Origin of the sequence: Nocardia sp. NRRL WC-3656, assembly GCF_000720265.1 — a bacterium.
GTDB lineage: Bacteria > Actinomycetota > Actinomycetes > Mycobacteriales > Mycobacteriaceae > Nocardia > Nocardia nova.
In genome coordinates this window covers 346,030-459,091 of the sequence record NZ_JOJF01000002.1, presented here as the reverse complement: position 1 = coordinate 459,091, position 113,062 = coordinate 346,030, and the positions used below count along the sequence as shown (strand labels likewise).

The 113,062-nt window shown below is 68.4% G+C and carries 111 protein-coding genes and 1 riboswitch (2 of these 112 running past the window's edge); of the genes, 41 read left to right on the top strand and 70 right to left on the bottom strand.

Features of this window, described 5'->3' with window-relative positions; all coding sequences use genetic code 11:
• From IG65_RS0104860 to IG65_RS0104850, 3 genes are all read right to left on the bottom strand, one after another.
• Window positions 1–38 carry the beginning of an acyl-CoA carboxylase subunit beta gene (locus IG65_RS0104860; protein ID WP_030513605.1) on the bottom strand. The gene continues 1,603 nt to the left of window position 1, outside the view, so only the first 38 of its 1,641 coding nucleotides appear in the window; its start codon is at window positions 36–38; the stop codon falls past the left edge of the window.
• Between the two features lie 146 nt (window positions 39–184).
• Entirely contained in the window at window positions 185–1,537 is a 1,353-nt protein-coding gene (gene lat / locus IG65_RS0104855; RefSeq protein ID WP_030513604.1) for an L-lysine 6-transaminase, read from the bottom strand.
• 76 nt (window positions 1,538–1,613) lie between these two features.
• The gene (locus IG65_RS0104850; protein ID WP_030513603.1) at window positions 1,614–2,066 is read right to left on the bottom strand and encodes an Lrp/AsnC family transcriptional regulator; all 453 of its coding nucleotides are present in this window, start codon (window positions 2,064–2,066) and stop codon (window positions 1,614–1,616) included.
• Between the two features lie 97 nt (window positions 2,067–2,163).
• Here IG65_RS0104850 and IG65_RS0104845 point away from each other — a divergent pair, with 97 nt between their 5' ends.
• Window positions 2,164–3,693, top strand: a complete 1,530-nt coding sequence (locus tag IG65_RS0104845; protein ID WP_030513602.1) for an aldehyde dehydrogenase family protein — start codon at window positions 2,164–2,166, stop codon at window positions 3,691–3,693.
• Window positions 3,694–3,697: 4 nt separating this feature from the next.
• Here the strand turns inward: IG65_RS0104845 and IG65_RS0104840 are convergent, their stop codons facing one another.
• From IG65_RS0104840 to IG65_RS0104830, 3 genes are all read right to left on the bottom strand, one after another.
• Complete coding sequence (locus tag IG65_RS0104840) at window positions 3,698–4,549, bottom strand: SDR family NAD(P)-dependent oxidoreductase (RefSeq protein WP_030513601.1); 852 nt, start codon at window positions 4,547–4,549, stop codon at window positions 3,698–3,700.
• Window positions 4,546–5,493, bottom strand: coding sequence for a patatin-like phospholipase family protein (locus IG65_RS0104835; RefSeq protein ID WP_030513600.1), 948 nt, complete (start codon window positions 5,491–5,493; stop codon window positions 4,546–4,548). The genes IG65_RS0104840 and IG65_RS0104835 overlap by 4 nt, the downstream gene beginning before the upstream one ends.
• A gap of 80 nt (window positions 5,494–5,573) precedes the next feature.
• Window positions 5,574–5,945: a VOC family protein gene (locus tag IG65_RS0104830; RefSeq protein WP_030513599.1), complete on the bottom strand. Its 372-nt coding sequence runs from the start codon at window positions 5,943–5,945 to the stop codon at window positions 5,574–5,576.
• Window positions 5,946–6,214: 269 nt separating this feature from the next.
• Here IG65_RS0104830 and IG65_RS34380 point away from each other — a divergent pair, with 269 nt between their 5' ends.
• The 3 genes from IG65_RS34380 (at window position 6,215) to IG65_RS37585 (ending at window position 12,289) form a co-directional block, all read left to right on the top strand.
• A complete protein-coding gene (locus tag IG65_RS34380; RefSeq protein ID WP_036523139.1) occupies window positions 6,215–11,149 on the top strand; it encodes a DEAD/DEAH box helicase in 4,935 nt (1,644 codons plus the stop codon).
• A gap of 41 nt (window positions 11,150–11,190) precedes the next feature.
• Window positions 11,191–11,997 carry a DNA-formamidopyrimidine glycosylase family protein gene (locus IG65_RS0104815; RefSeq protein ID WP_030513598.1) on the top strand — a complete coding sequence of 269 codons (807 nt, stop codon included), beginning with the start codon at window positions 11,191–11,193 and terminating at the stop codon, window positions 11,995–11,997.
• Between the two features lie 118 nt (window positions 11,998–12,115).
• Window positions 12,116–12,289 (top strand): hypothetical protein, encoded by a 174-nt coding sequence (locus IG65_RS37585; RefSeq protein WP_156055485.1) that lies wholly within the window; start codon window positions 12,116–12,118, stop codon window positions 12,287–12,289.
• Window positions 12,290–12,292: 3 nt separating this feature from the next.
• On the opposite strand, the gene IG65_RS0104805 is transcribed toward IG65_RS37585, so the two are convergent.
• Window positions 12,293–14,041, bottom strand: a complete 1,749-nt coding sequence (locus IG65_RS0104805) for a glycerol-3-phosphate dehydrogenase/oxidase (protein ID WP_030513597.1) — start codon at window positions 14,039–14,041, stop codon at window positions 12,293–12,295.
• Between the two features lie 132 nt (window positions 14,042–14,173).
• Between IG65_RS0104805 and glpK the strand changes: the two genes are divergently transcribed.
• Window positions 14,174–15,673: a glycerol kinase GlpK gene (glpK, locus tag IG65_RS0104800; protein ID WP_030513596.1), complete on the top strand. Its 1,500-nt coding sequence runs from the start codon at window positions 14,174–14,176 to the stop codon at window positions 15,671–15,673.
• Window positions 15,674–15,998: 325 nt separating this feature from the next.
• Here the strand turns inward: glpK and IG65_RS0104795 are convergent, their stop codons facing one another.
• The 4 genes from IG65_RS0104795 to IG65_RS0104780 all read right to left on the bottom strand — a co-directional run bounded on the left by IG65_RS0104795 (window position 15,999) and on the right by IG65_RS0104780 (window position 21,459).
• Window positions 15,999–17,174, bottom strand: coding sequence for a PLP-dependent aminotransferase family protein (locus IG65_RS0104795; protein WP_030513595.1), 1,176 nt, complete (start codon window positions 17,172–17,174; stop codon window positions 15,999–16,001).
• Between the two features lie 85 nt (window positions 17,175–17,259).
• Window positions 17,260–18,456 (bottom strand): hypothetical protein, encoded by a 1,197-nt coding sequence (locus IG65_RS35720; RefSeq protein WP_051755348.1) that lies wholly within the window; start codon window positions 18,454–18,456, stop codon window positions 17,260–17,262.
• Window positions 18,457–18,540: 84 nt separating this feature from the next.
• Entirely contained in the window at window positions 18,541–19,686 is a 1,146-nt protein-coding gene (locus tag IG65_RS0104785; RefSeq protein WP_231509054.1) for a hypothetical protein, read from the bottom strand.
• A 354-nt stretch (window positions 19,687–20,040) separates the two neighbouring features.
• Window positions 20,041–21,459: an NAD(P)H-quinone dehydrogenase gene (locus IG65_RS0104780; protein WP_255359445.1), complete on the bottom strand. Its 1,419-nt coding sequence runs from the start codon at window positions 21,457–21,459 to the stop codon at window positions 20,041–20,043.
• A gap of 201 nt (window positions 21,460–21,660) precedes the next feature.
• On the opposite strand from IG65_RS0104780, the gene IG65_RS0104775 reads away from it, so the two are divergent.
• Window positions 21,661–22,143 carry a gamma-glutamylcyclotransferase gene (locus tag IG65_RS0104775; RefSeq protein ID WP_030513591.1) on the top strand — a complete coding sequence of 161 codons (483 nt, stop codon included), beginning with the start codon at window positions 21,661–21,663 and terminating at the stop codon, window positions 22,141–22,143.
• A gap of 62 nt (window positions 22,144–22,205) precedes the next feature.
• Here IG65_RS0104775 and IG65_RS0104770 read toward each other — a convergent pair whose 3' ends face one another.
• The 4 genes from IG65_RS0104770 to IG65_RS0104755 all read right to left on the bottom strand — a co-directional run bounded on the left by IG65_RS0104770 (window position 22,206) and on the right by IG65_RS0104755 (window position 26,689).
• The gene (locus tag IG65_RS0104770) at window positions 22,206–23,369 is read right to left on the bottom strand and encodes a M20 family metallopeptidase (RefSeq protein ID WP_030513590.1); all 1,164 of its coding nucleotides are present in this window, start codon (window positions 23,367–23,369) and stop codon (window positions 22,206–22,208) included.
• Between the two features lie 248 nt (window positions 23,370–23,617).
• Window positions 23,618–24,946 (bottom strand): M20 family metallopeptidase, encoded by a 1,329-nt coding sequence (locus IG65_RS0104765; protein ID WP_081879254.1) that lies wholly within the window; start codon window positions 24,944–24,946, stop codon window positions 23,618–23,620.
• A gap of 45 nt (window positions 24,947–24,991) precedes the next feature.
• Window positions 24,992–25,693, bottom strand: a complete 702-nt coding sequence (locus IG65_RS0104760) for an enoyl-CoA hydratase-related protein (protein ID WP_030513588.1) — start codon at window positions 25,691–25,693, stop codon at window positions 24,992–24,994.
• Window positions 25,694–25,780: 87 nt separating this feature from the next.
• Complete coding sequence (locus tag IG65_RS0104755) at window positions 25,781–26,689, bottom strand: ribonuclease Z (RefSeq protein WP_030513587.1); 909 nt, start codon at window positions 26,687–26,689, stop codon at window positions 25,781–25,783.
• A 101-nt stretch (window positions 26,690–26,790) separates the two neighbouring features.
• Between IG65_RS0104755 and IG65_RS0104750 the strand changes: the two genes are divergently transcribed.
• Window positions 26,791–27,570 carry a purine-nucleoside phosphorylase gene (locus IG65_RS0104750; RefSeq protein ID WP_030513586.1) on the top strand — a complete coding sequence of 260 codons (780 nt, stop codon included), beginning with the start codon at window positions 26,791–26,793 and terminating at the stop codon, window positions 27,568–27,570.
• Window positions 27,571–27,579: 9 nt separating this feature from the next.
• Window positions 27,580–29,208 carry a phospho-sugar mutase gene (locus IG65_RS0104745; protein WP_036523136.1) on the top strand — a complete coding sequence of 543 codons (1,629 nt, stop codon included), beginning with the start codon at window positions 27,580–27,582 and terminating at the stop codon, window positions 29,206–29,208.
• Window positions 29,209–29,279: 71 nt separating this feature from the next.
• Here the strand turns inward: IG65_RS0104745 and upp are convergent, their stop codons facing one another.
• Window positions 29,280–29,909 (bottom strand): uracil phosphoribosyltransferase, encoded by a 630-nt coding sequence (gene upp / locus IG65_RS0104740; RefSeq protein WP_030513584.1) that lies wholly within the window; start codon window positions 29,907–29,909, stop codon window positions 29,280–29,282.
• 146 nt (window positions 29,910–30,055) lie between these two features.
• Between upp and IG65_RS0104735 the strand changes: the two genes are divergently transcribed.
• The 5 genes from IG65_RS0104735 (at window position 30,056) to IG65_RS0104715 (ending at window position 33,597) form a co-directional block, all read left to right on the top strand.
• Window positions 30,056–30,376 carry a type VII secretion target gene (locus IG65_RS0104735; RefSeq protein WP_030513583.1) on the top strand — a complete coding sequence of 107 codons (321 nt, stop codon included), beginning with the start codon at window positions 30,056–30,058 and terminating at the stop codon, window positions 30,374–30,376.
• Window positions 30,373–31,515: an NlpC/P60 family protein gene (locus IG65_RS0104730; RefSeq protein ID WP_030513582.1), complete on the top strand. Its 1,143-nt coding sequence runs from the start codon at window positions 30,373–30,375 to the stop codon at window positions 31,513–31,515. The genes IG65_RS0104735 and IG65_RS0104730 overlap by 4 nt, the downstream gene beginning before the upstream one ends.
• Window positions 31,512–31,862, top strand: coding sequence for a hypothetical protein (locus IG65_RS0104725; RefSeq protein ID WP_030513581.1), 351 nt, complete (start codon window positions 31,512–31,514; stop codon window positions 31,860–31,862). The genes IG65_RS0104730 and IG65_RS0104725 overlap by 4 nt, the downstream gene beginning before the upstream one ends.
• A gap of 106 nt (window positions 31,863–31,968) precedes the next feature.
• Entirely contained in the window at window positions 31,969–32,301 is a 333-nt protein-coding gene (locus IG65_RS0104720; protein WP_030513580.1) for a YbaB/EbfC family nucleoid-associated protein, read from the top strand.
• Window positions 32,302–32,334: 33 nt separating this feature from the next.
• The gene (locus IG65_RS0104715; protein WP_030513579.1) at window positions 32,335–33,597 is read left to right on the top strand and encodes a hypothetical protein; all 1,263 of its coding nucleotides are present in this window, start codon (window positions 32,335–32,337) and stop codon (window positions 33,595–33,597) included.
• Between the two features lie 41 nt (window positions 33,598–33,638).
• Here the strand turns inward: IG65_RS0104715 and IG65_RS0104710 are convergent, their stop codons facing one another.
• The 5 genes from IG65_RS0104710 to IG65_RS0104690 form a co-directional block, all read right to left on the bottom strand.
• Complete coding sequence (locus IG65_RS0104710) at window positions 33,639–34,733, bottom strand: adenosine deaminase (RefSeq protein WP_030513578.1); 1,095 nt, start codon at window positions 34,731–34,733, stop codon at window positions 33,639–33,641.
• A gap of 109 nt (window positions 34,734–34,842) precedes the next feature.
• Window positions 34,843–35,346 carry a DMT family transporter gene (locus IG65_RS35715; protein WP_051755346.1) on the bottom strand — a complete coding sequence of 168 codons (504 nt, stop codon included), beginning with the start codon at window positions 35,344–35,346 and terminating at the stop codon, window positions 34,843–34,845.
• On the bottom strand, window positions 35,343–35,867 hold the full coding sequence (locus tag IG65_RS0104700) for a DMT family transporter (RefSeq protein WP_030513576.1): 525 nt from the start codon (window positions 35,865–35,867) through the stop codon (window positions 35,343–35,345). The genes IG65_RS35715 and IG65_RS0104700 overlap by 4 nt, the downstream gene beginning before the upstream one ends.
• Window positions 35,868–36,014: 147 nt before the next feature.
• Window positions 36,015–37,301: a thymidine phosphorylase gene (locus tag IG65_RS0104695; protein ID WP_030513575.1), complete on the bottom strand. Its 1,287-nt coding sequence runs from the start codon at window positions 37,299–37,301 to the stop codon at window positions 36,015–36,017.
• 44 nt (window positions 37,302–37,345) lie between these two features.
• Window positions 37,346–37,747, bottom strand: coding sequence for a cytidine deaminase (locus tag IG65_RS0104690; RefSeq protein WP_030513574.1), 402 nt, complete (start codon window positions 37,745–37,747; stop codon window positions 37,346–37,348).
• A 329-nt stretch (window positions 37,748–38,076) separates the two neighbouring features.
• Between IG65_RS0104690 and sdhC the strand changes: the two genes are divergently transcribed.
• The 5 genes from sdhC to IG65_RS0104665 all read left to right on the top strand — a co-directional run bounded on the left by sdhC (window position 38,077) and on the right by IG65_RS0104665 (window position 42,501).
• Entirely contained in the window at window positions 38,077–38,478 is a 402-nt protein-coding gene (gene sdhC / locus IG65_RS0104685; protein ID WP_051755344.1) for a succinate dehydrogenase, cytochrome b556 subunit, read from the top strand.
• A 1-nt stretch (window position 38,479) separates the two neighbouring features.
• Window positions 38,480–38,911, top strand: a complete 432-nt coding sequence (locus IG65_RS0104680) for a succinate dehydrogenase hydrophobic membrane anchor subunit (protein ID WP_030513572.1) — start codon at window positions 38,480–38,482, stop codon at window positions 38,909–38,911.
• Between the two features lie 13 nt (window positions 38,912–38,924).
• Entirely contained in the window at window positions 38,925–40,709 is a 1,785-nt protein-coding gene (gene sdhA / locus IG65_RS0104675) for a succinate dehydrogenase flavoprotein subunit (protein ID WP_030513571.1), read from the top strand.
• A complete protein-coding gene (locus IG65_RS0104670) occupies window positions 40,709–41,485 on the top strand; it encodes a succinate dehydrogenase iron-sulfur subunit (protein ID WP_030513570.1) in 777 nt (258 codons plus the stop codon). Before sdhA ends, IG65_RS0104670 begins: the two co-directional genes overlap by 1 nt.
• 131 nt (window positions 41,486–41,616) lie before the next feature.
• Window positions 41,617–42,501 (top strand): phenylalanine 4-monooxygenase, encoded by an 885-nt coding sequence (locus IG65_RS0104665; protein ID WP_030513569.1) that lies wholly within the window; start codon window positions 41,617–41,619, stop codon window positions 42,499–42,501.
• Between the two features lie 13 nt (window positions 42,502–42,514).
• Here the strand turns inward: IG65_RS0104665 and IG65_RS0104660 are convergent, their stop codons facing one another.
• Entirely contained in the window at window positions 42,515–43,168 is a 654-nt protein-coding gene (locus IG65_RS0104660) for a TetR family transcriptional regulator (RefSeq protein ID WP_051755342.1), read from the bottom strand.
• Window positions 43,158–44,618, bottom strand: a complete 1,461-nt coding sequence (locus IG65_RS0104655; RefSeq protein ID WP_036523342.1) for an MFS transporter — start codon at window positions 44,616–44,618, stop codon at window positions 43,158–43,160. The genes IG65_RS0104660 and IG65_RS0104655 overlap by 11 nt, the downstream gene beginning before the upstream one ends.
• A 351-nt stretch (window positions 44,619–44,969) precedes the next feature.
• On the opposite strand from IG65_RS0104655, the gene IG65_RS0104650 reads away from it, so the two are divergent.
• The gene (locus IG65_RS0104650; protein ID WP_030513566.1) at window positions 44,970–46,283 is read left to right on the top strand and encodes a serine hydrolase; all 1,314 of its coding nucleotides are present in this window, start codon (window positions 44,970–44,972) and stop codon (window positions 46,281–46,283) included.
• Window positions 46,284–46,318: 35 nt separating this feature from the next.
• The gene (locus tag IG65_RS35710) at window positions 46,319–47,410 is read left to right on the top strand and encodes a D-isomer specific 2-hydroxyacid dehydrogenase family protein (protein WP_197039782.1); all 1,092 of its coding nucleotides are present in this window, start codon (window positions 46,319–46,321) and stop codon (window positions 47,408–47,410) included.
• Window positions 47,411–47,451: 41 nt separating this feature from the next.
• Here the strand turns inward: IG65_RS35710 and IG65_RS36645 are convergent, their stop codons facing one another.
• The 6 genes from IG65_RS36645 to IG65_RS34370 all read right to left on the bottom strand — a co-directional run bounded on the left by IG65_RS36645 (window position 47,452) and on the right by IG65_RS34370 (window position 51,582).
• Window positions 47,452–47,652 carry a DUF397 domain-containing protein gene (locus tag IG65_RS36645; RefSeq protein WP_081879251.1) on the bottom strand — a complete coding sequence of 67 codons (201 nt, stop codon included), beginning with the start codon at window positions 47,650–47,652 and terminating at the stop codon, window positions 47,452–47,454.
• On the bottom strand, window positions 47,652–48,560 hold the full coding sequence (locus IG65_RS0104640; RefSeq protein ID WP_231509053.1) for a helix-turn-helix transcriptional regulator: 909 nt from the start codon (window positions 48,558–48,560) through the stop codon (window positions 47,652–47,654). The genes IG65_RS36645 and IG65_RS0104640 overlap by 1 nt, the downstream gene beginning before the upstream one ends.
• Window positions 48,561–48,760: 200 nt before the next feature.
• Window positions 48,761–49,384, bottom strand: a complete 624-nt coding sequence (locus IG65_RS0104635) for an antibiotic biosynthesis monooxygenase (RefSeq protein WP_036523130.1) — start codon at window positions 49,382–49,384, stop codon at window positions 48,761–48,763.
• A gap of 97 nt (window positions 49,385–49,481) precedes the next feature.
• Window positions 49,482–50,591: a hypothetical protein gene (locus tag IG65_RS35705; protein ID WP_156055484.1), complete on the bottom strand. Its 1,110-nt coding sequence runs from the start codon at window positions 50,589–50,591 to the stop codon at window positions 49,482–49,484.
• 114 nt (window positions 50,592–50,705) lie between these two features.
• The gene (locus tag IG65_RS35700; protein WP_051755337.1) at window positions 50,706–51,065 is read right to left on the bottom strand and encodes a WXG100 family type VII secretion target; all 360 of its coding nucleotides are present in this window, start codon (window positions 51,063–51,065) and stop codon (window positions 50,706–50,708) included.
• Between the two features lie 7 nt (window positions 51,066–51,072).
• The gene (locus tag IG65_RS34370; RefSeq protein WP_036523127.1) at window positions 51,073–51,582 is read right to left on the bottom strand and encodes a YbaB/EbfC family nucleoid-associated protein; all 510 of its coding nucleotides are present in this window, start codon (window positions 51,580–51,582) and stop codon (window positions 51,073–51,075) included.
• A gap of 103 nt (window positions 51,583–51,685) precedes the next feature.
• Here IG65_RS34370 and IG65_RS0104615 point away from each other — a divergent pair, with 103 nt between their 5' ends.
• Window positions 51,686–52,096 (top strand): YbaB/EbfC family nucleoid-associated protein, encoded by a 411-nt coding sequence (locus tag IG65_RS0104615; RefSeq protein ID WP_051755335.1) that lies wholly within the window; start codon window positions 51,686–51,688, stop codon window positions 52,094–52,096.
• A gap of 40 nt (window positions 52,097–52,136) precedes the next feature.
• On the opposite strand, the gene yhjD is transcribed toward IG65_RS0104615, so the two are convergent.
• From yhjD to IG65_RS0104600, 3 genes are all read right to left on the bottom strand, one after another.
• On the bottom strand, window positions 52,137–53,150 hold the full coding sequence (yhjD, locus tag IG65_RS0104610; protein ID WP_030513558.1) for an inner membrane protein YhjD: 1,014 nt from the start codon (window positions 53,148–53,150) through the stop codon (window positions 52,137–52,139).
• Window positions 53,151–53,199: 49 nt separating this feature from the next.
• Window positions 53,200–54,222, bottom strand: coding sequence for a tryptophan--tRNA ligase (gene trpS, locus IG65_RS0104605; RefSeq protein ID WP_030513557.1), 1,023 nt, complete (start codon window positions 54,220–54,222; stop codon window positions 53,200–53,202).
• A gap of 104 nt (window positions 54,223–54,326) precedes the next feature.
• Window positions 54,327–55,259 (bottom strand): oxygenase MpaB family protein, encoded by a 933-nt coding sequence (locus IG65_RS0104600; protein ID WP_030513556.1) that lies wholly within the window; start codon window positions 55,257–55,259, stop codon window positions 54,327–54,329.
• Between the two features lie 98 nt (window positions 55,260–55,357).
• Between IG65_RS0104600 and IG65_RS0104595 the strand changes: the two genes are divergently transcribed.
• Window positions 55,358–56,047: a TetR/AcrR family transcriptional regulator gene (locus IG65_RS0104595; protein WP_036523124.1), complete on the top strand. Its 690-nt coding sequence runs from the start codon at window positions 55,358–55,360 to the stop codon at window positions 56,045–56,047.
• 9 nt (window positions 56,048–56,056) lie between these two features.
• Here the strand turns inward: IG65_RS0104595 and IG65_RS0104590 are convergent, their stop codons facing one another.
• From IG65_RS0104590 to IG65_RS0104580, 3 genes are all read right to left on the bottom strand, one after another.
• The gene (locus IG65_RS0104590; RefSeq protein WP_036523121.1) at window positions 56,057–56,581 is read right to left on the bottom strand and encodes a barstar family protein; all 525 of its coding nucleotides are present in this window, start codon (window positions 56,579–56,581) and stop codon (window positions 56,057–56,059) included.
• Complete coding sequence (locus tag IG65_RS0104585) at window positions 56,581–57,093, bottom strand: ribonuclease domain-containing protein (protein WP_030513553.1); 513 nt, start codon at window positions 57,091–57,093, stop codon at window positions 56,581–56,583. The genes IG65_RS0104590 and IG65_RS0104585 overlap by 1 nt, the downstream gene beginning before the upstream one ends.
• 117 nt (window positions 57,094–57,210) lie before the next feature.
• Window positions 57,211–57,999, bottom strand: a complete 789-nt coding sequence (locus IG65_RS0104580; protein ID WP_030513552.1) for an exodeoxyribonuclease III — start codon at window positions 57,997–57,999, stop codon at window positions 57,211–57,213.
• 14 nt (window positions 58,000–58,013) lie between these two features.
• Between IG65_RS0104580 and IG65_RS0104575 the strand changes: the two genes are divergently transcribed.
• A complete protein-coding gene (locus tag IG65_RS0104575; RefSeq protein WP_228796222.1) occupies window positions 58,014–58,946 on the top strand; it encodes an alpha/beta fold hydrolase in 933 nt (310 codons plus the stop codon).
• A gap of 63 nt (window positions 58,947–59,009) precedes the next feature.
• On the opposite strand, the gene IG65_RS0104570 is transcribed toward IG65_RS0104575, so the two are convergent.
• The 9 genes from IG65_RS0104570 to IG65_RS0104530 form a co-directional block, all read right to left on the bottom strand.
• Window positions 59,010–60,266 carry an acyl-CoA dehydrogenase family protein gene (locus IG65_RS0104570; RefSeq protein WP_030513550.1) on the bottom strand — a complete coding sequence of 419 codons (1,257 nt, stop codon included), beginning with the start codon at window positions 60,264–60,266 and terminating at the stop codon, window positions 59,010–59,012.
• An 18-nt stretch (window positions 60,267–60,284) separates the two neighbouring features.
• Window positions 60,285–61,154, bottom strand: a complete 870-nt coding sequence (locus IG65_RS0104565; protein ID WP_030513549.1) for an SDR family oxidoreductase — start codon at window positions 61,152–61,154, stop codon at window positions 60,285–60,287.
• Window positions 61,155–61,168: 14 nt separating this feature from the next.
• Entirely contained in the window at window positions 61,169–62,050 is an 882-nt protein-coding gene (locus IG65_RS0104560) for a MaoC/PaaZ C-terminal domain-containing protein (RefSeq protein WP_030513548.1), read from the bottom strand.
• A gap of 10 nt (window positions 62,051–62,060) precedes the next feature.
• Window positions 62,061–62,495: an SRPBCC family protein gene (locus IG65_RS0104555; RefSeq protein WP_030513547.1), complete on the bottom strand. Its 435-nt coding sequence runs from the start codon at window positions 62,493–62,495 to the stop codon at window positions 62,061–62,063.
• A 13-nt stretch (window positions 62,496–62,508) separates the two neighbouring features.
• Window positions 62,509–63,726: a lipid-transfer protein gene (locus IG65_RS0104550; protein ID WP_030513546.1), complete on the bottom strand. Its 1,218-nt coding sequence runs from the start codon at window positions 63,724–63,726 to the stop codon at window positions 62,509–62,511.
• A gap of 231 nt (window positions 63,727–63,957) precedes the next feature.
• Complete coding sequence (locus IG65_RS0104545) at window positions 63,958–64,602, bottom strand: TetR/AcrR family transcriptional regulator (RefSeq protein WP_030513545.1); 645 nt, start codon at window positions 64,600–64,602, stop codon at window positions 63,958–63,960.
• 38 nt (window positions 64,603–64,640) lie between these two features.
• Window positions 64,641–65,225 carry a potassium channel family protein gene (locus tag IG65_RS0104540; RefSeq protein WP_156055483.1) on the bottom strand — a complete coding sequence of 195 codons (585 nt, stop codon included), beginning with the start codon at window positions 65,223–65,225 and terminating at the stop codon, window positions 64,641–64,643.
• A 51-nt stretch (window positions 65,226–65,276) separates the two neighbouring features.
• Complete coding sequence (locus tag IG65_RS0104535; RefSeq protein ID WP_231509052.1) at window positions 65,277–66,560, bottom strand: MFS transporter; 1,284 nt, start codon at window positions 66,558–66,560, stop codon at window positions 65,277–65,279.
• 305 nt (window positions 66,561–66,865) lie between these two features.
• Window positions 66,866–68,083 (bottom strand): NADP-dependent isocitrate dehydrogenase, encoded by a 1,218-nt coding sequence (locus IG65_RS0104530; protein ID WP_030513542.1) that lies wholly within the window; start codon window positions 68,081–68,083, stop codon window positions 66,866–66,868.
• Window positions 68,084–68,396: 313 nt separating this feature from the next.
• A riboswitch (SAM riboswitch) is annotated at window positions 68,397–68,508 on the top strand.
• Window positions 68,509–68,521: 13 nt separating this feature from the next.
• Between IG65_RS0104530 and IG65_RS0104525 the strand changes: the two genes are divergently transcribed.
• The gene (locus IG65_RS0104525) at window positions 68,522–68,776 is read left to right on the top strand and encodes a hypothetical protein (RefSeq protein ID WP_030513541.1); all 255 of its coding nucleotides are present in this window, start codon (window positions 68,522–68,524) and stop codon (window positions 68,774–68,776) included.
• 2 nt (window positions 68,777–68,778) lie between these two features.
• Window positions 68,779–69,939 (top strand): homoserine O-acetyltransferase, encoded by a 1,161-nt coding sequence (locus IG65_RS0104520; RefSeq protein ID WP_051755398.1) that lies wholly within the window; start codon window positions 68,779–68,781, stop codon window positions 69,937–69,939.
• Window positions 69,940–69,941: 2 nt separating this feature from the next.
• Here IG65_RS0104520 and IG65_RS0104515 read toward each other — a convergent pair whose 3' ends face one another.
• Window positions 69,942–70,187: a DUF3017 domain-containing protein gene (locus IG65_RS0104515; RefSeq protein ID WP_081879271.1), complete on the bottom strand. Its 246-nt coding sequence runs from the start codon at window positions 70,185–70,187 to the stop codon at window positions 69,942–69,944.
• Between the two features lie 170 nt (window positions 70,188–70,357).
• A complete protein-coding gene (locus IG65_RS0104510) occupies window positions 70,358–70,870 on the bottom strand; it encodes a GNAT family N-acetyltransferase (protein WP_030513538.1) in 513 nt (170 codons plus the stop codon).
• Window positions 70,871–71,178: 308 nt separating this feature from the next.
• Between IG65_RS0104510 and IG65_RS0104500 the strand changes: the two genes are divergently transcribed.
• Complete coding sequence (locus IG65_RS0104500) at window positions 71,179–71,643, top strand: tRNA (cytidine(34)-2'-O)-methyltransferase (RefSeq protein WP_030513537.1); 465 nt, start codon at window positions 71,179–71,181, stop codon at window positions 71,641–71,643.
• Window positions 71,644–71,674: 31 nt separating this feature from the next.
• Here IG65_RS0104500 and IG65_RS0104495 read toward each other — a convergent pair whose 3' ends face one another.
• Together IG65_RS0104495 and IG65_RS0104490 are read right to left on the bottom strand one after the other, a co-directional pair.
• The gene (locus IG65_RS0104495) at window positions 71,675–71,905 is read right to left on the bottom strand and encodes a DUF167 domain-containing protein (protein WP_030513536.1); all 231 of its coding nucleotides are present in this window, start codon (window positions 71,903–71,905) and stop codon (window positions 71,675–71,677) included.
• A gap of 48 nt (window positions 71,906–71,953) precedes the next feature.
• Window positions 71,954–75,295, bottom strand: coding sequence for an error-prone DNA polymerase (locus IG65_RS0104490; RefSeq protein WP_030513535.1), 3,342 nt, complete (start codon window positions 75,293–75,295; stop codon window positions 71,954–71,956).
• A gap of 234 nt (window positions 75,296–75,529) precedes the next feature.
• Here IG65_RS0104490 and IG65_RS0104485 point away from each other — a divergent pair, with 234 nt between their 5' ends.
• Window positions 75,530–75,787: a hypothetical protein gene (locus IG65_RS0104485; RefSeq protein ID WP_051755332.1), complete on the top strand. Its 258-nt coding sequence runs from the start codon at window positions 75,530–75,532 to the stop codon at window positions 75,785–75,787.
• A gap of 130 nt (window positions 75,788–75,917) precedes the next feature.
• Window positions 75,918–77,267 (top strand): MFS transporter, encoded by a 1,350-nt coding sequence (locus tag IG65_RS0104480; RefSeq protein WP_051755330.1) that lies wholly within the window; start codon window positions 75,918–75,920, stop codon window positions 77,265–77,267.
• Between the two features lie 6 nt (window positions 77,268–77,273).
• Here IG65_RS0104480 and IG65_RS0104475 read toward each other — a convergent pair whose 3' ends face one another.
• Complete coding sequence (locus tag IG65_RS0104475; RefSeq protein ID WP_156055482.1) at window positions 77,274–77,450, bottom strand: hypothetical protein; 177 nt, start codon at window positions 77,448–77,450, stop codon at window positions 77,274–77,276.
• 204 nt (window positions 77,451–77,654) lie between these two features.
• On the opposite strand from IG65_RS0104475, the gene IG65_RS0104470 reads away from it, so the two are divergent.
• A complete protein-coding gene (locus IG65_RS0104470; protein ID WP_030513531.1) occupies window positions 77,655–78,635 on the top strand; it encodes an SDR family NAD(P)-dependent oxidoreductase in 981 nt (326 codons plus the stop codon).
• Between the two features lie 71 nt (window positions 78,636–78,706).
• Here IG65_RS0104470 and IG65_RS0104465 read toward each other — a convergent pair whose 3' ends face one another.
• The 4 genes from IG65_RS0104465 to IG65_RS0104450 all read right to left on the bottom strand — a co-directional run bounded on the left by IG65_RS0104465 (window position 78,707) and on the right by IG65_RS0104450 (window position 82,862).
• Window positions 78,707–79,603: a sucrase ferredoxin gene (locus IG65_RS0104465; RefSeq protein ID WP_030513530.1), complete on the bottom strand. Its 897-nt coding sequence runs from the start codon at window positions 79,601–79,603 to the stop codon at window positions 78,707–78,709.
• A gap of 65 nt (window positions 79,604–79,668) precedes the next feature.
• Window positions 79,669–80,436, bottom strand: a complete 768-nt coding sequence (locus tag IG65_RS0104460) for an alpha/beta fold hydrolase (protein ID WP_030513529.1) — start codon at window positions 80,434–80,436, stop codon at window positions 79,669–79,671.
• Window positions 80,437–80,526: 90 nt separating this feature from the next.
• Complete coding sequence (locus tag IG65_RS0104455) at window positions 80,527–82,131, bottom strand: DNA polymerase Y family protein (RefSeq protein WP_030513528.1); 1,605 nt, start codon at window positions 82,129–82,131, stop codon at window positions 80,527–80,529.
• The gene (locus IG65_RS0104450) at window positions 82,131–82,862 is read right to left on the bottom strand and encodes a hypothetical protein (RefSeq protein ID WP_030513527.1); all 732 of its coding nucleotides are present in this window, start codon (window positions 82,860–82,862) and stop codon (window positions 82,131–82,133) included. The genes IG65_RS0104455 and IG65_RS0104450 overlap by 1 nt, the downstream gene beginning before the upstream one ends.
• Window positions 82,863–83,270: 408 nt before the next feature.
• On the opposite strand from IG65_RS0104450, the gene IG65_RS0104440 reads away from it, so the two are divergent.
• Window positions 83,271–84,416, top strand: a complete 1,146-nt coding sequence (locus IG65_RS0104440; RefSeq protein ID WP_030513526.1) for a serine/threonine-protein kinase — start codon at window positions 83,271–83,273, stop codon at window positions 84,414–84,416.
• 7 nt (window positions 84,417–84,423) lie between these two features.
• Here the strand turns inward: IG65_RS0104440 and IG65_RS0104435 are convergent, their stop codons facing one another.
• From IG65_RS0104435 to IG65_RS0104425, 3 genes are all read right to left on the bottom strand, one after another.
• Complete coding sequence (locus tag IG65_RS0104435; RefSeq protein WP_369801465.1) at window positions 84,424–85,149, bottom strand: response regulator; 726 nt, start codon at window positions 85,147–85,149, stop codon at window positions 84,424–84,426.
• A 101-nt stretch (window positions 85,150–85,250) separates the two neighbouring features.
• Window positions 85,251–86,756 carry an ATP-binding protein gene (locus tag IG65_RS0104430; RefSeq protein ID WP_197039781.1) on the bottom strand — a complete coding sequence of 502 codons (1,506 nt, stop codon included), beginning with the start codon at window positions 86,754–86,756 and terminating at the stop codon, window positions 85,251–85,253.
• A gap of 85 nt (window positions 86,757–86,841) precedes the next feature.
• Complete coding sequence (locus tag IG65_RS0104425) at window positions 86,842–87,210, bottom strand: DUF6223 family protein (RefSeq protein ID WP_030513523.1); 369 nt, start codon at window positions 87,208–87,210, stop codon at window positions 86,842–86,844.
• A 222-nt stretch (window positions 87,211–87,432) separates the two neighbouring features.
• On the opposite strand from IG65_RS0104425, the gene IG65_RS0104420 reads away from it, so the two are divergent.
• The 5 genes from IG65_RS0104420 to IG65_RS0104400 all read left to right on the top strand — a co-directional run bounded on the left by IG65_RS0104420 (window position 87,433) and on the right by IG65_RS0104400 (window position 92,329).
• Window positions 87,433–88,638 (top strand): sensor histidine kinase, encoded by a 1,206-nt coding sequence (locus IG65_RS0104420; RefSeq protein ID WP_030513522.1) that lies wholly within the window; start codon window positions 87,433–87,435, stop codon window positions 88,636–88,638.
• Window positions 88,635–89,324, top strand: coding sequence for a response regulator transcription factor (locus IG65_RS0104415; RefSeq protein ID WP_051755328.1), 690 nt, complete (start codon window positions 88,635–88,637; stop codon window positions 89,322–89,324). Before IG65_RS0104420 ends, IG65_RS0104415 begins: the two co-directional genes overlap by 4 nt.
• 243 nt (window positions 89,325–89,567) lie before the next feature.
• Window positions 89,568–90,194, top strand: coding sequence for an MspA family porin (locus tag IG65_RS0104410; RefSeq protein ID WP_030513520.1), 627 nt, complete (start codon window positions 89,568–89,570; stop codon window positions 90,192–90,194).
• A 79-nt stretch (window positions 90,195–90,273) separates the two neighbouring features.
• Window positions 90,274–92,115, top strand: a complete 1,842-nt coding sequence (locus IG65_RS0104405; RefSeq protein ID WP_030513519.1) for a PspC domain-containing protein — start codon at window positions 90,274–90,276, stop codon at window positions 92,113–92,115.
• Window positions 92,108–92,329 carry a hypothetical protein gene (locus IG65_RS0104400; RefSeq protein ID WP_030513518.1) on the top strand — a complete coding sequence of 74 codons (222 nt, stop codon included), beginning with the start codon at window positions 92,108–92,110 and terminating at the stop codon, window positions 92,327–92,329. The genes IG65_RS0104405 and IG65_RS0104400 overlap by 8 nt, the downstream gene beginning before the upstream one ends.
• A gap of 86 nt (window positions 92,330–92,415) precedes the next feature.
• On the opposite strand, the gene guaA is transcribed toward IG65_RS0104400, so the two are convergent.
• Window positions 92,416–93,993, bottom strand: a complete 1,578-nt coding sequence (gene guaA / locus IG65_RS0104395) for a glutamine-hydrolyzing GMP synthase (protein ID WP_030513517.1) — start codon at window positions 93,991–93,993, stop codon at window positions 92,416–92,418.
• 222 nt (window positions 93,994–94,215) lie between these two features.
• On the opposite strand from guaA, the gene IG65_RS0104390 reads away from it, so the two are divergent.
• Window positions 94,216–95,013 carry an alpha/beta fold hydrolase gene (locus IG65_RS0104390; protein ID WP_030513516.1) on the top strand — a complete coding sequence of 266 codons (798 nt, stop codon included), beginning with the start codon at window positions 94,216–94,218 and terminating at the stop codon, window positions 95,011–95,013.
• Window positions 95,014–95,034: 21 nt separating this feature from the next.
• On the opposite strand, the gene IG65_RS0104385 is transcribed toward IG65_RS0104390, so the two are convergent.
• Together IG65_RS0104385 and guaB are read right to left on the bottom strand one after the other, a co-directional pair.
• Window positions 95,035–96,204, bottom strand: a complete 1,170-nt coding sequence (locus IG65_RS0104385; protein WP_030513515.1) for a GuaB3 family IMP dehydrogenase-related protein — start codon at window positions 96,202–96,204, stop codon at window positions 95,035–95,037.
• A gap of 334 nt (window positions 96,205–96,538) precedes the next feature.
• Window positions 96,539–98,083 (bottom strand): IMP dehydrogenase, encoded by a 1,545-nt coding sequence (gene guaB / locus IG65_RS0104380; RefSeq protein ID WP_227463190.1) that lies wholly within the window; start codon window positions 98,081–98,083, stop codon window positions 96,539–96,541.
• A gap of 266 nt (window positions 98,084–98,349) precedes the next feature.
• On the opposite strand from guaB, the gene IG65_RS0104375 reads away from it, so the two are divergent.
• Window positions 98,350–98,763, top strand: a complete 414-nt coding sequence (locus IG65_RS0104375; RefSeq protein ID WP_025347353.1) for a DUF5319 domain-containing protein — start codon at window positions 98,350–98,352, stop codon at window positions 98,761–98,763.
• A 166-nt stretch (window positions 98,764–98,929) separates the two neighbouring features.
• On the opposite strand, the gene IG65_RS34365 is transcribed toward IG65_RS0104375, so the two are convergent.
• From IG65_RS34365 to IG65_RS0104360, 3 genes are all read right to left on the bottom strand, one after another.
• The gene (locus IG65_RS34365) at window positions 98,930–100,129 is read right to left on the bottom strand and encodes an anti-sigma-D factor RsdA (protein ID WP_081879248.1); all 1,200 of its coding nucleotides are present in this window, start codon (window positions 100,127–100,129) and stop codon (window positions 98,930–98,932) included.
• Window positions 100,122–100,700, bottom strand: a complete 579-nt coding sequence (locus IG65_RS0104365; RefSeq protein WP_030513512.1) for a sigma-70 family RNA polymerase sigma factor — start codon at window positions 100,698–100,700, stop codon at window positions 100,122–100,124. Before IG65_RS0104365 ends, IG65_RS34365 begins: the two co-directional genes overlap by 8 nt.
• A gap of 120 nt (window positions 100,701–100,820) precedes the next feature.
• Complete coding sequence (locus IG65_RS0104360; RefSeq protein ID WP_231509051.1) at window positions 100,821–101,714, bottom strand: hypothetical protein; 894 nt, start codon at window positions 101,712–101,714, stop codon at window positions 100,821–100,823.
• A gap of 646 nt (window positions 101,715–102,360) precedes the next feature.
• On the opposite strand from IG65_RS0104360, the gene IG65_RS0104355 reads away from it, so the two are divergent.
• The 3 genes from IG65_RS0104355 to IG65_RS0104345 all read left to right on the top strand — a co-directional run bounded on the left by IG65_RS0104355 (window position 102,361) and on the right by IG65_RS0104345 (window position 103,961).
• Window positions 102,361–102,654 (top strand): WhiB family transcriptional regulator, encoded by a 294-nt coding sequence (locus tag IG65_RS0104355; protein WP_030513510.1) that lies wholly within the window; start codon window positions 102,361–102,363, stop codon window positions 102,652–102,654.
• A gap of 421 nt (window positions 102,655–103,075) precedes the next feature.
• Window positions 103,076–103,651: a sigma-70 family RNA polymerase sigma factor gene (locus IG65_RS0104350; RefSeq protein WP_030513509.1), complete on the top strand. Its 576-nt coding sequence runs from the start codon at window positions 103,076–103,078 to the stop codon at window positions 103,649–103,651.
• 1 nt (window position 103,652) lies between these two features.
• Window positions 103,653–103,961, top strand: a complete 309-nt coding sequence (locus tag IG65_RS0104345; protein ID WP_231509050.1) for a hypothetical protein — start codon at window positions 103,653–103,655, stop codon at window positions 103,959–103,961.
• Window positions 103,962–104,319: 358 nt separating this feature from the next.
• Here the strand turns inward: IG65_RS0104345 and groL are convergent, their stop codons facing one another.
• Together groL and groES are read right to left on the bottom strand one after the other, a co-directional pair.
• The gene (gene groL / locus IG65_RS0104340; RefSeq protein ID WP_030513507.1) at window positions 104,320–105,927 is read right to left on the bottom strand and encodes a chaperonin GroEL; all 1,608 of its coding nucleotides are present in this window, start codon (window positions 105,925–105,927) and stop codon (window positions 104,320–104,322) included.
• Window positions 105,928–106,111: 184 nt separating this feature from the next.
• Entirely contained in the window at window positions 106,112–106,414 is a 303-nt protein-coding gene (gene groES, locus IG65_RS0104335; protein ID WP_030513506.1) for a co-chaperone GroES, read from the bottom strand.
• Between the two features lie 693 nt (window positions 106,415–107,107).
• Between groES and IG65_RS0104330 the strand changes: the two genes are divergently transcribed.
• Complete coding sequence (locus tag IG65_RS0104330) at window positions 107,108–108,691, top strand: Hsp70 family protein (protein WP_156055480.1); 1,584 nt, start codon at window positions 107,108–107,110, stop codon at window positions 108,689–108,691.
• A 27-nt stretch (window positions 108,692–108,718) separates the two neighbouring features.
• On the opposite strand, the gene tsaD is transcribed toward IG65_RS0104330, so the two are convergent.
• The 6 genes from tsaD to alr all read right to left on the bottom strand — a co-directional run.
• Entirely contained in the window at window positions 108,719–109,753 is a 1,035-nt protein-coding gene (gene tsaD / locus IG65_RS0104325; protein ID WP_030513504.1) for a tRNA (adenosine(37)-N6)-threonylcarbamoyltransferase complex transferase subunit TsaD, read from the bottom strand.
• Window positions 109,750–110,283 (bottom strand): ribosomal protein S18-alanine N-acetyltransferase, encoded by a 534-nt coding sequence (rimI, locus tag IG65_RS0104320; RefSeq protein WP_030513503.1) that lies wholly within the window; start codon window positions 110,281–110,283, stop codon window positions 109,750–109,752. The genes tsaD and rimI overlap by 4 nt, the downstream gene beginning before the upstream one ends.
• Window positions 110,280–110,969, bottom strand: a complete 690-nt coding sequence (gene tsaB / locus IG65_RS0104315; protein WP_030513502.1) for a tRNA (adenosine(37)-N6)-threonylcarbamoyltransferase complex dimerization subunit type 1 TsaB — start codon at window positions 110,967–110,969, stop codon at window positions 110,280–110,282. Before tsaB ends, rimI begins: the two co-directional genes overlap by 4 nt.
• Before the next feature lie 269 nt (window positions 110,970–111,238).
• A complete protein-coding gene (gene tsaE / locus IG65_RS0104310; RefSeq protein ID WP_051755323.1) occupies window positions 111,239–111,724 on the bottom strand; it encodes a tRNA (adenosine(37)-N6)-threonylcarbamoyltransferase complex ATPase subunit type 1 TsaE in 486 nt (161 codons plus the stop codon).
• Window positions 111,717–112,847, bottom strand: a complete 1,131-nt coding sequence (locus tag IG65_RS0104305) for an alpha/beta fold hydrolase (RefSeq protein WP_051755317.1) — start codon at window positions 112,845–112,847, stop codon at window positions 111,717–111,719. Before IG65_RS0104305 ends, tsaE begins: the two co-directional genes overlap by 8 nt.
• Window positions 112,847–113,062, bottom strand: the final stretch of a protein-coding gene (gene alr, locus IG65_RS0104300) for an alanine racemase (protein WP_231509049.1). 927 nt of this gene lie beyond the right edge of the window; only the last 216 of its 1,143 coding nucleotides appear in the window; the start codon falls outside the window, past its right edge; it ends in the stop codon at window positions 112,847–112,849. Before alr ends, IG65_RS0104305 begins: the two co-directional genes overlap by 1 nt.

Genomic DNA, 113,062 nt, shown 5'->3' with positions numbered 1-113,062 from the left:
GCCGAACCCGGCGAAGGCTGACTCTGGACACTCGTCATGCCCCGGAGTGTAACCAGTGGCGCAGCCCGGCGGAATTCCAGTGGGGGCTACCGACCAGTACCCTTATTGGCTACCCGCCAGCAGAAAAGCGCTGGTGAAGTGCCACAACGACGGTCCGGACACGCTCGCGCGAGCCTGGGAATCGTCAGCGATCAGCCATGCCCGCGAGGACGCGATCCAGGGCATCCACCGCCCGCTCGAGTTCGTCGGCGGTGACCGTCAGCGGCGGCCGGAACCGGATACCGCACTCGCCGGTTCCGAGGAACAGTACCCGTTCGCGCTCGCGCAGTTCCGCGAGGACGGCATCGCGTAGTTCGGCGGAATCCAGTGTCACCGCGCACATCAGCCCGCGACCGCGCGGATCGGTGAGCCGCTCGTGCCGGTCGGCGAGCGCGCGCAACCGGTCGAGCAGCAGCGCGCCCAGCTCCTTCGCGCGGGCGGCCAGGTCGTCGGATTCGATCACCTCGAGAATGCGGCGGGCCCGCACCATATCGGCGAGGTTGCCACCCCAGGTGGAATTGAGCCGCGAGCTCACCGCGAACACGTTGTCGGGCACCTCGTCGACGCGCCCGCCGGCCATGATTCCGCAGACCTGCGTCTTCTTTCCGAAGGCGACCACATCCGGTCGCAGGCCCAACTGCTGGTAGGCCCAGGTCGACCCGGTCATCGCCACGCCGGTCTGCACCTCGTCGACGATGAACAGCGCGTCCTGCTCGTGGCACAGCTGCTGCATGCGCCGGAGAAATTCCGGTCGCATGTGCCGATCGCCGCCCTCGCCCTGAATCGGCTCGGCGATGAAACAGGCGATGTCGTGCGGATTTTCGGCGAATGCGGCCCAGGCCTGCGCCAGCGCGCGCTGCTCGGCGACCTCGATGTCGATGCCGGGGCGCAGATAGGGGGTCTCGATGCGCGGCCAGTCGAAGGCCGGGAATCGTTCGGTCTTGATCGGGTCGGTGTTGGTCAGCGACAGCGTGTAGCCGGAGCGGCCGTGGAAGGCGCCGGTCAGATGCAGCACCTTCGTGCCCAGTTCGGCCGGGCGGCCGTGCATCGCGTTGTGGCGGCTCTTCCAGTCGAAGGCGACCTTCAGCGCGTTCTCGACCGCCAGCGCACCGCCGTCGATGAAGAACAGATGCGGCAGCGCCGGATCGCCGAGGACCCGCGCGAAGGTGTCGACGAAGCGCGCCATCGCGACCGTATAGACATCGGAATTACTGGGCTTGTTCAGCGCCGCCCTGGTGAGTTCGGCGCGAAAGCGAGCGTTCGCCGCCAGCGCCGGATGGTTCATCCCCAGCGCGGACGAGGCGAAGAAGCCGAACATATCCAGATAGACGGTGCCGTCCCGGGCGTCGACCAGGTCGAGTCCCCGCGATCTGCGCAGGTCCAGCACCAGATCGAAACCGTCGGCGAGCATATGGGCGGACAGGATGTCGTGTACGCGCGAGGCGGTGACCGACGCCGGGTTCGTGACCTCCGCGTCGGCCGTTCCGGGGCGCTCCAGTTCGAGGGTCACTCCCACAGGATACGAAAATATTTACGGTTTCACTACAAACAAACGTATAAATTACGATCAGGTCTCACCTGTCATAGAATGTCTGCAGAATGATGGTGCTTCGGGTGCGGACATTGGCGGTGGCGCGGATCTCCTGCAGCAACTGTTCGAGATGCCGGGGCGAGGCCACCCGGACGAGCAGCATGTAGCTCTCCTCCCCCGCCACCGAATGGCATTCCTCGATGCCGGGGATGTGCTGGAGCAGGGCCGGAGCGTCGTCGGGCTGTGAGGGATCGAGAGGAGTGATCGCGACGAATGCCGAGAGCAGTTGTCCCAGCGCCTCCGGGTCGACCTTCGCGGAATATCCGCGGATCACACCGCGCGCCTCGAGCCGGCGCACTCGCGACTGCACCGCGGATACCGACAGACTGGCCTTCTCGGCGAGATTGGACAGCGTGGCCCGGCCGTCGGCCATCAATTCGCGGATCAGGAGCCGATCGATGTCGTCGAGAACAGGTTTCGCAGGTGCATCCGCCATCAGCGAAGGCTAACCCAGCGGGCGGTGGCCGGGGCCGGAAACGATCTCCCACCGGTGCGAAGCCCCCCATCAACCGATTTCGGAAACGGAGCCGTAGATGACATCCGCACCCGTTCTGCCCACCACCGGCGAACTGCGCGACCGGGCCGCGCGCCTGCTGCTCGAACTCGGCGTCGACCCGGTCGATTCGGGCGACCTGCCGGCCCGCACACCGATCACCGGCGGTGAGCTGATGCGCGTCCCGGCCACCTCCGCATTCGACGTGACCTGCGCGATCGACAAGGCGCACAGCGCTTTTCAGGCTTGGCGATCCGTCCCCGCACCACAACGTGCCGCGGTGGTGCGGCGGCTGGGAAGACTACTGGCCGACAATCTCGACGCGCTGGCCGAACTCGTCACCCTGGAGGCGGGCAAGATCGGCGCCGAGGCGCGCGGCGAGGTGCAGGAGATGATCGACGTCTGCGAATTCGCCGTCGGCCTGTCCCGCCAGCTGTACGGCCGCACCATGGCTTCCGAACGACCCGGGCATCGGCTCATGGAGACGTGGCATCCCCTCGGGGTGGTCGGGGTGATCTCGGCGTTCAACTTCCCGGTCGCGGTCTGGTCGTGGAATACCGCGATCGCCCTGGTCTGTGGCGACACCGTGGTGTGGAAACCCTCGCAGACGACGCCGCTGACCGCGCTGGCCTGCGATGCGCTGCTGCGGCGCGCGGCCCTCGACGTCGGCGCCGACCCGCGGATCCACCAGCTGATCCAGGGTGGCGCCGACGTCGGCACCCAGCTCGTCGACGACGAACGGGTGGCTCTGGTCAGCGCCACCGGATCGGTGCGGATGGGGCAGGCGGTGGCACCGCGGGTGGCGGCGCGTTTCGGCCGGTGCCTGCTCGAGCTCGGCGGTAACAACGCCGCGATCGTCACCCCGTCCGCGGACCTCGACCTCACCACGCGGGCCGTGGTTTTCGCCGCGACGGGAACGGCCGGACAGCGGTGCACGACACTGCGGCGGGTCATCGCGCATGTGGATATCGCCGGGCCACTGCTGGATCGGATGAGTGCGGCGTATCGCCAACTGCCCGTGGGCAATCCGCTCGAAGACTCGGTCTTGGTCGGGCCGCTGATCGACGGCCGCGCCCACACCGCGATGCGGGCGGCGATCGACCGTGCGCTCGCCGACGGCGGCGAATTGATCTGCGGCGGTGAGCGCGTCGAGGTCGGCGGCGACGATTCCTACTATGTACGTCCAGCGATCATCCGGATGCCCGCTCAGACCGCGATCGTGCGCGAGGAGACGTTCGCGCCGATTCTCTACGTGCTCACCTATCACGATCTGGATTCCGCGATCGCCCTGCACAACGCTGTGCCACAGGGGCTTTCGTCGGCCATCTTCACCGGCGACCAGCGCGAGGCGGAACGATTCCTGGCCGCCGACGGTTCCGACTGCGGCATCGCCAATGTGAACATCGGCACCTCGGGTGCGGAGATCGGCGGTGCGTTCGGCGGTGAGAAGCAGACCGGCGGCGGGCGCGAATCGGGCTCCGACTCCTGGAAGGCGTATATGCGCCGCGCCACCAATACGGTCAACTACTCCACCGAACTGCCGCTGGCACAAGGCATTCGGTTCGGCTGAGCGTTCAGCGCTCCGGTTCGCGCGCGATGGCGCGGACCTGGTCCTCGTAGGCGGCCCGTACCGCCGCATCGCCCGGATGCAGCGCCCGGTCGCCGTCGAAGAGGCCGCGTACCATGCGCACGACCGATTCGGGGGCGGCCGCCAGCGCGATGTCGACGGGATCGAGATACTGCGGCACCGCCACCTCGGCCCGCCGGGTCCGGCAGGTCTTGACGATCGCGGCGGCGACGTCGATCGGGTCGACCGTGGGCAACCCGCGGCCCAGGGTCAGCCCCGAGGACAGGCGGGTGCGCACCGCGGAGGGCAGCACACAACTCACGCTGACCCCCGAGTCGGCGAATTCCAGCCGGGTCGCGGCCGAGAGTCCGACGGCGGCGAACTTGCTCGCGTTGTACACCGCCAGCCCGGGCAGCGGGATTTTTCCGGCCAGCGAGGCGACGTTGACGATATGACCGCGGCCGCGGTCGATCATCGCCGGCGCGACGGACCGCATACCGTGGATGAGTCCCCAGACGTTCACATCGATCGTGGTGTGCCCGACGGCATCCGGTTCGCCGAGGAACGGGCCCGCGGGCATCACTCCGGCGTTGTTCACCAGGACGTCGATCCGGCCCAGATCGGTGACTACCCGGTCCCACTGCTCCCGGTCGCGCACGTCGAGTTCGACCGCCTGGGCGCCGATGTCGGCCGCCGCGGCGGTCGCGGCCGCGGCGTCCACATCGGCGAGGACCACGTCGGATCCCTTGTGCGCGAACAACTCCGCCGTGGCCCGGCCGATGCCGCGACCGGCTCCGGTGACGAGAACGCGGGCTGCGGCCAGGTCGATCGGCGGATAGCCGGTACCGAACAGGTTCATGCGAATTCACTCCGTTCCATGGCGCGGTGGGTGCTGCGCAGACTGTGCTCGAAGGTCTCGCCGCGCCGGCGGCCGTCCATGAAGTTCGGGCCCATGACCGCCAGGTCGGCCGCGGTCACCGCCAGCCGCAACACGCGGGTTCCGGCCGCGCGCACGGCGGCGATCTCCGATTCCAGTTGCGCGCTCATCGGCCCGCGGAGCTGACGCTCCAGCCAGTGTCCCGGTCCGCCGGCGGGCACCGACCGCGCCGAAGCCATCGGTGTCAGCACCACCAGTTCGTCCAGGCCCAGCGGCAGCAGCAGATCCACCGAGGCGGTGGAGGCGGCGCCGCCGTCGACGAACCGGCGACCGGCGACCGGCACCGGCGGGAACCAGCCGGGAACCGCCCACGACGCCCGCAGCGCCTGGCCGATCGTCGCGGCCGGCGCCTCCGGTGCGCCGAAGGCGACCCGCTCGCCGGAGTCGTAGTCCATCGCGACCAGCCACGCGGCCGGATGGGCGAACCAGTCCCGGTCACGGTTCAGATCGGTGGCCAGGCGCTGCAGCCAGCTCGCATCGCCGCCGCCGACCGGCAGCAGCCGGCTGCCCGCGGTCAGCAGGGCTTGCCGGGAACGATTGCCGTGCAAGGCCATTCGCGGCGCGCCGAGGCGGGGACGGGGCAGCGGCGGGAAGCGGCCCGGTTCGTCGGCCATATGCCGGGCCAGGATCGGATCGGCGACGGTGCCGCGCTGCATCGCCACCAGATCGTCGACGGAGACTCCCGACGCCAGCATCGTCACCATTTCCGCGCCGGCGGACGTGCCGACCAGCGCATCGGCCTCGCGCGGATCCCACTGCAGGACATCTCGCACCGCCGCGAGCGCCGCCACGATCCAGGCCGCGCCGACCGTGCCGCCGCATCCGATCGCCAGGCCACGCCGCTGTAACCCGTTACTGTTACGCATAGTCTCAAACACTAGCGGGCGAGGGCCACGATGCGCGGCCCGGTCGGCCGATCGCAACCGTTCGGCAATGAACGGCCCGGCTACCGCCAGGGCATGTACTGCAGACTCCAGGTATTGCCGTCGGGGTCGGCGAAATGGGCGTACAGCACACCACCACCGACATCGGCGATCTCGCCCACCGCGACGCCCCGCGCGACGAGTTCCGCGCGCGCTGCCTCGATATCAGCCACGACAAGATGCAATCCGCGCAGGGAGCCGACCGCGCCGTCCGCGGTGGGGACGCCTTCGGACAGCAGGATCGAACAGGCGGAACCGGGTGGAGTCAGCTGCGCGATCCGCACGCCCGGCGCCGGAGCCACGTCCACATCGAGATGGAAGCCGAGCCGATCGCGATAGAACTCGATTCCCCGGTCGATATCGCGCACCGGGACCGGCACCAATTCGAGCAGCATCGTGCCGGGCGGGACCGGCGGGTTGGCGGGGTCGTTCGTCACCTGTGCGGGGTCGGCCGGAATCTCGGTCACAGTGTCGGGGCGCTCGCTCATGTCGGTCCCATCGTCGGTTAGCCACCGCGGTCGCGGCCAGCCTATCGGGACGAGCCGTGGACCGGCGCCGATCCGTCCGCGTCGGCGACCCCGTCCGGCGAGTTCGAGCCCGGAAATGCGCCCGAGGGACTTCGCCGTCGGGTCTCGATGTCGGTGCCCGGGTGCACACTGAACCCATGCAGCAGTTCTCCCGGCCGACCCAGGAGTGGTTCGACGGTGCGTTCCCCGCGCCCACGACCGCCCAGCTGGGAGCCTGGGAGGCGATCTCCGCGGGAGAACACACCCTGGTGATCGCGCCGACCGGGTCCGGTAAGACTCTGTCGGCCTTCCTGTGGGCGATCGACCGGCTCGCCACCCGCGAACCCACGGACGGCCCGCAGCGCACCGCCGTGCTCTATATCTCCCCGCTCAAGGCCCTCGCGGTCGACGTCGAGCGCAATCTGCGCGCACCCCTGGTGGGCATCACCCGCACGGCCGCGCGGCTCGGTATGCCCGCCCCCGAGATCAGCGTCGGCGTACGGTCGGGCGATACCACCCCGGCCGACCGGCGGACCCTGCAGCGCAAGCCGCCCGACATCCTGATCACCACCCCGGAATCGCTGTACCTGATGCTCACCTCGGCGGCCCGCGAGACGTTGTCGCAGGTCGGCACCGTGATCGTGGACGAGGTCCACGCGATCGCCGGTTCCAAGCGCGGGGCGCATCTGGCCCTGTCGCTGGCCGGGCTCGACCAGCTCACCGAGCGGCCCGCCCAGCGCATCGGGTTGTCGGCGACCGTTCGTCCGCCGGAGGAGGTGGGGCGCTTTCTGGTCGGCTCGGCGCCGATCACGATCGTGTCGCCGCCGGCGCCGAAGACGTTCGACCTGTCGGTGCGGGTGCCGGTGGCGGATATGACCGAGCCGGACGAATCCGATCAGCCGGGCTCGATCTGGCCGCATGTGGATGCCGCGATCGTGGATCTGGTCCTGGCGCACCGCTCGTCGATCGTGTTCGCGAATTCGCGGCGGCTGGCCGAACGCCTGACGGCGCGGCTGAACGAGGAATACGCCGAGCGGATCGCCGAACCCGACGAGGCGGAGGAGGTCGCGGGACGCCGCGAGCACGCGCCGCCCGCCCAGCTCGGGTCGCCGACCGAGGTCAATCACGGGGCGGCGCCGCTGCTGGCCCGGGCCCATCACGGCTCGGTGAGCAAGGAACAACGCGCCATCATCGAAGACGATCTCAAGAGCGGCCGGTTGCGGTGTGTGGTGGCGACCAGCAGCCTCGAGCTCGGTATCGATATGGGTGCGGTGGATCTGGTGGTGCAGGTCGAGGCGCCGCCGTCGGTCGCGGGCGGGCTGCAGCGGGTCGGACGCGCCGGACATCAGGTGGGTGAGATCTCGCGCGGGGTGATCTTCCCCAAACACCGCACCGATGTGATCCACTGCGCCGTGGCGTCGATGCGGATGACGGCGGGACAGATCGAGGAGTTGAAGATCCCCGCCCACCCCCTCGACATCCTCGCCCAGCAGACCGTGGCCGCCTGCGCACTGGAACCGATCGATGTCGACGAGTGGTTCGAAACGGTCAGGGGGACAGGAAGTTTCGCCGCGCTGCCGCGCTCGGCGTACGAATCGGTGCTGGACCTGCTGTCGGGTCGATATCCCTCCGACGAATTCGCCGAGCTGCGTCCGCGCCTGGTGTGGGATCGCGATGCGGGCACTCTGACCGGGCGTCCCGGCGCTCAGCGCCTCGCGGTCACCTCCGGCGGCGCGATTCCCGACCGTGGCCTGTTCCCGGTCTTCATGGTCGGCGAAAAGGCTTCGCGGGTAGGCGAACTCGACGAGGAGATGGTCTACGAATCGCGCGTGGGCGATGTGTTCGCCCTCGGCGCGACCAGCTGGCGCATCGAGGACATCACCCACGACCGGGTCCTCGTCTCCCCCGCGTTCGGCCTGCCGGGCCGACTCCCCTTCTGGCACGGCGATTCCCTCGGGCGTCCGGCCGAATTGGGCGCGGCCCTGGGCGAATTCATCCGCACGGCCGGTCAGGCGGTCGAACACGCACCGGCCGGGCGGATCGCGGAGCTCGTGCGAGACGCGGGTGGGTCCGACGCGGCGCTCGACGGCGAAGCACTCGACTCCGAGCCGGCGACGCGCGGCCGCGGACGGCAGCAGTCCGCGCGCCGAGCCGCGGGGAACGGCGCCGCTTCGATCGGCGACGAGCAGCCGCAGTCCCCGGCGGCGCGGGCGGAAAGTCCTGCGCGACAACGCCGATCGTCCGCGGACCCCAGCGGAAACGGCGCCACGCGACGCACGCCCTCCCGCGCGGGAGCCGCGGCCTCCAAGGCGGGTAAGACCGCGGCGGGCGGCGAACTGGTCGAACTCGAACAGCTCGTCCACGCCGCCGGCCTGGACGATTTCGCGACGGCGAATCTGGTCTCACTGCTGGCCGAGCAGCGGCAGGCCACCGGCCATCTGCCGACCGATCGCACGCTGCTGGTCGAACGGTTTCGCGACGAACTCGGAGATTGGCGGCTGATCCTGCACTCGCCCTACGGTCTACCGGTGCACGCGCCGTGGGCGCTCGCGGTGGGCGCGCGGTTGCGGGAGCGGTTCGGGGTCGATGCCGCACCGACCGCCTCCGACGACGGCATCGTGGTCCGGCTACCCGACACCACCGACGATCCACCGGGCGCGGAACTGTTCGTCTTCGAACCGGACGAGATCGACGACGTGGTGACCGAGCAGGTGGGCGGATCGGCGCTGTTCGCCTCCCGCTTCCGCGAATGCGCGGCGCGAGCGCTGCTGTTGCCGCGCCGGGATCCCGGCCGCCGCGCGCCGCTGTGGCAGCAGCGCCAGCGCGCGGCCCAATTGCTCGATGTGGCAAGGAAATTCCCCGATTTCCCGATCCTGCTGGAAACGGTGCGCGAATGCCTGCGCGACGTCTACGACCTGCCCGCCCTGCGGGATCTGCTGACGAATGTGGCGCGGCGCAAACTGCGCCTGGTCGAGGTGGAGACCGCCGCCCCGTCACCGTTCGCCAACGCGTTGCTGTTCGACTACATCGGCCAGTTCATGTACGAGGGCGACAGCCCGTTGGCCGAGCGTCGCGCGGCCGCGCTGTCGCTGGATTCGAGCCTGCTCGCCGAACTGCTGGGGCGGGTGGAACTGCGCGAACTCCTCGACGCCGCCGTCCTCGAACTGACCGAACGCGAACTGCAGCGGCTGACCCCCGAGCGCCACGCCCGCGACGCGGAAGGGCTCGCCGACCTGCTGCGACTGCTCGGCCCGCTCACCCCGGCCGAGGCGGCCGCGCGGTGCACCGCCGACCCGAACCCGTGGTTCGCCGAATTGCTGCAGGCCAGGCGCGTTCTCGAGGTGTCGTTCGCGGGATCGCGGTGGTGGACGGCGATCGAGGACGCCGCCCGGTTGCGCGATGCCCTGGGCGTCCCCCTGCCGATCGGCACCCCGGCGGCCTTCATCGAACCGGTCGCCGATCCCCTGGGCGATCTGATCGGCCGCTACGCCCGCACTCACGCCCCGTTCACCCTCGACGCCGTCGCCCGGCGCTTCGGGATCGGCCCGGCCGTCGCCGCCACCGCCCTGCACCACCTCGGGGCCGAGAAGCGGGTGGTGGAAGGTGAATTCACGCCGGGTTCGGCCGGTGCGGAATGGTGTGACGCGCAGGTGTTGCGCCGGCTGCGCCGCCGTTCGCTGGCCGCGGCGCGCAAGGATGTGGAGCCGGTATCCACGGGCGCGTTCGGCCGGTTCCTGCCGGCGTGGCAGCATATCGGTACTTCGACACTGCGCGGCGTGGACGGTGTCGCCGCGGTGGTGGAACAGCTTGCGGGCGTGCCGATTCCGGCCTCGGCGTGGGAGTCGCTCATTCTGCCGTCGCGGGTGCGTGACTACACGCCGGCGATGCTCGACGAACTCACCGCCTCCGGTGAGGTGCTCTGGTCCGGCCACGGCGCCATCACCGCGAAGGACGGCTGGATCGCCCTGCATCCGGCGGATCAGGCGCCGGTCACGCTGGCGCCGCCGCAGGAGATCGACTTCACCGATGTGCAGGTGCGCCTGCTGACGGCGTTGGGCGCGGAGCTGACGGTGGCGACCGGCGACGCGATCGCGCTCGATGGCGGTGGCGACGACGCGGCCGCCACCGAACCGGCTGCGTTCGGCGGCAGCCGGATCGTCGCGGTGGCGGGCGGCGCCTACTTCTTCCGGCAACTGTCCGACGCCACCGGGGTACTCGACGATGCGGCCGTGGCGGCGGCACTGTGGGAGCTGGTGTGGGCGGGATATCTGTCCGGCGACACCTTCGCCCCGGTCCGGGCGCGACTGTCCGGCACCACCCGCAGCACCACCGCCCACCGCACCCCGCGACGAACCCCGCGCGGCCGCATGTACCTGCCGCGACCGGCCATGCCGACCCGGACCGGCCCGCCCGCGGTGGCCGGTCGATGGTCGCTGTTGCCAACGCGCCTGCCGGACAACACCATTCGTGCCCACGCCACCGCCGATCTCCTGCTGGAACGCTACGGGGTGCTGACCCGGGGTTCGGTGCAGAACGAGGAGATTCCGGGCGGCTTCGCGCTCATGTACCGGGTGCTCACCGAATTCGAGGATCGCGGGCGCTGCCGGCGCGGTTATTTCGTCGACACTCTCGGCGGGGCGCAGTTCTCCACCACCGACGTGGTGGATCGGCTGCGTTCCTACGATTCCGACCGGGTGGGCGGCGACACCGGCCGGGGCGGCGCGGTCGCGCTCGCCGCCTGCGATCCGGCCAATCCGTACGGCGCCGCACTGCCGTGGCCGAAGAACGCGGGTGAGGGAGCCGGACATCGTCCGGGCCGCAAGGCGGGAGCCCTGGTCGTCCTGGCCGCGGGCGAACTGGCACTGTACCTGGAACGCGGTGGTAAGACTCTGCTCACCTTCACCGAGGACCCCGAGGTCCGGACCGAGGCCGCGGCCGCGTTGGCGGCTCTGGTCCACGACCGCCGGATCGACTCACTGGTCGTCGAACGCGTCGACGGGGAATCGGTGCACGGCAACACCTTCGCCACATTCCTCACCGACGCCGGCTTCCACACCACTCCCCGGGGCTTCCGGCTCCGGAGCACAGCATGAGACCGGCGCGCATCCTCCGGCGACACAGGGGGTGAACGGCAATGCCGGAAGGAGATACCGTCTACCTCGCGGCGGCCCGGCTGCGAACCGCGCTGGCGGGAAAGACGCTGACTCGCAGTGACTTTCGCGTCCCGCGCTATGCCACGCTCGATCTGCGCGGCAGCCGGGTCGACAGCGTCGGCAGCTACGGCAAACACCTGTTCGTGCGCACCGAAAAGGTCAGCATCCACACCCATCTCAAGATGGAGGGCACCTGGCGGGTCTACCGCCCCGGCCAGCGGTGGACCAAACCCGGATTCACCGCGCGCCTGATTCTCGCCACCGACGACACCGAAGCCGTCGGCTTCTCCCTCGGCCTGGTCGAGGTGCTCCCGCTCGCCGACGAGCACACCGCCATCGATCACCTCGGCCCGGATCTCCTGGGCCCGAATTGGGATGCGGCCGAGGCGGTCCGCCGGCTGCGCGCGGACCCGGAGCGGCCGATCGGGCTCGCGCTGCTGGACCAGACCGTCATGGCCGGGGTCGGCAACATCTTCCGCAGTGAGATCTGTTTCGCCGAGCGGATCCACCCGGCCACTCCGGTCGCAGTCGTACCCGATCTCCCCGGACTCGTCGACGCCGCGCACCGCATCCTCGAGCGAGCGGCCCACCATCCACCCCGGCCCGCGGTGGTCTACGGCCGGCAGCACCAACCCTGCCGGCGCTGCGGATCGATGATCCTCGTCCGCATGTTCGGCCCGGATGCCGCCTCCGCCACCGCCACCGAACGCGGCATCTACTTCTGCCCCCGCTGTCAGCCCGCACCCGAGACGCCGGAACCGAGGGTCGTACGCCGGACTCGCCGCTGACCGGGACGAAGCGCAATGTTTGCCGATGGATAGCTGTATTCTTTCGGCCGCTAACGTTTCGGAGCGTGAGCGCGACATAAGGGCGACACAGATCGTCACCGGTCGGGAAGCAGGGCAGATGGCATATGCGAGCACCGCGATGCGTCGTAGCACACGGCTCGTCACCCAGCTGCTGATCACCGCCATCGCCATCGCGGCCACGGTGCTGTTCACCTATGCCCTGCAGCACTCGGCGAGTACGGGCCCCGTGCATTCCGGTCACACCTCGGCGCCCACGTCGACCGCGCCCTGATCGCTATCCCTGCGGAAGCGGCACCGGTTCCAGAATCTCCGGACGAGGTTCCGGTGCGGCGGCGCGCAGGGCGTCGGCCGAGACGTCGTCGGGCTGGGTCTGCGACCTGATCTCGGCGTCGACCCGGGCGTTGTACGTCCCGACCTCGCGCCGGATCTGCTCCTCGTCCCAGCCCAGCACCGGCGCCACCAGCCGCGCCACCTCGTCGGCGCATTCGGTGCCGCGGTGGGAGAACTCGATGGAGATCCGGGTGCGCCGGGCCAGGATGTCGTCCAGATGCAGCGCCCCCTCGGCGGCCGCCGCGTAGACCGCCTCCACCCGCAGGTAGCTGGGTGCGTCCGTAATCGGCTGCAGCAGTTCGGGTTTGCCCTCGGCCAGATCGAGTACGTCGGTGATCAGGGCACCGTAGCGGTTGAGCAGATGTTCGATCCGGTAGGGGTGCACACCGTAGGTCTGCGCCAGCTGCGGCGTCTGGTTGAGCAGGGCGAAGTAACCGTCGGCACCGAGCAGCGGCACCTTGTCGGTGATCGAGGACGACACCCGCTGCGGAATGTCGTGAACGGCGATATCCACCGCGTCGTAGGCCATCACCCGGTAGGTGGTGTACTTGCCGCCCGCGATGGCGACCAGACCGGGCGCGATCTGCGCCACCGCGTGCTCGCGCGACAGCTTGGACGTCTCGTCGCTCTCCCCGGCCAGCAGCGGCCGCAGCCCCGCGTACACACCCTGGATATCGGCGTGGGTGAGCGGGGTGACGAGCACCTCGTTGATCCGTTCGAGCAGATAGTCGATATCGGCCTTGGTGGCGGCCGGATGGGCCAGGTCCAGATTCCAGTCGGTATCGGTGGTGCCGATGATCCAGTGATTGCTGCCCCACGGAATCACGAACAGCACCGAGGTCTTGGTGCGCAGAATCAGCGCGGCGTCGCTGGCGATCCGATCGCGCGGGACCACGATGTGCACGCCCTTGGACGCGCGCACATGGAATCGGCCGCGTACATGCGACAGCGCCTGCAATTCGTCGGTCCACACGCCTGTCGCGTTGATCACGACATGTCCGCGGACCTCGGTGGTGCGCCCGTCCTCGCTGTCGCGCACCTTCACTCCGACCACCCGGTCGGCCTCCCGCAGGAAGTCCACGACCTGGGTCGATGTGCGGATCACCGCGCCGTAGTGGGCGGCGGTGCGGGCCACCGTCATGGTGTGGCGGGCGTCGTCGACCACGGTGTCGTAGTAGGTGACCCCACCGATCAGCGCGTCCCGGCGCACCCCCGGCGCCAGCCGCAGCGCGCCGGACCGGGTCACATGATGTTGTCCCGGAACGGATTTCGCGCCGCCCATGGTGTCGTAGAGCACGAGTCCCGAGGCGACGTAGGGTCGCTCCCAGCCGCGGTTGGTCAGCGGGTAGAGGAACCGCAGCGGTTTCACCAGATGCGGGGCCAGTGTCTTGAGGCTGAGCTCACGTTCCCGCAGCGCCTCCCGGACCAGCCCGAATTCCAGCTGCTCGAGGTAGCGCAGGCCGCCGTGGAACATCTTCGACGAACGGCTCGACGTGCCCGAGGCCAGATCGCGCGCCTCCACCAGGGCCACTTCCAGGCCCCGCGTGGCGGCATCGAGGGCGATGCCCGCGCCGACGACCCCGCCACCGACCACGATGACGTCGAAATGCTTGGCGCCCAGGCTTTCCCAGCTGGCCTCCCGCTGCTCGGGACCCAGTTCGCCGGTGTGCTGACCGTGTGATTTCTCGTTCATCGCTCGACTTCCTCCGCACTGTTCGGTGGGATCGTCCTGCGTTACCCGTCGGTAATCGCTACTACCCTAGTCCACCGCCGGACCCGCGGCGATGTGATGCGCGGCGCGTGCGAGGTTTAGTAGCCTGCACGGATGCGACGCTTCGTGGCCGCCATCGATCAGGGGACAACCTCGAGCCGGTGCATCGTGTTCGACCGCTCCGGCCGCATCGCCGGCCTCGGGCAGCGTGAGCACGAGCAGTTGTTCCCCCGGCCGGGCTGGGTGGAGCACGATGCCGAAACCATCTGGCGCAACACCGAATTCGTGATCGGCGCCGCCCTGGAGGACGCCGGGATCGGCGCCGGGGACATCGCCGCGGTCGGCGTCACCAACCAGCGCGAAACCACCCTGGTCTGGGAGCGCGCCACCGGGAAGCCGGTGGCCAACGCCATCGTCTGGCAGGACACCCGCACCGCGGCGCTGTGCGACGAGCTGGCCGGCGACGTCGGTCCCGCGCGCTACGCCGACCGGACCGGACTGCCGCTGAGCACGTATTTCGCCGGCCCCAAGCTGCGCTGGATCCTCGACAACGTCGAGGGGGTGCGCGCCCGCGCGGAGGCCGGGGATTTGTGCTTCGGCACCATGGACAGCTGGATCCTGTGGAAGCTGACCGGCCGCCACCTCACCGACGTCACCAACGCCTCCCGCACGATGCTGATGAATCTCGAGACGTTGCAATGGGATTCGCAGATCTGCGCGGAGTTCGGCATCCCCGTCTCGATGCTGCCCCAGATCCACAGCTCCTCGGAGGTGTATGCCGAGATCTCCGCCGGACCGCTCGCCGGGGTTCCGGTGGCCGGCATTTTGGGCGATCAGCAGGCCGCGACCTTCGGGCAGGCGTGCCTGTCGCCGGGCGAGGCGAAGAACACCTACGGAACCGGCAATTTCATGCTGCTCAACACCGGTACCACTCCGGTATTCAGCACGCACGGCCTACTGACCACGGTCTGTTACCGGCTCGGCGACCAGCCCGCGGTGTACGCGCTGGAGGGTTCGATTGCGGTGACCGGATCCCTGGTGCAGTGGTTGCGCGACAACCTCGGCATCGTCGAATCCGCGGCCGAGATCGAATCGCTGGCCAGCAGTGTCGACGACAACGGCGGCACCTATATCGTGCCCGCCTTCTCCGGTCTGTTCGCACCGCGGTGGCGGCCGGACGCGCGCGGCGTGATCAGCGGACTCACCCGCTTCGTCACGAAGGCGCATCTGGCCCGAGCGGTCTTGGAGGCCACCGCATTTCAGACCCGCGAGGTGATCGACGCGATGCGCGCCGACGCCGAGGCGGAGAATCTCGGCGTCGAACTGACCACTCTCAAGGTCGACGGCGGCATGGTGGCCAACGAACTGCTCATGCAATTCCAGGCCGACATCCTGGATGTGCCGGTGGTGCGGCCGGTGATCACCGAGACAACCGCGCTCGGCGCCGCCTACGCGGCCGGCTTGGCCGTCGGCTACTGGTCCGGAACCGACGACATCCGCGCCAACTGGTCCGAGGACAAGGTATGGCAGCCGACCATGTCCGACACCGACCGCGAACGCCTCTACGCCGAGTGGAACAAGGCCGTCGAACGCACCTACGGGTGGGCTGAGTAAGCCAGCCCACCCGTAGTGTCATTGACCGTCGACGCTACCGTGACGCACTACCAGTCACCGCGGGCATCTCGTCGACACTCCAGGCTGACACTGCGGCGGCGGCGGTGTCGACGTGCAGTTTGTCGATACACCTGGCTGACAAGGACCACTTGCCGCTGCCACGCTCGGCGCGAACCCGATGAGTGACACGACAATCGCTACCCCGAAAACAACCTTTGCGGACATCACATTCTCCCTCCCTTGAGTCCACATGGATCGTAACGGCAAGATCAACTACTGCGCAATTGCGAAAACTATTGCGCTAGTGCGTAATCGAGGTAACGGATCACTCTGCGGCGGCGAAGAGCCGGTCGACCGCATGCTCCAACGTCGCCGCATCCGACGTGGTGAAACACAGGCGCATCGAGCCACGGTAGGGCTGCGAGACCGCGAAGGCGGAGCCCGGGACGTAGGCCACGCCGTGGTCGATCGCGCGCGGGAGCAGTTCGACGGTGTCGGTGCCGTCGGTGAAGTCGAGCCACACGAACATGCCGCCGGCGGCGTCGGTGCTCACCACCCGGTCGCCGAAACGGGTGCGAACCGCGTTCACCAGGGCGGTGGCACGCTCGCCGTAGATGCCGCGCACCTTGTCCAGGTGGGCACCCAGCCACGGCTCGTCGGCCAGCAGGTCCGCGGCGATCTGCTGGGTGAGCGCCGAACCGCAGAGATCGGCGCCCTGCTTCAGCAATTCCACGCCACGGCACACCGCGTTCGGGGCGATCATCCAGCCCACCCGCAGTGTCGGCGCCAGGATCTTCGAGGCGCTCGACAGCCGGATCACGTTGGGCGAGTAGGAGGCAACGGCCTGCGGCGCGGGGCGATCGAACCAGAGCTCGCCGTACGGATCGTCCTCGACCACCCAGAAGCCGTAGCGTTCGGCCAGCGCCGCCAGTTCGCGACGACGCTGCGGGCTCAGCGTCACACCCCGCGGATTGTGGAAATTGCTCACCGTATGCACCAGCGCCGGACGCTCGCCGCGCTCGAGCAGCTCGGCTAGAGCGTCGACACGCATACCGTCGGAATCCAGCGGAATCGCCACGATCCGCGCCCCCGCCGCGCGGAACACCTGCAACGCACCGACGTAGGCCGGATCCTCGACCACTACGAGAGCGCCCGGATCCAGCAAGACCTCACCCAGCAGCGAGAGAGCCTGCTGCGAACCGTGCGTGACGAAGATCTCCTCCACCGGCACCGGCCGGCCGAGTCGCACCGACTCCCGCGAGGCGAGCACCTCACGCAGCGGCCCCCAACCCGCGGACTCGGTGTACTGCAACCGGGACGGGTCGGCCAGCGCCGACTCCGCGGCGCGGGCGATGGCATCGCGCGGCATCAGCTGTTCGTCGGGCAGGCCCCCGGCCAGGCTGACGATGTCCGGCCGGGAGGTCAGCTTGAGCAGATCCCGAATCGCCGAACTCTGCAGACCGCCCAGCCGTCGGGACAGGGGTGGAGTATGCGGCGACATGGAAACCTCCGAGCGAAAAGGGTGGTACCTCCACTTTCGCACAGCGGCATCCACAATATGAACTCAGATTCTCATATTGTGAGATTTAGAACGATTGGATCAGTTGGATGAGGTTCCGGCCTTCCTGATTCACGGTCGTGATGACCTCCAGATACAACGACTTCGTACCGTCGGGGTGGAACTCCGAGACCTCGACGTTGAACTGGTTGGGCGCGGTCGTCGCGATCCGCAGGCAGTACGTCGTGCCCTTCGGGATGTGCTCGTCGATGGTCTTCTGCAGGTCCGGCGGGGCCTGCACGTTCGCCCCAGGAGCGATGAAGGTGTGCGCCTTCTCGGCATTGCGATCGGTGTAATACGCGTGCTGGTAGCCGAAGATTGCGTTCGCACCGCTCGAGGTGTCGCCGGGTCCGTTGCCGTAGACCAGATTGCCCTCGGTGCGGGCCTGGCAGCCGGTGCCGTCGGCTGCATTGGTCGCACCACCGGCCTGCGCATTGTCGGACTTGTCGCCACCACCGCTCGTGGCGAAGACGACAACCACGATCAACGCCACGATCAGCACGACCGCCGCGCCGATGCCGCCGATCAGGACCGTCTTGTTGCGGCCGGCCTCGGCGGGTTCCGGTCCGGGCACCGGCCGCGACGGCGCGAGCTTCTTGGCCAGCTCGTCGTCGTCCCACAACGAGCCCGAACCCGATTTCTGCTCGGCGCCACCGCGCGGCACCGTGAGCTTCTTGGCCAGCTCGTCGTCGTCCCACAGCGAGCCCGTGGTTTCGCGCGGCGGGGTGGGTGGGAAGCCGGAATCGTCTGCGCGCCACCAGGTTCCGCGGTCCGCGTCGGCACCGCCGGCGTCGGGGTGGCGCACCGTCTCCGGGGCACGTGCCGCGTCCGTGCCGTGCGGCGGCTCGGTAATGCGGCGGGTTTCGGGCGCGGGTGTCCGCATGGTTTCCGGCGCGGGCGTCCGCATGGTTTCCGGCGCGGGCGTCCGCACGGTTTCGGGCGCGCGTGGTGCCTCCGGTGCCGGGTGGCGAACGGTTTCGGGCGCCGCGGTCGAATCCGGCGCGCGGTACTGCGCGGGCGGCGGCGGGACGGACGGCGTCGCGGGAGTGTCGGCGGGCTGCCAGCCCAGTGTGGGACGTTCCGGTTCTCCGACCGGCGCCCAGCCGACCGCACCCGTTTCACCCGTCGGCGGCCCGAAATCGTTCAGCGGTGGTCCGAATCCGGAAACCGGCGGGCCGAATTCCGACTCGCCTTCGTCCCGGCCCTGATCGTCGCCGGAGGCCATCACCCGTTCCTTCCCCGAGACACACGCGTGGGGCGGTCGCGAACGACCGCCCCACGCGCCGATTCAGTCTGTATCAGTACTGGATCAGTACTGGACCGTGCGACCCCACTGTGTGGTCGCACCAGCGACATTCACCGTTTGCGGAGCGATATCACCCTGCGGGAGTCTACCAATCTGAGCGGCCGCATCCAGTGCCGCGGCGCCACCCGGCTGCTGCTTGATCCAGCCCTCGACGGCCGCCTTGGCCGCATTGGCCTGGGTGGTGTCGACGTAGCTCTCGGACTTCATGTCGTCGAAGCCGGTGGCGTGGGTGTACGAGGTGATCTTGACCTTGTTCGCCTCGACGAACTCCACCGACACACCGGCGTCGCCCACCCCGTTGGGAGTGCTGTAGCCGACCGTGCCGACATACCCGTCGAGGTTGCTGAAGTGGTGGGTGTTGGCCACGTAGCCCGGCAGCAGCCCGCCGCCGTCGACGTTGGCGCCGACCTCGGTGTGCGGGCCGTTCATCTGCACGACCGGCGCGGCCGGTGCGGACTGCAGGCTCGGAGAGGTCCACTGCGCCTGCTGCGAAGGGGCCGAGTTCCCCTGCTGGCTACGCAGCGTGTCCATGCTGCCGTCGTGCGACTGCGGCTTGTTCGGGGTGCCCACGGTCTGGTCCGGCGACTGCTGCCCCGGCTTCAGCTGGTCGGCCTGACCGTTCGGGGTGGGCTGGTCCGGAACGACGGCCGGCTGCACCTGGCTGCCCTGACCCGGCACCGGCAGCGGCGCGACACGCGGGGTGGTCACACCCGGCTGCGTCGGCGAGGCCAGGTTCTGGTCCGGCTTCGGCGCGTTCTGGTTCGGGGTCGTGACGCCCGGCTGCGGGGTGGTGACGCCCGGCTGGTTCGGCGTGGTGACACCCGGCTGATTGGGGGTGGTGACGCCCGGCTGCGGATTGCCGTTGCGTTGGGGCCCGTTCTGCTGGGTCCCGTTCTGCTGGTTGTTGTTCTGCTGCGGCCCGTTCTGCTGAGTGCCGTTCTGCTGCGGGGCGTTCTCCTGCGTGCCCGGCGCGTTCTGGCTCTGGCCGTTGTTGTTGCTGTCCTGCGCGGGGGCCTCGTTGGTGGCGCCCGGCTGCGCCGGAGTGGTCGGCACGCTCGGCTGATCGGCCGGCGCGGCACTCGCCGTACCCGACGCGAGGATGGTTGCCACGGCGGCCGCGGTGGCCAGTGGCAACGACGTCGTGGCCATCGCTCGCTGCGCCCGACTCGGCTTACGATGTTTCACTGTCTCGCAATCCCTTTCCCGAGCTCGGCCACTGCCACCGACCGACGAACGCCGTCCGATGGGGCCGTCTCCATTGGTCCCTCATCGATGTCCGGCCCGCACCCTGCTGCGGTCCGCGAGCCGCTCGCGGATTCCCGGCCCGGGAAAGATTGCATTCCCCCCGCACGTGAACCTGCCAACCGCCCACCACTGACATCTCTGCCGGAAGTGAACCACACGAACAAGTTTCAGGCAACTGGTGCTACCCGGCTGTGGGAAGCCGCACTCCGTCCGGCAAAACGTCAAGCGGGGCAGCACATTTGAAACAGCGGCCGCCCACTAATCGAGGTCGTCGTGACGCATCAATTGCCGCGCCGCCTCGGTGACCGATCCGGACAGCGACGGGTACACCGAGAACGTCTGTGCCAGGTCGTTCACCGTCAGGTTGTTCTGTACCGCGATCGCGATCGGCAGGATCAGTTCGGAGGCGATGGGCGCGACCACCACGCCACCGATCACCACGCCGGTGGCGGGACGGCAGAAGATCTTCACGAAACCGCGTCGCAGGCCCGACATCTTGGCCCGCGGATTGGTGTTGAGCGGCAGCATCACCGTGCGCGCGGGCACCTCACCGTTGTCGATCGCGGTCTGGCTGACACCGACCGTGGCGATCTCGGGCCGGGTGAACACCGCGGAGGCGACCGTCTTCAACCGGATCGGCTGCACGCCCTCGCCGAGCGCGTGATACATCGCGATCCGGCCCTGCATCGCCGCGACCGAGGCCAGCGGCAGCAGCCCGGTGCAGTCGCCGGCGGCATAGATCCCGGGCACCGCCGTCCGCGAGACGCGGTCGACGCGCAGATAGCCGCCGCGGTCGAGTTCGATGCCGATGCGCTCGAGGCCCAGATTCTGGGTATTGGGCGTGGAACCGACCGTCATCAGCGCATGGGAGCCGGTCACCGTGCGCCCGTCGGACAGTTTGACCACGATCCCGTCCGCGGTCCGCTCGACGGCGTCGGCCCGGGCCTGCTTGACGAGCTCCACGCCGCGTTCGGCCAGGGCGTCTTCGAGGACCAGCGCGGCGTCGGCGTCCTCGCCCGGCATCATCCGGTCGCGGCTGGAGACGAGCTTCACCTTCACGCCCATCTCGGTGTACGCGGAGACGAATTCGGCGCCCGTGACACCCGAGCCGACCACGACCAGCGTTTCCGGCAGCTCCTTGAGGTCGTAGAGCTGACGCCAGGTGAGAATGCGCTCACCGTCGGGTTCGGCGCCGCGCAGCACCCGCGGGCTGGCGCCGGTGGCGATCAGGACGATCTCGGCCTCCATCACCCGTTCGGTGCCGTCGGCGAGCGTCGTGCGCACCAGATGTGTGGCCAGACCGGCGATCTGGTCGATCAGCTGACCGCGGCCGTTGAGGATGGTGACTCCGGCGGCCTGCAGTTTGGACCGGATGTCGGACGACTGCGCCTGCGCGAGCGCCTTCACCCGGGAGTTCACCTCCGACAATCGCACCTGCGCCTGCGCCATGTGCACCGTGATGCCCAGATCACGCGCGCGGCGCAGATCGGTGCGCACCCCGGTCGAAGCGATGAAGGTCTTGGACGGGACGCAGTCCCACAGCACGCATGCGCCACCGATACCGTCGGAGTCGATCACGGTGACCGTGGCTCCGTGCTGAGCTGCCACCAACGCCGCCTCGTAGCCGGCGGGGCCGCCCCCGATGATTGCAATGCGGGCCATGTGTACCTCCGCTATCGAGCCGTCCGGCCGGGATCTCCGGCACTGCCGTCAACGTTATCGGTCCTGCTCCTCACAGTTTTGACCGCGTCATGGGTGACGTTGCGCGTGTCACCTTCCGGCAATTCTCCGGACATTCACCCGCCCCGCCGAAGACAGGCAGGGCCCGAACCCGGCCGGATCGAAACAAGCGGTCCCTACATTCGATACTCTTGCCAGGTGCCGATATACGCCGCCTACGGATCCAATATGGACCCGGAGCAGATGCTCAAGCGCTGTCCGCACTCCCCCGTCTCCGGAACGGGCTGGCTGGAAGGGTGGCGCCTGACCTTCGCCGGCGACGACATCGGCTGGGAAGGGCCGCTCGCGACGGTGGTCGAGGATCCGGGCTCCCGGGTGTTCGTCGTGCTGTACGACGTCTCCGCCGAGGACGAGCAGAGCCTCGACCGGTGGGAGGGTTCGGATTTCGGTATCCACAAGAAGATCCGGCTCCGGGTATCGCCCAATTCGGGCACGGGTACGCAGCCGGGTTTGGCGTGGCTGTACGTGCTGGATGCCTACGAGGGCGGGCTGCCCTCGGCCCGCTACATCGGTGTGATCGCCGACGCGGCCGAAAAGGCCGGAGCCCCGGCCGATTACGTCCACGCGCTGCGCACCCGCAACAGCCGTAACGTCGGTCCGGGGACTTTCGGCTCGATGTAGCCGAACAACCGCGGGGATAGGGCCGAACAGCCCGCCGAGTTCGCACCCGGCGGGCCGCCCGGTCAGCGTGCCTGCAGGACCAGATTGGTCATCACGCGCACGCCGGCCGCCAGCGCGCGCTCGTCGATGTCGAAGGTCGGCTGGTGGATGTCCAGTTGCGGGCCCTCGCCCGACCACACGCCCAGCCGTGCCATCGCACCCGGAACCTCCTCGAGGTACCAGGAGAAGTCCTCGCCACCGCCCGACTGCGGAGTATCCGAGAGCGCGTCCGGGCCCAGACCGAGAATCGCGTCCTCGAACATCCGGGTGGAGAATTCGTCGTTGACCACCGGCGGCACGCCGCGCTTGTAGTTCAGCTGATACCGCACGCCGGTGGGGGCGAGCAGCCCGTCGACGATTTCGCGGACCATCGGCTCGAGCAGCGACCAGGTGGTGTGATCCCCGGTCCGCACGGTCCCGGTAAGCATGCCGGTCTGCGGAATCGCATTGGGCGCCTTACCCGCCGATACCGCGCCCCACACCATCACCGTGCTGGTTCGCGGATCGATGCGACGGCTGAGCAGACCCGGCAGGCCGGTGATGACGGTGCCGATGGCATAGACCAGATCGCTGGTCAGATGCGGCCGGGAGGTATGCCCGCCCGGCGAGTCGAGCACCAGTTCCACGGTGTCGGCGGCCGAGGTGATGGCTCCGACCCGCACCCCGATCCGGCCGACCTCGAGCCGGGGATCGCAGTGCAGGGCGAACACCCGCGAGACGTCGTCCATCGCACCGGCGGCGACCATATCGATGGCACCGCCGGGCATGACCTCCTCGGCGTGCTGGAAGACCAGCCGGACGCCGATCGGCAGTTCGTCCATCTCGGCGAGGGCCAGGGCGGTGCCGAGCAGAATCGCGGTGTGCGCGTCGTGGCCGCAGGCGTGGGATATCCCGGGGACGGTCGAGGCGAACGGCCGGCCGGTGTACTCCTGCAGCGGAAGCGCATCCATATCGGCGCGCAGGGCCAGGCGTGGCCCCGCCGGGCCGATATCGCAGATCAAACCGGTGCCGGTGGGCAGTTTGCGCGGTTCCAGACCGGCCTTCACCAGCCAGGACTCGACGAATTCGGTGGTGCCGTGCTCGGCGCGGGACAGTTCCGGATTGGCGTGGATGTGGCGGCGCCAGCCGATCAGATCGTCACCGTGGTCCCGCAGCCACGCCTCGACCGCCGCCTGTCCGGCCGTGATCTCCGCCTGCCGTCCGGTCGCGAGCCCGGTGTGCCGACACGTACCGGCCTCCGGGCCCAGCGCCTTGCCCTGCAGGCCCGGTGTGGCCGCCTTGCTCTGCAGACCCGGGGCTGCTGCTGTGCGACCCGCCGCCGCGGAAGGGCGCGCACCGGTCGCGGAGTCGTCCTCCGAACCGGTGGCGGTGTCGTCGCCGCGACCCGCCGCGGCATCTCCTTCGCGGCCCGCCGGTGATGACCGGCCGATCGTGCTCACCGAATTTCCTCCTGTCGCTGAATACTGCGCTCCAACAACCTGTCCCTGTGTAGTTGATCGCCCGCAACCTGGATTGCGGTACGGGCCAGTGCCCGCGCCCCGTCGGCCACCGCGAGATCGGCCGACGGCGTCACACAGGCCGCGGCGAACTCCCGCTGGTGTGTCACCGCGCCGTTCGCCTCGATGCCGATAACCGGGTGGATGCCGGGAATGACGTTGGTGACATTGCCCATATCGGTACTGCCCAGCGGCCGTGCTGCCTCGAGGTCCGGCGCGAGCGGCATGCGACCCATACCGATGATTTGCTCGCGGTAGGCACACAGTAGTGCGGAATCCGGCGTGAGCTCGGTATATGTGGGCGCCAGCGCCCGGATTTCATGGGTGCATCCGGTCGCCAGCGCTCCCGCCTCGAAACAGGCCGAGGCGCGCTGCAGCAGATCGTCGAGGGATGCGGAATCGTCTGCCCGCAGGTAATACAACAGTTCCGCATAGCCGGGCACGATATTCGGGGCAACACCGCCCGACTCGACTATACCGTGGAGTTGCTGGCCGGGGCGCAGATGCTGACGCAGCAGACCCAGTGCGACCTGCGCGACGGTGGCGGCGTCCCCGGCGTTGCGACCGTACTCCGGCGCGGCGCTGGCATGTGCCTCGCGGCCGTGGAAGGACACCGACAGATCGGCCAGCGCCAGCGACCGCGCACCCACGATGTCCAGCGGACCCGGGTGCACCATCAGGGCCATCGCGACCCCGTCGAAGACCCCGCGCTCGAGCATCAGCACCTTGCCGCCGCCGCTCTCCTCGGCCGGCGTGCCGAACACCTTCACGGTGAGGCCGCACCGATCGGCCACCTCGGCCAGGGCCAGGCCCGCGCCCACCGCCGCCGCGGCGATGATGTTGTGGCCGCAGGCGTGACCGATCTCGGGCAGCGCGTCGTATTCGGCGCAGATTCCGACCACCAGATCACCGCTGCCGTAGGTGGCGACGAAGGCGGTGTCCAGGTCCGCGACCGGCGTCTCGATACCGAATCCGCGCTCACGCAGCGGGACCAGCGTCTTGGCGACACTGCGGTGCTCGGCGAACGCCAGCTCGGGTTCGGCGTGAATGGAATGCGAGAGGGCGATCAGATCCGATTCGGCGGCCGTGACCGCGGCATCGGCGGCGGCGAGGAGGGCAGGATCGGCCGGGGCCACCTGCGCGTCGAAATCGTCGGCACGAGCATCGTCGGCATCGGCATCGTCGGCGCGGGCGCAGCCGGGCGCCGCGGCCCGGTGCGCCGACCGGCCCGTTCGACTCCAGCTGCGTTCGTCCCCGCTGCGTGGCATGGCACACAGTCTCGCACTGTGCGCCACGCGATGATCATCGGGTTATCAGGAGCCGAAGGCGAGATTCTCCGGTGTGGTCGGGGTATTCAGGCCCGCGAGCGCCCGTCCGTGCAGCGCACGCTTGATGACCGGCAGATTCGGCTTGCGGTTGCCGGTCAGTGCCGCGGCCCGCGCCACGGCCGCGGCCAGGACGCCGTCCGCCTCGGCCGCCTCGTCGACGATGCCCGCGGCGATCGCGTCGGCGGCGCCGTAGCGCCGGCCCGTGGTCATCGCCTCGAGCGCGACCTGATTGGTCAGCCGTTCGGTGACGAGCGCGTTCATCGCGACCGTGAACGGCATCCCCAGGTGAACCTCGGGCAGGCACCAGTACCCGCGATCCGAGCGCATCACCCGGAAGTCGTGCGAGGTGGCCAGCATGGCGCCGGCGCCGAAGGCGTGGCCGTTCAGCGCGGCGACGGTCGGCATGCCGAAGGCCAGCAGCCGGCTGAAGACGGAATGCACCCGGTCCAGGTACCAGTGCATCTTGTCCATGTTGCCGAACAGCCAGTCGGTGTCCAGGCCGTTGCTGAAGAACTTTCCGGTGGCCACCGTGACCAGCGCCGCCGGCCCCTCGGCGGCCTCTACCTCGTCCAGTTTCGCGTGGAAGGCGTCGATCCAGTCGGGGTGGAAGCGGTTCTCGCTGTCGGTCTGACCCTCGTTGCCGAGGTAGAGCACGAATACGTCCCCGTCACGGTCCAAGTACGGCATAGGCAGAGAATATGCAGCTCCGTATGAACGGCCGCATCACACCCCCGGCCAAGTTACCGACGAGTTGTCATCACCGGCTGGCTACGGTCAGCGACGTGGCGGGATCGGCACCCGCATCAGATCCTCGGCGATCACCAGCTCCCCGTCGAAATACCGCTCCGCCTCGGCCCGGTGTCCGGACAGATCGCCGTAGCGCTGCGAGAAATGGGTGAGGACGAGGGTGCGCACGCCCGCCTCCGCGGCCACGCGTGCCGCCTGCCCCGCGGTGAGATGGCCGAAATCGTCGGCCAGCTGCGCCTCGGCCTCCAGGAAGGTCGACTCGATGACGAGCATATCGGCGCCTTCGGCCAATTCGGCTATGCCCGAACACATTCGGGTGTCCATCACGAAGGCGAAGCACTGTCCGGGGCGCGGGGCCGAGACCTCGTCGACGGTGACCGTGCGACCGTCGGGCAGTCGCACCGCGCCCTCGCGCTGCAGTGCCCCGACCACCGGACCCGCCAGGCCGAGTTCGGCGAGCCGCTCCGGCAGGATCCGATGGCTGTCGGGTTCGACCAGCCGGTAGCCGAAGGTGTCGATGCGATGCGACAGCCGCACGGCCTCGAAGGTGAACGGCGCGTCGGGCAGCGGCACCGGACCGTCCGCGTCGATCGGATGTTCGCGCAAACCCGGAAACGCGGGTACCACCCCGCGCAGGTGCGTGAGCAGATCGGCGCCCGATCCCGGGAAGCAGATGTCGACCGGATGGGTCACCTGGTCCAGATTCAGCCGCGCCAGCACCCCGGGCAGGCCCAGGCAGTGATCACCGTGGAAGTGCGTCAGCCCGATCCGGGTGATGCCACTCGCCGAAACCCCCGCGAACAGCATCTGCCGCTGCGTCCCCTCGCCGGGATCGAACAACAGGCCGTCACCGTCCCAGCGCAACAGATATCCGTTGTGATTGCGTCGACGGGTCGGCACCTGACTGGCCGTCCCGAGGACCACGAGTTCACGCACGGCACCATCCTGCCCCCGCCCCGGCGACCGCGCCCGGCGGCGGTGGTCGTGTCCGGCCGGCGACGCGCACAACCGGTCCGTCGGCGCACTATCGTGGGCGCATGCTTGCCGAACAGGCCGCCGAGGCGATCGCCACACGTACGGGAGTCACGCACCATCGGGTCGCGGTGGTGCTCGGATCCGGCTGGCAGTCCGCCGCCACCGAGATCGGAGCGCCGCGGGCGTCGATTCCGATGACCGAGCTGCCCGGCTTCGAACCGCCGACGGCGCAGGGCCATCAGGGCATCGTGCATTCGGTGGACGTCGGCGAGGTGCCGGTGCTGCTGATGATGGGCCGCCAGCACCTCTACGAGGGCTACGAACCGCATCGGGTGGTGCACGCGGTGCACGCGGCGGCCGCGGCGGGCGCCGAGACGGTGATCCTCACCAACGCCGCGGGCGGTATCCGCCCGGGCCTGCGCGTCGGCGAGCCCGTGCTGATCAGCGATCACCTCAATCTCACCGGGCGCACTCCGCTCACCGGTGCCGCGTTCGTGAACATGGTCGATGCCTGGGATCCCGAATTGCGCACGCTGGCAAGGGAAATCGACCCGTCGCTGAGTGAGGGCGTCTACGCGGGCCTGAACGGGCCGCAGTACGAGACGCCCGCCGAGATCCGCATGCTCGGCGGCATGGGCGCCGATCTGGTCGGCATGTCGACCGTGCTGGAGGCGATCGCGGCCCGCTCGCTGGGGCTGCGCCTGCTGGGCATATCGCTGGTGACCAATCTGGCCGCGGGCGTGACCGGCGCAGCGCTGTCCCACCAGGAGGTACTCGCCGAAGGGCAGGCCGCCGCACCGAGATTGGGCAAATTGTTGCGCGGTGTGCTGGAACGGCTGTAGGCGGGCGCCATGTTGCGATTCGGAACGGCAGGTCTGCGCGGCCCGCTCCAGGAGGGGCCGGACGGGATGAACGCCGGCACCGTGGCACGCGCGAGCGCCGGTGTGGCGGCGTGGCTCCGGGACCGCTGCCTCGGCGGTGGTCTGGTGATCGTCGGTCGCGACGCCCGGCACGGCTCCGCGGAGTTCGCTACGGTCACCGCGGAAGTGTTTGCCGCAGCGGGCTTTTCGGTGCTGCTCCTGCCACGGCCGCTGCCGACGCCGATCGTGGCGTTCGCGGTACGGGAGCTGGGTGCGGTGGCCGGCGTGCAGATCACGGCGTCCCACAACCCCGCCACGGACAACGGGTACAAGCTCTATCTGGACGGCGGTTCGCAGCTGATCCCGCCCGCCGACACCGAGATCGAGCGCTGTATCGATGCGGTCACCGAACCGATCGCCCGCACCGATCCGGCCGCCGGCGCCCCCTCACCGTCGATCCTGTCGCTGCCCGATGATGCCGGGCGAGCCGAACTCGGCGAGGAACTCGTTCGCCGCTACCTGGCGCGAGCCGCTGCCGTGCCCGAGGCGATCGGCGGCGCGCGAACGATTCCGGTCCATGCGGGCCACCACACCGTGAACGAGGATCGGGACGGTGAACCGCTTGCTGGAGACCGAATGACGGTGCAGCGCCCCGATATCCGGATCGCGCTGACTCCCATGCACGGCGTCGGCGGCGAGACGGCGGTGGCCGCGCTGGCCGCCGCCGGGTTCCACGACGTCCATGTGGTCGAGGAACAGTTCGCACCCGATCCGGACTTCCCGACCGTGGCGTTCCCGAATCCGGAGGAACCCGGCGCCGCCGATCTGCTGCTGGCACTGGCGGAGAAGATCGACGCCGACCTCGCCGTCGCACTCGATCCCGATGCCGATCGCTGCGCGCTCGCGGTCCCCGGTCCGCACGGGTGGCGCATGCTGCGCGGCGACGAAACCGGTGTGCTGCTGGCCGATTACGTCCTGCGCAACGCGGCACCGGACGCGCTGGTCGCGACCACCGTCGTATCGTCGCGACTGCTGGGGAAACTCGCGCCGGCGCGCGGGGCCCGCTACGCCGAAACGCTCACCGGATTCAAATGGCTGGCCCGCGCCGGGGAGGGCCTCGTGTACGCCTACGAGGAGGCCATCGGCCACTGCGTCGACCCGGCTGCCGTGCGCGACAAGGACGGCATCACCGCCGCCGTCGCCGCCGCCGACCTCACCGCCCGCCTGCGCGAGCAGGGGCGTTCCCTGCTCGACGTCCTCGACGACTACGCCGTGGAATTCGGGCTGCACACCGGCGACCAGGTCTCGCTGCGATTGGCCGATCAGGCGGCCGCCGCGCAAGCCGTTGCCCGCCTGCGCGATACGCCGCCCGATGTCATCGCGGGCGTGCCCGTCACCTGCACCGACCTGTCCACGGTTCGCGGCCGGATGCGCACCGACGCCTTGATCTTCGAAGGCGAGGGGCAGCGCATCGTCATCCGCCCCTCGGGTACCGAGCCGAAACTCAAATGCTATCTGGAGGTCGTCGAGCCGGTTCGCGACCGCGACTCGCTGACTTCGTCGAAAGCAGTTGCAGCACAACGACTCTCGGCACTGCGCGAGTTCTGCGAGAAGTTGTGAACAGCTGAGCCCTCCGCGCGAACCCTACCGATCCCGCGGTTCGGCTGGATGCCACCCGGCGGCGGGCGGCATCAGTCGTGGCGCGGACCGAATTGGCGGTCGCCGGCGTCACCCAGCCCCGGCACGATGAAGGCGTCGGCATTGAGTCCGGAGTCGACCGCGGCGGTCACCAGTCGCACCGGCAGACCCGATTTCTCCAGCGCGGCAATGCCTTCCGGGGCGGCGACGACGCAGATGGCGGTGATGTCGGTGGCGTTGCGGGCGGACAGCAGTTCCAGGGTGTGGCGCATCGATCCACCGGTGGCCAGCATCGGATCGAGGACGAAGACCGGCAGGCCCGACAGGTCCGCGGGCAGCGATTCCATGTACGGCACCGGCCGATGGGTCTGCTCGTCGCGCGCCACGCCGACGAAACCGACACGGGATTCCGGAATCAGGGCACTGGCGGCGTCGACCATGCCGAGGCCGGCGCGCAACACCGGCACCAGCAGCGGTGGTTGCGCCAGCCGGGCGCCCCGGGTCGGCGCGACCGGGGTGTCGATGTCGAAGGTGTGGGTCGGGGCTTCCCGCAGCGCTTCGTAGACGAGGAATCCGGTCAGATCGGCCAGTGCCGCCCGGAATCCCGCGTTGGGTGTGCGGGCATCGCGCATGGTCGTCAGGAGGGTGACCGTCAGCGGGTGTTCCACGATATGCGTACGCATGAGGGAACGATAAGGTCTGTCGGGGTTGGAAATCGGCAACCGAGGGCGGATTTCCGCAACCGGAGTGGGAACCGTTGCGCAGGGGCATGCGTCGAACTACTCGGATGACGTAATCTGCCACCAGACCAGCACGATGGGGGATGTTGATGCACAGGATCTCGGTCGACACCGAGGGCGTCGCCGCCTACGGTGCCACAGCTGCGGGACTGGCCGGTGAAATGGGTGTGGCCGCGGCGGGCGCCGTCGGCGCCGACCCGGTCCTGCTCGGTCCGATCTTCGGTTTGGTGGGGGGCGATTTCGTCGCTGCCTATGCCGCGGCCCATGCCGGGCATGTCGCGGGGATCGGCGAACTGTCCGCGGTGATGGGCAGTGTGGGGGCCGCCGCGACGGGCGCCGCCGCCACCTATTCCGAAACCGACGCCGCCCACGCCGCCGCCCTGCGCGCCGCGGAAGGCCCGATCGGATGACGGGCGTCATCGATCTCGACGCACTCGCCCAGCCACTCATCGATCTGCTCACCAGCTTCGGCTCCGGGGTGCTGCCCGCCGGCGGCCCGGCCGATGCGCTGCGCCAGGTGTCCACCCATCTCGACGGAATTCATCAGGCCGGTAGCGCGAGCATCAATCAGATGACCAACGCCTGGAACGGCGGTGGTGGCGACGCGGCGATGGACAAGGCGCTCAAGGTGCAGACCTCGGCGGCCGCGATGTCGGATCGCGGCAACGATATGGCCGACGTGGTCAGCCAGGCCGCCGCCTCGGTGCAGACGGGCCAGAAGGAACTCGACGGAATCGTCCAGTCGTTCGTGCAGTCGGTCACGGCGCTGGGGCCCGCGGTGACGACTCCCCCGGGACTGATCACCGTGGTGAATTCCGCGATCGATCATTTCGGCCAGGCGCTGGGCGTGGTCGGCCGGGTGCGGTCGGAGCTCGACACGCACACCACCTCCATGAACGACCTCACCCCGCCCCCGCCGACGCCGTCCATGTCGAGCGCTCCGGTGGCCGCGGCCGCTGCCGCCGCACCCGCGCTGAGCACCGGTGCGCAGACGGCCGGCTCACTGCTCGGCGGTCTGGTATCGAGCGGCGGTTCGATGATGAGCAGCATGACCAGCCCGGCCTCCGCGGCGACGCAGTCGCGGTCGAGCTCGGGCGGCACGAGGACTCCCGGAGCCCAGCAGTCCGGCGCCGACAAGCCTGGCCGCCACGGCGGCGTCATGATCACCCTGCCCGACGGCAGCCAGGTCGAGGCGCCCAATCAGAAGGCCGCCACCGCGGTCAAGGCCGCGATCAGCGCCTGCGGCACGCCGTACGTCTGGGGCGGCAACACCCCCGGGGCCGGCCTGGACTGCAGCGGCCTGACCAAGTGGGCCTACGGCGAGGCCGGCGTCGACCTGCCCCGACTCGCCTGTGACCAGAGTGCCGGCGCCACACCGGTGAGCCCGGGCGATGTCATGCCGGGCGATCTGGCCATCTGGGACGGTCACGTCGCGATGGTCGTCGGTAACGGACAGATGGTCGAGGCCGGTGATCCGGTGCAGATCGACCCGATTCGAACGGAGAACATGGGAATGGCGTTCCACGGGTTCTACAGGCCGACGTCATGAGCCAGCCGCAGCATCAGCAGATCCCGAGCGTCACGGTCGCCGCCAGCACCAATCGCGCCGGCACCATCAGTGTGCGGGCCACCGATCAGGGCATTCCGGTGGAGATCAAATTCGAGCGCAGCGAATACCGCTACGGCGCACAGGCTTTGGCCGCGGAGATTCTGCGGCTGACCAAGCGGTCGGCGATCGTCGCCAAGGCCCGCCGGCGCGAACTGCTCGCCGAATCCGGGATGCCCACCGAGATCCTGGACAAATTGGGCCTGCCCACCCGCCAGGAAGCCGTCGACGAACTCGACCGCATGGACGACGAGGACACCGGCCCCACCAGCTGGATGAGGCCCGTATGAACGGTCGGGCGCGAAGCAGGCAGCGGCGCGTAACCACGCGGCGCCCCGTTCATACGCTTGATAAGCACAGCATGAGCGTTGGCGCATCTGCCGGAAAGGACGCACTGTGAGCGCGGAAATGGATGCCCTCGTCGCCGCGGCGACGAACAAACTCGAGGCCCTCGAGGCGGCGCTCTACAACCTGAAGAACGTGCGCGGCCGGTTCACCGCCGAGGACGGTTCGGTGAGCGTCGAGGTCGACAGCGACGGCGCCCTGGTCGGCCTGGACCTGTCCGAGGCCGTCACCTCGCATTCTCCGGCCGAAGTGGGCCAGTTGATCATCTGGGCGTGCCAGCAGGCGGCGCAGAATGCGGGAGAGCAGCGCTCGGAGGTGGTCGCCACCCTCAATTCCGCCTTCACCGCGCCCGAATCGGGAAACGTTGGGGGGCGGGCCGAATAGTGCCGAAGGCGACGGCTCGATAGGCTTCCGGTCATGGCTTCTGGAGACATCGTCCCGATCGAGCTCGGTCTCACCGACGGCGATCTGGTCACCCTGTGGGCACCGCGCTGGCGAGACGGTGACGACGAGTGGGAGGCATTCCTCGGTCACGAGGACGAGCTCTACGGATTCGACTCCCCCGCGGAGCTCGCCGCGTTCATCCGGACCAACGACGACAACGATCTGGTGGACCATCCGTCCTGGAAGGTCGTCGTCGGTTTGTCCGCCGCCGAGCTCGAACCCCAGGAGGAGCACGTCTTCGATCTGGTCGGCGTCCCCGAACTCGCGGCCGGTGAACCCGACCCCGAGACCATCGCCGAACTCGAAGAGACCCTCGAGATGGTCCGCACCATCGGCGAGGTGTGCGAACTCGAGGTGGTCACCAAGTTCTTCGGCTCGCATCCCGTCCTCGGCGCTCTGCCGGCGGGTGTGACCGCGTTCGTCGGCCGCGACGGCGAACAGCTGTGGGACCAGGTCGGCAACGCGATCGCCAAGGACTGGGACCGGGTCATCGATGCCATCGATTCCGTGGTGGCCTCTCCGGATGTCGACCAGGAAGCGCTGGCCGTGGCCGAGGCGGAACTGCTGGCCGCCGAGGAGAACGTCGTCGACGCCGAGGACGCCGCCGACACCGACGACGACGATATCGAGCCGGTCGACCTCGACGAGGACGAGGACACCGACGAGGACGACGACGAGGACGAAGAGGAGACCTTCTGGCACGAGGTCGGCATCGACCCGGTCAAGATCGTCACGTCCGAAGGCGAATTCTTCACCCTGCGTTGCTATCTGGACGACGAGCCGGTGTTCCTCGGCCACGACGGCACCATCACCGTCTTCCCCTCCGAGCGCGCGCTGGCTCGCTACCTGGCCGACGATCACGACCACGACCTGGCGCGGGTCAGCACCTACGGCGAGGTTCGCACGGCGGCGGTCGACGGCTCGCTCGAGGTCGAGGTCACCGAGGAGAACGTCTACGTGTTGCCGGGCCTGGCCGACGACCTGGGCCAGGGACCCAAGGCGGTCGATATCGACCAGCTCGATCTGGCGGTCGAACTGTTCACCGACGCAGCCGATTACGTCGGTGACGACTCGGTAGAGCAGGCGCTGGCGAAGTCGACGCCGCTGGGCTGGTACGTCTCCTACCTGCTGGAGCCGGACCCGACCCGGCTGGCGCCGAGTCCGCCGTTCACCGCCGAGGCCGAGAGCTGGCGAGCGCTGGAGCAGGCCTTCGAGAACCGGCTGGAGAAGGGCTAACCGGTTCCCGAGGCGCGGTCATCGACGGGGGGATGCGGCGGTCATCCGATCAGCACGGCGTAACCGGGCTTGATCACCTCGTCGATGATGCGCAGCCGGTCGGGGAACGGGATGAACGCCGACTTCATGGCGTTGATCGTGAACCGCTCCAGATCGCTCCAGCCGTAGCCGAAGGTTTCGACCAGCTTCAGCATTTCCCGGCTCATGTCGGTATCGCTCATGAGCCGGTTGTCGGTATTGACGGTGACCCGGAACCGCAACCGCGCCAGCAGGTCGAACGGATGCTTGTCCAGAGCCGGCACGGCACCGGTCTGCACATTGGACGAGGGACACAGCTCGAGCGGAATCCGTTTGTCGCGAACGTAATTGGCCACCAGCCCGAGGGTGGGCTCGGAGCCGTCGCTGTCGAAGATGTCGTCGGTGATCCGCACCCCGTGCCCGAGCCGATCGCAGCCGCAGAACGCCAGCGCCTCGTGGATCGACGGCAGCCCGAACGCCTCCCCGGCGTGGATGGTGAACTGCGCGCAGTTGGCGCGCATGTATTCGAAGGCGTCCAGATGCCGCGAGGGCGGATAGCCCGCCTCGGCTCCGGCGATGTCGAATCCGCCGACTCCGCGGTCGCGGAAGCGCACCGTCAACTCGGCGATCTCACGCGAGCGGGCGGCGTGACGCATGGCGGTGAGCAGGCAGGTCACCCGGATGGGAGTGCCGGCTTCGGCGGCCAGCCGCTCGCCCTCGCGAAAGCCGGCCAGGGTGTGCTCGACGACCTCGTCGAGAGTGAGGTCGCGTTCGAGATGCTGTTCGGGCGCGAAGCGGACCTCGGCGTACACTACCCCGTCGGCGGCCAGGTCCAGTGCGCATTCGCGCGCCACCCGCCGCAGTCCCTCCGGGGTCTGCATCACCGCCACCGTGTGCGCGAAGGTCTCCAGATAGCGCTCGAGCGATCCGCTGTCGGCCGCTTCGCGGAACCACTGCGCCAGGGCCTGCGCGTCGGTGGCGGGTAGCTGGTCGTATCCGCAGTCCTCGGCCAGTTCGAGCACGGTCGCGGGACGCAGGCCACCGTCGAGATGGTCGTGCAGCACGGCCTTGGGGGCCTGGCGGATCGAGGCGAGAGTCAAAGGCATCGGTCCAGTCATGTAACGACGCTATCCGCATTCGCGGGCCCGTGCAGGCAACTTGCCGGGTGTGCATCTGCCCGCCGGCCTGTCGTTGCCCGGCGGTCGCCCGCATGTAGCCGGACTCGGGTCAGTACCTGGCCATCAGATAGGCGCCCACGACGATCAGCGCACAGCCCGCCAGTCGCTGCGCGCTGACCGGCCGGCGCGGGAAGCCCATGACACCGAAATGGTCCATGGCCGCCGCGAGCAGCATCTGACCGGCGATGATCAGGGCGTTGAAGGTGCTCACTCCGACGCCGGAGGCCACCGTGATCATCGCGAAGATGGCGGCGCCGCCGGTGAGCCCGCCGAAGGGAGCCCATCGGGGCATCGTCTTCAGATCCGATCGGGACGGCCACGGCTGATGCGGCGAAATCGCCAGTGTCACAGCGAATATCGCGCCGACACCGGCGAGTGCCACCGCGTACGAGATCACGCCGCACAGAAAGACGTTGTGCAGGGCGAGTTTCAGCGAGTTCTGGCAGCCGGCCTCGACCGAGCGCAGGGCGCCGCCGACGAGCATCAGGACGAAGACGAGAATCATCGCCCCGCGGCCGAGCGCCGCCCGCCGAACGGGGGTGCGGGCGGTCATCGCGCTGCCTCCCCCGCCGGCACGAACTCGGGTGGCCGGGGCGCCGCCTCCCGGGAATCGCTGGCCATGAGATACACCGCCACGGTGATCAGCGCCGCGGCCAGCAACCGCGGCGGCGTCGCGTGCCGCTCGGCGAAACCCATCGCGCCCAGGTCGTCCATCACCAGCGCGACCAGCATTTCGGCCACGATGACGACGGCGTTGAAGGTGGCGACACCGACATATTTGGCCACGGTGATCATGCCGATCACCGCGACACCGCCGATCAGCCCGCCGAACGGCGCCCACCAGGGCATCCGTTCCACATCGGCCCACGTCGGCCACGGCGAGTGCGACACCACGGTCGAGATCACGAGGAAGACCGAGAATCCGGCCAGCGCGACGGCGTAGGACACCACCGCGCACAGCCACATGTTCTTCAGATGGAATTTCTGTGTGTTCTGGCATCCGACCTCGACGGACCGTAATCCGCCGGCGGCCAGGATGAACAAGAAGATCAGTCCGAGAGCGACAGCACCCACGAGACACGTCCTTCGCTAGGTGACAACGAATGCCGCCGCACGCAGGCGGTGCTCACCAGCCGGATTCTGCGGTCGTGCGAGCACAGAATAGCAACCTGAATGACGTGCCGTTGGTTATTGGCACAATAGACAGGTCACCAACGGTGCTCAGAGCCCGATCCGCCCGAGGATCAGCGGATGCGCGGTCGGCGGAACCGCTCCGATGTCGAATCCCGCCCGCAGTGTCGCGATCGCCGCGGGTACGGCCGCTTCGGAGTCGGTGTGCAGGGTGAACAGCTGCTTCCCGGCTGCGACCGGATCGCCCGGCTTGCAGTGCATCTCGATGCCGGCACCGAACTGCACGGGATCGCCCTGACGAGCGCGTCCGGCACCGAGCCGCCAAGCGGCGAGCCCCACGGCCATCGCATCCAGCCGGGTGAGAACGCCCGATTCCTGCGCCACCAGGGTTTCGGTGTGCCGCGCCCGCGGCAGGGGCGCGTCGGGATCGCCGCCCTGCGCCGTGATCATCGCCCGCCAGTGATCCATCGCGCGGCCGTCGGCCAGCGCGGCGGCGGGGTCGGCATCGCGAATACCGGCTTGCGCCACCATCTCTCGCGCCAGCGCCACCGTGAGCTCGACGACATCCGCCGGGCCGCCGCCGGCCAGAACCTCCACCGCTTCGGCGACCTCGAGCGCATTGCCCGCGGTACGCCCGAGCGGGGTGTCCATCGCGGTGAGCAACGCGACCGTCCGCACCCCCGCGTCGGTCCCCAATTCGACCATGGCCGTGGCCAATTCGGTGGCGTCGCGGAAATTCTTCATGAACGCGCCGCTGCCGACCTTCACATCCAGGACGAGTGCGCCGGTTCCCTCGGCGATCTTCTTGCTCATGATCGAACTGGCGATGAGCGGAACCGATTCCACGGTGCCGGTCACATCGCGCAGCGCGTACAGGCGCTTGTCGGCCGGTGCCAGATCCGCCCCGGCCGCGCAGATCACCGCACCGATCTCCGGGTCGGCGAGGATCGACCGCATCCGCGCGGTGTCCAGATCGGCTCGCCAGCCCGGAATCGATTCCAACTTGTCCAGGGTTCCGCCCGTGTGCCCCAGGCCGCGGCCCGACAACTGCGGGACCGCCGCGCCACAGGCGGCCACCAGTGGCGCCAGCGGCAGGGTGATCTTGTCGCCGACTCCTCCCGTCGAGTGTTTGTCGACGGTCGGCCGGGGCAGGTCCGTGAAGTCCATCCGCTGCCCGGAGGCGATCATCGCGGCGGTCCACCGGGCGAGTTCGCGGCGGGTCATGCCGCGCAGCACGATCGCCATTGCCAGGGCCGACATCTGTTCGTCGGCGACCTCGCCGCGAGTGAACGCGTCGACCACCCAATCGATCTGTTCGTCGTCGAGTTCCGCACCGTCGCGCTTGGCCGCGATCACCGACACCGCCGTATGGGTCATGGCGAAAAGCCTTCCAGATCCCGTTCGGGGTGCGGAAATTCACATCATTTCCGGCCGGCGGCCAGATCGTCCGGCCCGAAGGCGTCCGGCAGCAACCTCGCCAGGGGTACCGGGCCGTCGCGATGGTCGACGAGCAGTTCCGGCCCGCCGTGCTCGTAGAGCACCTGCCGGCACCTCCCGCAGGGCATCAGGATTTCCCCGTGCGAATCACAGACAGCGACCGCCAGCAAACGGCCGCCGCCGGAGGAACAAAAGTTACCGACGAGTACAGTTTCGGCGCAGACGCCGAGCCCGTATGAGACATTTTCCACATTGCAGCCGCTCACAATGGAACCGCCGGCGGTGAGAGCGGCGGCGCCGACCGGAAAGCCGGAGTACGGTGCATACGCATTACGCATTACTCGAAATGCGTTGTGACGCAGGGAATCCCAATCAATTTCCGGCATATCGGACCTCCGCTCGAATGGCTGATATGACAGCGTAGAAATGGCATCGCGACGCTGTCGAACATTCAGGCAAGGCAAACCTAACTCGCCGCTTGGAAGCTCAACGCACGGCACGCCGAATTAGTTCCGCGAATCGCCGGGGATTAGAGTTCTCCACAGATCGGTCCAGGTTTGGCAACGCACCGCCGGCCACCGCCTCCGGATGTCAGCGCCCGAGTTGAGCTGGTGTTTCTCCAGATTCACATGCTCGGCGTATGCCGAAGCTGCGACCGGATCCGACTGCCGGCTCGCCGGCGTGTCCATCAACGACGTTGGAGGCACCGCACTCTATGACGACCACACTGGAAGCTCCGGCTCAGCCGAAGCGGAAGACCCTGTACCGCGGCGACCCGGGTATGTGGTCCTGGGCGATGCACCGGATCACCGGTGTCACGATCTTCTTCTTCCTGTTCGTCCACGTACTCGACACCGCTCTGGTGCGGGTCAGCCCGGACACCTACAACCGGGCCATCGAGACCTACAAGAACCCGGTCGTGGCCCTCATGGAGATGGGCCTGGTCGTCTGCGTGCTGTTCCACGCGCTGAACGGCGTCCGCGTGATCCTCGTCGACTTCTGGTCCAAGGGCCCCAAGTACCAGCGCCTGATGCTGTGGATCGTGCTCACCATCTGGGTTCTGGTCTCCGCCGCCGGCGTCGGCCGCCAGTTCTTCTACCTGCTGACGGAGCACTGATATGACCGCACCTGTTCTCGGCAAGTCCTACGACCGTCCCGCCAGCCTCGACTCGCCCCGCACCCCGCGCCGTTCCTCCGGCAACAACTTCGAGAAGTACGCGTGGCTGTTCATGCGCTTCTCCGGCCTGCTGCTGATCGTGCTGGTGCTGGGCCACATGACGATCATGCTGATGCTCGACGGCGGTGTGAAGCGACTGAACTTCGGCTTCGTGGCCGGCCGCTGGGCCAGCCCGTTCTGGCAGTGCTGGGATCTGGCCATGCTGTGGCTGGCGCAGCTGCACGGCGGCAACGGCCTGCGCACGGTCATCGACGACTACTCCCGCAAGGACTCCACCCGCTTCTGGCTGAAGACCCTGCTGGCCGTCGCCATGATCCTGATCATGGGCGTGGGCACCTACGTCATCTTCACCTTCGACCCCAACATCAGTTAGGAACGCCTCCGCGATGAGTGAATCCCGTCCGGTTCAGGAACACCGCTACGACGTGGTCATCGTCGGTGCCGGTGGCGCGGGGATGCGCGCGGCGATCGAGGCCGGCCCCCGGGCTCGCACCGCCGTGCTGACCAAGCTGTACCCGACCCGCAGCCACACCGGCGCGGCCCAGGGCGGTATGTGCGCCGCGCTGGCCAACGTCGAAGAAGACAACTGGGAATGGCACACCTTCGACACCGTCAAGGGTGGTGACTACCTGGTCGACCAGGACGCCGCGGAGATCATGGCCAAGGAGGCCATCGACGCGGTGCTGGACCTGGAGAAGATGGGCCTGCCGTTCAACCGGACGCCCGAGGGCAAGATCGACCAGCGTCGCTTCGGCGGTCACACCCGCGACCACGGCAAGGCGCCCGTGCGCCGCGCCTGCTACGCCGCCGACCGCACCGGCCACATGATCCTGCAGACGCTCTACCAGAACTGCGTCAAGCACGACGTGGAGTTCTACAACGAGTTCTACGTTCTCGACCTGGTGATGAGCGAGACCGACCGCGGTTCGGTCGCCACCGGCGTGGTCGCCTACGAGCTGGCCACCGGTGAGATCCACGTCTTCCACGCCAAGGCGATCATCTTCGCCACCGGCGGTTCCGGCCGGATGTACAAGACCACCTCCAACGCGCACACGCTGACCGGTGACGGTATGGCGATCGTGTTCCGCAAGGGGCTGCCGCTGGAGGACATGGAGTTCCACCAGTTCCATCCGACGGGCCTGGCCGGTCTGGGCATCCTGATCTCCGAGGCCGTCCGCGGTGAGGGCGGCATCCTGCGCAACGCCTCCGGTGAGCGCTTCATGGAGCGTTACGCCCCCACCATCAAGGACCTCGCGCCGCGCGACATCGTGGCCCGGTCGATGGTCAAGGAGGTCCTCGAGGGCCGCGGTGGCGGTCCGAACAAGGACTACGTCTTCATCGACGTGACCCACCTCGGCGAGGACGTGCTCGAGGAGAAGCTGCCCGACATCACCGAGTTCTCCCGCACCTACCTGGGTGTGGACCCGGTGAAGGAGCCGGTGCCGGTCATGCCGACCTGTCACTACGTGATGGGTGGTATCCCGACCCGCATTCGCGGCGAGGTGCTGCGCAACAACACCGACGTGGTCCCCGGCCTGTACGCCGCCGGTGAGTGCGCCTGCGTGTCGGTGCACGGCTCGAACCGCCTGGGCACCAACTCGCTGCTGGACATCAACGTGTTCGGCCGCCGCTCGGGTATCGCCGCCGCGGAGTACGCCGCCCGCACCGAATTCGTCGAGCTGCCGGAGAACCCGGCGCAGATGGTGCAGGACTGGCTGACGCTGCTGCTGAGCGACCACGGCAACGAGCGGGTCGCCGACATCCGCACCGAGCTGCAGGTCACCATGGACGCCAACGCCGCGGTGTTCCGCACCGAGGAGACCCTCAAGCAGGCGCTGACCGACATCCACGCGCTCAAGGAGCGCTACCAGCACATCACCGTGCAGGACAAGGGCAAGCGCTACAACAGCGACCTGCTCGAGGCCGTCGAGCTCGGCTTCCTGCTGGAGCTGGCCGAGGTCACCGTCGTGGGCGCGCTCAACCGCAAGGAATCACGCGGCGGCCACGCCCGCGAGGACTATCCCGACCGCGACGACGTCAACTTCATGCGCCACACCATGGCGTACAAGCAGGTCGAGCCCGGTAAGCCGGCGGAGCTGATCGCCGACATCCAGCTCGACTTCAAGCCGGTCGTGCAGACCCGTTACGAGCCGATGGAGCGTAAGTACTGATGACTGCTGTAGCCGAAGCCCCGGCCGGGCAGAAGCCGGCCCCCGTGCCCGACGGGTCGACCATGGTGACGGTGAAGGTCGCCCGGTTCAACCCGGAGGACGACAAGGGTGCGCACTGGGATTCGTTCCAGGTGCCGGTCCTGCCGACCGACCGCTTCCTGAACGTGCTCATCTACATCAAGTCCTACCTGGACGGCACGCTCACCTTCCGTCGTTCCTGCGCCCACGGCGTCTGTGGTTCGGACGCCATGCGCATCAACGGTGTGAACCGGCTGGCGTGCAAGGTGCTGATGAGCGACATGCTGCCCAAGAACGGCAAGGAGCTCACCGTCACCGTCGAGCCGATCCGCGGCCTGCCCGTGGAGAAGGACCTCGTGGTGAACATGGAGCCGTTCTTCGACGCGTTCCGCGCGGTGAAGCCGTACCTGATCACGCACGGCAACGAGCCCACCCGCGAGCGCATCCAGTCCCAGACCGACCGCGCGCGCTTCGATGACACCACCAAGTGCATCCTCTGCGCCTGCTGCACCACCTCCTGCCCCGTGTACTGGAGCGACGGCAGCTACTTCGGCCCGGCCGCGATCGTGAACGCTCACCGCTTCATCTTCGACAGCCGCGACGAGGGCGCCCGCGAGCGTCTCGACATCCTCAACGACGTCGAAGGCGTCTGGCGCTGCCGCACTACCTTCAACTGCACCGACGCCTGCCCCCGCGGCATCGAGGTCACCAAGGCCATCCAGGAGGTCAAGCGAGCCCTCCTGTTCGCCCGCCCCTGAGGTAGGTAGCAGTTCGAACTCGACAGGCCGCCCGCATCGCACGATGCGGGCGGCCTTTCGCTTACTAGGCAATTTGCACAGTTTGCTGGGGGTTTGTTGTCGGATCGGGGTGCGGGTGCTTGCCTGGAGGCATGTTCACCGAAGGTCAGCTGTATTCGCCGGTTACCACGGGTAACGACGGCGATGTCACGGTGCATTTGAGTGCCGAGCATCCGGGGGTGCACGATCCGGAGTATCGGGCGCGGCGCAACGCGATCGCCGCGCTGGCGCTGGCGTATCGGGAGGGCGAGACGCTGCCGCGCATCGACTACACCGAGGAGGAGCAGCGGGTCTGGCGCATCGTGTCGGCGGAGTTGACGCGCAAACATCGGACGTACGCGTCGGCGGAGGTGCTCGACGGTGCCCGGCGACTGGACCTGCCTGCCGATCATATTCCGCAGCTGGACGAGGTGACCGCGAAATTGGTGCCGCTCACCGGTTTTCGCTACGTGCCGGCGGCGGGCCTGGTGCCGCTGCGCGAATTCTTCGGCTCGTTCGCCGATCGAATTTTCCACTCCACCCAGTACATTCGCCACCATTCCGCTCCGCTGTACACGCCGGAGCCCGATTCGATTCACGAAATCATCGGGCACGCAAATCAATTGGCGTCGCCACGGTTCGCCGCGATCTATGCCGAAGTCGGCGCCGCGGTGTCCCGACTGGAGACCGAGGCGGCGTTGAAATTCCTGGCCGACGTGTTCTGGTTCTCCATGGAGTTCGGTGTGGTGCGCGAAAAGGGCGAAGTGCGTTGCTACGGTGCGGGTTTGCTGTCCTCGTTCGGCGAGATCGAGGAGTTCCGGCACGCCCGGCTGCATCCGCTGAACATTCACGACATGGGCACCGCGACCTACGACATCACGCACTATCAGCCGATTCTGTATTGCGCGCGGTCGATTTCCGAGATCGAGGACGTGATCGGCGGCTTCTTCGCCGGCATGACCGACGACAGCGCGGCCGCCGAGCTGACCGCGTCCTGATCGGAGGGTGGCGTCAGTCGTCCGATTCCGGCCCGGGTACCGCAGGCCGCAGCGGCATGCCCGCCTCCATGAATTCCACGATCCTGTCGATCTTGTCCAGATCGAGCCCCTCCCGGCCGAACGCGGTCATCATCGCCCCGATCATCGCCCCGGAGAAGGCACGGACCTCGAAGTCGCTCGGTTCGCGGCCGACTCGGCGGGCGAGCAGCGCGGAGACCAGATCCACGTTGCGTTCGGTCTCCTGCATGATCACGCTGCGCAGCTCGGGCTCGTTGTAGATCAGCTTCATCCGGTCCTGCTCGAACTGCCAGTCCTGCGGGTCCAGATTGTCGAAGGTGTCGCGCATCGCCTGGCGGAACGCGGCCAGCGGCGTCAGCTCCGGTGGCTGGGATTCGAGCGCGTGGATCATGATCGGATCGACGTCGTCGGCCAGCACCACCTGCTCTTTGGACGGGAAATAACGGAAGAAGGTACTCGGCGAGATATCGGCGGCCTCGGCGATCTGCTCGATCGTGGTCGCCGAATACCCCTGTGCCTGAAACAGTTTCATCGCTTCCGCGCGGATGGTGCGGCGGGTGCGCTGCTTCTTGCGTTCGCGCAGACCCACCCGGGGCGACGTGGTCGCCCCGGAGTAGGCCCGAGCGGGTGCTTTCGACTCAGCCGACATGCACCGATTCTCCCGCATCGGCCGCGGAGTGCGGGTCCGGCTCCCCGCTTCGAGTCCGGATCGCGGCGAGCAGCGCCGCCACCACACACACTCCGGCGCACAGCCACAGCATCGCGCCCATCCCGGAGACGAAGGCCGATTGCACGTGGGCGAGCATGTCGGCGTTGCCGGTGGTCCGAGCCACAGCGACACCCGCGTTCACACCGTCCGACACCGGCTCGTGGTTGTAGGTGCCCAGGTCGGAGCGATATTGCGTGGCGAGGACGGTACCCAGCACCGCCACGCCGATGGTGCCACCGGCCTGGCGCAACGCCTGCAGCAGCGCCGAACCGGAACCGGCGCGCTCAGCTCCCAGCTGCCCCATCGCCATTCCCATCGCGGCCGGCATGACCAGGCCCATCGCGAAGCCCAGGATCGTGGTCCAGGCCGCGGTGTAGCCGTATCCGCTGCTCACCCGGGTCATGGCGCCCATGGCGAGCCCGGCGCCGAGGATGAGGAAGCCACCGCTGAGCACGATCCGCGCCCCGAGTTTCGGCAGCAGCTTGTCGACCACGCGCGTGCCGACCACCAGCCCACCGATCAGCGGCAGCAACCGCAGCCCGCTACCGAGCGAGTCGACGCCGAGCACCGCCTGGAAGTACTGCGGCACGGTGAAGAACATGCCGAACATCGCGAAGTTCACGAAAACGGAATACGCGGTGCCCCAACGGAATCCGTGGTTGGTGAACAGTGCGATGTCGACCAGTGGGTGCGTGATCCGCCGCTGCCACCACACGAAGCCGGCCAGCAGCGCCGCACCGGCGGCCACCGCCGCCCAGGCCGCGCCGTCGCCCCACCCCTGTTCGCCGAAGCGGATGAATCCGTAGGTGAATCCCAGCATGCCCGAGGCCGAGAGCAGCACCCCGGGCAGATCGATGCGGAAGGCCGAATCGCTGCGGGTTTCCGGAACCAGGAGCGCCACCGCGATCAACCCGACCACGACCAGGGGAACGTTGATCAAGAAGACCGAACCCCACCAGAAATGGTTCAGCAGCCAGCCGCCGACGATCGGGCCGAGCGGCAGCCCCAATGCGGTGGAGCTGACCCAGATCGTCAATGCGCGCTGTCGTTCGGTTCGATCCGGGAACAGGCCGGGCAGCACCGACATCGACAGCGGCATCATCGCGGCAGCCGCGATACCCAGCACCGCCCGGGCGGCGATCAACATCCCCGCCGAGGTCGCCAGCGCACACCAGAGCGATGCCCCACCGAAGACGACCAGCGCCGCCAGCAGGAACTTCTTGCGGCCGTAGCGGTCGCCGAGCGCACCCGCCGGCAGCATCACGGCGGCCAGCGCGAGGGTGTAGGCGGTGGTGAACCATTGCAGCGCAGCGGTATTCGCATGCAGGTCGAGGGCCATGGTGGGTAGCGCGACGACCAGCACCGTGGTGTCGAGGCCGATGGTGAGCATCGCGAGCCCGAGCGCACCGAGGGCGAGCCAGCGCGCCCGGCCGGCGCCCGGCGCATCGACTCCCGGCGCATCGACTCCCGGCGCACCGGCGCCAGGCGCATCGACCGTTCGCGGTTCGCGGTCCGCTGGCGACGGGCGGGCGGGCGCTACCGAGCGTCCGGCCTCTTCCTCCCGCGCCGCGGTCCCGGTCGATGCGGGCGATTCCGATGATCTCCGCAAGTTCATGACATGTCCATTCAGTTGGTTGTGTCTATATTTTGATAGTAACTTTCATTTCATGGTCTCTGTCAATACTTTGCGGGCGCGGGTGTTCGCGGCACCATCGCGCAACGCCGCATAAGCTGCATGTCGATGAACACCCGCATGTCCCGCACCGTCCGCTTCCGCCGATCCCGCTCGCTGGCGGCCGCCGTACTGACTGCCGGGCTGCTGGGCGCCACCACGGTCACCGGGCTCGGCGTGGCCGACGCGGCCCCTGCGCCGCCGTCCACGCCGTTCACCACCCCGAATACGGATTCCTGCCCGAACAAGACGGCCCCGCCCGCGCCGATCGATACCTCGGAGGTGCCGGCGCCAGGCAGTACGACGCCGTCGCCGCTACCGGTGCCGTCGGAACCGATCGGCGGCGACAAACTCGGGCGCTGCGGCGTGGTGGTTCCGGCGGGCGCACCACCGGTGCCCGCCGACATCTCGGCGACCGCCTGGCTGGTCGCCGACCTCGACACCGGCAAGGTGCTGGCCGCGAAGGATCCGCACGGCCGCTACCGACCGGCCTCCACGATCAAGACGCTGCTGGCCGCGGTCGCACTGCCCGCGCTGGACCCCAGCCAAGTCGTGATCGGCACGCAGGACGACGCGAATGCCGACGGCACCCGCGTCGGCATCGGCCCCGGTGGCCGCTACACCAACGACCAGCTGTTCCACGCGCTGCTGATGTGCTCCGGCAACGACGCCGCCCATGCCATCGCCACCCAGCTCGGCGGCGACGAAGCCACCGTTGCGAAGATGAACGCGATGGCAAAACAGTTGCAGGCCATGGACACTCGGGCCGCCACCCCCTCCGGCCTGGACGGCCCCGGGATGAGCACCTCGGCCTACGACCTGGCGACGATCTTCCGCCACGACATGCAGAACCCGACCTTCGCCTCGATCATCCACACCGAGCAGTACGACTTCCCCGGCTACCCCGCCGACCCCAAGATCCCCGACGACAAGGACCACCCCGGCTTCCCCATCGCCAACGACAACCGCCTGCTGTACGACTACGACGGTGACCTGGGCGGCAAGACCGGCTACACCGACGACGCCCGGCAAACCTTCGTGACCGCGGCCGAACGCAACGGCCACCGCCTGGTCGTCACCCTGCTCAAGGCCGACGTCCTCCCCATCCGCCCGCCGGAGCAGGCCGCCCGCCTCCTGGACTACGCCTTCGCCCTCCCCGCCGGCGCGAACATCGGCTCCCTGCCCGACCGCAACACCGGCGAGAACTCGAACACCAACGTCGCCCTGGCGTCCCCGCCCGCCCACGACACCCCGACCGCCGCCGCCCCCTCGACACCCCACAGCAACTCGAACCTGCGCACGATCGGGATCATCGGCGCCTTGGGATTGGCGATCGTGCTGGGCTTGTTCGGGTGGTCACGCCTGGGCCGGTCGCGGCGGTAGCTTCGCAGGCCGAGACAGCTTTCGAGAGTGGCGCGGTGACACCCGCCGAGTCGAGGCCCTGCCCCGCGAAACCTCGCGTACTCGTCATCGATCCGGCGCTCGGTGAGTCGGCGATCCCGGAACTCGCGGGCCTGGCGGAACTCGGGCTCACCCCGACGGTCAATCTGCGGCGGGTGACGGATCAGAACCTTCGTTCGGAAATCTCGCGCCGCTGGCACTCGATCGACATCGACGGTTTCCGTGCCGACGACATCGTGGCGACATTCGAAGACCACGGCGGCTACGACGCGCTGAAATGCCGCGCCGGCATCCCGCTGACCTGCGACGTCTTCGAGCGACTGACCGCGAGCACGCACGATCAACCGCTTCGTCTGGTCGCCAAGGCCGCCGCGGGCCTGGACAGCTTCGACCTGGATGCTGCGGCCGAACGCGGTGTCACGGTTCTGTCCACACCGGGGGCCAACGCCGGCGCGGTAGCGGAGTTGACGATCGGTCTCATGCTCGACGCTCTGCGCGGCATCAGCAGGCGCGATGCGGCATTGCGCGCCGGTGATTGGAGGGCGGCGATCGACGGCATTCCGGTTCGGAGCCTGGCGGATTCACGCGTCGGCCTCATCGGAAGCGGGGCGATCGCGCGGGAGGTCGCGGCACGACTCGCACCGTTCGGAGCCGAGGTCTGGGTCCACGGCTCACCGCGCTTCACCGCACAGGATGCGGAGCGATGGCCCGCGCGATGGACAGGCACGCTGCGCGAGCTCATGACCGGCTGCGACATCGTCTCCGTCCACGTACCGTCCACCGTAGCGACCGCCGGACTCATCGGCGCGCGGGAACTGCGATGGATGAAACCCGGCTCGATCCTCGTCAATACCGCACGCGCACAGGTTGTTCCCGAAGACGCTCTCGATGCGGCGCTGCCCGACCCGGAATGTGGACTCCGCCACGTCGCCGTCGACGTATTCGCCACGGAGGGAACGTCATTCACCTCACCACTGGCATCGAATCCGCACACCACGCTCAGCCCCCATGTAGGCGGAATGACTCGGCAGGCTATGAAAGCCAGTTCGGCACAGCTGCTCACCGAGATCTCGCGGTTCTATGCGAGCTCGACCGAGGCGACCGCTTAACCCGCTGACGACACCGCCTGACCGTCACGGACGTCGGCGTATCAGCAGTCGAGGTCGCCTCGAGCGGCAGATGCGGTGAACGCCGACCACTCCGGGCCGGTGAAGATCAAGGCTGGGCCGGCGGTGTTCTTCGAATCACGTACTCCTACAAGGCTGTCAGCCAAGAATGCTACTTCGACACAGTTTTCGGAGGCACCGCTGTGCGAGCTTTTGAACCAACGCGCGGCCGCTACATCGCCCATTACGACACGTACTCCTTCGCTATCTGCCGGAGCAAAGACCGGCTGGCGACAGCATCCAGCACGCTCCGTTGAAGACCCTGGTACGCCTTATAGTAGCGCTGAACGGTGCTCGGTTTCTCGAGATATAAACCCCCCGTGAAACATTCGGTGTACGCGACCGGCGGCTCGATAGGCCGTCCGTCGCGGTCGGAACCGAAGTCCAGGATCACGAACGGCCCGATCGGTTCACCCAACGGGTATCCAGCGGCGAACGGCAGAACGTGCACGTTCACATTGGCGCGGGTCCCCATATCGGCAAGATGTTTCAGTTGTGCCGCCATGACTTTGGGGCCCCCGACTACGCACCGCAGCACGGACTCCCGCAGGATGACATCGAGCGTGGCCGGTAGATGTTTGCGCGTAATTCGTGTCTGCCGACGCGTCCGCAGCTGCACTCTTCGCGCATGTTCGTCGGGCGTATCGTTCGGATATCCCGCATGAAAGAGCACGCTCGCATACGCCGGAGTCTGCAACAGTCCCGGCACGAGTTCGGGTTCGTAGGTTGTCAGCCGGTGCGCCGACGCCTCCAGGCCGACATAGAAATCGAAGTTCGCCGGCAGAAGATCGTCGTACTCACACCACCAGTTGAGCTCGTTCCCCTGTACCGCAAGGGCTTTCATGGCGGCCACGTGCTCGGCGTCGAATTCGTAGATTCCGCACAGGGCCTCGATATCCAGCTCGCGCAGATTCGCCACCATCCCCCGCTCGATGCGCAGCAGCGTGCTCGCACTTCGCTGAATCAGCGCCGCCGCTTGGTGCAGGGTCAGACCGCACTCCTCGCGTCCGTTGCGCAGATACCTCCCGAGCTGCCGCCTCGGCAACGTCGACCCGCGCTCCGACATACCGCCTCCCTCCAGGGCCGTTTCCATGGCGCCAGCACACCACTGCGCGCTCCCGCGCGAACCGGCCTACGCGGATTCCCATTCGATCTCCGCATAATCCCAGGAAAGATTGCATATTCGACGGTTTTCGAGTGCACCACATCGGCGAGTCGCCCAGCGACACAAGAAGTTTCGGCGGCACGACGAGAAAGTCCGCGGCGCCGCCCGCCGGCGACGCCGCGGCGCGTTCACACCAGTTCCGGCACCCGCAGGTGGGCCAGCGCCAGCTCGAACTCGCGCACATCGATGGCCTCGACGCCGACCTGGCGGGCCGCGTCGACCCGCAGCGCCGCGGACTGTTCGCGGTTACGCTGCATGGCCTCGGCGCTGTCGAAGACACCGCAGGAGACGGCACGGCCGGATGCGCGGTTGATCAGCAGGCTCGCGCTACAGAATCCGTCGAGTTGTTCCATCCCCGGCAGGATGTAGTTGCGGTAGGCGTCGGTCGACATGTCGAGGCGGCTCGGATCGGTCTTGATCCAGGTGGCGCGCACGCATGCCCCGGGCATGGAGCGGTGGTCCCGGTGCAGGACGGCGATCTCCCATTCCGCGACCTGGGCGGCGGTACCGCCGAAGACCGTCACCGCCCGGTCACGCGCCGCCATGAAGGCGCTCTCGCTGTCGTGCATCGCGGCCTCGGATTCCCATCCGGTGGTGGAGATGCAGCGGCCGAACGTGCGATCGACCAGCAGGGACAAACCGGTACAGCCGGGGGTCTCCGCAAGCATCGGCATGACCTCGTCCCGCATATGCGCAATTCCGGCATCGATCGCGGAGGGTTGCGCCTGAATCGTGGTAGACCGTGCGAACACGACCCACCCCCTCTCTGCTCGGGGCAGCGCCCGGCGGCGCCACCGGTGCATCTCAGCCTGCTCCGATGCACGGGCGCCCGCAATAGTCCGCTCGGCGTCAGTCGAGGCGCAGCCGGCCCCCGTTCTCCTCCCGGTAGAAGGTGTCACCGTCAAGATCGAGACTGAAGCCGGAGCTGCCGCTCGCTACGGCGCTACTCACGGCCGGCTGCGGTGACTCGGCATTGCCGCCGTCCGGGCGCGAGTCCGGGTACAGCACGGACGGGTCGTCGCCGCTACCCGGCACCGTTGCGCCGGACGGGCCGTGGTCCAGCCCGCCGCCGTCGGGGTTCGCATCGGGATACCAGCTGTACGGATCGGTTGCGCTGTCCGACAAGAGGTTCGGGGTAGAAGACGGCAGCTGCGCGGCAGAAGCCGGCGTACCGCTGCCGGAGTCGTGGCCGAACCAGTGCTTCGCCAGCTGTGTGGCGTCGGTCTTCAGACGCTTCTTGTCGTCCTGCGGACCCTCGACGACCTCTCCCGCGACCTTCTCCCCGAAGTCGCCGACCTTGCCCTCGAACTTCTTGCGCTCATCGGTTTTCGGCGCGCCGGGACTCTCCGGCTCATGGGTGTGAGGGTCGCGGCCGTCGGGAGTCCTGTTGTGCTCGTCCACCCCCACCTTGCGCAGTGCCCCGCCGAGCGCGCCGCTCGCCGCGCTCGAAATACCGTTGTGCAGACCGGCTTTCCCGATATCGTCGAGGTTGAAGCCGTCGCGAAGGCCGAGCGCGTTCTCCCCCGCCTCCCAGGCCAGCTCCTTCCCGGCCCCCTTCATGAAGCCCTTGAACCCCTCGATGGCGGTTTCCTTGATGATCCGCTTCAGTAGCTGCTTCAGCGCCTGCTGGATCACCACGCGGGTCGCGACCTCGGCCGCGGCCGCCTCGGCCATGCTCGCGCCCAGCGTCTCGACGGCCGCGGCAGCGGCGATCGCCAGGTTGATCGCCAGCTCGACCAGCATCGCGATGATGTAGAGCTTCACCGCGAGAATCAGCACGGACATCACCCGGCAGGCGATGGCGATCGCTTTGCAGAAGGTGACCAGACCGTCCAGGTCGTCCCCGGCGGTACGCCAGAACTGCTGGATGGATTCGTGGGTCCGGCCGTCGATACGGGCGAGAATCGCGGTGGTGACGGCGTCGCCTTCCGCACGGATCTGCGACAGCGTGTCGCCCATATGTTCCCAGTGGTCGGCCATCCGCAGCAGGGCGGTTTCGTCGGCCTTGGGCCAGTCGCAGGCGACGAGGGAGGCGACCGGCTTCAGATAGTCGGGTATCTCGATGCCCATCGCTTACGCTTTCCCCCCGTTGATGCCGTTCTTCTCGATGGTGTCGCGGACCTTGTTCAACAACCCGGCGAGTCCCTCGTCGGCGGCCTCGAGCGTATCGGCCGCAGCGCCGGACGACTCTTCCAGATGTGCGAACATCAGCGCGGCCTTCGCGATATCCTGCAGCGCCTGTTCGGCTTTCGGCAGATAGTTCTGCGCGAACGCGGAACCGAAGATGTCGTCTCCCCACTTGCCGGTGACCTCACCGAGATCGACCGTGAGATTCTTCAGATCCTCCTCGAGCTGCTTGCCGAGTTGACCCAGACGCGGCGCGTGCCGCCGGAATTCGTCGAGTTCGATGCGAAACTCGTTGGCGCCGGTCATATCCGGGTCACCAACCCTTCCAGTGCGGCCCGTTGTCCTCGTCGTCCTCCGCGACGCGCGGTGGCTTCGGGGCCGGTTCCGGCTCGGCCACCGGTTGCGGTGGCGGCGGAAGGATGCCGTCCACGACGCGCTGCAAATCCACGTCCTCGCCGAGCGGATTCGTGATGTGGAAACGTTTCTCGTCGGCGAGGATCGGGGCCATCGCCGCACCGACCTCCGACTTCGCCGCGCGGGCGGCGGCCTGTGCCGCCTCGGTGATGGCGGTGCCGAGCTTCTCCGGGGTGGTGCGTTTGAATGCGGCGGGGTCGACCCACACCTGGATGGGGATGCCCGCCGAATTGCTGATGACGCGGATCAGATTGTCCGAGGACCACCCTTCGGCGGTCGCGGCGGCCAAAGTGTCTCGGGCCGTGGCGATATCGCGCAGTTGATACTCGTAACTCTCGAGCATCGAATCGACCTGCACCTGCAGGGCGTCGGTTCGCGCGCGCAGCTGATCGTAGCCGGATGAATCCACTGGTTCCCCTCAATCGGACTTGTCGCGTCCTGTATTCCGACGCATCGGATCGGTAGCCGGTTCCCGCACTCGGCAAACCTGTCCGTTGTGTCAGGATGGACCCGTGGATCCGAACGACCCGGACGGCGCCGCCGATCAGCTGACGGCCTGGGCCGACGACCTCGAACACAAGGCCGAGCAGTACCGGGAACTGCACGATCGGATGTCGAGTCTGAGCGTCACCGAAACCTCACGTGGCGGCATCGCGGTGACGGTGGACGGCGAGGGAATTCCGACCGATATCCGCTTCGCCGATTCCGTCCGCGGCACCGAACCCGCCGCGCTGTCGGCCGAGCTGATGCGCACGCTGCAGCGCGCCCAGGTGCGGATGCGAGAGCAGATCGCGGCCACCGTGCACGAGACGGTCGGGGACGACGAAGCGGGAGCGAACATCATCGACCGCTATGCCGAGCGGTTCCCCGATCCCGAGGAGTCCGAGCCGGACTTCGGCCCCGATGAAGCCGGTGCGCGGTGAGACGTTCGGGCGGACAACAGCTTTCGAGTCCGGCGACGCGTCACCGCTTGCGGCGCGCGATGCCGACCATCGAGCCCAGCGCCGCTCCCACGCCGAACAGGGCCAGGCCCGTACTCGCCGTCATGCCCGCGTGCATCCTCGGCTCGATCACCGCCGGGCCCGGGGCCGGGATCTCGGCCTCCGCCTCGTTCTCCCGGGCGGTGGCCGCCCAGGCGGTGGCGAACAGGATGATGCGGGCGGTGATGTAGGCGAAGACCATCAGGCCGATGATCGAGCCGAAGGCGACGCCCGCGGGACTGGTGAGCACCTTCTGCAGGTAGAACGAGGCCACCTGCTTCCAGATCTCGAACGCGATCGCGGCGATGAAGGCCGCGCGCACGGCGCTGGTGAAGGTCACCGGCCGGCGGGGCAGCCGGGCAATGATCCAGACGAACACCGCCCAGGACGCAAGCACCGCCAGGACCAGCGTCAGCAATCGCAACAGCCACGAAACACCGGGCACCTTGTCGAGCCCGACACTTTCCAGCAGCTGCAGCGCCAGGCCACTGGACGACAACGCCGACAAGCCCAGCGACACCACCATCGCGACACCGAGTCCGGCCAGTGCCAGCAGGTCCGACAGTTTGGTCCGGAACCAATTGCCTTCCTGCGCGGGCTGTTCCCACTGTTCGGTCAGGGCGGCGCGCAGGTTGGCCATCCAGCCCAGGCCGCTGTAGGCGGCGATGAACAGACCGATGATGCCCACACTGGTCCGGGACTTGATGGCCTGGTCGATCAGATCGTTGACCTGGCCGCCGAACGAACCCGGGATGTTCTCGACGATCTTGTCGCGCAACTCTTCGAGCAGGTGCGGATCGCGGGCGAGGACGAACCCGGCGACCGCGAAGGCGACCATCAGCAGCGGAAACAGCGAGAGCACGGTGAAGTACGTGATACCGGCCGCGAAGTAGTCGCCGCGCTGGCGCTGGTAGCTGCCGCCGGCGCGGACGGCGTGGTCCAGCCACGGCCGTGCTCGCACCTCACGTTGGATCCGCGCTTTGAGCTTGTCGAGCACCTGTCCTCCCGAACCTGTTCAACCGCAACACGGCCTCGCGCGGCGCAGATCAGCGGTGCAGGAAACCCACTCGGTCGTACACCTGCGCGAGGGTCTTACCGGCGATCTCGCGCGCCTGCTCGGCTCCGGTGGCGAGGATGCGATCGAGTTCGCCCTGATCGTCCAGATACTCTTGCACTTTCGCCTGCAGCGGTGTCACGAATTCCACCAGGGCGTCGGCCACATCGGCCTTGAGCTCGCCATATCCCTTACCCTCGAAGCCTTTTTCGAGTGTCACGATGGGCGTGTCGGTGAGCGAGGACAGGATCACCAGCAGGTTGCTGACGCCCGGTTTGGTCTCCGGGTCGTAGCGGATCTCCCGCTCGGTGTCGGTGACGGCCGAGCGGATCTTCTTCGCCGAGACCTTCGGATCGTCGAGCAGATTGATCAGGCCCGCGTCGCTGGCGGCGGACTTGCTCATCTTCGAGGTCGGATCCTGCAGGTCGTAGATCTTCGCCGTGCCGGTGACGATATGCGGCTCGGGCACCACGAAGGTCTTCTTGAAGCGAGTGTTGAAGCGCTGCGCCAGATTTCGCGTCAATTCCAGGTGCTGGCGCTGATCCTCACCGACCGGTACCAGCTGCGGGCGGTACAGCAGGATGTCGGCGGCCATCAGGATCGGGTAGGTGAACAGGCCGACGGTGGCGTTGTCGGATCCCTGTTTGGCCGACTTGTCCTTGAACTGGGTCATCCGGCTGGCCTCGCCGAAGCCGGTGATGCAGCTCAGCACCCAGGTGAGCTCGGCGTGCTCGGGCACCTGGCTCTGCACGAACAGGGTGGACCGCTTGGGGTCGATACCCATCGCGAGCAGCTGCGCGACACTGCGCACGGTGCGGCTGCGCAGCTGCTTGGGGTCCTGCGACACCGTGATGGCGTGCATATCCGGAATGAAGTAGAGCGCCTCGTAGTCGTCCTGCAGCGGAGCCCAATACTGCAGCGCACCAAGGTAGTTGCCGAGGTGGAAGGAGTCGCTGGTCGGCTGGACGCCGGAGAGGACCCGCTGCTTGCGTTCGCTGGGGGCAGGACTGGACATGAACCGATCTTCCCATGCACGCCCAAGCGTTTTTTTCCGAGGGAGCGAGGACGTGCGCCACCCCGCACGGCCGGCGCTCTCGGCGGCGTGCGGGGCGGCGTCGCTCAGACCGCGTGCCGTTCGGCGTAGTTGCGCGGATCCACCCCCGGCATGCTGGACCTACCGCTGGCGACCAGGTCTTTCTCCCGCCGCGTGATCAGGCGATAGACCGGGGCGCTCGGGCCGGACAGGGTGTCGCGCAGCACCGGCGGCGCTAACGGCGGGCGCACGTGGGCGGTGCGCACGGCCTGCGCGAGTCCCCGGAACGCGAGCTCTTCACGCCGGCCCCAGCGAATGTCGTACATCCGCCGGATCCGCGGCGGCAGCGAGCCCTGGACCAGCAGATGCGCCCCGCTGCTGGCCTGCTGGAACGGGCGCGGCAGCGGATGCGGCACCTGCTTACCCGCCAGATACGAGCCCACGAGCCGCGCCTCGTCGGTCAGATACAGCTCGTCCGAGGCGAGGTAGGCATCGAAAGATCGCCGGAAGGCCGGATAGTCGGCGGGCGCGGCCGAACGCGGCATACCGAACAACTCGCCCCAGCGCACGTAGTCCTGGTACAGATCCTCCCGCTCGCCCGCAGTCAGTTTGCGCACCAGCAGGTCGTGCATGACCTCGGCGGAGTCGGCGGTGAACGCCATGGTCATGAACATCAGGTGCGGGTCCAGCGCGGAGTAGTGCGAACCCGCCGGATGATGCGGACCCGCGTCCTCGGGCAGCACACCGTCGACGGGGAGATGCCGCTTGCGGGTGAACGCCAGCGCGCGGTCGGCCTCGTCCTTGTCGCCGAGGAATACCGCCTCGAACAGGCGACCGGTGAGCGCGAGACGCGTGTAGGGGGTGGCTCGGTGGGCGGTGTTCTCGGCGGTGCCGACGAACAGCAACGGATGGACCGCGCCGATCACCAGCGCCCGCAGGCCGTACGTCAGTCCCACCGCGCGTTTGCGCATCACCCGGCGGATCATCGAATCGTCGGAGAAATATCCCGGACCAGGCATCGTCGCCCTCCTCGCATGGAATCTGGCAATAGCATCCACCAGAAACCCACTTCTGGCAATAGCCCATGCCAGAAACGCGGCCGTGCCACAATCGGACCGTGACGGCACAGCGGACCTATGGCGGTATCTCGGCCGCCGAACGGCGCGCGGGCCGGCGTGCCGCGCTGCTCGACGCGGCTCTCGAGATCATCGGCACCCAGGGCGTGGACAAGCTGACGGTCGCCGGGCTGTGCGCCCAGGCCGGGCTGAACGAGCGCTACTACTACGAACAGTTCACCGGCCGCGAGGCCGTGCTCACCGCGCTGTTCGACAGCATCGCCGAGGAACTCGCGAACGCCATCGTGCGGGCGCTGCAGGAGGTGGCCGGCGCGTCCGGCGACGGCGACAACCCCGCCGATGCGTCCGCGCGCCGCACCCAGCGCGAAACGCGCACGATGGCCCACGCGGCCGTCGCCGCCGGTATCCACGTGCTGACCGACGACCCACGCAAGGCCCAGGTGGCGCTGGCGGTGAGCGCCTCCACGCCGGAGCTGCGCTCACGCACGCTGCAGAGCATCGCGTCGTTCGCGAACCTGGTCGCCGCCCGCGGCATCGACTTCTACAGCCTGGGCACGCCCACGCCGGACCCGGCGATCGGTTTCCGCGCGACCTACCTGGTGGGCGGGCTGGTGCAGACGCTCACCAGCTGGTTGCAGGGCGATATCGATATGACCCGGGAACAGCTCATCGACGAGACCACCGACGTGTTCGTCCTCCTCGGCGAGGATCTCGCACAGCGGCTCCGCTGAGCCGCTTCCTCAGGCCGGGTCGGCCATGCTGAGTTCGACGGGCGACAACACCGCCGGACGCTGTTGCAGCACCACCCGGAAGACCGTGCCCTTCGCGGCCCAGTATTCGGCCGCCTGGGTCATCGCGTCGGCGAACCATTCCAGATCCTCGCGCTGGTCGGCCAGCAGCCCGCTCGAATCACGGATCACGACAACGTATCCCGGCGCCTCACCGACGAATTCGTCCAGGTCGCGCAGGCATTCGTCGAAGGCGTCGCGGTTGTCGCCGAAATAGTAGGGAAACTGCAGGGCGGCGGCGAATTCGTCGAATACTCCTGCGGTGGTGCGCATTTTCGCGCCGCGGACCTCGCGGGCGATATAACCGTCGGGGACCTGAAAACGCACACCGCTGAACGGTCCGGCGCCGACGTCGAGCGCGCCGAGTACCGGGCCGCCGGCGGTCCGGCGGGAACGCGCGTCCACGCGCGCCGCAGCCGCGTCGGAGCCGGCGGCCGCCGGGGCCAGGAACTGCGACAACGACATGGTTTCGGCCATCAGCGCATCCTCGTGAAGGTCTGGTAGTGGTCGCCGGTGTAGTACGCCGACCCGTCGCTGCCGGTCACGATGCGCTCGGCGTCCCGGGTCTGGCCGCGTTGCTTCGGGTTGACGTCCCATTCCTGATACGTGATCGCCTTACCGCTCGAGTCGGTCTTCGGCAGGGTTCCGGCGCGGTTCATCCACTGATCGCCGCCCTTGGTGCCCGGCGCGTTCGCCGAACCGGGCCAGCGTCCGGCGTCGATCTCGACGAGGGTGGCGTAGGCGCGATCGGGCACGCCCGGCGCCCGGGTCGCCGACGCGGCGGGTGTGGCGCCGTTGCCGGGCGCGGGCTTGGGAGCCTGGGTGGTGGACTGCGCCTCCTTGGTGGAGTGCACGGTCGCCGCCACCGAACTCGCGGTGTCGTGCGTGGCGGAACCGCCGCGCAGGCCCAGGACGCCGGCCACGATCGCCGCGATCACCAGCCCACCCAGAACCATCAGGATGCGAATTCTCTTGTCGGACATGTTCATCGGTGCCTGTTCATCGGTGCTGTCGGACTTGCGGAGTCCCGTCCACGCTGACGGGCACGCGGTGTGGAGACGATGTTCCCACCGCAGTCGGTCGATCAGGGTTCAGCGGTATCGCGTTCAGCGGTATTGCACGGTGACCGGAGCATGGTCCGACCAGCGCAGCGCGTATTCGGGCGCGCGTTCGACCACGGCCTGCTTCGCGCGCCCGGCGATCGCACCGCGCGCGAGGTGGTAGTCGATGCGCCAGCCGGCGTCGTTGTCGTAGGCGCGGCCACGATAGGACCACCAGCTGTAGGGGCCAGGCACGCCCGGATGGAGTTGGCGGACCACGTCGACATAGCCCGCGGCCAGCATCTCGTCGATCCAGGCCCGCTCCCCCGGCAGGAAGCCGGAATTCTTGACGTTGCCCTTCCAATTCTTGATGTCGAGTTCGGTGTGCGCGACGTTCCAGTCGCCGCAGATCACGAAATCGCGGGTCTGTGCCTTCATATGCGCGCCCAGTTCGCCTAGGAAACGATATTTCTCGTCCTGCATGGGAGTGTCGGCCTCACCGGTGTGCACGTACACGCTCGCGACGGTGACGTCGTCGAAATCGGCCTCCACGTAGCGGCCGACGCCGTCGAATTCGGTACTGCCGAAGCCGATTCGCACGCGGGTGGGCTCACGGCGGGACAGAATTCCCACCCCGGCGCGGCCCTTGGCGCCCGGCTCGGCGTGGGCGAGGAACCACCCGGCGTCGAGGACGGGCGCCAGTGCCTTGCGGGTCTGGTCATCGGTTGCCCGGGTCTCCTGCAGGCAGATGATGTCGGCCTCGGTCACTGCGAGCCATTCGAGCATCCCCTTCCCGGTCTTGCCGGTAGCTGCGCGTATGCCATTGACGTTGACGGAACTGATGATGCGGGCCACGTATCGACCGTACAATGCGGGAATCAACCCGTCCTCGCGGACATCGCGGCCACGCCGAGCAGGCCGCCGCCGATTCGGAAGGGGTGACGACGATGACGTCCGGCACCACCCAACCCGCCACCTCCCTTGCGCCGATGACAGCCCTGCACACCGGATCGGGCGATCCGCTGCTGCTGTTGCACGGATTCCTGATGTCGCCGCACTGCTGGGAGGACGTCGCGTCCCGATTGTCCGCTACTTGCGAGGTGTTCGCTCCGGCCTTCGCCGGCCACTGGGGCGGCCCCGACCTCAGCGGCTGGTACATCGACGTGAATCTGCTCGCCGACCGGGTCGAGGAACAGCTCGACGAATTGGGTTGGCGCACCTGCCATATCGCGGGCAACTCGCTCGGCGGCTGGGTCGGCTTCGAATTGGCCCGCCGTGGCCGGGCGCGCACGCTCACCGCCATCGCACCCGCCGGTGGATGGCACAATCCGTCGCTGGCGCAGTTGCGGGTGGGGCTGGAGTTCCTGATGCTGCTGCCGATCGTCGAAATCGGCAAGCGTCTACCGGCCTGGATCCGGTTCAGCGCGCCGGTCCGGCGGGCCACCGCCATGTTGCTGAGCAAGAACATCGCCGCGGCGCCGCGACGCGGAGTGGAAGCGGCGATCATGTCGGCGACCCACTGTGCGGCCATGCTGCCGCTGATCGTCAGCGGTCTGCGGATGGCGGTTCTCGACGATCTGTCCAGCGTGCGGACGCCGGTGCGCCTGCTGATGTGCGAATTCGACCGGATCATCCCGAACCGCATGTACGCCAAGCGTTTTCTGCGGGAACTGCCCGAGACGGCAGACCGCATCCTGGTGCACGGCGTGGGTCACGTCCCGATGCTGGAAGCTCCCGACCGCATCGCGACCCTCATCGCCGAGCACGTCTATGCCAGCCGCACGCGTCTGCGGGCGGTGTGAGAAAGGCCGGCGGATCGGTTCGAACCCCTCGGCGCCGATCCGCCGGCCGCCATCACGTGGCGATCACCGGCCCAGCAGGCCCTTCGCGATATGGGTCACCTGGATCTCGTTGCTGCCGGCGTAGATCATCAGCGACTTGGCGTCGCGGGCGAGTTGCTCGACGCGGTATTCCTGCATGTAACCGTTACCGCCGAACAGTTGCACGGCCTCCATCGCGACCTCGGTGGCCGTCTCCGAGCAGTACAGCTTGATCGCCGACGCCTCGGCCAGGGTCGGCGGTTTGCCCGCGCGGCCGCGTTCGAGGGTGTTGAAGACCATGTTCTGCACGTTGATGCGGGCGATCTCCATCTTCGCGAGCTTGAGCTGCACCAACTGGAAGCGGCCGATCTCCTGACCCCACAGCATGCGAGTCTTGGCGTATTCCACACAGAGCCGGTGACATTCGTTGATGATGCCCAGTGCCATGAAGCCCACGCCCACCCGCTCGGCGACGAAACTCGTTCGCGCGCTTTCCCGCCCGTCGCCGCCCTTGTGCTCCTCGGTCTCACCGAGCAGCCGGTCCTTGCCCAATCGCACGTTGTCGAAGAACAATTCGCCGGTGGGTGAGGAGTGCAAACCCATCTTCTTGAACGGTTTGCCCTGGGTGAAGCCCTCCATGCCCTTGTCGAGGACGAAGGTGAGCACCTTGCGATCGCGTTTGTCGGTGCCGTCGCCCTCGTCGAGTTTGGCGTAGACGACCACCACGTCGGCGTACGGACCGTTGGTGATGAAGGTCTTCTGGCCGTTGAGGATATAGTCCTCGCCGTCGCGCTTGACCGAGGTCTTCATGCCGCCGAAGGCATCCGAACCCGAATCCGGTTCCGTGATGGCCCAGGCCGCGACCTTCTTCAAGGTCACGATATCGGCGAGCCAGCGTTCCTTCTGCGCGAGCGTGCCGCGCGACATGATGGTGGCCGCGCCGAGACCGATCGAGACGCCCATCGCGGCGACCAAACCCATACTGACGCCGGATAATTCGCTGATCAGCACCGCCATCAACGACTGCTGCTCGCCGAACGGGTCACTGCCGGACCTGGGTTTCTTGTCGCGCTGTCCGGCCTCGTCCGGCGCGGCCTCGGCGGCACGCTGCTTGGCGAGCATCTTCTCGATCGCCTCGGCGCCCATGGCGTCGATGCCGAACTCGCCGAACAGTTTTCGCAAAATCGGATACGGCGGCATCTCACCGCTGTCGAGGGCGTCCAGATGCGGCCGGATCTCCTTGTCGATGAAGGCGCGCACGGCCGCGCGGATCATCTCGTCGGTCTCGGACCATTCGAACATCGTCATTCTCCTCCAGCGTCAGGGCAGCCGGGCTGCGATGTCGTCGATCAGCCAGGGGCCGTCGGTTTCGATGGTCTTCACGTCGTGCCAGCCGCCGAGTTCGGAGATGGCCCCGCCCTGGACGGCGAAGACCTTGCCGGTGACCGGGCATTTGTCGGTGGCCAGATAGGCGACCAGCGGCGAGATGTTGGCCGGGCTGAAGGCGTCGAATTCGCCTTCGCCCACCTCGGCGGCGAAGATCGCGCCCATACCGGGTGTGGCCAGGGTCAAGCGGGTGCGCGCCATCGGGGCGATGGCGTTGACCCGCACGCCGTAGCGTTCCAGTTCCTCGGCCGCGACCAGGGTCAACGCGGCGATACCGGCCTTTGCCGCGCCGTAGTTCGCCTGGCCGGCGTTGGGCAGGGTGACGCCGGAGGCCGAGGCGGTGTTGACGACGGCGGCATTGGGCTGCTTACCGGCCTTCGACTGGTCCTTCCAGTACGCCGCGGCATGGCGCAGCACGTTGAAGTGGCCCTTCAGGTGCACCGCGATGACCGCGTCCCACTGCGATTCCTCCAGTCCGGCGATGAACCCGTCACGCAGGATGCCGGCGTTGTTGATCACGACGTCGAGTGTGCCGAATTCCGAGATCGCCTGGGCCACCAGGTTTTTCGCACCGTCCCACTGCGCCACGTTGTCGGTGTTGGCCACCGCCTTCCCGCCCGCGGCCCGGATCTCCTCCACCACCTGCTGCGCCGGTCCGGCGTCGGCGCCCTCTCCGGCGTTGCTCCCGCCCAGATCGTTCACCACCACCGCGGCGCCCTCGCGCGCGAACAACAGCGCGTGTTCGCGTCCGATGCCGCGGCCGGCGCCGGTGATGACGGCGACCCGCCCATCCAATACACCCATGAAAGTCTCCTCGGCTACGAGTTGTCGGCGACGACCGCCAGGCCGTCGGTCAGAACGAGATCGGTTCCGCGCGCGGTGCGGAACGCGTACGTGGTGTCGGAGCCGGTCGAGCCGACCTTCCAGATCTGCGTCTCCAGATCGTCGCCGGGGAACACCATCTTCGAGAAGCGCACCGCGAAACGCTTCAACCGGTGCACATCGGAACCGGCGACCTCGGTGAGGACCGCCCACGACGACATCGCCATCGTGCACAGACCGTGCGCGATGATGCCGGGCAGTCCGGCATCCTTGGCGACCTGCTCGTCCAGGTGCAGCGGCACCGGATCGCCGGAGGCGGGGGCGTAGCGGTAGGTCTGATCGTCGTCCACGTGGGCGGCGACCCGGGCCAGGGGCGGCTGCGCCTCCAGTTCCGGATCGAACTTGTGCGCCGGCGCGCTCTCACCGACCCGCTTGCCGACATCGATGTTGCGGAAGAAGGCGGTCAGGTACTGCTCGTTGACCAGCTCACCCTCGGAGTCCCGGCACTCGATGAGAATGGTGATGGTGGTGCCGTTCTCCCGGCCCTCGTAGCCGACCGCCTTGGCCCGCGAGACCAGCCGATCACCGGGCCGGATCGGGCGGTGGAAGTGAAAGTCCTGCTCGCCGTGCACGACTCGGCCGAAGATGTCCATCGGGACGACGTCGATGACGGGCATCATCATCGCCTCGAAGACGGGCACGATGGCGAAGACGGGTGAGGCGATACCGCCGGACAGGTGGGCCGGAATCGGGTCGTTGGTGGCCGCGGCGTACTCGGCGATCCGCTCCCGGGTGACCTCGAATCGTTCCTCGTCGGACCAGACGTCGAGGCCGGCGTCGTCGAATTCCACGGGCCGGGGTGCTGTTTCGGTGGCCATATGCGCCTCGCTATGCCGTCGCGAGCGCGTCGAGTTGGTCGAGGGTGGTGTCCAGCTGCTTGGCACCGTCCTTCTCCACCGCCTTGCCGAGCGCGCCCTTGATGAGCGCGCCCTCGAAATCGCCGGAGACCGAGAACGTGCTGCCGGCCCCTTCGGGCGTGATGTCGAAGGAGAACTTCACCTTCACTCCGGCCATACCGGCGCCGCTGAGCACCAGGTTGTTCGGCGAATTCACCTCCTCGACAACCCATTCCATCTTGTTCGCCATGCCGAGCATCATGATCTTGGCGACCAGCTTCGAGCCCGTGGTGAGCGTGGCCGGCGGTTCCTCCATCCAGCGCTCGTGGATGGTGAACCACCTGTCCCAGGTCTGCGGATCCGAGACGACCGCCCACAGCGCGTCCGGGGTGGCGTTGAGGTTCTTGGTGGCTTCGATGTGACCCATGCTCGTACTCCTTTCAGCGCTCGGCGCGCTGGTAGGCGGTGACGACCGCGGCTCCGCCGAGGCCGATGTTGTGCTGCAGCGCGGCGGTGACGCCGTCCACCTGACGCTTGTCGGCCTCGCCGCGCAGCTGCCAGGTGAGCTCGCTGCATTGCGCCAAACCCGTCGCGCCCAGCGGATGCCCCTTGGAGATGAGGCCGCCGGAGGGGTTGACCACCCACTTGCCGCCGTAGGTCGTCTGCTCGCCGTCGATGAGGCTGCCGGCCTCACCCTCGCCGCACAGGCCCAGCGCCTCGTAGAGCAGCAGTTCGTTGGCGGAGAAGCAGTCGTGCAGTTCGATCACCTGGAAGTCCTGCGGGCCCAGGCCCGACTGCCGGTACACCTGCTGCGCGGCTTGCACATTCATGTCGTAGCCGATGAGGTTCTTCGCGGTGCCGTCGAAGGTGGACGCGAAATCGGTGGTCATCGCCTGGCCCACGATCTCCACCGCCCGCCCGGCCAGACCGTGGCGGTCGACGAAGTCCTCGGAGGCGAGCACCACCGCGCCCGAACCGTCCGAGGTCGGCGAGCACTGCAGCTTGGTGAGCGGGTCGTAGATCATCCGCGCGCCCAGGATGTCGTCGAGCGAATACTCGTCCTGGAACTGCGAATACGGGTTGTTCACCGATTGCTTGTGATTCTTGTACCCGATCTTCGCGAAATGCTCCGCGGTGGTGCCGTACTGCTTCATATGTTCGCGGCCCGCGGCGCCGAACATCCACGGCGCCGGCGGGAACAGCACTTCGGAGATCTCGGCCAGCGCCATCATGTGCTTGGCCATCGGCTGCTCGCGGTCGTCCCAGGTGGAGCCGAGCGATCCGGGCTGCATCTTCTCGAAGCCCAGCGCCAGCGTGCAGTCGGCCAGCCCGCCCCGAATCGCCTGTGCCGCAAGGTAGAGCGCGGTGGATCCGGTGGAACAGTTGTTGTTCACGTTGATCACCGGGATACCGGTCATCCCCAGTTCGTAGACCGCGCGCTGGCCGGAGGTGGACTCGCCGTAGACGTAGCCGACGTAAGCCTGCTGCACCTCGCGATAGTCGATTCCGGCGTCGGCCAGCGCCTTGGTGCCGGATTCGCGGGCCATATCCGGGTAGTCCCACGCGCGGGTCGTCCCGTCGGCCTCCTCGACCTGCCGTCGCCCCGGTTTCTCGAACTTCGTCATTCCGACGCCGACGACGTAGACCTTGTTCGTCATCGAACCACCCTTCTCCCAGTCGGCCGCCCCGGCGAGCGGCAGTGGTCGATCCGTTCCGATCGAACTGGAAACAAACATACGGAGCTGTATGTAAATGCGCAATAGGGTGCGTGAGGTCGCTGCCGGATCGGGAGGTATGCCCAGTTAGGACGTTTGTGTTGATACGTACAGGTGCATCTGTAGCTCGCTACAGCTCGCGCCTCGGCGCCGGCGCGGAGCCTTCGAGAGCTCTCAGCCCCCGATTCCCAGGCCCGGCAGTGCGGATTCGGCGGCCCGGCGCAGATGCGCGGAAGCTCGCTGCCAGCGGCGGTGGGCACGCTCCGGATCGGGGGATACGAAGTTGGAGACCAGAATTCCGCGCAAGGTGTCCATCGCGGTATAGGCGAAGTCCCGAACTTCCTTGCGCCGCAATTCGTCCGGGACCAATTGCGATACCGCCATCAGGACGGCGTTGTTGACGAACGGCTCGACCTTCTCGGCCTCGGCGGCCAGCACCGGATCGGTGCGCCCGGCCACCCACAGCTCCATGGCCGCGATGAACAGCGGTCCTTGATGCAGCTCCCACATCGCGTCGAGGGTGGCGCCGATCGGATCGTCGCCGGCGCGCAACCGGCCCAGCTCCTTCATCGCGGCCTCGGTGCGCCGCTGCGCCAGATGCGAGATGGCGGCCACCACCAGATCCGTCTTGGAACCGAAGTGGTGCACCTGAGCGCCGCGAGTGACCCCGGCCCGTTCCGCGACGCGCGGCGTCGTGGTGCCCGCATAGCCGTATTCGACCAGGCAATCGATGGTCGCGTCGAGCAGCCGCACCCGCATCTCACTGCTGCGCTGCTCCTGCGTACGACGCGGCGGCTTACCGACGACAGATCTGGCCATTCGGAAATCCTACACTTACATACACACGTGCATGAAACTCACTCGGGCTCGCGCGCCGCACGGCCGCGCTGGATAGCGGCCAGCACCACACGCACGCCGGCGCCGATGAGCGCCAGATCGGCCAGGATCTGCACAGTCACCATGACGCGGGCGGCCTGCGAGGTCGCAGCGATGTCGCCGAAACCGACCGTTCCCAGCACGGTCACCGTGAAGTAGAGGGAATCGACGCGGGTCAGCAGGATTGTGAAACTGTCCGGCGCGGCCGACGACATCAATACATACGTCGTGGCGAATACGAGAATGAACACCACCGCGATCATGGTCAGCGCCTCGGCTCCGCGGAGTCCGGGATACGGCGCGGCGACGATGCGCGTGGCCTGCCGCACGATGAGCACGACGACCAACACCAGACCACCACACAGGCCCAGTAGCGGGCCGAGCTTGTCCAGATGATGAAAGGGCAGGACGAAATACAGCGCGACGAGCACGATCGTCGTCACCGCGGTCCGGGCGGCGGCATACAACGCCGCCCGCCGCCGCGCACCGTCACCGCCGCTCCACTGTTCCTGCGGATCCATCCTGACCTCCCGGTCGAGTTCTGCCGCCTGCTCGGGATCACTCAACCACGCCGGAGGGTCGCACAAGGGGAGCTTGCCCGGCGTTCTCCCGGTCAGCTACAGGCGAGGGGCGACCGGTTCGCGGCGTCGCGCCACGCGGCGGGCCGACCACACGGTGATGGTGAACAGCACCACTCCCGCGACGGCGAGGCCCGCGCCCACGACGGCGGGTGCGGTGTAACCGAGGCCCGCCGCGATCACGAGGCCGCCCAGCCAGGCGCCGGCGGCGTTGGCGATGTTCAGCGCGGCGTGGTTGAGGGCGGCGGCGAGGGTTTGGGCGTCGTGGGCGACGTCCATCAGGCGGGTTTGCAGGCCGGGCGCCAGTGCGGCTCCGGAGGCGCCGACCAGGAAGGCGCCCGCGGCGGCGGTGAACGGATTGTGGGCTGCCGCAACGAAAGCCGCGAGAATCACGACCATCGCGATCAGCGCGACGAACACCGAGCGGTCCACACCGCGGTCGGCGAGGACGCCGCCGCCGATGTTGCCCGCGACCATGCCCAGGCCGAACAGTGCCAGCACGATCGGCACGAGGCCCTGACCCATGCCGGCGACATCGGTGAGGGTCGAGGTGATGTAGGTGTACACCGCGAACATGCCGCCGAAGCCGACCGCGCCGACCAGCAGGGTCAGCAGGACCTGGGGGCGGCGCAGGGCGGTCAGTTCGGTGCGCGGATCTGTCACCCGCACGCCGTGCAGATCGGGCACGAAGCGGGTGATCGCGAAGACCGTGGCGAGCCCGATGACGGCGACGACCACGTAGGCATCACGCCAGCCGAGCCCCTGCCCGAGCCAGGTGGCCGCGGGGACGCCCACCACGTTGGCGGCACTCAGGCCCAGCATCACCGCGGCGACGGCCTTGGCCCGCTGCCCCACCGGCGCCAGCGAGGCGGCGGCCAGCGAGGCGACACCGAAGTAGGCGCCGTGCGGCAGACCGGCGACGAAACGCGCGGCGACCAACGCCGGGAACGCCGGGGCCAGCATCGAGGCGATATTTCCGACGGTGAACGCGATCATCAGGGCGATCAGCAGGCGCTTGCGCGGCATGCGGGCGCACAGTGCCGCGATCACGGGCGCGCCGACCACCACGCCCAGCGCGTACGCCGAGACGGCATGTCCGCCGGTGGGCTCGGAAACATGCAGGTCCGCGGCGATGTCGGGCAGCAGTCCCATGGTGACGAATTCGGTGGTGCCGATCCCGAAACCGCCGAGCGCCAGCGCGAGCATCGCCGGAACATGCCATCCGGTGCGGGAAGTCTCCGGCGCCGAGCCGAGCGCCGCACGGGACGACGCGTCACTCGCAGATGACCCCGAGGGGAAGTCGACGGGAGGTGCGGTACGCACGGGAGCTGAGTCGGCCACGGGTGTGGCCAACACACGCGGCCGTCGCGGTGATACCGGCGGCCGGGGTGATTCGACTCACCGGAACCGGCTCCCGCTCGCCGGCGCCGTCCGAGGAGCATCGAAATCGTTGCGGGACAACGGCTCTCTCCGCATCGGAGGCCGCGCCCGGCGCGCTGTCGGATACCTCACACGCCGCGCGATCGGGTGCGGACAGCAATTCGGGCACCCGCGGCCACCGGGATCGGTGGGGGCGGGTGCCCGGATATGTCTACCGGCCGCGCCGGATTCCGGCCGGTCGTGAGCGTTCAGCTCAGTTCGCGCGCCAGGTTGGCGTCGAGCACACCGAGGAATTCCTCGGTGGTCAGGTAGCCCTGGTTGCCGCCGACCAGCAGCGCCAGATCCTTGGTCATCTGGCCGCTCTCGACGGTCTTGATCACGACGTCCTCGAGGGTCTGCGCGAAGCCGATGACCTCGGGGGTGTTGTCCAGCTTGCCGCGATGCGCCAGACCCCGCGTCCACGCGAAGATCGAGGCGATCGGGTTCGTGGAGGTGGGCTTGCCCTGCTGGTGCTGCCGGAAGTGGCGGGTCACCGTGCCGTGCGCGGCCTCGGCCTCACAGGTGCGGCCGTCCGGGGTGAGCAGCACCGAGGTCATCAGGCCCAGCGAGCCGAAGCCCTGCGCCACGGTGTCGGACTGCACGTCGCCGTCGTAGTTCTTGCAGGCCCAGACGTAGCCGCCTTCCCACTTCAGCGCGGAGGCGACCATATCGTCGATCAGCCGGTGTTCGTAGGTCAGTCCGGCGGCCGCGAACTCGTCCTTGAACTCGGTCTCGAAGATCTCCTGGAAGGTGTCCTTGAACATGCCGTCGTAGGCCTTCAGGATGGTGTTCTTCGTCGACATGTAGACGGGGTAGTTCTGCTGCAGGCCGTAGTTCAGCGACGCCCGCGCGAAGTCCTCGATCGACTTCTTGAAGTTGTACATACCCATGACGACGCCGCCGTCCTCGGGCATCTTCACCACTTCGTGGACGATCGGCTCGGAGCCGTCCTCCGGGGTGAACTGAATCGTGACGGTGCCGGCCTGATGCACCTTGAAGTCGGTGGCGCGGTACTGGTCACCGAAGGCGTGACGGCCGATGATGATCGGCTTGGTCCAGCCGGGCACCAGGCGCGGAACGTTGGAGATGATGATCGGCGCGCGGAAAATGGTGCCGCCGAGGATGTTACGAATCGTGCCGTTCGGCGAACGCCACATCTTCTTGAGACCGAATTCCTCGACACGTGCCTCGTCGGGGGTGATGGTGGCGCATTTGACGCCGACGCCGTGTTTCTTGATGGCGTTGGCCGCGTCGACGGTCACCTGGTCATCGGTCTTGTCGCGAGTTTCGATGCCGAGGTCGTAGTACTCGAGGTTCACATCGAGGTACGGATGGATCAGCTTGTCCTTGATGAACTGCCAGATGATCCGGGTCATCTCGTCGCCGTCGAGTTCGACGACGGTCCCTTCAACCTTGATCTTGGACATGGATCTTCGTGTCCTCCTAAGGAAGGTGTGCTCCCATTGCACGGCCAGGCGAGCACGCTTGTGAGCGGACCCCAGCTGTTCAACAGACAACGTATACGCCCCGCGTTGTCCACGAGACGCCTGGTGCTAAACAAGACAAGCGTACTGGTGCGCTGGGTCTCACTGACAGGGGCGGTCCCATTGAGAGCTACCCCCGTCACACCGGCGCGATGTCCAGTCGCCAGCGAGACGGACATACACCGCGAACGTCCACCTCGAATCGGGCGAGCCCAACCCTCGCCCCCGCCGTGACCGATTGTTACCATCCACGGCAGGTCATGAGTGCCAGCGCCAAGCCCCGGCTCGCTGGCCGGCAACCCTCCAGTTGCGGTGGGGTGCTCCGGGTGATTGACCGGGCTCTCGAAAGCCGAGGGCAAGCGCGACTGTCAGGAGCAACAAGTGAGTGAGTCCACCGTGCCCATCGTCGACAAGTGCGTGGAGGCGGCGGAGCGGCGTAGGCGTATCGCTACCATCGGGGATGTGTGTGCCCCAGCCCTCCGTACCGCCTCGACCACGCGCGCGCTCTCGCCGTGCGCCGACCCGGCGGCCTCCCGCGCCGTGTTCCGGCAGGTCCGCGGGCCGATGCGGATCCTGGGACTCGACGGCACGGGAGTAGACGGCCTGGCACGGCTCGACGTGGTGACGGCACGGTGACCGTGAGTATCGAATCGAGCACGTCACGCCCCGGCGCAACGACACTGCTACCACCCGCGGACGGCACGGTGGGCATCATCGGCATCGGCGACGTCCGCGTCGAGAACGGGGCGGTCGTCCCCGGTGTCGAGCTGGCCGTGCAGCGCTGGGGCGAACTGGCCCCCGGCCTGGACAACGTGGTGCTGGTCGAGCACGCGCTGACCGGAGATTCACACGTCTGCGGACAGCCCGACGAACTGCACGCCCTGCCGGGCTGGTGGGACGGACTGGTCGGACCGGGCGCCGCATTGGACACCGATCGCTGGTGCGTGATCGCGACCAACGTTCTGGGTGGTTGCCAGGGCAGCACCGGCCCCTCGTCTCTCGCACCGGACGGAAAGCCTTGGGGCGCACGCTTTCCGGAGATTTCGATTCGTGACCAGGTGAGCGCCGAAGTGGTGCTGCTGGACCTGCTCGGCATCTCCCGCATCGCCGCGGTGGTCGGCGGTTCGATGGGCGGCATGCGAGTGCTGGAATGGATGGTCGGCTATCCCGATCGCGTCGACGCGGCCCTGGTGCTGGCGGTCGGCGCCCGCGCCACCGCGGATCAGATCGGCACCCAGACCACCCAGATCGCCGCGATCACCTCGGATCTGGACTGGCAGGACGGCAATTATCACGACACCGGCCGCCGCCCGCAGGCCGGGCTGGGCATCGCGCGCCGGATCGCGCATCTGACCTACCGCACCGAATTCGAACTCGACCATCGGTTCGCCAACACCGCCCAGGGTGACGAAAACCCTTGGGACGGTGGCCGTTACGCGGTGCAGAGTTATCTGGAACATCAGGCCGACAAGCTGGTCGCGCGGTTCGACGCGGCCACCTACGTGCTGTTGACCGAGGCCATGAACCGGCACGACGTCGGGCGCGGACGCGGCGGTATCGAGGCCGCGCTGGCCGCCACCCCGGTGCCCTGCGTGGTCGGCGGCGTGGACTCGGATCGGTTGTATCCGTTGCGGACTCAGCAGGAACTGGCCGATCTCCTGCCCGGCTGCAAGGGCCTGGAAGTCGTGCATTCGCGCGACGGCCACGACGGTTTCCTCACCGAGATCGAGGCGATCGGCAAATTGCTGGAGCAGACGATGGAGTTGGCGCGCGCCGCGCAGGACGCCCGCGCGTCCTGAGTTCAGCCGACGCCGAGGCTGCTGATGGTGACCGCCAGCACGATGATCGCGCCGCCCAGCACGGTGTAGGCGCCGATGTCGAACGGGCGGCTGCGCACCGCCAGCAGCCCCACCCGGGCCGTCGGCAGGCACAACCGGAACACCGCCGCCAGCAGGGTCGCCCCGCCGATGAAGAACGCACCGCGCCGCCACCGGTCCTGAGCCACGAAGACCACCGCGACCAGCAGCACCACCACGACCAGCAACATCGGCAGATGAACCTGGAAGAAGCGGCTCGCCGGGCTGGAATGCTGTGGGTGGGTGGTCGGCACGTCGGTCACGGCTGCGATTCTCGCATGTCCGGTCGTGCCGCCCCCGGGAGTGGGGGCGGGCCCGGTCACGACGGCCACCGGATGCGGCCGCCGCGACCGAGCCGCGATCAGACGCCGAACGGTGCGGCGTAGCGGATACGGCCCGCCGGGAGCGGATGGTCCGCGTCGAGTGCGAGGGCCATCAGCGCGTCATCGGGGACATCGATGCTCAGATCGATGCCGTATCGGCTTGCCCGCCGGAAACCGAACCGCGGGTAGTACTCGGGGTGGCCGAGCACTGTGACGAAATGCTCGCCGCGGTCGGCAGCGGCCCGCAATGCGGCACGAACGGCCGCCGCCCCGGCACCGGTGCACTGATACTCGGGCAGTACGGCGCACGGTCCCAGGCACAGCGCCGGGATATCGCCGATATGACAGCGAGTCAGGAGCGCGTAGCCGACGACTGTGTCGTCCGGTCCGGTCGCCACGATCGACAGGCCGTCGATCCAGGCCGGATCGGCGCGTAGTGCCTCGACGAGGTCGGCCTCGTCGGGCCGGTCGAATGCGGCGGTGTTGACCGCGTGGACGGCGGGGATGTCGGCGGCGGTTTCGGCGCGCGTGATCCAGGTTCGAATAGTCAATGCTACGAATCCGTTTCGTATCGATCGGGTGATGAGTCGACGCGGCTGCGCGAGCGGGCGCTCGGCGCAATCGCGGACGAGATCAGGCCGACGCGCGGAAGGGGCCGATGCCCTGGAGAAGGTGTTCGGCACCTGCGCGCACGGCGGCCTCACGCACAGTCATCGATCCACCTCCCGGGAACTCATCGATACCGAGGCGATCGCGGCATCGTCGAAACGGATCGGCCGTCGCCATACGGCCGCCGATCACGGTAACAGAGGCCGGGCTGCGAGGCGTATCACTTATCCGGGACGGGTACCGTCTCGGTGTGCTCAAGCTGGTGTTCTTCGAACCGCGTATCCCACCGAATACGGGCAATGCGATCCGTTTGGCGGCCGGCACGGGATGCGAACTGCATCTGATCGAGCCGCTCGGATTCGATCTGTCGGAGCCGAAGCTGCGCCGCGCCGGACTGGACTACCACGATCTCGCGGTGGTCACCGTGCACGAAAACCTCTCCGCCGCATGGAAATCCCTGCGTCCCGAGCGCGTCTTCGCCTTCACCACGCACGCCACCACGCACAACACCGATATCTCCTACCGGGCCGGAGACGTCCTGCTGTTCGGTCCGGAACCGACCGGGCTGCCGGCCGACGTCCTGGCCGACCCGCACATCACCGATCAGCTGCGCATCCCCATGCTGCCCGGTCGCCGGTCGATGAACCTGTCCAACGCCGCGGCGGTCGCGGTGTACGAGGCGTGGCGGCAGCTGGGGTTCCCGGGCGCCGTGTAGCCGCCGAGGCCCACCGGCCGAACGACACGCCTCAGATGTCGATCGTGAAGCGTTTGAAGCGGGAGGTGGCGCCCGCGGTGAGGTGGACGGCCGACTTGGGCACGCCGTAGTGCTGGGCGAGAAGTTCGATCGCGGCCTTGTTGGCCTTGCCTTCCACCGCGGGGGCGCGCACGTACAGCTGCAGGGTGCCGTCGTCGAGGGTTTCGACGAGGGGGCCCTTGCGGCTGTTGGGTTTGATGGTCGCGCGGACCACGGTCGCCACGTGCTGCTCCTCGATGTCGGTCGGTGGGACGAGCCTAGCCGCGACCGTTCAGCGGAAGTCGCGTGACTTCGAGGCCATGCGCAGGTCCATGCGCTGCAGATGTTCCGCCACCACACTCACCACACCCTCGGCGTTCTGCACCCGCCCCCGGATCAGCAGCGCGGGAGCGCCCTGGGCGATGCGCCGATAGCGGCGCCACAGCCCCACCGAACACACCACGTTCACCATGCCGGTCTCGTCCTCCAGATTGATGAAGGTGACCCCGGACGCGGTGGCCGGTCGCTGCCGGTGCGTCACCGCACCGCCGATCAGCACCTTCGACCCGTCGGGCACGGCGAGCAGCCGGTTCGCCGCGACCACGCCGAGTTCGTCCAGCCGCGGACGTAGGAATTCGGTGGGATACCGACCGGGCGACACACCGGTCGCCCACACATCGGCGGCCGCCATTTCCAGTTCGCTCATCCCGGGCAGCGCCGGTGCGTCGGTGACCGCCCCGGTCCCCGGCAGCCGATCCGCCCGCTCCCCCGCCGCCGCACCGGCCGCCCACAGCGCCTGCCGCCGGTCGAGACCGTGGCCCGATGCGGACTCGATGCTGCCGAGCGCACCCGCGGTGGCCAGGGCCTCGGCCTGCGGCACCGTCAACTCGACCCGCCCGGTCAGGTCCAGAAACGATCGATAGGAACCGGAAGACCGTGCGGCGACGATCTTTTCGGCCACGTCGTCACCGATGTGCCGGACCGCGGACAAGCCCAGTCGCACCTGGGTTCCGCGCTGCTCGAGCGTCGCCCCGGCCAGGCTGTGATTGATATCCGGCCCGTGCACCACCACCCCGTGCCGGCGGGCGTCGGCCACCAGCGACTGCGGAGAGTAGAAACCCATCGGCTGCGCGTTCAGCAGCCCCGCGCAGAACGCCGCGGGATGATGCAGTTTGAACCAGGCCGAATAGAACACCAGCGCGGCGAAACTTTGCGAATGACTTTCCGGGAAACCGAAATTCGCGAAGGCGTAGATCTTCTCGTAGATGCGATCGGCCAGCTCTCCGGTGATTCCGTGCAGATCACGCATGCCCTGATAGAAGCGGCCGCGCAGCCGCTCCATGCGCTGCGGTGACCGTTTCGATCCCATCGCGCGGCGCAACTGGTCCGCCTCGGCGGCGGTGAAACCCGCGATATCGATCGCCATCTGCATGAGTTGTTCCTGGAACAGCGGGATTCCGAGGGTGCGGGCCAGCGAACTCTCGAGCGCCGGATGGTCGAGCGTCACCTCCTCCCGGCCGTTGCGCCGGCGGATATAGGGATGCACCGAACCGCCCTGAATGGGGCCGGGCCGGATCAGCGCGACCTCCACGACGAGATCGTAGAAGGCACGCGGGCGCAGCCGCGGCAGTGTCGCCATCTGGGCACGCGACTCGACCTGGAACACTCCCACCGAATCCGCGCGCGCCAGCATCTCGTAGACGGCGGATTCGGTGAGATCGAGGGCGTGCAATTCCACGACCTCACCTTTGTGCTCGCGCACCAGATCGATCATGTAGTGCAGGGCCGAGAGCATGCCCAGACCGAGCAGATCGAATTTCACCAGACCCGCTGCGGCACAATCGTCCTTGTCCCACTGCAGCACACTGCGCCCGGGCATGCGCGCCCACTCCACCGGGCAGACGTCGGCGATCGGCCGATCACAGATCACCATGCCGCCGGAATGAATACCGAGATGTCGCGGCAGGCCCTCGATCTCACCCGCCAGTTCCAGGACCCGGTCCGGAATATCGGTATGCGTTTCGGATGCCACCCCGGTCCATCGGCTCACCTGTTTGCTGAACGCGTCCTGCTGGCCGGGCGAGAAACCCAGCGCGCGAGCGGCATCGCGCACCGCGGACTTGCCGCGATAGGTGATCACATTGGCCACCTGGGCGGCATATTCGCGACCGTACTTGCGGTAGACGTGCTGGATCGCCTCCTCCCGGCGATCGGATTCGATATCGAGATCGATATCGGGCGGGCCGTCACGTTCGGGCGCCAGGAAACGTTCGAACAGCAGATCGTTGGCGACCGGATCCACATTGGTGATGCCGATCGCGTAGCAGACCGCGGAATTGGCCGCCGACCCCCGGCCCTGGCACAGAATGTCGTTCTGCTTGCAGAAGTGGACGATATCGTGCACGACCAGGAAGTAGCCGGGGAAATTCAGTTCGGTGATGATCCGTAGTTCGTGTTCGATCTGCCGGTACGCCTTGGGATTCCCCTCCGGCGGGCCGTAACGATCGCGCGCTCCGGCGAGGGTGAGTTCCCGCAGCCAGGAATTCTCGTCGTGGCCGGGCGGCACGTCGAACGGCGGTAATTCGGGGGCGATCAGGCGCAGATCGAAGGCGCATGCGCGAGCCAGATCGACCGCCCCGGCCACCGCCTGCGGGTATTCGGCGAAGAGCCGGGCCATTTCCGCACCCGAGCGCAGATGCGCGCCACCGGTGGGCGGCAGCCAGCCGTCGATGTCGTCCAGACTGCACCGTGCCCGGATGGCCGCCAGCGCCATCGCCCGGCGGCCCTGCGCCGGGGTGGCGAAATGCGCTGCGGTCGTGGCGATCACCGGCACGTCCAACCGGGTGGCGAGGGCGATCAACCGGGCATTGCGTTCGTCGTCGTCGGGCACTCCGTGGTGGGTGAGTTCGACGCTCACCCGGTCGCGGCCGAACAGATCCATCAGCCGGCGCAGCGCCGCCTCCGCCTCGGCGTCACCCCGCTCCAGCGCCCGGCGCACATGTCCTTTGCGGCAGCCGGTGAGAATATGCCAGTGCCCGTCGGCGGCGGCGGCGAGCCGATCCAGGTCGTAGCGCAGGATTCCCTTCTCACCGGCCACCATATGTGCCGCCGACATCTCCCGCGACAGCCGCCGATATCCCTCCTGCCCGCGCGCCAGCACCAGCAGATGCGGTCCGGACGGGTCCGGTTCCCCCGTGCGCGGTTGCGAATCGTCCATCGGAGCGGAGACGAATATCGTTGTCGCGTCGCGGGTTTCACCCAGCGACAATTCGGCGCCGAACACCGTCGGCAGCCCCCATTCGGCGGCGGCCTCGGCGAAACGCACCACCCCGTAGAAGCCGTTGTGATCGGTGAGCGCCAGCGCCTCGAGCCCCAGCCGCACCGCCTCCTCCACCAACTCCTCGGGTTGGCAGGCGCCGTCGAGAAAGCTGTAGGCCGAATGAGTATGCAATTCCGCATACGACACCAGCGGACCGCCCGGCTCCGGCCGCGTCCCCGCCCGGTATTCGCCGCGCGTATGCGACCACGCCGGGCTGTCTCCGCCGTCACCCGGCGGGGCGGCCCCGCGCCCGGGCAGACCGGAGAGCACCCGCTCCATTTCCGCCCAGGTGGGCGGGCCGTTTCCCCAGCCCATATCGGCACACACCTTCGTAGATTCGAACGTATATTCGATACCGATGCTAACTCGTGGGCGCAGCGTTCGGAAGGCGGCCCCGCTGTGATCAGCGGGTCCGGACGAATATCCCGCCGACCACCGCGGCGGCGAGCAGTGCGAGGACGGCGATCACCAGCGACGTCCGCAGGCCACCGAGGAAGTCACCGGCCACCAGCGTGCCGAATACCGCGACCCCGACCGCGCCGCCGGCTGGTGGCCGACCTGCACGCCCGGAGCGCTCCTTTCCGGGAACTGTGGGCCGATCACGAACTGCGGCACAAGATCAGCGGGCACAAACGGCTGTACCACCCACTCGTCGGCGCCTTCACGCTCGACTACGCGGTGCCGGCCGTTCCGAATGTGCCGGGGCAGCGGTTGGTGGCCTACAGCGCCGAACCCGGCACGACCGCGTACGACGCGCTGGTACGGCTGGCGGCGGCTGCGCCCCGGGCATCCACCGTCGCGGGCTGACCAGGGGAAGCCGTCGGCCGCAGGCCGGAACAGACCGCCGCTGGAATCTCGCCGATTCGAATCCTTTTCGCGAATATCGGCTCGCCCTAATGTCACTGGGCGAATCGACGGCGGGAAGGAAAGGGACCCCATGTCTGTACTGGAGTCCGCGCCGGCGAGTACGCGCGCCGCGGGGCAGCACGAGGATCATTCGGAACATCTCGGCGCCGCCGAAACCCGGACCGCGGTGGCGGCGAGCCTGATCGGCACCACGGTCGAGTGGTACGACTTCTTCCTCTATTCCACCGCTGCGGGCATCGTATTCAACAAACTGTTCTTCCCGGATACGAGCGCGTTCGTCGGAACCATGTTGTCGTTCGCGACATTCGCGGTCGGTTTCGTGATGCGCCCCATCGGCGGATTGGTTTTCGGCCATATCGGCGACCGCATCGGGCGCAAACGTACCCTCGCGCTGACCATGGCGATCATGGGCGGATCGACCGCGCTGATGGGCGTGCTGCCGACCAGCGCCGCGATCGGTATCGCGGCGCCGATTCTGTTGCTGGCGTTGCGCATTCTGCAGGGTTTCGCACTCGGCGGGGAATGGGCCGGTGCGGTACTGCTGGCCGTGGAACACAGTCCCCGCACGAAGGTCGGCCGGTTCGGCAGCTATCCGCAGATCGGTTTGGCGCTGGGGCTCGCACTCGGCACCGGAGTCTTCGCCCTGCTGCGTTCGGTCCTGAGCGAACAGTCGTTTCTCGACTACGGCTGGCGAATCGCCTTCGGCGCCAGCGTGGTGCTGGTGATTATCGGCCTGGTAGTGCGGCTGAAAATCGACGAGACACCGGCATTCCGGGAAATCGACCGGCTCAATCGAATCTCGAAAGTGCCTGTGGTCGAACTGTTCCGGAACGCGCGCACCCGGCGCAACACCGTTCTCGGCCTGCTCTCGCGGTGGGGCGAGGGCGCGGCGTTCAATACCTGGGGCGTCTTCGCGATCAGTTTCGCGACCGGGCATCTCGGTTTCGAACAGGTTCCGGTACTGCTCGCGGTCACCATCGCCGCGGTCGTGATGGCCGCACTCATTCCGGTATCCGGAAAGCTGACCGATACATTCGGGCCGCGCCGGGTCTATATCGCCGGTATCGCCGCGTACGGGCTGCTGGTGTATCCGGTATTCGCACTGTTCGAGGCCGGCAATATCGTCGTCTTCACGATCGCGATCATCGCGGTGTTCGGTATCGCACACGCCCTGTTCTACGGTGCGCAGGGCACGTTGTACGCCGGGCTGTACCCGCCCGAGGTGCGCTACACCGGACTCTCGTTCGTCTATCAGGTCTCGGGGATCTACGCCTCGGGCATCACCCCCATGATCGTCACGGCGCTGATCGCGGCGGGGGGCAAAACGCCGTGGCTCGCATGCGGTTATCTGGTGGCGACGGCGGTGATCAGCGTGGTCGCGACCCTGTTCATCAGCGAGGACGACCGGCTCACCGCCTGAGCCCGCTCATCCGCCGGTGTACAGGGCGCGACGCCGGCGCCGCGCACGCCGGACCGCCTGTTCCGCCGCGGCGGCGGCCTCTCGTTCGGATGCCCCCGCTGCGATCGCCTTCGCCCGGGCGTCGGACCCGGCCTTCTCGTCCCTGGCCGCCGATCGCCGGCGCAACGCTGTCCACAGACTCATCGTCGTCTCCTCCCGCACCGATATCCGAACACCCAGCATGACGCGGGAGCGCCGGGCCGGCATCGCCCGTCGGAATGACCGGTGCGGGGCGGATGTAGTCCTCGCGACCTACCCGGCTCCCCCGCGCCGATGTGCGCAGCCCCCTTGGCAGCGGAACTTACTTTGGAGTAAGTTCGGAGGAAATCGACCTGCAAGGGAGCAGCGATGTCGGATAACCACGCGGCCGAACACGGCTATCTGGCCCGTCGGCGGGCACGCCGGGATCTCGCCGGTAAACATGTCGTCATCACGGGCGCCTCCTCCGGTATCGGGCGGGCGGCGGCGACCGCGGTCGCCGCCAAGGGGGCCGTGGTGCTGCTGCTCGCACGGCGCGACGAGGAACTGAACGCCGTGGTCGAGGAGATCACCGCCGCGGGCGGGCGGGCCTACGCCTACCAGTGCGACGTCACCGATTCCGACTCGGTGGACCGGACCGTGAAGTCGATTCTCGACACCCACGGCCACGTCGACATGCTGGTCAACAATGCCGGCCGCTCCATCCGGCGCGCCGTGCACCGATCCACCGACCGGCTGCACGACTTCGAACGGACCATGGCGGTCAACTACTTCGGTGCGGTGCGGATGACGCTGGCACTGCTGCCCCAGATGCGGGAGCGTAAATTCGGGCACATCGTGAACATCTCGAGTGCGGGTGTTCAGGTCGCCACACCGCGGTTCGCCGCCTATCTCGCCAGTAAGGCCGCCCTGGACAAGTTCGCGGAGGTCACGGCGGCCGAGATGCTCTCCGACAACATCACTTTCACGACCATCCACATGCCGCTGGTGCGGACGCCGATGATCGCGCCCAGCGGCAAACAGGGCCCGTCGGAATCTCCCGAATGGGCGGCGGCCACCATCGTGCGCGCACTGAGCGAGCGGCCGCGGCGCATCGATGTGCCGGTGGGCACCCTGGCCGAATACGGGACGCTGTTCGCGCCGGGGATCAAGGATCGGGTCATGCACCGGTACTACCGGGCGCTGCCGGACTCCCCCGCCGCCAAGGGCGAACTGCCGGTCGAGGACGAACCGGAGTCGGAAGTGCCCGCGCTGCAGGCGAAACCACAGCGCAAGCCGTCGACCGCGGAGCGGGTTACCCGCTCGACACTGCGCCGCGCCGCCCGGTTGGTTCCCGGCACCTACTGGTGAACGCGGAAGCCGCCTCCACCCGCGTCGCTCCCTTGCGCTCGCGCCCGCCGCCGGTCACCTGCGACGAAATGTCACGTGGTCTCGCGGATTTCGTCCACGACGATCGCCGACGCCGGTTTCGGGGCGGCGCCGCAGCTCGCCTGGCGGGGCGGATAGCCGACGGTTCGCGTGGTGACCAGCCACCGTCGGCCGTCGATGTGGGTCACCTCGGCGGCGCCGGCGAAGGTCGCCGGATCCGAGATCGGGGTGTTCGGCTCGGCAGCCGTCACCGTCAACTGGTCGAGGGCGGCCGGCACCCGTTCCCGCACCGCGATCTCCGCCACCTGCTCGACCGGTGACAGGCCGCTTCGTCCGCGAAACCCCTTCAGCGACAGGTGGTTACGCCGCGCCTGCGCCACCGCCCGGACCGCGTCCTCGCCGTCGACCCGGCCGTAGGTCAACCCCTCGGGCAGGATCACCATGGCGGGCGCGAACCGGTGCCCGCCGGTATGCGAGCACTCCCAGACCTGATCCGGATATTCGGCCGCCAGCCGGGCCGCGATCGGACGTCCCAGTCGGGCGCAACACTGATCGCGCTTACCGTGTGCGCACACCAGGGTCAGCGGATCGGTCACCCGTTCACCGATTCCCGGCGCGGGACCGTTCAGCACGTGCAGATCGATATCGAGAAGTTGTTCCGGATCGGTGACGGTCAGACGTTCGCACCACGAACCCTGTGGCCGGGAGGCGGCGAGCAGAACCGTTCGCACACCGGTGAATTCGCCGCGGCCGGGACGCCGGATGAGGGTGGGACGGACGCGCGCGGCCTTGGTGCGGGCGGCCAGTTCGGCGGTGAGCTCGGCACCGAGGACCGCATCGCCGATCACATCGCGGCCCCAGGCGCCGGGTTGTTCGATGCACAGCCAGCCGCTCACCCGGGTCGCGCTGCCCGGCAGGGGAATATCGGCCGCTGCCGCCGAACACGGCAGCCCGTCGAAATTGCTCGCGGGCACCTGCGAGGTGGGTGGTGCGGAACGGGAATCGGCCCCCACGTTCAGCGCTCCAGGAACGGCAGCACCACCGAAGCGAACTCCCGATACCGGTCGCGGTGGATGCTGTGCCCGCAGGTGAAGGCCTCGACCCGGCAGTCCGAGACGCTGGCGCGGAAGATCTCCAACTTCTCCGGATCGACCATGCCGCCGGGACCGCCGCGCAACATCACCGTGGCTGCGGTGATATCCGCCAGCCGCTCCCACCATTCCGGATGCGGTTTGCGGAACTGCTCGAGCGCCGGAGTGGTCATCGACCGGTCGAAGGCCAGAACCGCACGCGGATGACGCAGCAGACTGGTGGTGGCATGCCACAGTTCCGGCACGGACGGCAGCCGCCGGGTGAGAGTGAGTTGTTCGTCACCGGAACGCAGCGGCAGCGGCTGTTCCTCGAGGACCAGCCGCCGGACCAGTGCCGGCCGTTCGATGGCCACCCACGAGCAGGCGTATCCGCCGAGCGAATGCCCGACCAGATCGACGGTGGCCAGTTCCAGCCGATCGCACAGGCGCAGCAGATCCGTGCCGAACTCCTCGAACCGGTAGGAGGCGGTGTGTTCGCTGCGACCGTGTCCGCGCAGATCGGGAATGATCACCCGGCGTCCGGATCGGATCAGCGCGGTGGCGAAGCGATCCCAGGTGTGGCCGTCGCCACCCATCCCGTGCACCAGCATCACCGGGACCTCCGAGAGCGGATGCGGCGTCGGCGCGCTGCCCGAATCCCGATAGGCGATCTGCACCCCCGCCAGGGGCACCCGGATGACGTTCGACTCCACGATCAGCCAGGGTACGTCGCCGCGGGCGCCGTCGCCGCAGCCTGTGGGGTGTTCCATAGCTCGCGCCCAGGGGCATAGGCGGCACCGGCGCTATTCGTAGAGTCCCTCCACGTGCCAGATGTGGTCGTAGCCGAGCAACAGTAGAGCACGCTCCTCCGTGTCGAGCAGGATCTGCGTGCGGACGGCGCCTCCGGAATCGCCGGTGGCCCACCAGCGTTCGTCCAGCAGCCAGGGGCCGGCCCAGCCCGCGACCCGCCACGACTTGCTGCCCCAGTGCAATTCGGCCGGTTCGGCGGTGAACATGCCGCGGTCGGTGAGCCAGATCGGGCTGCCGTCGCAGGACTCCAGCCGGACCTCGGGATGATTGACCAGCACCACCGCGGGAGCCGGTTGCGGCAGCCGGCCCGGCCACGGCAGGCCGGGATCGGCGGCGGGAACCACTTCCTCACCGAAGGTGATCAAGGTGACGCGTTCGACGGGACCGCGGCCGCCGCTGAGGACACCGATCCGCACCGCCTCACCGCCCAGCAGACCCTGCACCCGGGTCAGGGCGCGGCGGGCGCGTTGATCCTCCTCGCCGACCCCACCCCAGAGCCCGAGCTGCAGCGCACCGGCCGCCACCACCTCGACCGGCTCCAGGCGCAGCAGCGTGATCGGAGCGGACGGTGGCGGTTCGGAATCGCCCGTCCGCCCGCGTTTTCCGTTGGTCAGGGCGCGATGGGTCAGCCAGCCGTCCAGCTGCCAGCGCACCCGGTCCGCGGTGGTCTCCGGGGTGAGCGGCTGGGCACAGCGCCAGATTCTCGACAGCTGTTCCCCGGCCGCGGTTTCGGCGTGGACCGCCAGCCGGGTGCAGGCCACCGAGGCCGCCGCCAGGCGTTCGTGCAGTCGGGTGGCGAGCATGCGACCGGCGAAGGCGGCGGCATCGACCCGCTCGATCGGCGGATCGCACCGGTATTCCACCATCAGGTCCGGGGCGGGCGGGGCCGCCGAGGGCGGGCGCTCCGGTTCGGCACGGGCACACCGGTGCGCCCGGATCGCGTCGGCGCCGAACCGGGAGGCGACCTCGGCGGGCGTGAGGGCCGCGAAATCGCCGATGCGGCGTAAACCCAAGCGGTGCAACAGATCCACCAGTTCGGCACGTTCCGGCGGAGCCAGGCTCGGCTCCACGGCCAGCTCCCCCACCGGTAGCGGCGCCAGGAAATTCGCGGCGGCGCCCGGCGCGACGATCTGCGCCCGGCGCGCGGCTGTCACCGCGGCCGACAGTTCGTCGGCGATGCCGATCCGGCATTCCACACCGTGTGCGGCGACCGCGTCGACCAGGCGTTCGGCGGCCTCCTCCTCGGACCCGAAGTAGCGAGCAGCGCCGCGGGCGGCGAGTACCAGCAGGCCGGGACGCAAGACCTCCACTCCCGGCACCGTCGCGTCCACGGCCGTCGCCACCGGTTCGAACAGACGCGCATCGCGGTCCGGATCCGCCTGCGCCACATGGAGGTCCGGGCAGCGCGCCTGCGCCTCGCGCCGGGTCAGACCGCGCCGCACCCCCGCGTCGCGAGCCACCGCCGAACAGGCCACCACCCGATTCGCGTGCAGCACCACCACCGGTCGCAACGGTGAGAGGTCGGCCACGGCGGCCGCCGCCGCGGCCGGCCAGTCCGGACACCACACCGCCAAGACGCGAAACCCGGGTCGCTTCATCACGCCCCCACTGCCGACAGCGCGGTAGGCGGCGAATCCGATTCCGGTACAAGCCATTCGACCCGGCCGTCGCGCGGGCACAGGTCGAGCGTGCCGGTGCGCTCCGGTGCGGACCGGCCGCGCACACAGACGTTCAAGCGCACCGATCGCAACCGGCCTCGACCACGCCCCAGGCCCGAATAGCCCGCGACCCGGGTGTCGATCCGCAGCGTCGGACCGCTCCAGGCGCCACCGGTCACCACGAGCGTGGCCCCTTTGCTGCGGGCGCGGGCGGCGAGAATTCGAGTTCGGCTGGGCGGCACCGACATACCGGCCAGGCCGACCACCACCAGATCAAGACCATCCAGCAACACTGCGGCGACCTCCACCGGGTCCGGGCCGGGTTCGGTCACCACGGCCAGCCGGCCCAGATCGGCACCCATCTCCGCGGCGGCGAGCAATCCGAGCCGCGGCAAGCCGACGGCCGCGGCGTAGCCCCCGCCGCCGGTCACCGCGGCCAGCAGGCCGGTCAGCAGCGAACCCGCGCCCGAGTAGGCCACCACCGCCCCCTTCGGCATCCCGCCCTCGGGCAGTAGCCCGGCCAGCGCGGGCGGTACGGAAAGAAGCTCTCTGCGCAGTTCAGCGCTTGTCGGCGGGCGTTCCACGACCTCGACCCCACGGGCCGGAACCGCGGCCATCCGCCGCCGCAGCTCCGCCAGCTGCACGGCCCGCGCGTCACCAGCCGAACCCATCTCGCCGACCACCTATCTCTCACCGAATGGACTCCACCGCACTCGATGCACCGCACCGCCGCATCGACTACATTCCGCACCTCCTCCGCCTCACCCACCTGCCCCGGGGCCCGCATCCCCCCGACAACGCCAGAAGCACCGTCGAGCGGATTCAGCACCGATTCAGCTATCGATCGTAATCGAATATACGTTCGATCCGGTGATCAGTAGAACCTTCCGACCGGTCTCCGTCAAGCCGCACCGGCCCACGTGTCACATCAGTCCCACTGCGACTGTTCCGTCACCGGTCGCGGCTGTTGTCCACACCACCCATCGGGGCCGTCCGGCGGGCCGCCCGCCGGGCTGTGACCGCTGCCAACCCCGGTCCGAAGCAGGCCGGTCGCCCTGGTTTTCGGCTATCCTCGCGCCGTGACCGAACGCGCCCGCCCCATCGTCGGCCCCGACTATCTCGTCGCCGGCCGTTACCGCCTGCAGTCCAAACTCGGAGGCGGCGGTATGGGTGCGGTATGGCTCGCCACCGATCGGCTGCTCAACCGCGAGGTCGCCATCAAACAGGTGCTCACCACCGCCGGGCTCAGCGAGGCCGAGGCGACCGAGGTGCGCAACCGGATCGTGCACGAGGGCCGGGTCGCGGCCAAGCTCTCGCACGAACACGCGATCGCCGTCTACGACGTGGTGCTCGAGGCGGGTGAACCGTGGCTGGTGATGGAGTATCTGCCCTCGCGCAGCGTCGCCAAGGCACTCGCGCTGGCCGACACCCTCTCCCCCATCGAGGTCGCGCAGATCGGCGCGCAGGTGGCCGACGCCCTGGCCACCGCCCATGCCGCCGGAATCGTGCATCGCGACATCAAACCGGGCAACATCCTCGTCGCCGATCGAGGCTCCGAGGTGGGGATGGCCAAACTCAGCGACTTCGGTATCTCCAGTGCGGGTGAGGCTTTCGACGAACCGGAAGACGTGATCACCGGCACCCCGTCCTATCTGCCGCCGGAGGTGGCGCGCGGTGCTCAGCCGGGCCCGGCCAGCGACGTATTCTCCCTCGGCGCAACGCTCTACACCGCGATCGAGGGGCATCCGCCGTACGGATTCGACGACGACAACGACGTCATCGTCACGCGCGCGGCGATGGCACAGATCATTCCGCCCACCCGCAGCGGGCCGCTCACCCAGGTGCTGCTGCACATGATGGAACCGGCGCCGCAGCGTCGCCCCACCATGGCCGAAGCTCGCGAGGAAATCCTCACCGCCGCCTTCGGGCCCGGCACCGGGCCTTATATTCTCGGCGCTCCGATCCGCACCGAGGACGGCACCATTCCGGCCTGGGCGGCCCGCAATTCGGCCGCCGGACTGCGCAGTCCGCATTCCGCGCCGCTGCCCCGCCCGCCGCGCGTCGCCGCGGCCGGTGCCGTTGCGCAGCAACCGAAACTGGGGAAATCGAAGCTCGTCGACATCGACTTCACGAAGTTCGGGCCCAATGCGGCGCCGCTCGCGATCGCGGTGGGCCTGCTGATCGGACTGCTCATCCTGATCGTGATCCTCGTCGCCGCGATGTAGGCGCGACTCAGTCGATGCGCCGGCGGTGCGCCCAGCGAGTCAGCGCATTGCGGTTGGACTGCTGGGTTTTTCGCAGCACGTTGGAGGCGTGGGTCTCCACGGTTTTCACCGAGATGAACAGGGTTTCGGCGATTTCGCGATAGGTGTAGCCGCGCGCCAGCAGGCGCAGCACCTCCAGTTCGCGCGGGGTCAGCGAATCCAGTTCCGGATCCAGCGGGGGTTCGGGAGCCGGTGAGCGCCCGGTGAACGAGTCCAGCACGAAACCGGCCAGCCGCGGACTGAACACCGCGTCGCCACCCGCGACGCGCCGAATGCCTTCGGCCAGTTCGGAACCGGAGATGGTCTTGGTGACGTAACCGCGCGCGCCCGCGCGAATCACCGCGATCACATCCTCGGCGGCATCGGAGACGCTCAGCGCCAGGCATACCGGGCCGTTACCCGACGCCGAACCGTTCGGACGATCGTCGATGCCCTGCAGGACCGCGACACCTCCGCCGTCGGGCATGTGCACATCCAGCAACACCACATCGGGTCGCGCGGCGCCGATTCCGGCCACGGCCTCGGCCACGGTGCCCGCTTCCCCGACGACATCCATATCGGCTTCGCGGCTCAACTCCGCCCGCACCCCGGACCGGAACACGGCGTGGTCGTCGACCAGAAAGACCCGGATCGTCACAGTTCTCCTCACCTCGAGCCGGCCCGCTGCCGGGCGCGGCAGCGCCGAACTCCTCATCGGTACCACATCGGTGGCCGGGGTGCCGGAAACCGGCATCGCGGTGGGCAGGGCCGGTACCGCTGCCGATGTGCCCGCCTCCCCCATCTCCGCTCCGTCCGCTACCGCGACCTGCCCGGGCCGGTATCCGCGGTTTCCCCTCGCGGCTCGGTCGTCTCGGCGCTGTGCGAATCACCGGCGCGGCTCGCGTCGGTGGGATCGCCGGCCGTGCCGGAACGGTGCGCCTCCGGACTCGCGGACTCGGCATCCCCGGACTCGGCACGGTCGGCGCCGGCCGCGGCGAATTCCTCCTGGCCCTCGGAATCCTTGCGAGGCATCATGATTCGCACCTCGGTGCCGCGGCCGGGTGCGGTCTGAACCTCGACGGTGCCGCCGCGGCGTTCGATCCGGGCGTGAATGGATTTCGCCAGGCCCTGCCGGTCCGCCGGAACCGAGGCCGGATCGAACCCGGTGCCGCGATCGCGCACGAAGATGCTGACCTGATGCGGTTCCACCTCGGCGAAGACGTCGATGGTCGGCACACCGGCATGTTTGGCGGCGTTGACCAGCGCCTCCCGGGTGGCGCCGAGCAGGGCGGTGAAATGTTCCTTCGGCAGGCCGAACCCGGTATCGCCGACATCCATCGAGACGTCGCCGACGGTCACCGGAGTCACCTGCACCCCGTACTGGTCCTCCACCTCACCGGCGATCGTGCGCAGTGCGGCGGCCAGGCTCGACTGCGCGGGCATGGAATCCTCGAACAACCACTTCCGCAGTTCCCGCTCCTGGCTGCGGGCCAGCCGGGCGACCTCCTGCGGGTCGTCGGCCTGCCGCTGGATCAGCGCCAGGGTCTGCAGCACCGAATCGTGCAGATGTGAGGCGATCTCCTCGCGTTCCTCGTTGCGGATGCGGGCCGAGCGTTCGGCATTGAGGGCGCGCATCATGCGCAACCACAGCGGCACCGTCAGCAGACCGACGCCGATCAGCGTGACCGCGACCGCGATCAGTGCCGAACCCAGCGAACTCAGGTTGATGCGGGCCAGCACCACCACGCCCAGCCCGACCACGATCAGCGTCGCCCCGGCCAGAATGCGCGTCCAGGTGAGCACGGTCGGCCGGGCGGGCAGGCCGAGAATGGAACGCGGCCCCTCGGCATCGAATTCGCGCCACACCAGCGCCGCACCGACGGCGACCACGATGATCGGCGCGACCACCCGCGCCGCGGTCCCGTTGAACAGCCACGCCATCGATACCGACAGCGCCAGCCCGAGCAGCACCAGCCCGACAGCCTGCCGCCGCTCGGACGCCGTGGGCGGCGGCCCGTCCGCACCCGAGGACGTGAAGATCCACAGCAGCCCGTAGGCCACGATTCCCGCCCCCATCAAGGCCGACAGCAGGACGAACGCCATCCGCACCTTGAAGACGTCGACACCCAGATGGTCGGCGATACCGCCCGCGACCCCGCCGACGACCCGGCCACCGGATCGCCGCAGCAGCCGCGGCTGTTCGAACACCGGATCGGCGCCCCGGCCGTCCGGCCCGAGACCGTCCACACCGGCGCGAGGTTCGAACCCCACGCGACCGTCGAACCCCGAACGCGCGTCGAATGCGGGCATGGAGGGGTACATGCCTTCGATACTGGCACGTCACCCCGACAACCGACCATCGGGAAATACCCGGATTCCCGATCTCGGGGTCGCCGACGGCGCCGTGTTATCCGACGCGGCGAGCACGCACCAGCGAGAGGCTACCCAGAACCACGCCACCCAGCCCGAGCACCACCGCCGCGATCGCGCCGGCCAGCCCGTTGCCGGTACCGAAACCACCGGCGGCATCGGCCCCGTGGATGGCGCCGACGACCGCGGCGACCGCTCCCAGCGCCAGCGCCGTGACGGCCCGGGACCGGCGGGTGCCGACGCGGTGGCCGCGGGCCGAGACCGCCGCCCCACCGGCGATCACACTGATCAAGCCCAGGACGGCCGCGATGGTGGGAACGGTCCGGCCGACGCCTACTTCGTACCCGGCGGCCACGATGGAGAGGCGAGTGGTCGAGAGCGCGGCGAACACATCGAGTGCGGGCATCGCGAATCCTTTCGGTCGAGCGGCAGCCGGCTGCCGTGCGGGTCGCACGGACTCGGAATCGGCTGCAGACGCGACGATCGTCGCGCCGCGACCCGCTCGCGGGCATCGGCCCGGGATCGACGACGAATACGCCGTTCGGCGTAGCCGACCGCGCACCGCGACGTACGAAGTCGCGCGCTCGGCACGACGTCCCAGGCCGCCTCGGGCTCCTATGATCGCCACATGCCGGACCGCGTCACACCGCTGCGCCTGCCGGGCTGGTCTCAGGATCTGCTGTTGGCGGTATTCATCACCGTGATGCAGGTCCAGGGCACCGTCGTCCGCAACAGCGGCCGGCCCGAGGAGGTGCTGCGCCCGCTCTCGGATTTCGGATATCTCGGCTATATCCTCTTGATCACCGCGGGCGCCGTCCTGGTCCTGCGGCGCCGATATCCGGTCGCGGTATTCGCCGTCACCGCGCTCACCAGTGCGATCTACTACGCCCTCGACTTCCCGGACGGACCCGGATGGCTGGCACTGTTCGTAGCGCTCTACACCCTCACCGCACACGGTGACGGGCGGCGCTCGCTGGTGGTGGCCGGGGTGGGGATCGCCGTCCTGACCGCGATCTGGCTTCCCGCCGCATCGGACGTCCAACCGCCGGCCGCGATCGGCTGGGTCTATTTCCGGATAGGCGCCGCGGTGATGAGCGCCGCGCTCGGCGAGAGTGTCCGCTCGCGGAAAGTCATTGCGGCACAGGCGTTGGAGCGCGCCGAGCTGGCGGAACGAACGCGCGAGGAGGAGGCCCGCGCCCGGGTCGACGCGGAACGTCTCCGCATCGCCCGCGAAGTGCACGATACGGTCGCGCACGCCATCGCAGTCATCAACGTCCAATCCGGTGTCACCGCGCACGTGCTGGACAAACGGCCCGAACAAGCGCGCGAGACCCTGAAGATCATCGAGCGGACCAGCTCTCGGGCGTTGTCGGAAATGCGGGCGATCCTCGGAGTTCTCGACGGCCGCGCCCCACATCCGGGTCTCGGGCAGATCCGGGAACTCGCCGCCGCGGCCCGCGACGCCGGGCTCGAGATCGAATTCGACACGCCCGCACCGCCTCCCGAGATACCCGGCGCGGTCGGCACCGCGATATACCGGATTCTGCAGGAATCGATCACCAATGTGATTCGCCATGCCGGCGCGACGCGAGTCTCGGTCGAGGTGAGCTACGGTGCCGACACGGTCGACATCAGGGTCACCGACGACGGGCGGCAGTCACCCGCCGTATCTTTCGCCACCGGTCCCGCGCGCACCGCCGGGCGCGGCATCCTCGGTATGCGTGAGCGATGCCGGCTCCTGGGAGGAGATCTCGACGCGGGCCCGCTTCCGCACGGAGGATTCGCGGTCACGGCCCGGCTGCCCCTGGCCACGACGGAAACGGTGAACCTGTGAGCAGTACGGCAGACTCGGACGGCGGCACCTCGATCCGGGTTCTGCTCGTCGACGACGAGCAGTTGGTGCGGTCGGGCTTTCGGCTCCTGCTCGATATCGAGGACGACATCACGGTCGTCGGAGAGGCCGCCAACGGCGCCGAAGCCGTGCGGAAAGCTCGTGCGCTGCGTCCGGATGTCGTATTGATGGATATCCGCATGCCGACGATGGACGGCATTCAGGCCACCCGCGAGATCGCCGCGACGACCGGGCTGCAGGATGTCCGGATCCTCATCCTGACCACGTACGACACCGATGCCTATGTCTTCGAGGGACTGCAAGCCGGCGCCGGCGGTTTTCTGCTCAAAGATGCCGGTCCGGCCGAGCTGCTGCACGCTATCCGCGTGGTCGCCGCCGGTGAGGCTCTGCTCGCGCCCCGGATCACTCGCCGGCTCATAGCCCAGTTCACGGCTCGCCGCGCCGCCGACCGGGCCGCCGAACAGCGGCTCGCGGTACTGACCGACCGTGAGCGGGAGGTGCTGGCCCTGGTCGGCCAGGGCATGAGCAATGCCGAGATCGGCGCCGAACTGTTCCTCAGTCCGGCGACCGCCCGCACCCACGTCAGCCGGGCGATGGTCAAACTCGGCGCGCGCGACCGCGCGCAACTGGTCGTCATCGCCTATCGAACGGGCCTGGTGGCGCCGTAGATCGAACTCGTCCGGTCCGGACAGCGCCCGACGACGAGAGCCACCTCGTCGCGGAGCGGCACCGGCGGTGCCGATGCCGGACCGGAAATTCGCAACAACCTCGTTCACCTGCACATACTGCGTATCGATCGGGATTTCCGCGGGTGCCGACCGGGTCTCGATTCCTACCGTCGATTCCGTCGCCCGCCGACCGCGGGCGACCGACCTCGCCGGTTCGCCCGGCGTGTACGGGGAGGAATCCACATGTCCATCGCATCTGTCCATGCCGCCACCACGGCTCTCGCGCTGGCGCTGCTGCCGGCCACCGCCGCCTCGGCCGCGGCTCCGGGCGGTCACGAGAACACCTACCTGGCACCGAACGGTTACAGCTTCACTGTGGGCCACCTCGATTACGCGGCCCATCCGGTGACCGCGTTGAACGGCATGCCCACCAATCGAGAGGTGTTCCTGGACAACACGTCCTACGCACGGATTCCGAGCGGCACCGCAACTCTGAAGGCGGGCTATTTCGTCGCGTGCGCGGTCGATGTCGACCTCGGTTTCAGCGCCGAGGCCTCGGCATCGCTGAGCGCCGGAGCAACGATCAGCCCGGATCTGGTGGATCCGAGTGCGAGTGTGACGATCGGCCCGAGCGTCTCCGCCGGCATCGGGGTGAACGTGTCGGTCACGCCCGGGAAGATCACCGACGTCGCGGTCGGCGAGAAACACCTCGGGCCCGGGGAGACCGGTTATCTGGTCAGCCGGGACTTCCATCTCATGGTGCAGGGCTGCGGCGGTCCGCTGACCATCCGCGCCTACAGCAAGATCGAGGTCTCCTCGGCACAGGTCGACGGAAACGGCGCCGTCTTCGCGGATCCGACCGTGCTCTGAGTGGTCCGGATGTAGTTCAGGTTCGTTTTCAGGGTGAACCCCGATGCCATTCGATACTGCTCACGGCCACCATTGAGCTATGACCACAGCGAGCGGCGGGACCGGCGGCACGAGCCGGACGGGATTCAGCGAACAGCTCCAGCACCTGTGGCGGACGCGTCCGATACGGCTGCCGGGGCAGAGTCCGGTCGCCGGCGTGGCGTCCGGATTCGGCCGGCGCTACGGCGTGGACCCGGTACTGATCCGGGTCGCGTTCGTGGTGTCGACGATCTTCGGTGGTGCGGGCATCGTGTTGTATCTGGCGGCATGGTTGCTGCTGCCTCCGGCGGGTGATGCGGTCTCACCCGCGGAGGGCCTGATCAGCCGCGGACGTAGTTCGCAGTCGTCCACCAAGACCATCGTGCTGATCGTCGCTCTGGCGATCGCGGTCACCACGATGGGCCCGGTGGGTGTCGGACTCGGCGGCTCGGGGGTGATCAGTTTCGCGCTGATGGTGGCCGGCTGGTGGTTGCTGTACATGCGGCAGCCGGAACCGCCGATCGACGGCTCCTATCCGCTGACGGCCGAGGGTGGGATCGCGGCGACGGGATATCCGGGGGCGAGCTTCCCGGGCGGGTCCCCGTGGAGCGGAAGCCAGTACGGACCCTTCACCAAGCTGCCCGACCACTACGAGCCGGACCCTAATGCCTTTGCCGGCGGCCAGGTTCCGACCACACCGACACCGGCGTCGAACGACGCTGTTTCGACGGCGGACAACGCTTCGACGGCAACCGAACCGATCGTCGCAGCCGCTGCCACCGCCCCGCTGCGGGTCGATCCGGCCACTGGGACGCCGGAAAGTGATCCTGGCGAAGCCGGCACCGCATCGCCGGACAGCACGAGCTCGGCATCCGAAGCGACCGAAAGTACTGCGACCGAAAGCCTTGCCGCAGAAGGTGTTCCGACGGAGAATGCGTCCGAGTGGCAATCCGATTCGGACGCCGCGACCGATCCCGGTACCTCCGAACACGCTGCCGCCGGCCCGGACTCGCCCGCCGACGAGACTCCGGCCGACGACCGCCCCACGGTCGCGCTGACCCGGCCACTGACCGCCGAATCCGAATCGGCGGCACCCTCCGACGAACACCCGGCCGAGGACGAGTCCGGCCCCGACGATTCGCCCGGGCCCGGCGGGAGCACACCTCCTCGCCCGACGCCTCCTCCCGGCCCACGGCCGACCGGCAACCGTCCGATCCCGGACCCGGCGCATATCGGCCCCACTGCGGCCGGCTGGGATCCGCTCGGCGTGGCGCCCATGGCCTGGGATCTGCCCACCCCGACGCAGCAACGCCCGGTCGCGGTCGTCCCCGCACAGCGGCCGCGCTCCCGGCTCACGCCGGTGGTGATCGGTCTGGCCGTCCTGGCGGCAGCGGCGGCGGGCGCGGTGGCCGCGGTCGGGGCGGACTGGATGACACCCGCGCGGATCGGCGCGGTCGCCCTGGCGGTGGTCGGCCTGGGCCTGATCGTCGGCGCCTTCCTGCGACGCGGCTACGGCTTGATGGTGGTGCTGGCGCCGCTGGCGGGATTCGTCATCCTCGCCTCGATGGTGGGTCCCGTCGAATTCGACCGCGGCGCCATGGGCGACCACGTCTGGACCCCGGCCACGACCGCCGATCTGGCCTCGGAATACCGGATCACCATGGGATCGGGCACGCTCGATCTGCGCCAACTGCCCCTCACCGAGAATCGCACGGTGCACGTGAACGTCCAGATGGGCGACTTCCGGGTGCTGGTGCCGGACTCGATGCAGCTACACGCGACCTGCAACGCCGGCATGGGCGACGTGTCCTGCCCGCAGGGGCCCACCGGACCGGCCGACGGGCCGATTCTCACTCTCGACGTCGATGTCCACGCCGGAAACGCGGAGGTGAAACGTGGCTGACAACGAAACGGCCGACACTCGGACCGAAACTGGGCGCGGACCGTCGTTCTCGCTGCTGCTGGCCGGAATACTCGCCCTGCTGGTCAGCGTCTGGGCCTTCATCGGCCCCACGTCCTGGCCCTTCCACAGTGCGGTGCCGGTGGGCTGGATCGTGGTCGGTGTGGCGGTGGTCGTGGGTATCGCCCTGGTGATCTCGCCGCGAAGGAAGAAATAGCCTCCGGAAAGGCGCACAACAGAAAGAAGGGGCCTTCCAGCCGATGCTGGAAGGCCCCTTTCTCCGCTATCTGTACAGACAGCCGCTCATTCCCATTCGATGGTGCCCGGCGGCTTGCTGGTCACATCGAGCACCACGCGATTGACCTCGGCCACCTCGTTGGTGATACGGGTGGAGATGCGTTCGAGCACCTCGTAGGGCAGGCGGGTCCAGTCCGCGGTCATGGCGTCCTCACTCGACACCGGCCGCAGCACGATCGGATGTCCGTAGGTGCGGCCGTCGCCCTGCACGCCGACACTGCGCACATCGGCCAGCAGGACCACCGGGCACTGCCAGATCTGCGCGTCCAGGCCGGCGGCGGTCAGTTCCTCGCGGGCGATCGCGTCGGCCTGCCGCAGGGTTTCCAGCCGGTCCGGGGTGACCTCGCCGATGATCCGGATCGCCAGGCCCGGTCCCGGGAAGGGCTGGCGCGCAACAATTTCCTCGGGCAGCCCGACCTCGCGGCCGACCGCGCGCACCTCGTCCTTGAACAGCAGCCGCAGCGGTTCGACCAGCTCGAATTCCAGATCCTCGGGCAGTCCGCCGACGTTGTGGTGGCTCTTGATGTTGGCGGTGCCGGAGCCGCCACCGGATTCGACCACGTCCGGGTACAGGGTGCCCTGCACCAGATATTCGACCGCGGGTCCGCCATCGCCGTCCTCGGTGCCGGTGGACTTCACGACCTCGGCGACCGCATCCTCGAAGGACCGGATGAACTCCCGGCCGATGATCTTGCGCTTCTCCTCCGGATCGGTGACGCCCTTCAGCTCACCGAGGAACTTCTCCACCGCGTCGACCGTCACCAGCTTGGCCCCGGTGGCGGCGACGAAGTCGCGCTGAACCTGCTCGCGCTCCCCGGCCCGCAGCAGGCCGTGGTCGACGAAGACACAGGTCAGCCGGTCTCCGATGGCCCGCTGCACCAGCGCGGCCGCCACCGCGGAATCCACGCCGCCGGACAGGCCGCAGATCGCGTGCCCGTCGCCGATCTGCTCGCGCACCTGCTCGACCAGCGCATCGGCGATATTGGCCGGGGTCCAGGACGCGGGGATGCCGGCGAGTTCGTGCAGGAACCGGCTCAGCACCTGCTGGCCGTGCGGCGAATGCAGAACCTCCGGGTGGTACTGCACACCGGCCAGCCGCCGGGCGCGATTTTCGAAGGCGGCGACCGGCGCACCGGCCGTCGTCCCCGTGACCTCGAAGCCGGCCGGCGCGTCGGTGACCGCGTCGCCGTGGCTCATCCACACGGGTTGCACCGTCGGCAGTCCGCCGTGCAGCACGCCGCCGTCGATGTTCAACTCGGTGCGGCCGTACTCACGGGTGCCGGTGTGCGCGACCGTGCCGCCGAGCGCCTGCGCCATCGCCTGGAATCCGTAGCAGATACCGAAGACCGGAATGTCGAGATCGAACAACCGCGGATCGAGCTGCGGCGCGCCCTCGGCGTACACGCTGGACGGGCCGCCGGACAGGATCACCGCCAGCGGCTGCCGATCGGCAATCTCCTCCACGGTCGCGGTATGCGGTACCACCTCCGAGTAGACGCTGGATTCGCGCACGCGCCGCGCGATCAACTGCGCGTACTGCGCCCCGAAGTCGACGACGAGAACTGGTCGCTGGGTTTCTGCCACCCGCACAGTTTAGTGAGGGCATCGGCGCACCTCGAGGGCGGGCGAGCCTGCGACTCGAGGCCGTGATCGCCCCCACTCCACCGGTTCGATGCCGGTCGTATCGGCCGGTGCCGGCCGGGCTGGCGAAACGGCCTATCCGCCAGCACATATCCATGCCCGCCTTCCTCCGCGGCGATCACGAAGGCGGAGCAGCGGCACTCGGCGACGGCTATCCTCGTGCTCGTGCCATTCGCCCGTGCGATCGATGCCGAAATCCATTACGAGGATTCCGGTGGCCGTGGCCCGGTGGTACTGCTGGGGCACGAATTCTTCATGGATCGAACGATGTTCGCATCGCAGGCAGCCGCATTGGCACCGGAGTTCCGCATCGTCACCTGGGATGCGCGCGGACACGGCCGCACCCGCGACGAGGGGCTGCCCTTCACCTATTGGACGGCCGCCCGCGACGCACTGACCGTGCTGGATCAGCTCGGCGTCGAACGCGCGGTGGTCGGCGGCACCTCACAGGGCGGGTTCAGCGCCATGCGCACCGCCCTGCTCGCTCCCGAACGGGTGGAGGCGCTGATCTTGATCTCGACCGAGGCGCACAGCCCGACCCCGCAGGAACTCGTGACCTCGCGCCGCTTCCTGGACCACTGGCGGGAGCCGAATATCCGGCACGCCCTCGCCGAGCACATGGCGCACTGGCTGATCGGAGACGACGCCTGGTACCGGGCGGTGTGGACCAAGCGGTGGCTGGCGCGCGATCCGCACGAACTCGAGGCCGCGGCCGGATGTCTACTGGCCCGCGACTCGATCCTGGATCGGCTGTGCGAAATCACCTGTCCCGCACTGGTCATCCACCCGACGCGGGCCGGCATCCCGCGCGCGCACGCGCTGGAGATGGCACGGCGACTGGTCGGATCGCGATTCTGCGAAATCGAGGGCGCCCGTCAGGCGGTCAACATGACCCACCCCGAGCAGGTCAACGCCGCGATTCGCGACTTCCTGCGTGGGGAGGTGCTGACCCGGCTCAACTGAGCCGGGCCGCCGCGTACGATCTCAGGCCCGCACGCTGAGACCGACCCGCTGGAATTCCTTCAGATCGCAGTATCCGGCCTTGGCCATCGAACGACGCAGGCCGCCAACGAGATTCACCGACCCCCACGGATCGCTGGACGGTCCGTACAACACCTTCTCCAGCACCGGCTGCTCGTCCGGCTCGGCGAACTGCAGCAGCGCGCCGCGCGGGACCGACGGATGCGCGGCCGCCGAGGGCCAGTACCAGCCGCGGCCGGGCGCTTCCTGGGCCAGCGCGAGCGGCACACCCAGCATCGCCGCGTCGGCACCACAGGCGATGGCCTTGGCCAGTTGGCCGGAGGAGACGATGTCGCCGTCGGCGATCACGTGGACGTAGCGACCGCCGGTCTCGTCGAGGTAGTCGCGGCGGGCCGCGGCGGCGTCCGCGATCGCGGTCGCCATCGGGACGCCGATACCGAGCACCTCACCGGTGGTGGTGGCGCCGGGCATCGAGCCGTAACCGACGATCACGCCGGCGGCGCCGGTGCGCATCAGATGCAGGGCGGTGCGGTGATCGCTGACGCCACCGGCCACGACCGGCACGTCCAGTTCAGCGATGAAGGTCTTGAGGTTCAGCGGTTCCACCGACGAGCCGGAATCTTCGACCGGCACCGCGCTCGCGCCGCCGACGTGTTCGGCGGAGATGATGGTGCCGTGGACGACCAGCAGGTCGACCCCGGCCTGCACCAGACTCGGGGTCAGGGCGCGCGCGTTCTGGGGGCTCACCCGCACCGCGACCGTCACTCCGGCGGCGCGCACCTGCGCGACCGCGGCGGCCAGCAGGTCGGGCTGCATCGGCGCGGCGTGCAGTTCCTGCAGCAGTTCGACCGCGGCCTCGGGACCCTTGTGCTCGGCCACCTCGACCAGCTGCTCGATGCGTGCGCTCACATCGGCGTGCCGGGCCCACAGTCCCTCGCCGTTGATGACGCCCAGTCCGCCGAGGCGGCCCAGTTCGATCGCGAATTCCGGCGACACCAGCGCATCGGTCGGATGCGCGACCACGGGGATGTCGAATCGGTAGGCATCCAGCTGCCATGCCAGCGACACCTGCTTCGACGACCGGGTGCGCCGCGAGGGGACGATGTCGACATCGTCCAGCTCATAGGTACGCCGGGCGGTCCGACCCATCCCGATCTCGACCATGTCCCGCACTGATGTCTCTCCTTAGTGTGTTCTGCCACGCCGGTGTGTGCGACGAACTCGCGCGCCGGCGCCACGACGTCGCGGCGATCTCACGCCGACGCGCGTCCATCCTCCCAGCTCCCGGCGTACGCCATACGCCGGGGGCGGTCCGTGTCGGACCGCGGGCATCGGGACGGGCCGGGCGCGGTCACGCGTCGACACGACCGACCGGTATCCCAGGACCGCGTTGGGCCGACACGTCGCGATGACATGCCTTGTCCCGGAAGCATTTCCGTCACCCGCGACACAGCGGCGAGCCAACCGTGTTGCCGTGGCGAGGACTTCGTCGCCCTCGCCCCGGCTCCTACTTGCCGCGGCCGGTGTAGTTCGGTGCCTCGACCGTCATCGTGATGTCGTGCGGGTGGCTCTCCTTGAGACCCGCCGCGGTGATCTGCACGAACTGCGCCTGCTGCAGGTCGGCGATCGACTGGGAACCGGTGTAGCCCATGGCCGCCCGCAGACCGCCCACCAACTGGTGGATGACCTGGTTCACCGGACCGCGGAAGGGCACCCGCCCTTCGATGCCCTCGGGCACCAGCTTGTCCTCGGCCAGCACGTCGTCCTGGAAGTAGCGGTCCTTGGAGTAGGACTTGCCCTGTCCGCGTCCCTGCATGGCGCCCAGCGAACCCATGCCGCGGTAGCTCTTGAACTGCTTGCCGCCCACCAGGATCAGTTCGCCCGGGGATTCGGCGGTACCGGCTAGCAGCGAGCCGAGCATGACCGTCGACGCACCGGCGGCGATGGCCTTGGCCACGTCACCGGAGAACTGGATACCGCCGTCGGCGATCACCGGCACGTCGGCCGCGCGGCACGCGGCCACGGCCTCGAGAATCGCGGTGATCTGCGGGGCTCCGACACCGGCGACCACGCGAGTGGTGCAGATCGAGCCGGGACCGACACCCACCTTGACCGCGTCGGCGCCGGCCTCGACCAGCGCCGCCGCACCCTCGCGGGTGGCGATATTGCCGCCGACGACCTGGATCCGGTCGCCGACCTCGTTCTTGACCTTGGCGACCATCTGCAGCACCTGGGCCTGATGGCCGTGCGCGGTATCGACGATCAGCACGTCGACCCCGGCATCGGCCAGGCTCATCGCGCGCGACCAGGAGTCCTCGCCGACACCCACCGCGGCGCCGACCAGCAGACGGCCGTCGCGATCCTTGGTCGCGTTCGGGTACTGGTCGGTCTTGACGAAGTCCTTGACGGTGATCAGCCCGCGCAGGCGGCCGTTGCCGTCGACGATCGGCAGCTTCTCGATCTTGTGCCGGCGCAGCAGACCGAGCGCGGCCTCGGCGGTGACGCCCTCCTGGGCGGTGATCAGCGGCGCCTTGGTCATCACGTCGGCGACCCGGCGGTTCTGGTCGACCTCGAAACGCATGTCCCGGTTGGTGATGATGCCGACCAGCGCACCGGTCTCGTCCACCACGGGCAGACCCGAGATCCGGAACCGCGCGCACATCGCGTCGACCTCGGCGAGGGTGTCGGTCGGGCGGCAGGTGACCGGATCGGTGACCATTCCGGCCTCGGACCGCTTCACCGTCTCCACCTGCGCGGCCTGATCGGCGGCCGACAGATTGCGGTGCAAGACGCCCATACCTCCGGCGCGGGCCATGGCGATCGCCATCCGCGCCTCGGTGACGGTATCCATCGCCGAACTCACCAGCGGGGTGCGCAGCGTGATCTCGCGGGTCAACCGGCTGGAGGTCTCGACCGAGCTGGGGATCAGATCGGAAGCGGCCGGCAGCAACAGCACGTCGTCGAACGTGAGGCCGAGCATGGCGATCTTGTTCGGATCGTCACCACCCGTATGCGGGCGGACGGCTCGTTCGCCCATCACGGGACTACTCATCTGATCGACCCCTCCTGGACCTCGAAAGCACCGATACGGCACTCCGGCCCGGCATTCCGGGACCTCGGTACCGATCGAGAACAGCTGATGGATGGTGGAGCCGAAGCGTGCGACCCGGCGCCTGTGTATCCATGGTATCGGCCGCCTGTGGGGGCGACCTCGTCGCCTCCGACACAGTGGTGGACGAGGGTGACAGCCGCGCAACAAGCGCGTCAAAATGCCTTCAGCGCTGGCGCGGAGGGGGTGGTTCTGCGTACCGTGGGATTGTGCGTGACCATCTACCACCTGGCCTGCCGCCGGACCCCTTCGCCGGAGATCCCTCCGACCCGTCGGCCGCGCTCGATGCCATTGAGCCTGGGGAGCCGCTGGACCCCCATGAGCGCCTAGCGGTCGAAGAGGATCTCGCCGATCTTGCGGTGTACGAGGCGCTGCTGTCCCACCGGGGCATCCGCGGTCTCGTGGTGAGCTGTGAGGATTGCCGGCAGGACCACTACCACGATTGGGACATGCTGCGCGCCAACCTGCTGCAACTGCTGGTCGACGGCACGGTCCGCCCGCACGAGCCCGCATACGATCCGACGCCGGAGGCCTACGTGACGTGGGACTACTGCCGCGGATATGCGGATGCCTCGATGAACGAAGCCCTGCACGGCGACGGATTCGACGGTTTCGACGCCTGACCCTTCGCCGCGTAGCGCTCGGCTCGGCACAGCCGCGCGCGCTTTCGGCGTGTGAATTTCCACACTTCTGCCGCGACGTACCGCGCGCACTTCTCCCCGAAAACCCCTGAAAACACGAATCCGACCGCCGGGATCGGCGATCGGTTCTCGTATCGGATATGCGGTTCTAGTTGATGCCGGTGTGCAATCCCCCACCGGCCGGCGGCACGACCACCGTCGGCACCGAGGGCACCGACGGATGGACCGGGGCCACCGTCTGCTGCGGCTGCGTCGGCGGGACCACCGCCCCTCCGCCGATGGTGGTCGGCGGATTGGCGGTGGGCTGGTTCGTCGGCGGCTGTTCGTGTGTGGGTGGCTGCTCGTTGGTCGGCGGCTGCTGCTGAGTCGGCGGCTGGTTCGTCGGCGGCTCGGCAGTCGTCGGTGGTTGCTGCTGCTGGTTCGTCGGCGGCTTGGAACCGCTCCCCGGCTCGGTGCCCGGCGTTCCCGGTCCGGAACCGCTCGCACCGGTTTCGGGCGCGGTCTGGCTGCGCATGATCTCCGGGCCCGGGGTGCTCGGCTTGGAGCCGGTGCTCTCGCGCTGCCCTGGATTGGCAGACTGTCCCGGCGTCGTCGGCGCGACCACTGTCGGGGTGGTCGGCGTCGTATTCGCCTTCGGCTCCAGCGACTCCAGCGCGGCGGCCACCTCGGGTGCGGTGGTCTTCAGCTGATCCAGCATGTGCTGCCAGCGCACCTGCAGATCCTGCTTGCGCGAGTTGTCGTCGACCTGAGTCGTGTTGGTGGATGCGCTCTCCAACAGTGCCTTGGCCTGTTCGGGGTGTCCCTGGTCGATCAGCGCCTGTGCCTTGGTCATATCGTCGTCGGCGCGCTGGGCGATCGTGGTCTGCGCCTGCTGGCTGAACACGACCTCCTTCACCCGCCACAACGGATCACCCGGCTGCGCGCCGTAGGAGAAGGCCGTCGTCCCGCCGGCGATCACCGCGACCGCGGCCGCGGCGCCCATCAGCGGACGTACCAATCGCAATCTGCCGCGGCGATGGGCGTTGACCCTCGCCTCCCGCGCTCCGATCTCCTGGTTGACGGCCGCTACCACGGCGTCCAGATCGGGACCGGCCGGCATCGGAGTGTCGACGATATCGGCTCGCCAATTCGCGAGCAGGCTCGCGAGTTGATACTCCTCGGCACTGTCGGTCGCTACGGGACCGTCGCCTGCGATGGCGTCGATCAGCGCATCGTCGCGTCGGACCGCTGCGATATCCACCGGCCCGGAGTCACCGGACTCCCCGGATGCCTCGGCATAGGGACCGCTGTTCGGCGATCCAAGCCGCGCCTTCCAGTCGCCCCGACCGCGCTCGCCATCCCTAGCCATACATTTCACCTGCCCTCGCCACTTGTGACTTGAGTTTCGCGAGCGCCCGATGCTGAGCCACTCGTATAGCTCCCGCCGTACTGCCCACGGCGACAGCAGTTTCTTCTGCTGACAAACCCATGACCAAACGCAGGATCAGGATCTCTCGATGCTTCTCCGGTAGCGTGGCCAGCAGACTGTTCATCTGCCGGCTCGTTTCGGATTCGAGAGCGCGCTGCTCCGGCCCCTGGTCGGTGGATATGACATCTGGTACTTCGGCCATCGCGTCCGCCTTGTTACGGGCGGCGTTGCGATGTGCGTCGGCGACCTTGTGCGAGGCGATTCCGTACACGAAAGCCATGAACGGCCGCCCCTGGTCCTGGTAACGCGGCAGGGCGGTCATCACAGCCAAGCAGACCTCCTGCGCCACGTCGTCCGCGGAGAGCTGCCCACGCTCCGCGGAACCGATCCGCGCACGGCAATAACGAACTACCAGCGGGCGGATGATTTCCAGTACCTGGGCTAAAGCCGAACGGTCGCCCTGAGCTGCAGCAGCTACGGCGGCGTCCAACTCCTCGCCCGAGTGCGTCATCGTCAGAGATATTCCTGGCGTTACAAGTGGCACGGCCGGATTTCGACCGGTGCTTCCACCGGTCGGTGGAACGAAACCAACAATAGCGGCTCAGCTATGTGAGTCGGACAACATGGGGGATCACTGCTCCCCGATTTCCGTCCCGATCCGCAGCCGACCGCCCCGACCAGCCAGAATGCTCGCGAACACAGCGGCTTCGGCCGCTGCGCGGCGGGCCTCGGCCGGCTCGCACACCCCCGACCGCAACATCGCGGCGGCCCAGCGCAGCGGCAGCAATCCGTGTGCGGCGCAGAGAGAATCAACCAGCTCGGCACCGGCGCGACTGCGATCGATGTCACCCTCGGCCGCCGCCGCAGCGGCCAGCAGTAGCCGCGACTTCACTTGATGCCGAACCGATCCCATCCGCTCGGCCGCGCCCACCGCCGCCTCGGCGTGCGTCGACGCCGGCTCGGCGACCAGTCCCAGACCGGGTGCGGCGAGGGCGGTTTCGGCGCTTACCCAGTGCCAGCGCACCAGCGTCCGCAGGTCCGTGGGCGCGCGATCCAGTTCGCCGCGACAGCGCCGCAGCAACCGCGCGGACACCTGCGGCTGCCCGGTACCGAGTGCGTCCGCGGCCAATCCGGTCAGCGCGTCGCAGACCGCCGCAACGCGCATCGGATCGGCGGCACCCACCACCGGCAGGTTCGCGACCAGCGCCGCCGCCCGTCCGTCCAGGATCGCGGCGCGCGCGTGCCAGCCGAGTTGACGGAGCAGCGACGCCTCGGTGGAGGCCACGAGCGAGCGGAATACCGGATCCCTGGTCAACCGGGCAGCCCGGAGCAATTCGGTGCGCGCGGCCGCATACCACCCCCGACCACCGAGGACGATTGCCCGCAACCGGGTTCCGGCGGGATCGGCGGCGACGGGCAGATCCGCGAGCGCGATGCCGGGGCGGCCGCCGAACGCCGCGTCGGCCAGTACGGCGGCGGGCCCGGGGTCCAGCAACCCGTCCACTCCCGGGGACAAATCCAACACCAGCGCACCTTATCCGGAGGCGGCCCGCGCTCCGCACCGCATACGGGCTACTTCTCAGCGAAAATCGGAGGCGCCGTGTTTCCATCAGGTAAATCTGCAACGAGCTAACCGCCGGCGCACCGAAGCAGAATTCGCACGCTTTTCGGATTATTAACCTGCACGCCCCGACGCGGCCATCCGGACTTCTTCCGCGCGCACGAGGCCAGTGTGCCACATCACATATCACACTCCCCAGCGTTGGCAAGTACGACAGATCTTTTCTTCTGCTAAACACCCCGTGAACTGGGAAAACGCGGAAATCCACGGACACGTCGCAATACTCGCGAAACAAGTCAACCGGTCAGTATCGCTTTCCCGGTCCGGAAAGTAAACAGTGTGCGGGTTAAATCTGAGATCTGCCGGAATTGCGATCACTGTCGACGTATCTATTGACGTGATTTCACTGCGCGACCTAACGTACTTCATCGCCGTCGTCGGCGCCGCGCGAAATTGCGGCGACCGCGTACTGCGATCGCCGGAGATCGGCGATACGGTCCGAGCCCGATCTCGGCGAGGTCACTGTCGCCCCCGCCCAGGGTCCGGACAGACCGCTGCTGACAAGCACCGCTCGACAACGCCGACGAGCTCGCACCATGAGGAGTTCACCATGCCCATGCCCACCCACCTCCCCGGTCCCAACGCCGACATCTGGGATTGGCAGATGCGCGGCTCGTGCCGCGGTGTGGACTCCTCCGTCTTCTTCCATCCCGACGGCGAGCGCGGCCGCGCGCGCACCCAGCGGGAGTTGCGCGCCAAGGAGATCTGCCGGACCTGCCCGGTGCTCATGCAGTGCCGCAGCCACGCCCTGAAGGTCAGTGAGCCGTACGGCATCTGGGGCGGCATGTCGGAGACCGAACGCGAGCTCCACGCCCGGCGCAACCGCCGCCGGATGGCCGTCTGACCGGCGCTCGCGAAATTCGGTCGCACCCGACCGATCCGAACCAGCTGGGGCGCCGAATACCTAGCAAACACCCGGCCACTGAACGTGGCCGGCGACACCGGTACAGGCGCAGGTTCTCGGCCACCGCCGATTCGCCTGCCGCATGTTGACCAACAGCCGCACCCAAGCCCCAGCGTTTCGTGAAAGTCATCGGCGTGTCCCGGCGTGTCTCCGCACACTCCTCGGCGTGTCGTCTTACGCGCGAAATCCGCTGGGCTACAGGTGCGTTGCCCGACGCACCCCACCTGGAAGGAGGTCATAGCGACGCGCTACGGTAGTGGCCGATGACACAGAATGGAGCGTTGTGACAACGCGGCCGCCGGCCGCAGAGGACGACTCGTTCCAAGGATCCATCGGGGACGGTCGGGTGGCCACACCGAGTGTGGACTCTGCGATCACGGCACGCGCAAGCGAAAGTATCGAGCTGGCGGCACTTCTGGTGCGCTGCGGCCGGTCCGATCAGCAAGCATTCGCCGAGCTGTACGACCGCACGTGCGCCCGGGTATTCGGACTGGTGCTGCGTGTCCTCCACGATTCCGGTTACGCGGAGGAGACGACCCAGGAGGTCTACCTCCAGATCTGGCGCACCGCAGCCAATTTCGACCCGGCCAAGGGTTCGGCCGTGACCTGGCTGATGACGCTCGCGCATCGGCGCGCCGTCGACCGCGTCCGCGCCGAACAGGCGCACGCCCAGCGTGAGGTCACCTACGGCACCGCGACCCTCGGCCACGAGTTCGACGAGGTCACCGAGGAAGTCGGCCGCCGATTCGAACAGCAGGCCGTACGCGAGAGCCTCGCCACCCTCACCGAAACCCAGCGCGAGGCCATCTCGCTGGCGTATTTCGGCGGCCGGACGTATGCCGAGGTGGCTGCCTACCTCGGAGTAGGGTTACCGACCGTCAAGTCCCGGATTCGGGACGGATTGACACGACTGAAAAAGAGTTTGGGAGTGACGTGAGATGAACGAGAGCCAGATCGATCTCGCGCATACGGTCGCGCTCGGATCGATCGGCGACGAGGACCAGCGCGCGGTGCAGGAGCTGTTCGACTCCGGCGACCCCGTACTGCGCGCGGACTTCGACACGGAAGTGCAACTGACCAGAGAAGCTCTTACCCTGTTCGCCTCGGCGTCGGCCGTCCAGCCACCCGCCACCCTCCGTACCCGACTCCTGGCCGCGATCGCCGACGATCACGCCCCCGCCGCACGACACATTCGTCCCCCCGCTCACCGCAACGGTGAGGAAGCCGGTCCCACCGGTCTCCACTGAGCTCCGGCCTCAACCGAGCCTCGAGGTAGGCGCAACGCTCCAGCGAGTATCCACCCGCAGCCCCCTCACGAAAACGCCAACGGCCCGTTCACGTTTCGAACGTGAACGGGCCGTTGCGGTCACAAGGCTCCCGTCACCGAGACTCAGGCCCGACCCAATCTCACCGAGACTCGGGCCCGACCCAATCTCGCCGGGTTGCGGGCCGACCCAACCCCGACGGGTTGCGGCCCGGCTCGTCGATCGGTGCCCGTTGCGTACGCGACGAAGGAGCAAGCAACGGGTGCCGATCGACGAGCCCTAGGGGGCCACCGCGGCGGAGCCGCGAATTCGACACAGCCCCGCCGCCCGCTTCGATAACTCAGTGCGCGTGGCCGTGGTGGTTATCGGCCTCGTCCTCGGCCGGCTTGTCGACCACGGCGCTCTCGGTGGTGAGCACCATGCGCGCCACGGAGGTGGCGTTGAGGACCGCGGAGCGGGTGACCTTGACCGGGTCGACGACGCCGTCGGTGATCAGGTCGCCGTAGGTCAGGGTGGCGGCGTTGAAGCCGTCCTTGCCCTCGCTGACCTTGCTGACCACGACCGCGCCGTCGATACCGGCGTTGGTGGCGATCCAGTACAGCGGCGCCCGCAGCGCCTGCCGCACGACCTCGACGCCGATGGCCTGGTCACCGGTCAGCGAGTCGCGCAGTTCGATCAGCTTGGTCGCCGCCTGCACCAGCGCGGTACCACCGCCGGAGACGATGCCCTCCTCGACCGCGGCCTTGGCCGCGCTGACCGCGTCCTCGACCCGGTACTTGCGCTCCTTGAGCGCGGTTTCGGTGGCCGCACCGACTTTGATGACCGCGACGCCGCCGGACAGCTTGGCCAGCCGCTCCTCCAGCTTCTCGCGGTCCCAGTCGGAGTCGGTGGCCTCGATCTCGCCGCGCAGCTGCGCGACGCGGGCGTCGATGGCCTCCTGGGTGCCGGCGCCGTCGACGATGGTGGTCTCGTCCTTGGTGACGACCACGCGGCGGGCGTGGCCGAGCAGGTCCAGACCGGCCTCGCGCAGGCTGATGCCCAGGTCGGGGTTGATCACGGTGCCACCGGTGACGACGGCCAGGTCGTCGAGGAACGCCTTGCGGCGGTCACCGAAGAACGGCGCCTTGACCGCGACGACCTTGAGGGTCTTGCGGATGGCGTTGACGACCAGGGTGGACAGCGCCTCGCCCTCGATGTCCTCGGCGATGATCAGCACCGGCTTGCCGGATTCGGCGATCTTCTCGAGCAGCGGCAGGAAGTCGGGCAGCGAGCTGATCTTCTCCCGGTGCAGCAGCACCTGGACGTCCTCGAGGACGGCTTCCTGCTTGTCGGGGTCGGTGACGAAGTAGCCCGACAGGTAGCCCTTGTCGAACTGCACGCCTTCGGTGATCTCCAGGTCGGTGCTGACCGTGGAGGACTCCTCGACGGTGACGACGCCGTCCTTGCCGACGGTGGTCAGGGCCTTGCCGACCATTTCGCCGATTTCCTCGTCGCGCGAGGAGACGGTGGCGACCTGGGCGATGGCCTTCTCGCCGGAGACCGGCTTCGCGGCGGCCAGCAGCGCCTCCGACACGACGTCGGCGGCCTTGCTCATGCCGGCGCCGAGGCCGATCGGGTTGGCGCCGGCGGCGAGGTTCTTGAGGCCGCCCTTGATGAGGGCCTGCGCCAGCACGGTGGCGGTGGTGGTGCCGTCGCCGGCGACGTCGTTGGTCTTGGTGGCGACGCTCTTGACCAGCTGCGCGCCGAGGTTCTCGAACGGATCCTCGAGGTCGATGTCGCGCGCGATGGTGACGCCGTCGTTGGTGACGGTGGGGCCGCCGAACGCCTTGGCCAGCACCACGTGCCGGCCGCGCGGGCCGAGGGTGACCTTGACGGCGTCGGCCAGCTTGTCGACGCCGCGTTCCATTGCCCGACGAGCCTTCTCGTCGAACTCGATCTGCTTTGCCATGGTTGAGATGTCCTTGGGGTGGGAGTGGTGGACGGGCCTGCGACGACCCGCGGCCTGGAGCAGCGACCTCGACGATCCCGGGCCACAACGATCACTGCCCCGGCGCCCATGCGTGGGACACCGGGGCAGTGATCGTTACGGTGCGATCCGGATCGCGACGGCCGCGTGGGTCATCGGTCGGTCATCACTTGTCGACGACGGCCAGCAGGTCGCGCGCCGACAGGATCAGGTACTCCTCGCCGTTGTACTTGATCTCGGTGCCGCCGTACTTGCTGTAGATGACGACGTCGCCTTCCTTGACATCCAGCGGAATGCGCTTCTCGCCGTCCTCGTCCCACCGGCCGGGTCCTACGGCGACGACGGTGCCCTCCTGGGGCTTCTCCTTCGCCGTGTCGGGAATGACCAGGCCGGAGGCGGTCGTCGTCTCGGCCTCGTTGGCCTGGACGAGGATCTTGTCCTCGAGCGGCTTGATGTTCACGCTCGCCACGTTGAGCCCTCCACTTTCAGGGGATTCGGTCGTCCGGGGCTGTTCCCCGGACTCACGGTTTGGTCACGGTGTTGCTGCGGCGTTCGTGGAGCCTTACCACTACCGCCGTGCCGACCCTGCGCACAGCCCCGTCGTCGCGGGTGCCGGGACCCTTGCCCAAAGTCGAGCTGGCACCTGACTGAGCACAACCAGTGCCGACTAGCACTCTATACACGAGAGTGCCAGCGCTCAAGGGTGGGCAGTGCTGACAACGCGACACGCCCGAGGGCGTGGCAATTGCTCCGAAAAATCTGTAACGTTCGGATAACGGATTGTGACAGTATGTAAGACGGTTCCGTGATCGGTCATGCCGTACGACAGTTGTGTCGTTACGGCGCGTCCATCGGCCGTAACCGTCACGCGATCCGTTGAGTACCACAGCTTCACCCACTCGCGCGACAACCTCGCGCACACCTGAGACGAGAACAAGACCGCACGTGATCGACGGCCGGTCCCGACCCTGAAAACGGATCGCACCTGATGGGACCGAAAGCCTGACGGAATGGCGCCTCACCGGACCGCCCCCGACGGAGGAAGACCCGCCCCGATCCGCGCGCGGAGTATTCGCCGCACAGCGGATGCCCGTGATGTCCGTTCGAGATGGTCGGTTCCACCAAGGCCGTCCGCTCGACCAGCTCGAGAAGGGAGGTGAACATGCGAACATCCCTCGGTATCTCCGCCGGGAACGAGGTCGTCTGCTCGGCCGTCGTCACCACCACGCCCAACGGCGCCCAGAAATTCGACTACCGCGTCGTGTCGGCGGATGTGGCACATTCCGATCCGGGTGATCTGGTCGCCTCGTCGATCGAGCTGATGACCACGCAGATGCCCCGCGACTACCTGCACCGGGTCGGCACGCACACGCCCGGCGCCTCGGCGCCCCAGACCCAGCCCGTCCCGGCCGGGGCCATCGCGGTCGCCTACCGCGATCGTGAGCAGGCGATGGCGATTCGCGCCGCGATCGGCAAGCAGCGCCGGGATGTGCAGCTCATCCCCGAAAGTACTGCGGCACTCACCTATTTGCGCGAGACCGGCCTCCTCGACCGCTACGAGACGGTGGCCGTGATCGACCTCGGTGCCTCCGGTACGACGGTCACCGTGGCCGATCTGGCCGACGACACCGTGCTGCGTTCGGAGCGCACCGAGACGATCAGTGGCGCCGCGGTGGACGAGCTGATCTATCACCATCTGCTGGACTGCCATTTCGCCCGCAGGGGCACCCGGCCCAACCGGACCATGCTGATCAATCGCAGCCGGGCCGCCAAGGAGCATCTGTCCATCGCCCCGGCGGTGACCATCGATCACGTCGCCGGGCAGCCGCTGAAGCTGACCCGCGCCGATTTCGGTGAACTGATCGCCGATCTGCTGCACGAGGCGGCCGTCTACGCCCGCGCGGTCTTCGCACGAGCGCCGAAATCCCCGGAGGCAGTGGCGATCATCGGCGGCGGCGCCAATATCGCCTCGCTGGTCGAGGGACTCGACGCACTGCTCGACATTCCGGTGGTCTCGGTTCCGGAGCCGGAGGCGGTGACCGCGAAAGGCGCGGCGCTGGTGGCCGATTCGGCCCAGCCCTCGACCTTCTCCCCGATCGCGCTCGGTAGCGACGGATCGGCCGGAACCTTCACCAAACTGATCGGCACCCTCGTCGGTGCGGTCGTGGTGGTCGGTCTCGTGGTCGGCTACGGCGTCAAGGAGCTCGTGCCGACCGCCCACCAGGATGTGACCCCGGCGGGGACGACCGGTACTCAGCTGACCACTTCGCCCGCGTCGTCCCCGATGCCCACGGGTACATCGACGGACGGCACCGGGCAGAGCCGGACCGAGCATCCCCCGACGAGCTCCACCCAGCCCGGCAGTTCGGCACCCGGCACGTCGCCGGGCAGCTCGCTGCCGACCACCCATGCCGATCAGGTGCCGCCGATCACGCCGACGACCAGCGCGCCGGTCCTGCGGCCGGATCCGAATCTGCCGCAGATCCCGCTGCCCAACCTGCCGCACCTGCTCGGCCCGCTGCTGGGAACCACCACGCCGCAACCGGTTACGCCCGAGACGACCACACCGGACAGTCCCACCCAGGGGGCCGCGCCGACCAAGCCGGGCAGCACCCGAATTCCGGTACCGCCGCACTCGAGTTCCGGGTCTGCGGAGACCGACCCGGCCCAGTCCGCCGAGCCGGGTGAATCCACTCCCTCCGGGCAGCCGACAACGCCCAGCACGACCGTTCAGCCCCAGAACTGAGCCGGCGGAATCCTTTTCGGGACGGCCTCAGCGAATCTGGCTGGTGGACACCGAAAGACCCGGGTCGGTCGCGACCGTCAGCGGAGACGGTTCGGCGCCGCCCGCGATCACGTGGGCGCCCAGGGTGGCGATCATGACGCCGTTGTCGGTGCACAAGCGCGGCTTCGGCACCCGCAGGGTCAGACCGGCGGCCGCGCACCGCTCTTCGGCCATCGACCGGATCCGGGAGTTGGCGGTCGCGCCGCCACCGAGCACGAGCGTGTCCACACCGACATCCTGCGCCGCGCGCACGGCCTTCATGGTCAGCACGTCGGCCACCGCCTCCTGGAACGAGGCCGCGATATCGGGGATCGGCAGTTCGGTCCCGTTGCGCTGGGCCGCCTCGACGTAGCGGGCGACGGCGGTCTTGAGACCGGAGAAGGAAAAGTCGTAGCGCGGATCACGCGGCCCGGTCATCCCGCGCGGGAATGCGATCGCGGCCGGATCACCGTGGACCGCAGCGGCATCCAGCGCCGGACCGCCCGGGAAGCCGAGGTCCAACAGCCGCGCCACCTTGTCGAACGCCTCGCCGGCGGCATCGTCGACGGTGCTGCCGAGTTCGACGATCGGCTCGGCCAGATCGGTCACGTGCAGCAGATGGGTATGCCCGCCGGAGACCAGCAGGGCCACGCACGGCGGCATCGGTCCGTGTTCGAGAGTGTCGACGGCGACATGCCCGCCGAGATGGTTCAACGCGTACAGGGGGATATCCCAGGCCGCCGCATAGGCTTTCGCGGCCGCCACGCCCACCAGCAGCGCACCGGCCAGGCCCGGCCCGATGGTGACCGCCAGCGCATCCGGCTTGGCGATCCCGGCCGTCGACAGCGCACGCCGCATGGCGGGCACGATGGCCTCGAGATGGGCGCGCGAGGCGATCTCGGGAACCACGCCACCGAACCGCGCGTGCTGATCGACGCTGGAGGCGACCTCGTCGGCGAGTAGTTCGCAGGTGCCGTCCGGATGGCGGCGCACGATGCCGACACCGGTTTCGTCACAGGAACTTTCGACACCCAGGACGATCATGACAGGACCTCGGAGTCGTGGGCGCGCTCGACGCCCGGGTGCGGGAATCCGGTCACCGCCGGGCGGCGCATGGTGAACGCGTCGGCGCCGCTGGGCTGGTAGTAGCTCTTGCGCAGGCCGATGATGTGGAAGCCGTGCTTCTCGTAGAGCGCGATGGCCGGGGCATTGTCGGTGCGCACCTCGAGGAAGACCGGCCCACCGCGCCGCCCGGCCTCGGCCAGCAACGCGCGCAACAGGGCGGTCCCGATGCCGCCGCGGTGTACGTCCGGATCGACACCGATGGTGTGAATCTCGGCCTCGGGATGGTCGGGCGTGCCCAGCAGCGCGATGCCCGCGTACCCGAGCATGCGCCCCGCGTCGTCACGCGCCACCAGATAGCGATTGTGCGAACCGGCCAGCTCCGAGCGGAAGGCCACGTCCTGCCAGGGATCGTCCTCCGGGAACAGCAGCAGTTCCAATTCCACGCAGCGCGCGATATCGGCCGGGCCCATCGGTTCGATATGGACCACCGGCGAGGATTCGGTACTCATCGCACCGCCTGATAGCTGCGTTCGACCGCATCGGGTCGGCGCAGATACAGCGGGACCAGCGGCTGCGGCGTCGCGCGCGCGAGGATGTCGTGGGCGGCACACCGCACCAGCCCCGCCGCCGACGGGGTCTCCACCGGCAGCACCGGAAGATCGAAAAAGTCCACGTGCGAGGGTGATCCGGCGATCGCGGTCGCATCCCCGGAATCCAGATCGACCGGTTTGCACACACCGGGACCGTCGACGCGGCCGCCGCGGCGATACCGCGCCCAGTACACCTCGCGGCGGCGGGCGTCGGTCACCACGAGCAATTCGGCGCCGGAGCTCTCGTCCTGACCGGCCGGGACCTCGGGCCATGCCTCCGCGGCGATGGCGTCGAGACTGCAGACGCCGTGCACCGGCAGGCCCAGGGCGTCACCGAAGGCGGCGGCGGTCGCCATTCCCACCCGCAGGCCCGTGAACGGGCCGGGGCCGATACCCACCACGACAGCCCCGATATCGGTGCGCGTGCGGTCGGCCTCCTCGAGGCAGGCCAGAATCTGCGGAGTGAGCACCTCGTTGTGGGCGCGCGCGTCCACGGTCACCCGGGAGGCGAGAGTGCGGACCTGCGGCTGTGTGGCGGCCTGCTCCAGTTCCACCAGTCCTGCTGTAACGGCAGGCGTCGCGGTGTCGACAGCAAGTACAAGCATGATTGCCTCAACGATACCGGTTGGTCACCTGCTGTATGCCATCAGCGCCGTCGGCGTATTCGCATGTCGCAACCGCGGGGCAAACCGCTGTCGGCCGGATGTGCGCACGTCGTGACGAGGCGACCGCGTGGCGCTCGTCAACGATTAAGTGCCGCAACAACTGCCGGGGTGCCGGTGCGGAGGTCCGTGATCCGGGCCCGGCGGCCGGGCCGGATTCCGCGCTGCCGCGTATTCGCCCGACGCGCATCGGTGGCGAGCATCACAACCGATCAGTACTGACCGACCCACTCCCAGGTGGCGGTGCGCGTCTCCGATTCCGCTTCACGATGCAACCGCACCCGCAGATGACGGTCCGCGAGATGTTCGACGACGCCGAGGCCCCACTCGACCACCACCACCGATTCGTGCAGATCGGCATCGAGATCCAGGGCGTCGAGCTCGTCGAGATCACCGCCCAGCCGGTAGGCGTCGACATGCACCAGCGGTATCGATCCCGGCGCCGCGCCCGCGCGATGCTGCCGCGCGATGATGAAGGTCGGTGAGCTGACCCGTCCCTCGACCCCGAGCCCGGCCGCGATCCCCCGGGTAAGCGCGGTCTTTCCCGCGCCCAGCGGGCCGTCGAGCACCACCAGATCGCCGGGCCGCAGCTCGGCGGCCAGTTCCCGGCCCAACGCCTCGGTATCGGCGACCGTGGGCAGTTCCCGGCTCTCGGCCTCGCCCTGTTCCTCCGGGGCTTGCTCGCGATGCTCAGCCATTGCTCGCCTCCCGCCCCACGCCGTAGTCGACGCACGCGCCGCCGAATACGCCCGTGCGCAACAGCAATCGATCCAGCGCGGCATTGATCAGCTCCGGATACTGCAGATGCACCATATGCGCGGCGTCGGTGACCCGGATCAGATCGGCGTCCGGCAGCCGGGCGGCGAGTTCCCGCGAATTGCGGAACGGGATGATCAGGTCGTGGTCGCCGCCGACGACCAGCGCCGGCCGCGGCGCGAGCACCGGCAGCGCCGCCGATTCGTCGTGCACGTGCAGGGCTTCGAGAAATTTCACGATGGTCTCGACCGGCGTGCGATCGATCATCGAGGTGGTGAATCGCGACAGCGTGGGACTGACGTCGCCGTGGAACGAACTGACGTGCAGCACCGGGGTGATCAGCTGACGGGCCGTGACCCGCCCCGCCTGCACCAGCGCCGGCGAGGTGTGGGCGAGCACCCGGAACCCGTCGATTGCCGGACTGCGCAACAACTGTGCCGCACCGGCGCGGGTCACCCCGGCCGCGGTGGTGGACAGCAGTGCGGAGGCCAGCACGCGGCGCTCGAACAATTGCGGATCCCGCGCGGCCGCCGCGAGAATCGCCATCCCACCCATGGAATGCCCCACCAGCACCAGCGGGCCGTCGGGCGCACAATCCTCGATCACCCGCAGCAGGTCGCGTCCCAGCTGTGGAACCGTGCAATTCGCAGTGCTCGGCGTGCCGGAACTGCCGTGCCCGCGCAGATCGAAGAACACCATGCGGACCTCCGCGCCCCACTGCCGCGCCAGATCGCGGCGCTGAAAGTGGAACGAGTGCATGCTGTTACAGAATCCGTGCACGAAAACGACGGTGGCAGCGGGGTTCTCGGCGCCGACGACGCGCGCGGCCAGCGGTACGCCGTCGTCGGCCACCACCCGGCGCGCGGGATCGCGGTCCAGCAGCGTGAAATCCTCGTCGCGCAGGTCGTCACCGCGAGCCGGCCAGGCGACGGCGGCGCCCATTCGCCGCAGGGCCTGCGCACCGGCCAGCGCGCCCAGCACACTCGCCGACGCCACCCCGCCACGCAGCAGTGTGGACCGTAACCGGCGCGCGCTCCGAAACTGATGTGCCCGTTCGGGTTCCATCACACCACCCCTGCCTGTCCGGTATAGCCTCGCACGACACGGCCGCGCGGGGAACACACGATCTCGTAATGGATGGTGTTCATCAGTTCCGCCCACCGCTGGGCGTGCGGATCACCTGGGGCCCCGCCGAACAGCACCGCGCGATCCCCCTCCTGCACTCCCTGCCGGTTCTCGCCCAGATCCACGACCAGCTGATCCATGCACACTCGGCCGAT

Bases quoted from the DNA above. Each gene is read 5' to 3' on its own strand.
- IG65_RS0104850 (WP_030513603.1), bottom strand. From the start codon at position 2,066: ATGGCGGATGCACCTGCGAAACCTGTTCTCGACGACATCGATCGGCTC.
- IG65_RS0104845 (WP_030513602.1), top strand. From the start codon at position 2,164: ATGACATCCGCACCCGTTCTGCCCACCACCGGCGAACTGCGCGACCGG.
- IG65_RS0104840 (WP_030513601.1), bottom strand. From the start codon at position 4,549: ATGAACCTGTTCGGTACCGGCTATCCGCCGATCGACCTGGCCGCAGCC.
- IG65_RS0104835 (WP_030513600.1), bottom strand. From the start codon at position 5,493: ATGCGTAACAGTAACGGGTTACAGCGGCGTGGCCTGGCGATCGGATGC.
- IG65_RS0104830 (WP_030513599.1), bottom strand. From the start codon at position 5,945: ATGCTGCTCGAATTGGTGCCGGTCCCGGTGCGCGATATCGACCGGGGA.
- IG65_RS34380 (WP_036523139.1), top strand. From the start codon at position 6,215: ATGCAGCAGTTCTCCCGGCCGACCCAGGAGTGGTTCGACGGTGCGTTC.
- IG65_RS0104815 (WP_030513598.1), top strand. From the start codon at position 11,191: ATGCCGGAAGGAGATACCGTCTACCTCGCGGCGGCCCGGCTGCGAACC.
- IG65_RS37585 (WP_156055485.1), top strand. From the start codon at position 12,116: ATGGCATATGCGAGCACCGCGATGCGTCGTAGCACACGGCTCGTCACC.
- IG65_RS0104805 (WP_030513597.1), bottom strand. From the start codon at position 14,041: ATGAACGAGAAATCACACGGTCAGCACACCGGCGAACTGGGTCCCGAG.
- glpK (WP_030513596.1), top strand. From the start codon at position 14,174: ATGCGACGCTTCGTGGCCGCCATCGATCAGGGGACAACCTCGAGCCGG.
- IG65_RS0104795 (WP_030513595.1), bottom strand. From the start codon at position 17,174: ATGTCGCCGCATACTCCACCCCTGTCCCGACGGCTGGGCGGTCTGCAG.
- IG65_RS35720 (WP_051755348.1), bottom strand. From the start codon at position 18,456: ATGGCCTCCGGCGACGATCAGGGCCGGGACGAAGGCGAGTCGGAATTC.
- IG65_RS0104785 (WP_231509054.1), bottom strand. From the start codon at position 19,686: ATGGCCACGACGTCGTTGCCACTGGCCACCGCGGCCGCCGTGGCAACC.
- IG65_RS0104765 (WP_081879254.1), bottom strand. From the start codon at position 24,946: ATGCCACGCAGCGGGGACGAACGCAGCTGGAGTCGAACGGGCCGGTCG.
- IG65_RS0104760 (WP_030513588.1), bottom strand. From the start codon at position 25,693: ATGCCGTACTTGGACCGTGACGGGGACGTATTCGTGCTCTACCTCGGC.
- IG65_RS0104750 (WP_030513586.1), top strand. From the start codon at position 26,791: ATGCTTGCCGAACAGGCCGCCGAGGCGATCGCCACACGTACGGGAGTC.
- IG65_RS0104745 (WP_036523136.1), top strand. From the start codon at position 27,580: ATGTTGCGATTCGGAACGGCAGGTCTGCGCGGCCCGCTCCAGGAGGGG.
- upp (WP_030513584.1), bottom strand. From the start codon at position 29,909: ATGCGTACGCATATCGTGGAACACCCGCTGACGGTCACCCTCCTGACG.
- IG65_RS0104735 (WP_030513583.1), top strand. From the start codon at position 30,056: ATGCACAGGATCTCGGTCGACACCGAGGGCGTCGCCGCCTACGGTGCC.
- IG65_RS0104730 (WP_030513582.1), top strand. From the start codon at position 30,373: ATGACGGGCGTCATCGATCTCGACGCACTCGCCCAGCCACTCATCGAT.
- IG65_RS0104725 (WP_030513581.1), top strand. From the start codon at position 31,512: ATGAGCCAGCCGCAGCATCAGCAGATCCCGAGCGTCACGGTCGCCGCC.
- IG65_RS0104715 (WP_030513579.1), top strand. From the start codon at position 32,335: ATGGCTTCTGGAGACATCGTCCCGATCGAGCTCGGTCTCACCGACGGC.
- IG65_RS0104710 (WP_030513578.1), bottom strand. From the start codon at position 34,733: ATGACTGGACCGATGCCTTTGACTCTCGCCTCGATCCGCCAGGCCCCC.
- IG65_RS35715 (WP_051755346.1), bottom strand. From the start codon at position 35,346: ATGACCGCCCGCACCCCCGTTCGGCGGGCGGCGCTCGGCCGCGGGGCG.
- IG65_RS0104695 (WP_030513575.1), bottom strand. From the start codon at position 37,301: ATGACCCATACGGCGGTGTCGGTGATCGCGGCCAAGCGCGACGGTGCG.
- IG65_RS0104690 (WP_030513574.1), bottom strand. From the start codon at position 37,747: ATGCCGGAAATTGATTGGGATTCCCTGCGTCACAACGCATTTCGAGTA.
- sdhC (WP_051755344.1), top strand. From the start codon at position 38,077: ATGACGACCACACTGGAAGCTCCGGCTCAGCCGAAGCGGAAGACCCTG.
- IG65_RS0104680 (WP_030513572.1), top strand. From the start codon at position 38,480: ATGACCGCACCTGTTCTCGGCAAGTCCTACGACCGTCCCGCCAGCCTC.
- sdhA (WP_030513571.1), top strand. From the start codon at position 38,925: ATGAGTGAATCCCGTCCGGTTCAGGAACACCGCTACGACGTGGTCATC.
- IG65_RS0104670 (WP_030513570.1), top strand. From the start codon at position 40,709: ATGACTGCTGTAGCCGAAGCCCCGGCCGGGCAGAAGCCGGCCCCCGTG.
- IG65_RS0104665 (WP_030513569.1), top strand. From the start codon at position 41,617: ATGTTCACCGAAGGTCAGCTGTATTCGCCGGTTACCACGGGTAACGAC.
- IG65_RS0104660 (WP_051755342.1), bottom strand. From the start codon at position 43,168: ATGTCGGCTGAGTCGAAAGCACCCGCTCGGGCCTACTCCGGGGCGACC.
- IG65_RS0104655 (WP_036523342.1), bottom strand. From the start codon at position 44,618: ATGCTCACCATCGGCCTCGACACCACGGTGCTGGTCGTCGCGCTACCC.
- IG65_RS0104650 (WP_030513566.1), top strand. From the start codon at position 44,970: ATGAACACCCGCATGTCCCGCACCGTCCGCTTCCGCCGATCCCGCTCG.
- IG65_RS36645 (WP_081879251.1), bottom strand. From the start codon at position 47,652: ATGGGCGATGTAGCGGCCGCGCGTTGGTTCAAAAGCTCGCACAGCGGT.
- IG65_RS0104640 (WP_231509053.1), bottom strand. From the start codon at position 48,560: ATGGAAACGGCCCTGGAGGGAGGCGGTATGTCGGAGCGCGGGTCGACG.
- IG65_RS35705 (WP_156055484.1), bottom strand. From the start codon at position 50,591: ATGGGCGACACGCTGTCGCAGATCCGTGCGGAAGGCGACGCCGTCACC.
- IG65_RS35700 (WP_051755337.1), bottom strand. From the start codon at position 51,065: ATGACCGGCGCCAACGAGTTTCGCATCGAACTCGACGAATTCCGGCGG.
- trpS (WP_030513557.1), bottom strand. From the start codon at position 54,222: ATGTCCAGTCCTGCCCCCAGCGAACGCAAGCAGCGGGTCCTCTCCGGC.
- IG65_RS0104600 (WP_030513556.1), bottom strand. From the start codon at position 55,259: ATGCCTGGTCCGGGATATTTCTCCGACGATTCGATGATCCGCCGGGTG.
- IG65_RS0104590 (WP_036523121.1), bottom strand. From the start codon at position 56,581: ATGGCCGAAACCATGTCGTTGTCGCAGTTCCTGGCCCCGGCGGCCGCC.
- IG65_RS0104585 (WP_030513553.1), bottom strand. From the start codon at position 57,093: ATGAACATGTCCGACAAGAGAATTCGCATCCTGATGGTTCTGGGTGGG.
- IG65_RS0104575 (WP_228796222.1), top strand. From the start codon at position 58,014: ATGCGGGAATCAACCCGTCCTCGCGGACATCGCGGCCACGCCGAGCAG.
- IG65_RS0104570 (WP_030513550.1), bottom strand. From the start codon at position 60,266: ATGTTCGAATGGTCCGAGACCGACGAGATGATCCGCGCGGCCGTGCGC.
- IG65_RS0104565 (WP_030513549.1), bottom strand. From the start codon at position 61,154: ATGGGTGTATTGGATGGGCGGGTCGCCGTCATCACCGGCGCCGGCCGC.
- IG65_RS0104560 (WP_030513548.1), bottom strand. From the start codon at position 62,050: ATGGCCACCGAAACAGCACCCCGGCCCGTGGAATTCGACGACGCCGGC.
- IG65_RS0104555 (WP_030513547.1), bottom strand. From the start codon at position 62,495: ATGGGTCACATCGAAGCCACCAAGAACCTCAACGCCACCCCGGACGCG.
- IG65_RS0104550 (WP_030513546.1), bottom strand. From the start codon at position 63,726: ATGACGAACAAGGTCTACGTCGTCGGCGTCGGAATGACGAAGTTCGAG.
- IG65_RS0104545 (WP_030513545.1), bottom strand. From the start codon at position 64,602: ATGGCCAGATCTGTCGTCGGTAAGCCGCCGCGTCGTACGCAGGAGCAG.
- IG65_RS0104530 (WP_030513542.1), bottom strand. From the start codon at position 68,083: ATGTCCAAGATCAAGGTTGAAGGGACCGTCGTCGAACTCGACGGCGAC.
- IG65_RS0104515 (WP_081879271.1), bottom strand. From the start codon at position 70,187: ATGTTGCTGGTCGTGGTGGTGCTGCTGGTCGCGGTGGTCTTCGTGGCT.
- IG65_RS0104490 (WP_030513535.1), bottom strand. From the start codon at position 75,295: ATGGGCTGGGGAAACGGCCCGCCCACCTGGGCGGAAATGGAGCGGGTG.
- IG65_RS0104480 (WP_051755330.1), top strand. From the start codon at position 75,918: ATGTCTGTACTGGAGTCCGCGCCGGCGAGTACGCGCGCCGCGGGGCAG.
- IG65_RS0104475 (WP_156055482.1), bottom strand. From the start codon at position 77,450: ATGAGTCTGTGGACAGCGTTGCGCCGGCGATCGGCGGCCAGGGACGAG.
- IG65_RS0104470 (WP_030513531.1), top strand. From the start codon at position 77,655: ATGTCGGATAACCACGCGGCCGAACACGGCTATCTGGCCCGTCGGCGG.
- IG65_RS0104455 (WP_030513528.1), bottom strand. From the start codon at position 82,131: ATGAAGCGACCCGGGTTTCGCGTCTTGGCGGTGTGGTGTCCGGACTGG.
- IG65_RS0104450 (WP_030513527.1), bottom strand. From the start codon at position 82,862: ATGGGTTCGGCTGGTGACGCGCGGGCCGTGCAGCTGGCGGAGCTGCGG.
- IG65_RS0104435 (WP_369801465.1), bottom strand. From the start codon at position 85,149: ATGAGGAGTTCGGCGCTGCCGCGCCCGGCAGCGGGCCGGCTCGAGGTG.
- IG65_RS0104430 (WP_197039781.1), bottom strand. From the start codon at position 86,756: ATGTACCCCTCCATGCCCGCATTCGACGCGCGTTCGGGGTTCGACGGT.
- IG65_RS0104425 (WP_030513523.1), bottom strand. From the start codon at position 87,210: ATGCCCGCACTCGATGTGTTCGCCGCGCTCTCGACCACTCGCCTCTCC.
- IG65_RS0104420 (WP_030513522.1), top strand. From the start codon at position 87,433: ATGCCGGACCGCGTCACACCGCTGCGCCTGCCGGGCTGGTCTCAGGAT.
- IG65_RS0104410 (WP_030513520.1), top strand. From the start codon at position 89,568: ATGTCCATCGCATCTGTCCATGCCGCCACCACGGCTCTCGCGCTGGCG.
- IG65_RS0104405 (WP_030513519.1), top strand. From the start codon at position 90,274: ATGACCACAGCGAGCGGCGGGACCGGCGGCACGAGCCGGACGGGATTC.
- guaB (WP_227463190.1), bottom strand. From the start codon at position 98,083: ATGAGTAGTCCCGTGATGGGCGAACGAGCCGTCCGCCCGCATACGGGT.
- IG65_RS34365 (WP_081879248.1), bottom strand. From the start codon at position 100,129: ATGGCTAGGGATGGCGAGCGCGGTCGGGGCGACTGGAAGGCGCGGCTT.
- IG65_RS0104365 (WP_030513512.1), bottom strand. From the start codon at position 100,700: ATGACGCACTCGGGCGAGGAGTTGGACGCCGCCGTAGCTGCTGCAGCT.
- IG65_RS0104355 (WP_030513510.1), top strand. From the start codon at position 102,361: ATGCCCATGCCCACCCACCTCCCCGGTCCCAACGCCGACATCTGGGAT.
- IG65_RS0104345 (WP_231509050.1), top strand. From the start codon at position 103,653: ATGAACGAGAGCCAGATCGATCTCGCGCATACGGTCGCGCTCGGATCG.
- groL (WP_030513507.1), bottom strand. From the start codon at position 105,927: ATGGCAAAGCAGATCGAGTTCGACGAGAAGGCTCGTCGGGCAATGGAA.
- IG65_RS0104330 (WP_156055480.1), top strand. From the start codon at position 107,108: ATGCGAACATCCCTCGGTATCTCCGCCGGGAACGAGGTCGTCTGCTCG.
- tsaD (WP_030513504.1), bottom strand. From the start codon at position 109,753: ATGATCGTCCTGGGTGTCGAAAGTTCCTGTGACGAAACCGGTGTCGGC.
- rimI (WP_030513503.1), bottom strand. From the start codon at position 110,283: ATGAGTACCGAATCCTCGCCGGTGGTCCATATCGAACCGATGGGCCCG.
- tsaB (WP_030513502.1), bottom strand. From the start codon at position 110,969: ATGCTTGTACTTGCTGTCGACACCGCGACGCCTGCCGTTACAGCAGGA.
- tsaE (WP_051755323.1), bottom strand. From the start codon at position 111,724: ATGGCTGAGCATCGCGAGCAAGCCCCGGAGGAACAGGGCGAGGCCGAG.
- IG65_RS0104305 (WP_051755317.1), bottom strand. From the start codon at position 112,847: ATGGAACCCGAACGGGCACATCAGTTTCGGAGCGCGCGCCGGTTACGG.